This window comes from Kitasatospora sp. NPDC058115 (assembly GCF_042884635.1).
In the GTDB taxonomy this organism is placed as follows: Bacteria; Actinomycetota; Actinomycetes; order Streptomycetales; family Streptomycetaceae; genus Kitasatospora.
This window is the reverse complement of record NZ_JBHVTL010000021.1, coordinates 71575-180757: the sequence shown is the minus strand read 5'-3', so window position 1 is coordinate 180757 and position 109183 is coordinate 71575. Positions and strand designations below refer to the sequence as shown.

Genomic DNA, 109183 nt, shown 5'->3' with positions numbered 1-109183 from the left:
GACACCCCCGTCATCACCCTGGACGCCCGACGCCGCGACAGCGCCAAGAGCGCCCTCATCACCCTCGTCGAACACGCCCTCCTCGCCCGCCTGCGGTGAACCGGGGGCGCTGCCCGACGACGCACCACCCGACGACGCACGGCCGCACGGCGCGGCCCGCGGACCCTCCGGTCCACGGGCCGCGCCGTGCTGTCCCCGCCGGGCGGGACCGGCCCTACGCCGCGTCCGGCTCCAGGCCGACCCGCAGCAGGCCGTGGGTGTAGGCGTCCTCCAGCGCCAGCCAGGAGGCCGCCACCACGTTGTCGGCCACCCCGACCGTGGACCAGGTGGCGGTGCCGTCGGTGGTGTCGATCAGCACCCGGGTCTTGGAGCCGGTGCCGTGCTGGCCCTCCAGGATGCGGACCTTGTAGTCCACCAGCTCCAGCTTCGCCAGCTGCGGGTAGATCCGCTCCAGCGCGGTCCGCAGCGCCCGGTCCAGCGCGTCGACCGGGCCGTTGCCCTCGCCGGTGGCGATCATCCGCTCGCCCTTGGCCCAGAGCTTGACCGTCGCCTCGTTGCCGGCGTTGCCGCCCGGGCCCTGCTCGCTGATGGTCCGCCACGACTCCAGGGTGAAGAACCGCTGGCGCCCGCCGCGCACCTCGTCGCGCAGCAGCAGCTCGAAGGAGGCGTCGGCGGACTCGTAGGTGTAGCCGAGGCTCTCCTGCTCCTTGACCTTGGCGACCACCCGGCCGGCGAGGTCCCGGTCGGCGGAGAGGTCGTAGCCGAGCTCCTTGCCCTTGAGCTCGACGGAGGCGCGGCCGGCCATGTCGGAGACCAGCATCCGCATGGTGTTGCCGACCGTCTCCGGGTCGATGTGCTGGTAGAGGTCCGGGTCGACCTTGATCGCCGAGGCGTGCAGGCCCGCCTTGTGGGCGAAGGCGGAGAAGCCGACGTAGGGCTGGTGGGTGGACGGGGTGAGGTTGACCAGCTCGGCGATCGCGTGCGAGATCCGGGTCATCTCGGCCAGGCTGCCGGGCGGCAGCACCCGGCGGTCGTACTTGAGCTCCAGCGCGCCGACCACCGGGAAGAGGTTGGCGTTGCCGACCCGCTCGCCGTAGCCGTTGGCGGTGCACTGGACGTGGGTGGCGCCGGCGTCGACCGCGGCCAGGGTGTTGGCGACGGCGCAGCCGGTGTCGTCCTGGGCGTGGATGCCGAGCCGGGCGCCGGGCTTGTAGGTGTGGCAGTCGGCCAACACGTCGGCGACGATCTCGCGCACGCCGGAGGGCAGCATCCCGCCGTTGGTGTCGCAGAGCACCACCACCTCGGCGCCGGCCTCGTGGGCGGCGCGGACCACGGAGAGCGCGTACGCCCGGTTGGCCCGGTAGCCGTCGAAGAAGTGCTCGCAGTCGATGAAGACCCGGCGGCCCAGGGAGCGCAGGTGGGCGACGCTATCGCGGACCATCTCCAGGTTCTCGTCGAGGGTGGTGCGCAGCGCCAGCTCGACGTGCCGGTCGTGGGACTTGGCGACCAGGGTGATCACGGGCGCTCCGGAGTTCACCAGCGCGGCCAGCTGCGGGTCGTCCGCGGCGCGGCCGCCGGCCCGGCGGGTGGCGCCGAAGGCGACCAGCTGGGCGTGCGCGAGGTCCAGCTCCTCGGCGGCGCGGGCGAAGAACTCGGTGTCCCGGGGGTTGGCCCCGGGCCAGCCGCCCTCGATGAAACCGACGCCGAACTCGTCCAGGTGCCGGGCGATGGCGAGCTTGTCGGCCACCGTGAGGTTGATGCCCTCGCGCTGGGCGCCGTCGCGCAGGGTGGTGTCGAAGACGTGGAACGCGTCGTCGGGGAGGTTGGTCGCCTGGGTCATGACCCTGGGTTCTCCGTTCCGGGAGGTCGGTTACTGCTCTGCCGGTTCTGAATCCGGCTCCACTGTCCAGCATCCCGCGCGCACCCGGTGTCCCTGGGCCCCTTGTGAGGGCCTCCGGCCGGTCCGGGGAAACAAAAAGACCCCTCGCGGGTGCGAGAGGTCTGCGCGCGGGTCTGGACGCTGGTGGTCGCCCCGCATCGGGTGGTGCGGTGGCGGTCACTGCGGACCGGCGCGCCTGCTGCTAATAATCAGCGACAGCGAGGACACGCTCGCAGTGTAGGCACATCATCCGGATCGCGGCCCGCCCGTCTCGCCATCCGGGACGGGACGGCGGGGGCGGACGGGCCGCGGCGGGGGCGTCAGACGATCTTGTGCAGCCAGCCGTGGGTGTCGGGGGCCTGGCCGCCCTGGATGGCGAGCAGGGCGCGGCGCAGCTCCATGGTGACCGGGCCGGGCTCGCCGGCGCCGACGGTCCAGTCGCCGCCGTTGGACTTCACCGAGCCGACCGGGGTGATGACGGCGGCGGTGCCGCAGGCGAAGACCTCGGTGAGGGTGCCGTCGGCGTTGCCCTGCTTCCACTCGTCGGTGGAGATCCGGCGCTCCTCGACGGCGTGGCCGAGGTCGGCGGCGAGCTGCAGCAGCGAGTCGCGGGTGATGCCGGGCAGCAGGGCGCCGGACAGCTCGGGGGTGACGATCCGGGCGTCCGCGCCCTCGCCGAAGACGAAGTAGAGGTTCATGCCGCCCATCTCCTCGATCCACCGGTGTTCGGCGGCGTCGAGCCAGACGACCTGGTCGCAGCCCTTGGCGGCGGCCTCGGCCTGGGCGACCAGGGAGGCGGCGTAGTTGCCGGCGCACTTGGCGGCGCCGGTGCCGCCGGGCGCGGCGCGCACGTAGTCCTCGGAGAGCCAGACCGAGACCGGCTTGACGCCACCGGGGAAGTAGGCGCCGGCCGGCGAGGCGATGATCATGAAGAGGTAGGAGTTGGCCGGGCGGACACCCAGGCCGACCTCGGTGGCGAACATGAACGGGCGCAGGTAGAGGCTCTGCTCCGGCTCGGTCGGGACCCAGGCCTGCTCCTGCTGGACGAGCAGCTCGACGGCCTCGACGAAGGCCTCGACCGGCAGCTCGGGCATGGCCAGGCGGCGGGCGGAGGCCTGGAAGCGGGCCGCGTTGGCCTCCGGGCGGAAGGTCGCGATGGAGCCGTCGGCCTGGCGGTAGGCCTTGAGGCCCTCGAAGATCGCCTGACCGTAGTGGAGGGTCATGTTGGCCGGGTCCATCTCGATCGGCGCGTAGGGCGCCAGCTGGGCGTCGTGCCAGCCCACGCCCTCGGTCCAGCGGATGGTGACCATGTGGTCGGTGAACACGCGCCCGAAGCCCGGGTTGGCCAGCCGGGCCTCGCGCTCCGCCGGGGAGAGCGGGTGGGCGGAGGGCTTGAGGTCGAACGTGATGGGCGCCTGGGTGGGCGTGCTCATGGCTGTGTGTCCTTCACCGTGGGGTTGGTCCGGGCCGCTCCGCCGGATGAACGTTCCGCCTGTTTCGGACGGAACGGACGCACGACGGCACGGCCCACTGTCGATACTCGCATCCAGAGGGCCGTGCCGAACAGCCGCGGGCTCCTTGGAGATCCGCAAGCTGCCGTTATGGGGTCCGGCCCGCGGGGGCCGGAACACCGTTTGTCGGGTTCCGGCCTCCTAGGCGGATACTCGGGCGGCGAGCGCGTCGCCGACCTGGGCGGTGGTGCGGGCCCCGGTGCGCCCGGTGAGGTCCGCGGCGACCGCGTCCTCGATCCGGGCGGCCTCGGCGGGGTACCCGAGGTGGTCGAGCAGCATGGCGACCGACAGCACGGTGGCGGTCGGGTCGGCCTTGCCCTGGCCGGCGATGTCCGGCGCCGAGCCGTGCACGGGCTCGAACATCGACGGGAAGGCACCGCTCGGGTTGATGTTGCCGCTGGCGGCCAGGCCGATCCCGCCGGTCACGGCGGCGGCCAGGTCGGTCAGGATGTCGCCGAACAGGTTGTCGGTCACGATGACGTCGAACCGCTCGGGCTGGGTGACGAAGAAGATGGTCGCCGCGTCGACGTGCAGGTAGTCGGTGGTGACCTCGGGGAACTCCCGGCCGACCTGCTCGAAGATCCGGGTCCACAGGTGGCCGGCGTGCACCAGCACGTTGTTCTTGTGCACCAGAGTCAGCTTCTTGCGCGGACGCGCCTGGGCCCGCCGGTAGGCGTCGCGCACCACGCGCTCGATGCCGAACGCGGTGTTGAGGCTGACCTCGGTGGCCACCTCGTGCTCGGTGCCGGTGCGCAGCGAGCCGCCGTTGCCGACGTACGGGCCCTCGGTGCCCTCGCGGACGACCACGAAGTCGATCTGCGGGTCACCGGCCAGCGGGGACTTCACCCCGGGGAAGAGCCGCCCCGGACGGAGGTTGATGTGGTGGTCGAAGGCGAACCGCAGCTTGAGCAGCAGCCCGCGCTCCAGCACCCCGGACGGCACGCTCGGGTCGCCGATGGCGCCGAGCAGGATCGCGTCGTGGGCCTTGAGCTCCGCCAGGACGCTGTCCGGGAGCGTCTCACCGGTGCGGTGGTAGCGCCGGGCCCCGAGGTCGAACTCGGTGGTCTCCAGCTTCACATCGGCGGGAAGCACCGCCCCCAGGACCTTGAGACCCTCGGCCACCACTTCCTGGCCGATTCCGTCACCGGGGACGACTGCGAGACGAATCGTGCGAGACATGCTCGGAGGCTACTCCGGTGTCCCAGAGCCTGACATCCCGCGTCCGCCATTCGGACAAACCGCCCCGTCCGAGGGGCGCCCGACGGTCGCCGGGCGCCCCTGGGCCGGGCTACGGCAGGGTCAGGACCTGGCTGCGGCCGGGCTCCGGGTCGAGGTGGTGGAGGAGCAGGACCCGGGCCGGGGCGGGGCCGCTGCGGCGGATGTCGAGGACGGTGCCGGGGTGGACCGGGGCAGCGATCGCGGCGGGGCCGCCGGGGCCGGTGCGGATGTCGACGGCGGGGTGGAGGACGTCGACGGGGAGGGTGGGCCGGGTGCCCTGGAGGCCGATCGCGGAGAAGGACTCGGCCGGATCGGGAGTCCCGGAGCCGGTGAGACCGGTCCACAGCGCGTAGTGGACGGTGCTGCGGCCGGGGCCGATGCCCGGCAGGACGGCCAGGCGGACCGGCAGCACCACCGCGTCGGAGTCCAGCAGCGCGGTGTCGGTGTCCCCCCAGCGGGCGTTGAGCGGCTGGACGTCCAGCTCGGTGCCGGTGCGGGCGTCCAGGGCGCGGGCCACCAGGACGTCGCTGCCGCGCAGCCGGTCGGCCTTGACGATCACGTCGGTGACGCCGTCGCCGTCGGTGTCCAGCGCGGCCCGGACGGCGAACAGCCCGACCGGGGTGGCGGCCGGCGCCCACACCCGGGCGCCCAGGTAGAGCCGGCCCTCGGCGAGCGGGTCGCCGGTGACGGCGGGCGCGTCGGTGGCGGCGCCGACGGCGCGCAGGCCGGCGGCCCGGTCGCCGGGGTGCTCGACGCAGAGGTCCTGGAGGTGCTCGGCCTCCCCGGTGCTGCCCTCCGGGACGATGCCCGCGCCGGGGCCGACGCCCGCGCCGCTGTCCGGCGGGCAGTCGGGCCAGCGGCCGCCCTCCCCGCCCAGCGCGAAGGCGCTGACCAGGCCGGGCCCGCCGCCGGGGGTGCCGCTGCCGGTGAGGACGGCCAGCGCGCCGTCGCGGGCGGTGCGGACCGGGGCGGTGGCGGCCAGCTCGGAGGCCGCCCGCGGGGCGGCGAACAGCGGCACCCGCAGCCCGGGGGCGGCCGGGTCCTCCGGGGTGAGCAGCAGCCTGCCGGAGAGCTCGCCCCGGTAGCTGCGGGCCCGGCCGCCCTGGACGGTCGCGGTCGTCGGATCGGGGGCGCGGCCGAGCGCGCCGGGCACCCGGAGGGTGATCCGCACCCGCGCGGCGCCGCCGGGCGGGACCTCGACCCGCCCGGGCGCGAGCTCGAAGGCGGCGCCGGGCGCGTCGGTGGCCGCCGCGTAGCCGGTGCGGTAGGCGACCGGGGCGGCGGAGAGGTTGCGCACCTCGACCTCGCGGACCAGGGCGAGCGGCCCGGTGACAGCGAGCGGGCCGAAGGAGACGCCGACCGCGCCCTCGACCGCGCCCTCCCCCGCCGCGTAGGCGACGGCCGGGGTGCGCACCGCGCGGTCCACGGCGGCCCGGCCGGCTCCGGTGCGCTCGGGCCCGTAGGCCGGGCCGGTGGCGCCGTCGCCGAGCCAGGTGTCCCCCGCGGTGTTCATCAGCGCGGCCTTCACCTGCTCGACGCTCCAGTCCGGGTGGACGGCGCGCACCAGCGCCGCCAGCCCGGCGACGTGCGGGGTGGCCATCGAGGTGCCGTCCTCGCGCTGGCCGCCGGTGCCGCTGCCGACCAGGGCCGACCAGACGGTCTCGCCGGGGGCGGCGAGGTCCGGCTTGACGACGCCGGGCACGCCGATCCCGCGCGAGGTGAAGTCGGTGAGGGTGTCGAGCCGCTGCGGCTGGTCCTGGGCGGCGGCGCCGTGCAGCGGGTTGCCGGGTGCGGCGAGGCGGACCCGGACCGGCCCGGCGGCGGCGCCCGCGCGCAGCCGTTCGCCGTCGGCGCGGCCGAGCAGGGCGAGCGGCACCCGGTCGTTGCCGGCGATCTCGGCGAGGTGGTCGTCGTCGGCGGCCAGCAGCGCGCCGGCCGCTCCCGCCTCGGCGACGTGGTCGGCGCGCGGGCCCGAACCGCAGGCGCGCTCGGACTCGCGGGTGCTCCAGGCGAGCACCGCGATCCGCCCGGCGAGCCGCTGCCGGTCGGCCTCGGAGAAGGCCGTGCAGCCGTCGGCCTGGTCGGCGGGCAGCGCGAGCTCACCGCCGACGTCGGCGGTGGACCAGTCCCGGTAGCGGGCGCTCCAGTGGGCCGGCAGCACGCCGGCGAGCGACGGCGGGTCGAGCACGGTGATGCCGTCGGCGTCCCCGTGCGGGTCGACCGAGGCGGCGACGGCGACGGCCCGGGCGGCGGTGCCGGGGCTGCCGCCGATGCCGTAGACGTCACCCTCGTTGCCCGCGGCGGCGACCACCACGGTGCCGAGCTCGGCGAGCCGGTCGACGGCGAGGGCGTCGGCGTCGTCGGTGGAGCCGAAGCGGCTGCCGAGCGAGAGGTTGAGGACGTCGAGCCGGTCGCCCGGGTCGCCGTCGCCGTCCGGGTCGGCGGCCAGGTCGAGGGCGTGGCCGAGCTGGTCGGTGGAGCCGTCGCAGCCGAAGACCCGGATCGCGTAGAGCCGGGCGCCGGGCGCGGCGCCCGGGCCGACCTTGAAGCCGGCCGGGTCCAGGCCGGGACGGTAGGGGCCGCGGTAGGGCTGCCCGTCGGCAGTGACGCCGAGGCCGGCGGCGGTGCCGGCCACATGGGTGCCGTGGCCGTTGCGGTCGCAGTCGATCGGGTTGTCGTCGGGGTGCGGGTCGGGCTGGTAGTGCGCGGCGTCCGGGTCGGGCTGGTAGTCGTCGCCGACCAGGTCGCGGCCGCCGATCACCTTGGCGTTGGGGAAGAGTGCGGCGGGCGCGGGCTTCGCGCCGTCGACGGACCGGAACGCCTCCTCGGTGCCGGGGCCGCCGAAGTCGGCGTGGGTGTAGTCGATGCCGCTGTCGGCGACGCCGATCCGGATGCCCTCCCCGGTGGTGCCGGACAGGGCCTGCGCCCAGACCTCGGGCGCGCCGGTGACCGGCACCGAGTACGCGTTGTCGCGCCGCTTGCGGAGGATCGGGTGCACGGCCGTGACCCCGGGCAGGGTGCGCAGCGCGGGCAGCCGGCCGGCCGGCGCGCTCACCGCGAGGCCGGTGACCAGGGTGCGGGTGCGGTAGAGCTCGTGGGCGGCGGGCACCGCACCGTGGACGGCGTCGGCCACCCGGTCCAGCGCGGCGGAGGCGCGGGCCCGCTGGGCGGCGCCGGCCAGGGCGGCCTCCCGGCGGGCGGCCTCCGGGGAGCGCTGCCGGCGGCGGGCCTCGTCACCGGCCCGCCGCCAGACGGGGGCGACGGGCTCGGTGGCGAGTTCCAGCAGGACCGGGACGGGCGGGCCGGTGGCCGGGGCCACCGGGCTCGCGGGCGGGTGGCCGGCGGCCGGGGCGGCGCCGGTCAGCAGGGCCGGTCCGGCGCCGGCCAGCAGGGCCAGCGCGAGGCCGATCCGGGCGAGTGGCCGGCGGACGGTGGGACGACGCATGAGGTCCTCTCCCCCGGCCGGGGGAAGTGATCCGCGTCCCGTGCCGCTGACGCCCGCCCGTGCGGCCGTCGATCACCCTTCCGGGGGCCCCAAATTAGGAATATCGCGCCGGTCGGGGCGAGCAACCTCCCCCGAACGGTGGCAAGTTGCACCCCTTGGAGTGATGCTCCGTCAGCCCGTTCGGCCCATTCGGCGGATGAACGCCACCGGGCGGCCCGGACGCCCGGGGCCCGGGCGGCGGCTCAGTGGTGGCCGGTCACGCCGCCGTTGTCGCGGCGGTCCAGCGCGCGCTGGAGCGCGGCGGCGGCGAAGGGGTTCCGCTCGGCGGCCCGGCGGCGGCGCGGGACGCGGGTCTGCGGGGCGGCGGGGGCGGAAGCGGCGTGGCGGTCGGCGGTGGGGGGCATACCGGGCTCCTTGGTTCGATACGCGCCGTCGGAACGGACGCGGCGGTGGGGAGGAGGGGGGTACACCGGGCGGGGATCACCTGCCCATCGGGCGTACGGGCACGCACGGGCCGCACACCCTGGCTACAGGGGCGGCACACCGTACGGCTTCCACCACGGTACGGCCCCGGCCGTGCGGTGTCTGCCCGGATACTTGGATTTCCTACTATCTGAGACGACCGTCACCCGGAGGAACGCACCAGGGCCCGGACCGCCGTCCGTGCGGTGGTCCGGGCCCTGGTGAGGGGTGGTGCGGGGGGCGTCGCGGGATCAGGCGCCCAGGTCGACCGAGCGCGCGAAGCGGGCGCCGATCTCGGCGGCGATGGCCGACAGCACGTCCTGCGGGATCTCGCTGTCCACCGTGAGGGAGGCCAGCGCGCCGCTGCCGTCGCGGGCGACCTGCATGCCGGCGATGTTGATGCCGGCGTCGCCGAGGTGGCGGCCGAGGACGCCGACGACGCCCGGGCGGTCCTCGTACTTGAAGAAGGCCATGTGGTCGGTCAGCGCCACGTCCACGTCGAAGGCGTCCACGCCGACGATCTTCTGGACCTGCTTGGGGCCGGCCAGCGTGCCGGAGATGGCGATCTCCTCGCCGTTCGCGAGGGTGCCGCGCACGGTGATGACGTTGCGGTGCTCGGGGCTCTCGCTGGAGGTGGTCAGCCGCACCTCGACGCCGCGCTCCTGGGCGAACAGCGGGGCGTTGACGTAGGACACCGTCTCGGCCACGACGTCCTCGAACACACCCTTGAGGGCGGACAGTTCGAGCACCTTGACGTCGTGCTGGGTGATCTCGCCGCGCACCTCGACGTCGAGCCGCACCGCCACCTCGCCGGCCAGCGCGGTGAAGATCCGGCCGAGCTTCTCGGCCAGCGGCAGGCCCGGGCGGACGTCCTCGGCGATCACGCCGCCCTGGACGTTGACCGCGTCCGGCACCAGCTCGCCGGCCAGCGCCAGGCGCACCGAGCGGGCGACGGCGATGCCGGCCTTCTCCTGGGCCTCGTCGGTCGAGGCGCCCAGGTGCGGGGTGGCCACCACGTTGTCGAGGGCGAACAGCGGGGAGTCGGTGCACGGTTCCTTGGCGTACACGTCCAGGCCGGCGCCGGCCACCCGGCCGTCGCGCAGGGCGCTGAGCAGCGCCTCCTCGTCGACGATGCCGCCGCGGGCGGCGTTGACGATCCGGACGGTCGGCTTGACCTTGTGCAGCGCCTCGTCGCCGATCAGGCCGAGGGTCTCCGGGGTCTTCGGGAGGTGGACGGTGATGAAGTCCGAGACCTCCAGCAGCTCCTCCAGCGAGACCAGCTTGACGCCCATCTGCGCGGCGCGGGCGGCCTGGATGTAGGGGTCGTACGCGACGATCTTCATGCCGAACGCCGACATCCGCTGGGCGACCAGCACGCCGATCCGGCCGAGGCCGACGACGCCGAGGACCTTCTCGCTCAGCTCGACGCCGGTGTACTTGTTGCGCTTCCACTCGCCGCCCTTGAGCGCGGCGTTGGCCGGCGCGATGTTGCGGGCGACGGAGATCAGCAGGCCGCAGGCGAGCTCGGCGGCGGTGACGATGTTGGAGGTCGGCGCGTTCACGACCATGACGCCGGCCTTGGTGGCGGCGGAGACGTCCACGTTGTCGAGGCCGACGCCGGCCCGGGCGACGACCTTGAGCTTGCGCGCGGCGGCCAGCGCCTCGGCGTCGACCTTGGTGGCGGAGCGGATCAGGATGGCGTCGACGTCCGCGATCGCGGTCAGCAGCTCGGTGCGGTCCGCGCCGTTGCAGTGGCGGATCTCGAAGTCGGGGCCAAGGGCGTCGACCGTGGCGGGCGAGAGCTCTTCGGCGATCAGAACTACGGATTTGCTCACGACAGTGTGTCCTAACTGTCCGGTTCCCCCGAGCACGAAGGTGGCGTGGAGGGCGGGGGAAGGTGGCATGCCGCGTAGGTAGACGCACGACGCTGTGGGCCTGACGCGCACTCGGAAGTGTATCGACGGGCTGGATACCCGGCTGCTCCCGTCCGGCGAAATCACCCGGACGGGAGCAGCCTAGTTGTACAAGGGCGTTACAAAATCGAGAGGGTCCGACTCAGCGTGCGCCCGGTGCCGCTCAGGCCTCTTCCTTGACCCAGCTCATCAGCTTGCGCAGCTTCTTGCCGGTGGTCTCCAGCAGGTGGTCCTCGTCGGCCTTCTTGTACTCGTTGTACTTCGGCAGACCGGCCTTGTACTCGGCGATCCAGGTGTTGGCGAAGGTGCCGTCCTGGATCTCGGCGAGGACCTTCTTCATCTCGGCCTTGGTGGCGTCGGTGATGATCCGCGGGCCGGTGACGTAGTCGCCCCACTCGGCGGTCTCGGAGACCGACCAGCGCATCTTCTCCAGGCCGCCCTCGTACATCAGGTCGACGATGAGCTTCAGCTCGTGCAGGCACTCGAAGTAGGCGATCTCCGGCTGGTAGCCGGCCTCGACCAGGGTCTCGAAACCGGCCTTCACCAGGGCGGCGGTGCCACCGCAGAGGACGGCCTGCTCACCGAACAGGTCGGTCTCGGTCTCCTCGGTGAAGGTGGTCTTGATGACGCCGGCCTTGGTGGCGCCCAGGCCCTTGGCGTAGGACAGCGCCAGGTCGAAGGCCTTGCCGGAGGCGTCCTGCTCGACGGCGACGATCGCCGGGACGCCGCGGCCCTCCTCGTACTGGCGGCGGACCAGGTGGCCCGGGCCCTTCGGGGCGACCATGCAGACGTCGACGTCGGCCGGCGGCTTGATGAAGCCGAAGCGGATGTTCAGGCCGTGGCCGAAGAACAGGGCGTCGCCGGCCTTCAGGTGCGGGGCGATGTCCGCCTCGTAGACGTCGGCCTGGATCGGGTCCGGGACCAGGATCATGATGACGTCGGCCTCGGCCGCGGCCTCGGCGGGGGTGACCACGCGCAGACCGGCCTCCTCGGCCTTCTGGCGGGACTTGGACTCCGGCTTCAGGCCGACCCGGACGTCCGCGCCCGAGTCGCGCAGGGACAGCGCGTGGGCGTGGCCCTGGCTGCCGTAGCCGATGACCGCGACCTTGCGGCCCTGGATGATGGACAGGTCGGCGTCGTCTTCGTAGAACAGCTCGGCCACGGGGGCACATCTCCTTGCGAGTGGTTTGCCTGGGTCTGCGTCGGTTCCTACCGTATGCGGACCCGGTGAAGGGGTGGGGCGGTAATCAGGGTGTGAGACGCGGCGCGGGTCAGGCGCTGCGGTCGAGGGCGCGCAGCGAGCGGTCCGTGATCGAACGGGCGCCGCGTCCGATGGCGACCAGGCCGGACTGGACCAACTCCTTGATGCCGTAGGGCTCCAGCATCCGGAGCATGGCCTCCAGCTTGTCCGAGCTGCCGGTGGCCTCGATGGTCACCGCGTCCGGGGACACGTCGACCGTCTTGGCGCGGAACAGCTGGACGATCTCGACGATCTGCGACCGGGTCTCGTTGTCGGCGCGGACCTTCACCAGGACCAGTTCCCGCTGGATCGCAGCGGACTGGTCGAGTTCGACGATCTTTATCACGTTGACGAGCTTGTTGAGCTGCTTGGTGACCTGTTCCAGCGGGAGGTCCTCGACGTTGACCACGATGGTCATCCGGGACACGTCCGGATGCTCGGTGGGGCCGACGGCGAGGGAGTCGATGTTGAAGCCCCGACGGGAGAACAGCGCGGCGATCCGGGCGAGCACGCCGGGCTTGTTCTCGACCAGGACGGACAGGGTGTGCTTGGACATGGGTCGTGGGTTCCCTTGGTCGTTCCGGAAGGGGCTCAGTCGAGGTCGTCGCCGAAGTCGGGGCGCACCCCGCGGGCGAACTGGATCTCGTCGTTGCTGGTGCCGGCCGCGACCATCGGCCAGACCATGGCGTCCTGGTGGACGATGAAGTCGATGACCACCGGGCGGTCGTCGATCTCCATCGCCTGCTTGATCACCGCGTCGAGGTCCTCGGGGCGCTCGCAGCGCAGGCCGACGCAGCCCATCGCCTCGGCGAGCAGGACGAAGTCGGGGATCCGGGTGCCCTGGGCGGGCGGCTCGATGCCGTCGTGGCCGGGGCCGGAGTGCAGCACGGTGTTGGAGTAGCGCTGGTTGTAGAACAGCGTCTGCCACTGCCGGACCATGCCCAGCGACCCGTTGTTGATGACCGCGACCTTGATCGGGATGCCGTTCAGGGCGCAGGTGACCAGCTCCTGGTTGGTCATCTGGAAGCAGCCGTCGCCGTCGATCGCCCAGACCGCGGTCTCCGGGCGGCCCGCCTTGGCGCCCATCGCGGCCGGCACGGCGTAGCCCATGGTCCCGGCGCCGCCGGAGTTGAGCCAGGTGGCCGGCTTCTCGAACTGGATGAACTGCGAGCTCCACATCTGGTGCTGGCCGACGCCCGCCGCGTAGATGGCGTCCGGGCCGACCAGCCGGCCGATCCGCTCGATGACCTGCTGCGGGGAGAGCTGGCCGCCCGCCGCGGGCTCGTAGCCCACCGGGTAGGTCCGCTTCCACTCGTCGAGCCGCTCCCACCAGTCGCCGTAGTCGCCCTTGTGGCCGGCGTCGAACTCGGCCTGGACGGCGACGATGAGGTCGGCCAGCACCTCGCGGGCGTCGCCGACGATCGGCACGTCGGCCGGGCGGTTCTTGCCGATCTCGGCCGGGTCGATGTCGGCGTGGACGACCTTGGCGTACGGCGCGAAGCTGTCCAGCTTGCCGGTGACCCGGTCGTCGAAGCGGGCGCCGAGGGTGAACAGCAGGTCCGCCTTCTGCAGCGCGGTGACGGCCGGGACGGAGCCGTGCATGCCGGGCATGCCCAGGTGCTGCGGGTGGCTGTCCGGGAACGCGCCGAGCGCCATCAGGGTGGTGACCACCGGGGCGCCGGTCAGCTCGGCGAGGATCCGCAGCTCGGCCGTGGCACCGGCCTTGATGACGCCGCCGCCGACGTACAGCACCGGGCGCTTGGAGGTGACCAGCATCTTCGCGGCCTCGCGGATCTGCTTGGCGTGCGGCTTGGTCACCGGGCGGTAGCCGGGCAGCGAGGTCTCGGCCGGCCAGCGGAAGGTGGTGGTGGCCTGCAGGGCGTCCTTGGCGATGTCGACCAGGACCGGGCCGGGGCGGCCGGTGGCGGCGATGTGGAACGCCTCGGCGATCACCCGGGGGATCTCGGCCGGGTCGGTGACCAGGTAGTTGTGCTTGGTGATCGGCATGGTGATGCCGCAGATGTCCGCCTCCTGGAAGGCGTCCGTGCCGATCGCCTGGGAGGCGACCTGGCCGGTGATCGCGACGATCGGCACCGAGTCCATGTAGGCGTCGGCGATCGGGGTGACCAGGTTGGTCGCGCCCGGGCCGGAGGTCGCCATGCAGACCCCGACCCGGCCGGTGGCCTGGGCGTACCCGGTGGCGGCGTGACCGGCGCCCTGCTCGTGGCGGACCAGGATGTGACGCACCTTGGTGGAGTCCATCAGCGGGTCGTACGCGGGAAGGATGGCCCCGCCGGGGATGCCGAAGACGGTGTCCGCGCCGACGGCCTCCAGCGAGCGGATGAGCGACTGGGCGCCGGTCATGGTCTCGACGACGTGCTGCGGAGCGGGAGCGTGGGCGGCCGGGGTGTCCCCACGGCGGGGGGCTGCGGCGTGCTCAGTCATCTGCCTGTCTCTTCTCGGTTCTGGCCGGCCCGGTGGTTGCGGGCCCCGGGGTCGAGGGATGGGGTCCCGCTTGCGGGCCGATCGCCGGCTCTGCCCCAATCGTCCCTTTCGCGGGGCCTCGGGGCCAGGGGTCTTGCAGTGGTGGAACGGCGTCGGTGCAACAAAAAACCCCTCGTGCCCAAGGGCATGCGAGGGGTGGCGCGTCGGTCTGTCACGAGCGGGGCATGGCCCGCTCAGCCGACGCGCCCGCCAAGTACGAGAATTCGGGTGCGCATGGCAACGACCTTCCTCCCGTCACGGCCCGACTGTCAAGCAGGTGGGACGACAGTCTCGCCATGCGGACCCGCTCCCGGACCTGCGACGGCCGGGTGTTCGGGCAGGTCGGAGGGGTTGTGGTGAGCTACGACACGTCCCTGGCCGCCCTCCGCGCGCCCACTCGTCCGGGTGTCCGCGGCCAGGTACGCTCGCCGGGCCGGCAGCGGGCCGGGCGGCCGCGGCACCGGATAGACGCGGCGGGCCAGGGCGCGCCGCAGCCTGGTCTCGTCCAGGGGGGCGGAGAAGGCCGAGCCCTGCACCTGGCGGCAGCCCAACTCCTGCAGCACGGCCACCTGGCGGGGCAGGTCGACGCCCTCCGCGGCGGTGACCAGGCCGAGGTCCCGGCCGAGCCGCAGGGCGTGCCCGGCGAGCGTGCGGGCGAGCGCGGAGTCGCCGAGGTCGTGGACCAGCGAGCGGTCCAGCTTGAGGCCGTCGAAGGGCAGCCGGGCGAGCGCGCCGAGCGAGCCGCCGCCGGCCCCGAAGCCGGCCAGCGCGGTGGAGACGCCCAGGCGGCGCAGCGCGGCGAGCCGGCGGCCGAGTTCGTCGGCCAGCTCGTCCGGGCCCATCCGGGCCACCTCGACGATCAGCTGGCCGCCGGGCAGGCCGCTGTCGCGCAGGGCGGCGGCCACCGTCTCGTACAGGCCGGGGGCGCAGAGCCGTTCGGCGGAGAGCCGCACCGAGACCGGGACCGGCGGGGCGGCGGGGCGGCCGCAGACGGGCAGGCCGCGGCGCAGCGCGGCGGCGGCGACCGCCTCGCGGACCAGCCAGCGGGAGAACCGGGCGGCGGCGTCGCCGTGTTCGGTGGAGCGCAGGAACTCGGCCGGGGTGAGCAGCAGGCCCTGCACGGAGCGCCAGCGGGCCTGGGCCTCGACGGCGGTGACCGCGCCGCTCACGAGGTCCACCACGGGCTGGTGGAGCAGCGCGAAGCCGCCCTCCCGGACGGCCGCCCGCAGCCGCTCGTCCAGTTCGGTGCGGCGCTCCAGGTCGGCGCGCATGGCCGGGGAGTAGAGCATGACCCGGCCCTTGCCCTCGGACTTGGCGCGGTACATCGCGAGGTCGGCGTTGCGCATCAGCTCGTCGGCCCCGGCCCGCGGATCGGCGGCCGGGCCGCGTTCGGGGCTGCCGAAGGCGATGCCGATGCTGGCCGCCACGCTGAGTTCGCTGCCGCCGATCCAGTAGGGCTCGGAGAGCGCGGTGCGCAGCCGGTCGGCGAGCTCCTGGACCTGGAGGCGGCCGAGCGGGCCGCAGACCAGGGCGGCGAACTCGTCGCCGCCGAACCGGGCGACGGTGTCCCCGCAGCGCACGGCGCCCTGGAGCCGGCGGGCGGCCTGGACGAGCAGTTCGTCGCCGACCTGGTGGCCCGCGGTGTCGTTGACCGCCTTGAAGCCGTCGAGGTCGAGGAAGAGCACCGCGACCCCGGCGCCGGCCTCGTCCTGCGGGCCGCGGGCGGCCAGCGCGGTGCGCAGCCGCTGGGTGAACAGCGCCCGGTTGGGCAGGTCGGTGAGCGGGTCGTGGAAGGCGTTGTGCTGCAACTGGGCCTGGAGCATGACCCGTTCGGTGACGTCGCGGCTGTTCAGGATGAGGCCGTCGCGGTACCGGTCGACGGTCGACTCGACGTGCAGCCACTCACCGGCGCCGGAGCCGATCCGGCACTCCACCCGGGCCGCGGGCAGCGGCTCGCCGCCCGGGTCGCGGTGGGCGGCCAGCCGGCCGCGGGCGAGGAAGCGGCGGACCTCCAGCAGCACCCGGTCGACGTCCTCGGGGTGGATGAGGTCCAGCAGGTTGCCGCCGACCAGTTCCTCCGGATCGCGCCCGTAGACGCCCAGCGCGGCCGGGGAGACGTAGGAGAGCACCCCGTTGGCCCCGGCGATCATGATGACGTCGCTGGAGCCCTGCACCAGGGAGCGGAAGTGCGCCTCCTTGTGGGCGAGTTCCTGGGCCAGCGAGAGGTTGTCGAGCAGCATGATGCCCTGCCGCAGGATCAGCGCGAGGCCGACGGTGCAGGCGGCCGAGGCGACCACCCGGTCCAGCGAGCGGCCGCCGAGGGCGTTGTAGAGGATCCCGGCGGTGCAGACCGCGGCGGCGGCGTACGGGGTGAGCGCGCTGAAGGTGGTGGCGACCCGGCGGCGCGGCAGGCCGCCGAGCGCGGGGTGCTCGCGCAGCGGGCGGCGCCAGCGCGGGGACCACGGCGCCCAGGCGAGCAGCAGGCTGCCCGCGAACCAGCCGGCGTCCAGCAGTTCGCCGGAGTGGTAGCTGCTGCGCAGTTCGGGCGAGGTGAACAGGGCGTCGCAGAGCACGGTGACGGCGAGGCCGACCATGGCGGTGTGGACGGCGGCCCGGTTGCCGTCCCGGCCGCCGAAGCGCAGGCCGACGACCAGCGAGACCAGCAGGATGTCCAGCACCGGGTAGGCCAGGTTGAGGGCCAGGCGCAGCGGGGAGCCGGCCTCGCCGGCGGCGGTGCGGCCGAGCGCGAGGCTCCAGCTGAGGGTGAACAGCGAGCCGGCCACCAGCCAGCCGTCGAGCAGCAGGCAGAGCCAGCCGGCGGCGGTGCGCGGGCGCTGGGCGAGCACCAGGACGCCGGTGATGGCGAGCGGGGCGAACAGCAGGAAGGCGTACTCGGCGAGCGAGTTGGGCGGCAGCGGGGTGCGTTCGACCAGCTCGTACCAGCCCCAGGTGCCGTTGCCGAAGGCGACCATGAGCGAGGAGAGGCCGAACAGCAGCCAGGCCGGGCGGGCGTGGCCGCCGACCGTGCAGCCGTACGCCAGGCAGGAGAGCGCGGCCGCGAGGGCGGCGGCGGCCAGGCCGAAGTCGCCCATGAAGACGGCGATCTGGCGCGAGCCCCAGCCGAGTGCCGCGCCGAGGGCGTAGGCGAGGCAGAGCACGCCGAGGGCGGCCCCGGGCAGTCTGCGGCTGTGCAGCGCCCGGCGGAGCGGCCCGGGTCTGCGGCACCCGGGTGCCGGCGGGGCGGCCGCACGGAGGGCGGACCGGGGCGCGCCGCCCGGGGGCGGGACCGGCGGGGCCGGGGCTCCGGCGGTCGGACCGGTCACGGGCGGCGGTCCGCCCGCGAGCAGGTCGGTGTCCGGTGCCTCCGGCCGTCCGGCTCCGGGCAGCACCGCGTCGGTGGAGCTCACTCGACCTCTCCCCCTCCGGCCCGGGGCCTCGCGCCCGGGTCACGGACCACCGGCCGCGCGCCTGGTGGCCGTACGCGGTGACCTGGCGCCCCGTCGGGGCGGTGGCCCAGGGGGCGGGGGGCCTGCCGGCCGTCCCGCCACACCGATGTTCCCGTCCGGGACCCTACACCACTTCGGTCACTCAATGACACGCACACTCAACTTAGAGTAATGGCCTCGGGGTGGGGAATTACACCCGATTCCACCGGAACGGGCCGGTTGGCGGGGGCGCACGGGCGGGGGCTCACGCGGCGCGCACGGGAGCACGGGGCGGCGCCCGCGCGACACCGGCCGGACCGGCGGACGGCCGGCCCCGGCCCGGCGGACCGGCCCGCGGCGGGTGGACGGCGGGCGGACGGCGGGCGGTCAGCGGCCGGCCGGGGCCAGATCCTCGGGGAACAGCCGCAAGCGGTGCGCCAGCGCGGCGGCTTCGCCCCGGCCGGCGACCGCCAGCTTGCCCAGGATGTTGGAGACGTGCACGCTCGCCGTCTTCGGCGAGATGTACAGTTCCTCGGCGATCTGCCGGTTGGTGCGCCCCCGCGCGAGCAATCGGAGCACGTCCCGCTCACGGGGGGTGAGACCGAAGGAGTCCCCCGCCGGCGCCGCCGCGGCGGGTGCGGGACGGCCCGCGACGACCGTCAGCCCCGCCCGCTCGGCCAGCGCGTCGACCTCGGCGCGCAGCCCGGCGTCACCCCGGACGGTCGCCAGTTCCCGCGCCTCGCGCAGCAGTTCGGCCCCCGCCTCGCGGCGCCCGGCCAGCACCTCGGCCTCGCCGGCCCGCAGCAGGGCGAACGCCAGCGGGTACGGCAGCCCGGTCGGACGCAGCCGTTCGACCGCGGCGGCCCAGTGCGCCGGGGTGTCCGCCCCCTCGGCCCGGGCCAGTTCGCCCTCCAGCAGCCGGGCCCAGCCGTGGTGCAGCGGCACCGTCGGGGTCAGCCCGGACGCCACCTCGACGATCCTGGCCAGCACCGCGGCCCGGCCCGGTTCGGCCTCCGGCAGGCCCCGGCTGTCCGCCTCGACGCCCGCGCCGTCGACCAGCAGCGGGAAGCAGTCGGCCAGGTAGCCGCAGGGGAACGCCCCCGCCAGGGCGGCGAGCAGCTCGGCGCGGGCCTCCAGCGGGCGGCCCGCCCGGGCGGCGATCCGCACCGCGAGCCGGCCGATCGGCACGGAGTGCTGGATCTGGCCGACCCGGTTGGCGGCCCGGGCCTGGGCGAGCAGCGCGCCGGCGCCGGCCACGTCGCCGTGGAGCAGGGCGAGCTCCCCGCGCAGCCGGTCCAGGAACTCCGCGTGGGTGCCGGTCGGGCTGGTCAGGTCGCCCTCGGCGAGCACCAGTTCGGCCTCGTCGATCCGCCCGAGGTCCATCAGCGCCTCGGCGAGGTTCCCGGTCAGGATGGTGCCGATGTTGCGCTGCAGGCCGTTGCGGCGGGCCGAGTCCAGCCCCTCCCGGGCGAGCTCCGCGGCCTGCTCGGCCCGGCCGAGGCCGCGCAGCAGCGAGGACAGGTTGTTGAGGCCGCGCAGCAGCAGGTCCGGTGCGCCGAGCCGGCGGGAGGCCTCGACCGCCGCCGTCAGCTGGGCCACCGCGGCCTCCGGATCGGCGTCCAGGTCGTTGCGCAGCCCGCCGATGGTCATCAGGGCGTGCTGCTCGACGGTGGGCGCGCCCACCTCGCGGGCGATCCGGGCGGCCCGCTCGGCGAGCGCGACCAGCTCGGGGCGGGGGTTGGAGAGCATCCCGGCGCCCGCCCCGAGCGCGAACACCTCGGCCTGCACGGCGGACGGCGGCAGGTGCTCGACCAGCCGGTGCGCGTAGGCGATCTCCTCCGTGTCACCGGAGCGGCGCAGGTGGCCGAGCATCCGGGCGCGGTTGATCCGGAACCAGGCGGCGCGGGCCGGGTGGTCGTTCTCGTCGACGAGCTGGAGCGCCCGCTTCGCCAGGCTCAGCCCGCGTTCCCGGTCACCGCTGCGGCGGGCGGCGACCACCGCCTCGGCCAGCACGTCGATCCGGCAGAGCCGGTCGCAGTCCTCGTCGTGCAGGTCCGTGTCGCAGGAGCACGGCGGATAGGTCTCGGCCCAGTCGTACGGGCGCAGGGTACCGGCCAGCTGCTCGCCGGGGACCTCGTCCCACAGCTCCAGGGCCCGTTCCAGCATCCGCAGTTGCTCGGCGAAGGCGTTGCGGCGGCGGGCCGCCCGGGCGGCGTCCAGCGCGGTCGGCAGGGCCCGGGCCGGGTCGTGGGCGTGGTACCAGTAGTTGGCCAGCCGGGCCGGCCGGGCGTCGGCGCCGACCAGCTGCGGCTCGGCCTCCAGGGCCTCGGCGAACCGGCGGTTGATCCGGTGCCGCTCGCCGGGCAGCAGGTCGTCCGAGACGGCCTCGCGGACCAGCGCGTGCCGGAACCGGTAGCCGTCGCCGTCCGGGTCCGGGCGCAGGATGTTGGCGCCGACCGCGGCGCGCAGCGAGCCGATCAGCCGCTCCTCGTCCTCCAGGACGGCGGCGAGCAGGGCGTGTTCGACCAGGGAGCCGCCCTCGGCGGCGATCCGCAGCACCCGCTGGGTCTCCTCGTCCAGTGCCTCGACCCGGACCAGCAGGATGTCGCGCAGGGAGTCGGTGAGCCCGGCCGAGCAGCCCTCCCGCAGGGCGGTGGCGAGCTCCTCGACGAAGAACGGGTTGCCCTCGGAGCGGCGGTGGATGCGCTCGACCAGCTGCCGGTCGGGCGCCGCGGTGCCGAGGATGCCGGCCAGCTGGGCGGCCACCTCGCCGGGGCCGAACCGTTCCAGCTCCAGCCGGCGCACCGTGCGCAGCCGCTCCAGCTCGGCCAGGAAGGGCCGCAGCGGGTGGCGGCGGTGCAGGTCGTCGCTGCGGTAGGTGGCGACCAGCAGGACGCGGGCCCGGTGCAGGGTGCGGACCAGGTAGGCGAACAGCTCCCGGGTGGAGCGGTCGGACCAGTGCAGGTCCTCGACGGCGAGCACGAGGGTACGGTCCGCGCCGAGCCGTTCGAACAACCTCGCGGTGTGCTCGAACAGCCGGGCCCGGCCGTACTCGTCGTTGGGCTCGCCGTCGGCCTCGCCGAAGTCCGGCAGCAGCCGGGCGAGATGGCCCTCCATCCCGGCGGCGGCGCTCTCCAGCTCGGTGCCCAGACAGCGGTGCAGCCGGCGCAGCGCGGTGGCCAGCGGAGCGTAGGGCAGTCCCTCGGCGCCGACCTCCGGACAGCCGCCGACGGTGGTGAGCACGCCCCGGTCGTCGGCCCGGCGCAGGAACTCCTCCAGCAGCCGGGTCTTGCCGACACCCGCCTCGCCGCCGATCAGCACGGTCTGCGGCTCGCCGCGGCCGGCCCGGCGCAGCGCGTCCGCCAGGTCGGTGAGCTCCGGGTCGCGGCCGACGAAGACGGGACTCACCGAGATCTGCTGCATGGAGGCGAGCATGCCATACGGGTCCGCTGCCCTCCGAGGGGTTATCCCGCCCCTCGAACGCCCGGAGGGGGAGGCGCTCCCCCGTCGCGCCTCCCCCTCCGTTCCCCGCTCGGCACCCCGGTGCCGGTCCGTCAGCATTCGCCGACGCGCGCGGTGCGCCGCTGGACGCGCAGGCCGATGTTCGGCCGCCACCCGGTGCGCTTGGCGGGCTTCGCCGCGCGGACCAGGCGCTGGTGCTCGGCCAGGGCCTGGAGTTCCAGTTCCTGCTGCTTGATGAGCTCGTACTCGATCACGGTGGTTCCCCTCGTGGGTTCTTCGTCGGTTCCGTTCGCTGAGTAGAGACTCCTCCCCCAGGGGGGTGGCGGGCATCGGCAGGCTTCCGGATCTTCCGGGGCCGGAGGGCCTTAGGCCGGCGCCCCGGGACACGACGAAGGCCCGGCCTCACCCCCGGGAGGGGGTAAGGCCGGGCCTCGGACGGCTAAGTAGGCCTTAGACCGCCTTAGACGCCTTGGAAACTCAGGCGGAGACGCCCAGCTTCTCCAGGATCAGGTCCTTCACGCGGGCCGCGTCGGCCTGGCCGCGGGTGGCCTTCATGACCGCGCCGACCAGCGCGCCGACCGCGGCGACCTTGCCGTCGCGGATCTTGGCGGCGACGGCCTCGTTCTCGGCGATCGCCTGGTCGACGGCGGCGCCCAGCGCGGAGTCGTCCGAGACGACGGCCAGGCCGCGCTTCTCGACGATCTCGTCCGGCTCGCCCTCGCCGGCCAGCACGCCCTCGATGACCTGGCGGGCCAGCTTGTCGTTCAGCTTGCCCTCGGCGACCAGCGCGGTGACCCGGGCGACCTGCGCCGGGGTGATCGGCTGCTCGGCCAGCTCGGTGCCGGTCTCGTTGGCGCGGCGGGCCAGCTCGCCCATCCACCACTTGCGGGCCTGGTCGGCCGGGGCGCCGGCGGCGATGGTCTCCTGGATCGGCTCGACGGCGCCCGCGTTCAGCACCGACTGCATGTCCTTGTCCGACAGGCCCCACTCGGCCTGCAGCCGGGCCCGGCGCACCCGGGGCAGCTCGGGCAGCGCGGCGCGCAGCTCCTCCACCCACGCGCGGGACGGCGCGATCGGCACCAGGTCCGGCTCCGGGAAGTACCGGTAGTCCTCGGCGTTGTCCTTGATCCGGCCGGAGGTGGTGGAGCCGTCGTCCTCGTGGAAGTGCCGGGTCTCCTGGATGATCGTGCCGCCGTCGGTGAGCACCGTGGCGTGCCGCTGGATCTCGAACCGGGCGGCCCGCTCGACGCTGCGCAGCGAGTTGACGTTCTTGGTCTCCGAGCGGGTGCCGAAGGTCTCGGTGCCGTTCGGGCGCAGCGACAGGTTGACGTCGCAGCGCATCTGGCCCTTGTCCATCCGGGCCTCGGAGACGCCCAGCGAGCGGATCACCTCGCGCAGCTCGGCGACGTAGGCGCGGGCGACCTCGGGGGCCCGCTCGCCGGCGCCGGTGATCGGCTTGGTGACGATCTCGATCAGCGGGATGCCGGCCCGGTTGTAGTCCAGCAGCGAGTGCGTGGCGCCGTGGATGCGGCCGGTCGCGCCGCCGACGTGGCTGGACTTGCCGGTGTCCTCCTCCATGTGGGCGCGCTCGATCTCCACCCGGAAGGTCGAGCCGTCCTCCAGCTGCACGTCGAGGTAGCCGTTGAAGGCGATCGGCTCGTCGTACTGCGAGGTCTGGAAGTTCTTCGGCATGTCCGGGTAGAAGTAGTTCTTCCGCGCGAACCGGCACCACTCGGCGATCTCGCAGTTCAGCGCCAGGCCGATCTTGACGGCCGACTCCACGCCCACCGCGTTGACCACCGGCAGCGAGCCCGGCAGCCCCAGACAGGTCGGGCAGACCTGGCTGTTCGGCTCGGCACCCAGTTCGGTCGAACAACCGCAGAACATCTTGGTCTTGGTACCGAGCTCGACGTGGACCTCAAGGCCCATCACCGGGTCGTACGACGCGAGAGCGTCCTCGTAGGAGACCAGGTTCTTGACGCTCACAGCGTCCCCTTCACTCAAAAGTCTTCGGTGGTGCGGGCCCGGCCGGTACCGCGGTACCGGCCGGGCCCCACGGGCTAGCCCAGCAGGACGTCGTCGTCGCCGAGGCGGCGCAGCTCGCGCACCAGCAGGGCGGTGCCGGTGACCAGGGCGGCGGCGCCGACGAGGGCGTTGACCAGCTTGAGGGTGTCGCTCTCGTCGCGGGCCTTGCGGACGTCCTTGGCGATGGAGATCGCGCCGAACGCGCTGGTCCCGATCGACAGCCACAGCCCGGGCTTCGAGTGCTTCCACCCCTTCAAAGACGCAGACTGGGCCTTCGCCTTCTCGATCTTGCTCACAGTGCCGGTGCCTCCTCCAGCAGGGTGTGCCCCCACTTGTCGTTGAGTGCGGCCTCGACGGCGCCGCCCACGCGGTACAGGCGGTCGTCCGCCATCGCGGGTGCGATGATCTGCAGGCCGACCGGGAGATTGTCCTCCGGCGCCAGGCCGCAGGGCAGCGACATCGCCGCGTTGCCCGCAAGGTTGGACGGAATCGTGCAGAGGTCGGCCAGGTACATCGCCATCGGGTCGTCGGCGCGCTCGCCGATCGGGAAGGCGGTGGTCGGGGTGGTCGGCGAGACCAGGACGTCCACGCCGGCGAAGGCGGCGTCGAAGTCGCGGGAGATCAGCGTGCGCACCTTCTGGGCCGAGCCGTAGTAGGCGTCGTAGTAGCCCGAGGAGAGCGCGTAGGTGCCGAGGATGATGCGGCGCTTGACCTCGGGGCCGAAGCCGGCCTCGCGGGTCAGCGCGGTGACGTCCTCGGCGGAGCGGGTGCCGTCGTCGCCGACCCGCAGGCCGTAGCGCATCGCGTCGAAGCGGGCCAGGTTGGACGAGGCCTCGCTGGGCGCGATCAGGTAGTACGCGGGGAGCGCCAGGGTGAACGACGGGCAGGAGACCTCGACGACCTCGGCGCCCAGCTCGCGCAGCAGCTCCACCGACTCGTCGAAGCGCTGCATGACGCCGGCCTGGTAGCCCTCGCCGGCGAACTCCTTGACCACGCCGATCCGCATGCCGCGGACGTCACGCATCCGGGCGGCCTCGACGACGGCCGGCACCGGCGCGTCGATCGAGGTGGAGTCCAGCGGGTCGTGGCCGGCGATCGCCTCATGCAGCAGCGCCGCGTCCAGCACGGTACGGGCGCACGGGCCGCCCTGGTCCAGGCTGCTGGAGAAGGCCACCAGGCCGTAGCGGGAGACCGAGCCGTAGGTCGGCTTCACGCCGACGGTGCCGGTGACGGCGCCGGGCTGGCGGATCGAGCCGCCGGTGTCGGTGCCGATCGCCAGCGGGGCCTCGAAGGCGGCCAGCGCGGCCGCCGAGCCGCCGCCGGAGCCGCCGGGGATCCGGGAGAGGTCCCACGGGTTGCCGGTGGTGCCGTAGGCCGAGTTCTCGGTGGAGGAGCCCATCGCGAACTCGTCCATGTTGGTCTTGCCGAGGATGACGACGCCGGCGTCCTTGAGCCGCGAGGTCAGGGTGGCGTCGTACGGCGGGATCCAGCCTTCGAGGATCTTCGAGCCGCAGGTGGTCGGCACGCCCTTGGTGGTGAAGACGTCCTTCAGCGCCAGCGGGACACCGGCCAGCGGGCCCAGCTCCTCGCCCTTGGCGCGCTTCTCGTCGACGGCCCGCGCGGCGCTCAGCGCGCCCTCGGTGTCGACGTGCAGGAAGGCGTTGACCTTCTGGTCGACGGCCTCGATGCGGTCCAGGTGCGCCTGCGCGACCTCGACGGCGGAGACCTCGCCCTTGGCGATGGCGGCGGCCGTGTCGGCGGCGGTGTAACGGATCAGGTCGGTCATCTCGGTCAGTCCTCCCCGAGGATCTGCGGCACACGGAAACGCTGCTCCTCGGCGGCCGGGGCGCCGGCCAGCGCCTGCTCCGGGGTGAGCGACGGCCGGACCTCGTCCGCGCGCATGACGTTGGTCAGCGGCAGCGGGTGGGAGGTGGGCGGGACGTCCTGTCCGGCGACCTCGGAAACGCGGGCGACCGCGCCGATGATCACGTCGAGCTGCTCGGCGAAGTGGTCCAGCTCTTCGGCCTGCAACTCAAGACGCGACAGCCGAGCGAGGTGGGCGACCTCCTCGCGCGTGATGCCAGGCATGCAGCGATCCTCAGGGTGAGTTCTGGTGAGGCCCGGATCCGCCTTCCGACGGCGCCGGGCCCGGGCCGGGAGCGGCCGGTCAGGCACTCCCGTCCTCGTGGTCTGTGGTGACCATCCTATGGGGCGCGGCCCGGCCACCGGCCAACGACCAGCGGTGGGCCGGGGTCACTGCCGCCGCGCACCACCGTTCACCGCCGTTCACCGCCGCTCACTGCGGGCGGGTCGGCGCCCAACTGTGCCGGGGCGGCGCCTGGATCTCCACCGCGGCGGCCTGCACCGCCTGGATCACCGGCGGCAGGGCGGGCTTGATCACCGGCGGCAGCCGCTCGGCGACGGGAGCGGCGGCGAGCCGCTCCACCGGCGGGGCGCCGGTGCGGTGCACCCGCAGCCAGGCGGTGGCCTGCTCGGCCGGCAGCGCCGCCGAGACCAGCCAGCCCTGCACCGCGTCCACGCCCATGCAGTTCAGCCGCTCCCAGGTCTCGTCGTCCTCGACGCCCTCGGCGACCACGGTCAGGCCGAGCGAGTGGGCCAGCTCGACCGAGCAGCGGACCACCGCCGCGTCGTGGTCGTCGGTGGCCATCCGGGAGACGAAGGAGCGGTCGATCTTCAGCTCGCCGACCGGCAGGCTGCGCAGCCGCACCAGCGAGGAGTGGCCGGTCCCGAAGTCGTCCAGGGACATCCCGACCCCGTAGCCGCGCAGTTCGGCGAGGGTGTCGGCGGCCCGCCGGGAGTCGTCCAGCAGCAGCCGCTCGGTGATCTCCAGCTGGAGCGCGTGGGCCGGCACCTGGTGGCGCACGAGGTGGCCGGCGACCCGCTGGGCGAAGCCGGGGTTGAGCACGTCGCGCGGCGAGACGTTCACCGCGACCTGCACCTGGAGGCCCTGCTCGCGCCAGTGGGCGAGCTGGCCGACGGCGGCCTCCAGCACGTAGTCGGTCAGCCGGGGCATCAGCCCGCTGGACTCGGCGAGGCCGACGAACTCGTCCGGCGAGACCCGGCCCTGGCCGGGGCGCTCCCAGCGCAGCAGCGCCTCCAGCCCGACCACCCGGCCGTCGAAGGCCACCTTGGGCTGGTAGTGCAGCTGCACCTCGCCGGTCTCCAGGGCCCGCCGCAGGTCGCCCAGCAGGCCGATCCGGTACGGGGTGTCGGCGTCCTGCGTCTCGTCGTACTGCTCGACCGAGGTGCGGCCGCGCTGGGCGTGGCCCATCGCGACGTCGGCGCGGCGCAGCAGCGACTCGGCGTCCTGGGCGTGCTGCGGGAAGACGCAGACGCCGGCGCTCGCCTCCAGGACGAGCAGCAGGCCGTCCAGCCGGATCGGCGCGGCCAGTTCGGCGATCAGGGCCTTGGCGACCTTCTCCAGCGAGTCCGGGCAGCCGATGCCGGGCAGCAGCACGGCGAACTCGTCGCCGCCCATCCGGGCCACCATCGGGCGGCCGCGGTAGTGCCGGGGCAGTCCGGCGAAGACGTCGTCGATGGACTCGCGGGTGGCGCTGCCGGCCGCCCCGCCGGAGCGCAGGGCGCGGTGCAGCCGGCGGGCGATGTGCACGAGCAGCCGGTCGCCGGCGGTGTGGCCGAGGGTGTCGTTGAGCGACCGGAAGCGGTCGAGGTCGAGCAGGATCAGACCGACGCTGTAGCCCTCGGAATGCTCGGCGATCGCCTCCTGGGCGGCGAGCAGCAGGGCCTGGCGGTTGGGCAGGTCGGTCAGCGGATCGGTGAGCTGGTCGCGCGCGCGGTCCCGGGCGATCCGCCAGGCGGCGACCAGCACGGCCAGCGGCACCGCGAACAGCGGCAGCAGTTCGGCCTCGTAGCGGTAGACCAGCACGGCCAGCGGGATGAGCGGCGCCGCGCCTGCCAGCAGCACGCCGAGCAGCAGGACGGCCCCCGCCACCCCCTGCGGCGGGCGTGTGGGCGCGCCGCCGGTCGTACGATCCATAAGCCCTGTCCTCCGTCGGGCCCGCCCCGTCAGGCCGCCTAGCGGTGAGGCACCGTACCGGTACCGGCAGCCTGCCGGGCAGGGAGCGGCCCCGCGGAGTCCGGCTCAGCCGGTACCCCCACCCCTGCTGACACTCTGTTGCGCTCCAGGGTATGCGTGGCTTCACCCGACGGGCAGACTTTCAGACAACCGGACATACGCCGCCACGCCCCCCGGGTGCCGCACAGTGACACGATGCCCGCTAACACTGTGCGGCACCCGGTGACGTTGCATCAGGACGATAACAAGCCGGATTCGGGGCTTCCGCGCGTGGGGTCAGTCCTCGACGGGCTCCGCGGCGGGCTGCTCGGCGGGCTCCTCCGCGGACTCCGCGGCGGGCTGCTGCTCCGCCCCCTCGGCGGCGTTCCCGGCGGCCGCCTTCTTCTTCGCCGGCGCCTTCTTCGCCGGGGCCTTCTTCACCGGCTCCTCCTCCGGCTCCGGCGGCAGCCCCAGGTGGACCCGGGCGGCGGCCGACCCCTGCTCCAGCAGGATCGCGAAGCCCGCGTCGTCGAGGACCGGCAGCCCCAGCTGGACCGCCTTGTCGTACTTGGAGCCGGGGTTGTCGCCGGCCACCACGAAGTGGGTCTTCTTCGACACCGAGCCGGTCACCTTCGCACCCCGCGAGGTCAGCGCCTCCTTGGCGCCGTCCCTGGTGTGCCCGGCCAGCGTGCCGGTGACGACGACCGTCAGCCCCTCCAGCGGACGCTCGCCCTCCTCCTCGGCCGCCTCCTCGGTGAAGCGGACACCGGCGGCGCGCCACTTCTCGACGATCTCCCGATGCCAGTCCACCTGGTACCACTCGATGATCGAGCGCGCGGTGCCGGCGCCGACGCCCTCGGTGGCGGCCAGCCGCTCCTCACCGGCCGCGAAGATCGCGTCCAGGTCGCGGAACTCCCGGGCGAGGTCCTGGGCGGCCACCGGGCCGACGTGCCGGATCGACAGGCCGTTGAGGAACCGCCAGAGCGGGCGGTCCTTGGCCTTCTCGATGTTCTCCAGCATCAGCCCGGTGTTCTTCTTCGGCGCACCGGTCGTGGTGGCGAAGAAGAACACCTCCTTCTCCTCGCCGGTCTCGTCGTCGAGCTTCGGCATGCCGGTCTTCTGGTCGCGCACCAGCACCTTGATCGGGAGCAGCTGCTCGACCGACAGTCCGAAGATGTCGCCCTCGTTGCCCACCGGCGCCTCGGCCGGCTGCAGCGGCTGGGTCAGCGCGGTCGCCGCGACGTAGCCGAGACCCTCGATGTCCAGTGCCGAGCGCCCGCCGAGGAAGGCGATCCGCTCACGGATCTGGGCCGGGCAGAACTGCGCGTTGGGACAGCGCAGGTCGATGTCCCCCTCGGCCATCGCCCGCAGCTCGCTGCCGCACTCGGGGCAGTGCGAGGGCATCACGAACGCCTGCTCGGTGCCGTCCCGCAGGTCGTACACCGGGCCGAGGATCTCCGGGATCACGTCGCCGGCCTTGCGCAGCACCACCGTGTCGCCGAGCAGGACGTCCTTGGCCTTGACGATCTCCTGGTTGTGCAGGGTCGCGTACTGCACCATCGAGCCGGCCACCTTCACCGGCTCGGCCAGCACCGCGTACGGGGTGGCCCGGCCGGTGCGGCCGATGCCGACCTTGATCGCGGCCAGCTTGCCGGTGACCTCCTCCGGCGGGTACTTCCAGGCGATCGCCCAGCGCGGGGACTTGGAGGTGGAGCCGAGCCGGCCCTGCAGCGCGATCTCGTCCACCTTGACGACCACGCCGTCGATCTCGTGCTCGACCGAGTGCCGCTGCTCGCCGAAGTGCTCGATGAACGCCCGCACCTCCTCCAGCGTGCCGACCACCTTGTTGTGCCGGGCGGTCGGCAGGCCCCACTCGCGCAGCAGGTCGTAGGCGTGCGACTGGTTGTCGATGTCGAAGCCGGAGCGCGCGCCGATGCCGTGCACCACCATGTGCAGCGGGCGGGAGGCGGTGACCAGCGGGTCCTTCTGCCGCAGCGAGCCGGCCGCGGCGTTGCGCGGGTTCATGAACAGCCGGATCATCGCCCGGGGGCGCTTGCCCTCCTTGGCGCGCTCCTCGTTCTCCACCCGGCGGCGCTCGTTCTCCTCCGAGAAGGAGGCGTTCAGCGCCTCGAAGGCCTCGGTCGGGAAGTAGACCTCGCCGCGGATCTCCACCAGCTCCGGGACGTCGTCGCCCCGGAGCCGGTGCGGGATCTCCTTGATGGTGCGGACGTTGGCGGTGATGTCCTCGCCGACCCGGCCGTCGCCGCGGGTCGCCGCCTGCACCAGCTGGCCGTTCTCGTAGGTGAGGTTGACGGCCAGGCCGTCCACCTTGAGCTCGCACAGGTAGTGGTACTCGATGCCGGACAGCTCGGTGGCGACCCGCTCGGCCCAGGCGGCGAGCTCCTCGTCGTCCATCGCGTTGTCCAGGCTGAGCAGCCGCTCCCGGTGCTCGACCGGGGCGAACAGCAGGGTGGGCGCGCCGCCGACCTTCTGCGAGGGCGACTCCGGGGTGACCAGCGCCGGGTGCTCCGCCTCCAGTCCCTCCAGCTCGCGCATCAGCGCGTCGAACTCGGCGTCGCTGACGACCGGCGCGTCCTGCTCGTAGTAACGGGCCCGGTGGTCGGTGATCTCGGCCGCCAGCTCGGCGTGCCGCTTGCGCACCTCCGCCGGAACGTCCTCCCAGCCCTCGACAGCCACCACCGCAAGCCCTCCGTCAATCTCTCATTCCGGGTTGTCCACCAGGCTCCGGGCCGCCTTCACGCTCAGTGACAACGCCGCGCGGGCATGGGCCGGGGAGGCCCCGGCCAGCCCGCAGGTGGGCGTCACCAGCACACGGCGGCCCAGCAGCTCCGGGGAGAACCCGAGCCTGCGCCACAACGTCCTGACACCCTGGACACTACCGGCCGGGTCCGACAGTGCCTGGTCAGTGGAGGGGACGACACCGGCGAGGATCACGGTGCCCGCCTCGACCGCCTCACCGAGGTCGTCGTCCTCACGCTCGGTCAGCAGCGAGAAGTCCAGCGAGACGCCGGCCACCCCGGCCCGGCGCAGCAGCGGCAGCGGCACCCGGGGCGCGCAGCAGTGCACCACCACCGGCGCGTCCAGGGCGCCGACGACGTCCCGCAGCGCCTCCTCGGCGAGCTGCCGGTCGACGGCGCGCAGCCGCTGGAAGCCGCTGGCGGTCCTCACCTCGCCGGCCAGCACGGCGGGCAGCGAGGGCTCGTCCAGCTGGAGCACCACCTGCGCGCCGGGCACCCGCCTGCGGACGTCGGCGAGGTGGCGGCGCAGGCCCTCGGTGAGCGAACCGGCGATGTCCCGGCAGGCGCCGGGGTCGGCGAGCGCCTTCTCGCCGTACTTGAGCTCGACGGACGCGGCCAGCGTCCACGGGCCGACCGCCTGCACCTTCAGCGCGCCCCGGTAGCCCTGGGTGAACTCCTCCAGGGCGTCGAGGTCCTCGCCCAGCCAGGAGTGCGCGCGCCGGGTGTCCCGGCCGGGGCGGTCGGTGAACCGCCAGCCGCTCGGCTCGGTCTGCGCGAACAGCTCGACCAGCAGGCCGGCGGAGCGGCCGATCATGTCGGCGCCCGGCCCGCGGGCGGGCAGCTCCGGGAGGAACGGCAGGTGCTCCAGCGCGCCGGTGGACGTCTTGGCGGCCTCCCGGGCGTCGGTGCCGGGCAGCGAGCCGACGCCGGTGGCGGCGCCGACCAGGTCGGGGAAGGGGTGTCCGTTGCTCACCCGCCCGAGCCTAGTGCGCGCGCCGCCCCGGCTCGCTCAGCGCCCGGGGCGGACCGTGATGTCGGTGATCTCCGCGTCCCGGGAGGCGTCCAGCGCCGCCAGGACCGCCCTGGCCACCGACTCGGGCTCGATCCACTGCCCGGCGTCGTACGCCTTGCCCTCCTGCTGGTGCACCTTGACCTGCATCGCGGTGGCGGTGCGGCCCGGGTAGACGGAGGTGACCCGCACGCCGTTGCCGTGCTCCTCCAGCCGCAGCGCGTCCGCGAGCGCCTTCAGGCCGTGCTTGCCCGCCGCGTACGCCGACCAGTCGGCGCTCGCGCGCAGACCCGCGCCGGAGTTCACGAACACCACGTGGCCCTTCACCAGCCGCACCGAGGGCAGCAGCAGCCGGGTCAGCTCGGCGGGGGCGACCAGGTTGACGTTCAGGGTGTCCTGCCAGGCCTTGACCGGCAGCTCGCCGACCGGGCCGAGCTCGACCACGCCGGCCACGTGCAGCAGCGAGTCCAGCTCGACCGGCAGCGCCTGGTGGCCGAAGGCCCAGGAGAGCTTCGCCGGATCGCCGAGGTCGCCGACCAGGGTCTTCGCGCCGGGGAAGCGCTCGCGCAGCTCGGCGGCCCGGCGGGCGTCCCGGGCCAGCAGCCAGAGCTCGTCGCCGCGCTCGGCGAGACGTTCGGCGAGGACGGCGCCGATGCCGGAGCCGGCGCCGGTGATCAGATGAGTGGCCATGGGTCCGATCCTCTCAGGCCTTCAGCTGCTCGAAGACCTGGGCCGGGGTGTCGGCGAAGGTGATCAGCTCCGCGAGCGGGCGGGGGAGGAAGCCCTCCGCGTCCATCCGCTCCATCTGGGTGCGCAGGCCCGCGTAGAAGCCCTCGGTGTCCAGCACGACCACCGGCTTGTCGTGCAGCGCGTGCTTCTTGAGCTCCAGCACCTCGGTCACCTCGTCCAGCGTGCCCAGCCCGCCGACGAGGACGACGACCGCGTCCGCCCGCGACAGCAGCAGCGCCTTGCGTTCCGCGAGGTCGGCCGTGGTGACCAGCTCGTCGGCCCCCTCGTACGCCTTGTGCTTCAGGAACTCGACGGAGATCCCGACCAGCTGCCCGCCGGCCGCCTTCACCCCGTCCGCCAGCTCCCCCATCAGCCCGGCGTGCGAGCCGCCCCAGACGAGGGTGTGACCGCCCTCCCCGAGGAGCCGGGCGAACTCGGCGGCGGGGGCGGAGTAACGGTCGTCGAGCGAGGCGGCGGAACAGAAGACACAGATATTCATAGTCCCCCCGGTCTATCACGCCCGCCGACCCGCCCACGACCGAATTGGCCCCGCCCGGGGCCGGTCCCGGGCGGGTGCCCCCGACGCCCCCGGAGGTCTCGTTCAGCGGTGGACGGCCCCCGTTCGGACGGCGGGCGCGGCGGGGCGTTCGCGCAGGAGGAGGGCGGCGTTCAGGGCGACCGTCGCGGCCGCGGCGCCGTGGACGCCGAACGCGATGGCGGTCGACCCGTGGTTGCCGAGGACCGTCAGCATGTCGGTGAGGGGCGCGAAGGTGAGCCCCAGCAGCACCCAGCCGAGGGCCTTGCGGTGGCCGGTCAGCAGGAGCGCGAAGACGCCCAGGCAGATCCCGATGTCGCGCCCGCCCTTCACGGTGAGAAAGCCGGTGCCCTCGTGCTCGGGCCAGCTCGGCAGGCCGAACCCGGCCGCGGACCCCTGCGGGTCCAGCAGGAAGAGGAGGCCGATGTAGAGGAGGAACAGGCCGCTCAGGACGGAGAGGACGGTGGTGAAGCGCTTCATGGCCTTCCTGCCTTTCGTGAGGAGGTTCGAGGAGGAGGTCCGGACGGGTCGGCGCCGGCGCCTTCCCGGTGTCCGTGCGAGAAGCCTCGCCGGGGGCGCATGGAGGCCGTTTGGAAGCGACTTGGAGGAGATCGGGCCGTCTACGCTGTGCCGGGTGACGGTCTCCATACGCGTGCTGGGTTCCTTCGCCGCCGAGCTGGACGGCGGGCCCCTCCCGCTCGGCGGCCGGCGGCAACGCGCGGTCCTGGCCCGGCTGGTGGTGGCGCGCGGCGAGGTCGTCTCGGTCGACCGGCTGGTCGAGGAGGTCTGGCAGGGGGCCCCGCCGGCCCGGGCGGTGACGTCGCTGCAGGCGTACGTGTCGAACCTGCGCCGGCTGCTGGAGCCCGGCCGGGCACCGCGCACCCCGGCCGCGCTGCTGGTCAGCGCACCCCCCGGATACGCGCTGCGGCTGCCCGGCGAGGCCGTCGACGCCGGGCGCTTCGAGCGGCTGCTGCGCGAGGCGCGCGACGCCGCACCGCGGCAGCCGGACACCGCGCGGCGCCTGTTCGGCGAGGCGCTGTCGCCGTCGCTGTGGCGGGGCGGGGCGTACGCCGAGTTCGCCGACGACTCCTGGGCCCGCGCCGAGATCGCCCGCCTGGACGAGCTGCGGCTGGTGGCGCGCGAGCTGAACGTCGCCGCCGGACTGCGCTCGGCGCAGGCCGCCGTGACCGTCCCCGAGGCCGAACTGCTCACCCGCGAGCAGCCGTTGCGCGAGGAGGGCTGGCGCCTGCACGCGCTCGCGCTGTGGGCGGCGGGCCGCCAGGCCGACGCGCTGGCGACGCTGCGCCGGGCCCGCGCCGTCCTGGCGGCAGAGGTGGGCCTCGATCCGGGGCCGGCGCTGACCGCGCTCGAAGCGGCCGTCCTGGGCGGACGCACCGCCGTGCTGCGCGCCGCGACGGAGCCACCGGGGCGCCGGGCGCCGGCCCCGGCCGAAGGGCGCGAGGCCCCGGCACCGCCCCGCCGGCCCGGCACCGACGCACCGCTGTTCGTCGGCCGCGAGACCGAACTCGCCCGGTTGCTGGAGGCCGCCGGCCGGGCGGCCGGCGCGGGGCCCGGCGTCGCGCTGGTCACCGGCGAGGCGGGGCTGGGGAAGTCGGCGCTGCTGGAGCGGCTCGGCGAGCGGCTGCAGGCTGACGGCTGGCTGGTCGCGGCCGGCCGGGCACCCGACGACGAGGGCGCGCCGCCCGGGTGGCCCTGGGTGACGGCGCTGCGCACGATCGCCGCCGCCGCGCCGCCCCCGGCCGGGTCGGCCGAGGTCCTCGCCCCGCTGCTGTCCGACCGCCCGTCCGGCCGGGAGCCCGACGAGGACGCGGCCGCCGGCCGGTTCCGCCTCCACCGCGCGGTGTCACGGTGGCTCGCGGCGGTGGCCCGCGAGCGGCCGCTGGCCCTGCTGCTGGACGACCTGCACGGGGCCGACGCCGAGACGCTCGCCCTGCTGACGGCCCTGACCGAGCTGCCCCCGGCGACACCGGTCCTGATCGTCGCCGCCTACCGGCCGAACGAGACCGGGGGCCCGCTCACCGACCGGCTCGCCGCGCTCGCCCGGCGCTCGCCGCTGCGGCTGCCGTTGCCGGGGCTGCCCGCGTCGGCCGTCGCCGCGGTGATCGAGGCCGCGGGCGGCGGGCCGGTGGACGCCGGGACGGTCGCCGCGCTCGCCGAACGCACCGGCGGAAACCCCTTCTACCTGCGGGAGAGCGCCCGGCTGCTCAGCGGCGAAGGCGCGCTGGTGGCCCTGTCCGAGGTCCCCGAAGGCGTCCGGGACGTGCTGCGCCGCAGGCTCGGACGTCTCCCCGAGGCGGTGGTGCCGGTCCTGCGGCTGGCCGCGGTCGTCGGACGCGAAGCGGACGTCGAGCTGCTGGTCGACGCCGCGGACACCGACGAGAACGGGGTCCTGGGCGCGCTGGACTGCGGCCTGGTCGCCGGACTGCTGACCGAACCCGCCCCGGGCCGGGTCCGGTTCGCCCACGCGCTGGTGCGCGACACGCTGCTCGCCGATCTGAGCGGCCTGCGGGCCCGGCGCATGCACGGGCGGATAGCGGCCGGGCTGGAGCGGCTCGGTTCGGGTGACGTCTCGGCGCTGGCCCACCACTTCGCGCGGTCGGCGGCGTCGGCCACGGCCGCCAAGGCCGTGCACCACTGCCTGCGCGCGGCCGGGCTGGCGGCCGGCCGCTACGCCCACGACACGGCGGCCGAGCTGCTCGCCACCGCGCTGGACTGCTTCGAACGGACCCCGGCCGACCCGTCGGCAGACCGCGAGGCGGAACGCGTCGACCTGCTGGGCAGGCTGCTGCGCGCCCAGGTCCGGGCCGGGGCGGTGATGGCCGCCCGCGCGACCCGGCAGCGGGCGATCGACCACGCGGTCGGCACCGGACGGAGCGAACTGCTGATCCGCGCGCTCACCGCGTGGTCCGAGCCGACACCGTGGCAGACCCGGCCGTACGGCGCGGTCGACGAGCCCGTCGTCGCCCTGCTCCGCCGGTCGCTGGACCGGCCCCTCCCCACCCCGTCCGCCCGGTGCGGGCTGCTGCTCGCCTACTGCGCCGAACTGTCCGACGTGCGGGACCCGCGGGCGCGGGCCGCCGCCGAGGAGGCCGTCGACCTCGCGACGGCCGCGGGCGACCCCGGCCTGCGCGCGCGGGCGCTCGCGGCCCTGGTCCGCGAGCTCGACGCCGACCGCGAGGGACGCGAACTGGCGGTCCGGAGCGCGGAGCTCGTCCGGCTCGCCACGGCACACGACCTGCCCGCCCTCCGCTGGTTCGGCCTGTCCAGCCTGGCGACCGCCGCGGCCGCCGAAGGCGACGTCGCCGGCGCGTACGGCCACATCGACACCTGCGTGGAACTGGCCCGGACGTACCGCATGCCGGGGCCCGTCGTGGTCGGCCGGACCGCGCTGGCGACGCGAGCGCTGATCGAGGGGCGCGGCGAGGACGCCGAGCGGCTGTACGCCGAAGCCACCGCCGGGATGGCCCGGCAGGGCTCCCCGCACGCCGACGGCTTCCTCCAGGTCGCGACGGCGACGATCCGGGCCGCCCAGGGCAGGCTCGGCGAGTTCGTCCCGCAGGCCCGGCGGCTGACCGAGGAGTACGGCCCGCCGATGGCGGACCTCCTCGCGGCGGCCCTGTGCGCCGCCGGGGAGCGGGAGGAGGCCCGCGCCGTCCTCGCCCGGGTCGGTCCGCTGCGCACCGACTACCTCCTCACGGTCTGCGCGACCTTCCGCGCCATGGCGGCGGTGGCCCTCGCCGACCGGGCGCGGGCCGAGGAGCTGTACCGCACCCTCCTCCCCCACCGCGACGCACCCCCGCCCACCGCGGGCTTCACCCTGGCCGTCCGCCCCGTCGCCCGGACCCTCGGAGAACTCGCCCGCCTCCTCGGCCGCGACACCGAGGCGGCCGCCCACTTCGCCCACGCGACCGCCATCGCCGACCGCTGGGGCACCACCCTGGGGCGGGTCAGTCCTTGTACGGCAGCAGCGCCGCCAGGCTCAGCGTGAACCCGAAGGGCTCCGGGATGTGGATCTCGTCGCCGAACTTCCGGTCACTGCGGGTGTGGTACCGGTCGTGGCCGGACTCGGAGAACAACGTCACGGTGTGCCGGCGCGGATCCACGATCAGGTAGAGCGGGACACGCATCACGGCGTAGTCGTGCAGCTTGTCCATCCAGTCGTTGCCCGGGTTCGACGGCGAGACGATCTCGACGGCGATCAGCGCCTCGGCCGCCGGCGCCCGGTTGCCCGGCTCGGAGAGCACCTCCACCGGCAGGTAGGTGAGGTCCGGCTCACGCCCCTTGGAGACGTCCGGGCTGACGATCCTCGTACGTTCACCGGGGAGGTGCCCATCGGGGGCATGCCGCTCGAACTGCCCGCGCAGCAAGGCAAGGTCGAGCTGGTGCACGTTCGGCGGCGACGCCTGGACGAGCAGAACGTCCCCGGACCACTCGATCCGGACGCCCTCCGGGGCGATCCGCTCCGCCTCCTCGACGAAGTCGTGGTACCGCTCGTAGAAGCTCGTACCGCACCCTCCACGCGGCTCACGACCGTCAGCCAAGCACCTGCCGCCCGTCATGGGCCCGCACGACCGGTACCGCGCCGTCCCGGAGCGCGTCCAGCACGCGCACGGCGTAGACCTCGGCCATGCGGTCGGAGACCTCGCCCGGCGTGAGCCAGTCGACGGCGGTCGACTCGTCCGAGAGCCGCTCGCTGCCGCTCTCCGGGCGGCAGCGGAACACCAGGGCGACGATTCCGCGGCTCACGTTCTTGTAGACGCCGGTCAGCCGCTGCACGCCGACCTTGATCCCGGTCTCCTCGAACACCTCCCGCCGCACGCCGTCCTCGACGGTCTCCGCCACCTCCAGCACCCCGCCCGGCGGCTCCCACGTCCCGTTGTCGGCCCGCCGGATCGCCAGCACCCTGCCGTCCTCCCGCACCACCACCCCCGCGACGGACACCGAGTGGAGCGGCGTTGACTCGGACTTCCCGGCGCTGTTACTCATGTGCAGGAGAATAGGAGCCTTGAAGGACTATGGCGAATGGTGACGTGGCCTCGGCGGCCACAGCGAAGTACTTGCAGATCGCGGCCGATCTCGCCGCGCAGATCACGTCGGGAGTGCTTGCGCCCGGCGCGACCGTGCCCAGCGAAGCCGAACTCATGCAACGGTACGGAGTGGCGTCCGGAACAGTGCGCAAGGCCATCGCAGAGCTTCGAACAGCCCAGCTGATCGAAACGCACCACGGCCGCGGCTCCTTCGTCCGCTCCCGCCCACCGGTTCAGCGCAAGTCCGCGGACCGCTTCCGCCGCACCCACCGCAAGGCCGGCAAGGCCGCCTACCTCGCCGAGGCGGAGGCGTCGGGCGGTGTCCCGTCCGTGGCAGTGCTGTTCGTGGGACCCACACCCGCACCGCCGGAGATCGCCGAGCGCCTCGACCTTCCCGTCGGCACCCAGGTACTGGCCCGCAAACGCCGGTACTTCCGGGACGGCGTCCCGACAGAGGAAGCCACCTCCTACCTCCCGTGGGACGTGGCCAAGGACATTCCGGAGGTTTTCGCCGAGAACCCCGGTGGCGGCGGCATCTACGCCCGGCTCGAAGAACACGGGTACTCCCTCGCCGAGTTCACCGAGTCCGTACGGGCCCGTCTCGCGACCAAGCCCGAGACCAAGGCCCTCGCCCTGAGCCCGGGCGCGCCGGTGATCCACCTCGTGCGCGACGCCATCTCCACGGATGGCCGAGTGGTGGAGGTGTGCGACACCGTCATGGCCGCCGACCAGTTCGTCCTCGACTACCGCTTCCCCGCGCGGGACTGAGGAGCAATCGGCTCCGGCAACCTGTCGCGGGATTCTCCCGCGACAGGTTGACTCATGTACAGGAGTCGGGCACCCTTCTGCCATGCACTCATGTACATGAGTGCATGGCAGAGCCTCATCTAGAGGAGATGGCCTGCGAGGGCCTGCACCTTGGAGTTCTCATGCAGCACGTCCTGTTGGAGACTCAGGCGTCTTCCGATGCCTCCCCGACCTCACTCCCGGCACCGGCCGAAGTGCTGTTGCCCTATCTCCCGGAAGCGGCCGGTCAGGCGCGCCGGTTCCTCCGAACGACGCTCACGGGGTGGGGGTTGGACGGGTTGGTCGACGCGGCCGTGCTGGTCGGCAGCGAGTTGGTCACCAATGCCGCGAAGACCGGATGCCGGCAGCAGATGACGGTCGCGGTCCGGCAGCTCTCGCGGACGACCCTGCGGATCACGGTGCGCGACGGCTCGTGTGTTCTTCCGGTCCTGATTCGCGCCTCCCCGGAGGAGGAGTGCCACCGCGGCCTGGCCCTGGTGGATCGCCTGACCGACGGTCGCTGGGGCGCGACCCTCGAACCGGCCGGGAAGGTCGTCCACGCCGACCTGACGACCACCCGGTGAAGCCGTCGGATGACGACCCCGACACCGAATCCGTCCGGGTCTGGGCCGCGTACGGAGTTTCGGTGGCGGCCGCTCTCCACGTCCTCGCTGCGGCTCTGGTGCTGATCAACCGCGCTCGCTGAACGCCGCCCGCGCCGCCGGGCCGGCGGCGCGGGCGGTGCCGATCCGAGTGCGGGGTCAGGCGGTGACGGTGGGGCGGTGGGTGGTGGCGATGGTGGCGGAGCCGATGACGCGGGGGCCGTCGTAGAGGACGACGGCCTGGCCGGGGGCGATGCCGCGGGCGGGGGTGTCGAGGGTGACGTGGAGGGTGTCGTCGACGACGGAGGCGGTGACGGGGACCTCCTCGCCGTGGGCGCGGAGCTGGGCGGTGTAGCGGCCGTCGGCGAGCGGCTCGGTGCCGCACCAGCGGGGGCGGATGGCGGTGAGGGCGGTGACGTCCAGGCCCTCGACCGGGCCCACGGTGACGGTGTTGTTCACCGGGGAGATGTCGAGGACGTAGCGCGGCTTGCCGTCGGCGGCCGGGCGGCCGATCCGCAGGCCCTTGCGCTGGCCGATGGTGAAGCCGTACGCGCCGTCGTGCTCGCCGAGCTTGGTGCCGTCGACGTCCAGGATGTCGCCGGTGGCGGTGCCGAGGTGCTTGGCCAGGAAGCCCTGGGTGTCGCCGTCCGCGATGAAGCAGATGTCGTGCGAGTCCGGCTTCTTGGCGACGGCCAGGCCGCGCCGCTCGGCCTCCTCGCGGATGACGTCCTTGGTGGTGTCGCCGAGCGGGAACAGCGAGTGGGCGAGCTGGTCGGCGTCGAGCACGCCGAGCACGTAGGACTGGTCCTTGGCGGCGTCCACGGCCCGGTGCAGCTCGCGCGAGCCGTCCGGGAGGTCGACGATGCGGGCGTAGTGGCCGGTGCAGACGGCGTCGAAGCCGAGCGCGATCGCCTTGTCCAGCAGGGCGGCGAACTTGATCTTCTCGTTGCAGCGCAGGCACGGGTTGGGGGTGCGGCCGGCGGCGTACTCCGCGACGAAGTCGTCGATGACGTCCTCCCGGAAGCGCTCGGCGAGGTCCCAGACGTAGAACGGGATGCCGATCACGTCGGCGGCCCGGCGCGCGTCCCGGGAGTCCTCGATGGTGCAGCAGCCGCGCGCACCGGTCCGGAAGGACTGCGGGTTGCTGGAGAGCGCCAGGTGCACGCCGGTCACCTCGTGACCGGCTTCGACGGCGCGGGCGGCGGCGACGGCGGAGTCCACCCCGCCGGACATCGCCGCGAGCACGCGCAGGCGGCCAGTGGCGGACGGAGCGGTCGGGGCACCCGGGAAGTCAGTCATGATGCCACCAAGCGTACCTACCGCCGGACGGCCGCCAGGCCCGCGTTGCGGGCGCGCTGGACGGCCGGGGCGATGGCCCCGGCGAGCGCGGTGACGTCCTCCCGGCCCGACGTGTGGCCGAGCGAGAACCGCAGCGAGGCGCGGGCCAGCAGCGGGTCGACGCCCATCGCCAGCAGCACGTGGCTGGGCTGCGGGACGCCGGCCGAGCAGGCCGAGCCGGTGGAGCACTCGATGCCCTGGGCGTCGAGCAGCATCAGCAGCGCGTCGCCCTCGCAACCGGGGAAGGAGAAGTGCGCGTTGGCGGGCAGCCGCCCCTCGGCCGCCGGGTCGCCGTTGAGCACCGCGTCCGGGACGGCCGCCAGCACCGAGGCGACCAGCTCGTCACGGAGCGCGCCCAGCGTCACGGCGTGCTCCGCGCGCCGCTCCACGGCGACCGTCGCCGCGGCGGCGAACCCGGCCGCGCCGGGCGCGTCCAGGGTGCCGGAGCGGACGTCGCGCTCCTGGCCGCCGCCGTGCAGCAGCGGAACGGGCGCCGCACCGCGCGACAGCAGCAGCGCGCCGATGCCGAACGGGCCGCCGATCTTGTGGCCGGTGACGGTGAGCGCGGTCAGCCCGGAGTCGGCGAAGGACACCGGGACCTGGCCGAGCGCCTGCACCGCGTCGGCGTGCACCGGGATGCCGTACTCGGCGGCCACGGCGGCGAGTTCGGCGACCGGCTGGACGGTGCCGACCTCGTTGTTCGCCCACATCACGGTGACCAGCGCGACCGAGCCCGGATCGCGCTCGATCGCCTCGCGCAGCGCCGCCGGGTGGACCCGGCCGAGCGCGTCCACCGGCAGGTAGTCGACGGTGGCGCCCTCGTGCTCGGCGAGCCAGTGCACCGCGTCCAGCACCGCGTGGTGCTCGACCGGGCTGCAGAGCACCCGGGTGCGGGCCGGGTCGGCGCCGCGGCGGGCCCAGTACAGGCCCTTGACGGCCAGGTTGTCGGACTCGGTGCCGCCGCCGGTGAGGACGATCTCGCTGGGCCGGGCGCCGAGCGAGTCGGCCAGCGACTCGCGGGCCTCCTCGACCACCCGGCGGGCCCGGCGGCCGGACGCGTGCAGGGAGGAGGCGTTGCCGACGACCCCCAGGTGCGCCGTCATCGCGGCGATCGCCTCGGGCAGCATCGGCGTGGTCGCCGCATGGTCCAGGTATGGCATAACCATCCGATTGTAGAGGCCCCCCGGCCGGAGCCGGACCGGCACGGACGCACGGGTCGGCCGCGTCACGCCACAGCGCACCGATCCGGCCACCGGACGCCGCGCACCGCGACGCTGCCCCTCCGGGCAGCCCCGGTACGGCGCGGGGCCCGCGAGCGGTTAGCCTGACGGCCACCACCACGCGGCGTGAGCGGAACCGGGAGTCGGGGGGACGGGATGTCGCAGTCGGTCGATCGCGCGCTGACCCTGCTCGGGTCGCTCGGCGACGGCCCGGTCACCCTGGAGCAGGCCGCCACCTCGATCGGCGTGCACAAGTCCACCGCGCTGCGCCTGCTGCGCACGCTGGAGGAGCACGGGTTCGTCCACCGGCTGTCCGACCGGCGCTACCGGCTGGGCGGACGGGTGCTGTCGCTGGCGCAGCGGGCCCTCCAGGAGATCGACGTCCGGCAGGTCGCCGCACCGTTCCTGGCGTCGCTGCACGAGCGCTGCGGCTGCACGGTGCAGCTGGCGGTGCTGCAGGACGACGAGGTGCTGTACCTGGACGAGCTGGCGGGGCGGTGGAGCAGCGCGGCGGGCCGGCCGACCCGGATCGGGCGGCGCGCGCCGGCCAACGGGACGGCGATCGGCCGGGTGCTGCTGGCGGGGCTGCCGCAGGACGGCCTGGCCGAGGAGGAGCTTTCGGCCGATCTGGCGGCGGTGCGCCGGCGGGGCTGGGCGGCGGAGTCGGCCGAGCACCTGGAGGCGGTGACCTGCGTCGCCGCGCCGGTGGCGGGCAGCGACCGGCGGGCGGTCGCGGCGTGCGCGATCTCGGCGCCGACGGACCGGGTGTCGCCGGCGGAGCTGGTGCGGCTGGTGCCCGAGCTGCTCTGCACGGCGGAGGCGATCTCGCTGGCCTACGGCGGCTCGCCTACTCCTCGCTGGTGCGAGAACCGTTGCGGTGCCAGGCCCGCGGTGCGCGCCAGCCGTACTTGAGGGCGAGCATCCGCAGGACGAACGCGGTGAGCGCGGCGGCGGTGCCGGTGACGGCGGTGAGGCTGTCGAGCGCGATCAGGACGGCGACCAGCGCGGCGCCGACCAGCGCGGGCACGGCGTAGATCTCGCGGTCCCAGCGCAGCAGCGAGGGGATCTCGCCGGCCAGGACGTCACGCATCACGCCGCCCCCGGCGGCGGTCACCATGCCGAGGGCGACGGCGGAGACGGCGCCGAGGCCGTAGTCGTGGGCCTTGGCGGTGCCGGTGACGCAGAACAGGCCGAGACCGAGCGCGTCGAGGGTCTGCACGGCGCGGTTGATCCGTTCGACCTCGGGGTGCAGGAAGAAGACGACCAGGGCGGCGATCAGCGGGTCGACGAAGTAGCCCAGGTTGGTGAAGGCGGCGACCGGGGTGGCCCCGATGACCAGGTCGCGCATCACGCCGCCGCCGAGCGCGGTGACCTCGGCGAGCACACAGATGCCGAAGATGTCCATGTTCTTGCGGACGGCGAGCAGCCCCCCGGAGAGGGCGAAGACGAAGATGCCGACGAGGTCCAGCGACTGCTGCACGTCGGAGGGGAAGATCTGCGAGGTCACCGCACCAGTGTGACCCGGCCGAGCCTCCCCTCCGGTCCGACGGTCAGGCGGAGGCGAGCAGCTTCTCCCCCGGGACGGCGTTCTCCGGGAAGTGGCACGCCACCTGGTGCCCCTCCCTGCCGGCGGCGAGCGGCGGCTCCTGGCTCGCGCAGATCTCCTGCGCCTTCCAGCAGCGGGTGCGGAAGCGGCAGCCGCTGGGCGGGTTGATCGGCGAGGGCACGTCGCCCTTGAGCAGGATGCGCTCGCGCCCGGCGCGCTGACGGCGGCGCGGGTCGGGCACCGGCACCGCGGACATCAGCGCGGTGGTGTACGGGTGCATCGGGGTGCGGTAGAGCGAGTCCCGGTCGGCGATCTCGACGATCTTGCCGAGGTACATCACCGCGACCCGGTCGGAGACGTGCCGGACCACCGAGAGGTCGTGCGCGATGATCAGGTAGGTCAGGCCGAGCTCCCGCTGGAGGTCGTCGAGCAGGTTGACCACCTGGGCCTGGATCGAGACGTCGAGCGCGGAGACCGGCTCGTCCGCCACGATCATCTTGGGCCGCAGGGCGAGCGCCCGGGCGATGCCGATGCGCTGGCGCTGGCCGCCGGAGAACTCGTGCGGGTAGCGGTTGTAGTGCTCGGGGCTGAGCCCGCACAGCTCCAGCAGCTCCTGGACGGCCTTCTTGATCCCGCCCTCGGGCTCGGCCTTCTGCAGCTTGAACGGCGCGCCGACGATGGTGCCGACGGTGTGCCGGGGGTTCAGCGAGGAGTACGGGTCCTGGAAGATCATCTGGATGTCGCGGCGCAGCGGCCGCATCGCCCCGACGCCCAGGTGGGTGATGTCGGTGCCCTCGAACTCGACCTTCCCGCCGGTCGGTTCGTCCAGCCGGGTGACCAGCCGGCCCATCGTCGACTTGCCGCAGCCGGACTCCCCGACGACGCCCAGGGTCTCGCCGGCGTTGACCGTGAAGTCGATGCCGTCGACCGCCCGGACGGCGCCCGTCTGGCGCCGCAGCAGGCCGCTGTGAATGGGGAAGTGCCGGACCAGGCCGGTCACCTTGAGCAGCGGCTGCCGGTCCGGGGCGGGCGCCTGCGCGGGCACCTTCTTCATGGGGTCGGGGCCCGCCGCCTGAGTGTCCGTCATCGGTTCTCTCCAGAATGGTGGTACGAGGCCGGGCTCACAGCCGGGGCGCGATCTCTTCGGCGAAGATGCGGTGCCGCTCGGCGAGTGCGAGGTGGCAGGCGGCGTGGTGTCCGGGCGCGACCTCGGTGAGGCCCGGGGTCTCCTCCGAGGAGCGCCCGCCGGTCAGCCCGGCGTAGGGGCAGCGCGGGTGGAAGGCGCAGCCGGACGGCACGTTGATCAGGCTGGGCGGGGTGCCCCTGACCGGGACGAGCCGGTCCTGCAGCTCCCGGTCGAGGCGCGGCATCGAGCCCAGCAGGCCCCAGGTGTAGGGGTGTTCGGGCGCGTCGAAGAGCGTCTCGGCCGGGCCCCGCTCGACGCACTTGCCGCCGTACATGACGAGGATGTCGTCGGCGAGCTCGGCGACCACCCCGAGGTCGTGGGTGATGATGATGACCGCCGAGCCGAACTCCTCCTGGAGGTCCCGGATGAGGTCCAGGATCTGCGCCTGGACGGTGACGTCCAGGGCAGTGGTGGGCTCGTCGGCGATCAGCAGCGAGGGGTCGTTGACCAGCGCCATGGCGATCATCGCGCGCTGGCGCATGCCGCCGGAGAACTGGTGCGGGTAGTCGTCGACCCGGCGGTCGGGCTGCGGGATGCCGACCCGGTCGAGCATCTCGACGGCGCGGGCCCGGGCCTGCTTCTTGCTCGCCTGCGGGTGGTGCACCCGGTAGGCCTCGACGATCTGCTGCCCCACCGTGTAGTAGGGGTGCATCGCGGTGAGCGGGTCCTGGAAGATCATCGCCATCTGCCGGCCGCGCAGTTCGCGGACCCGCTCGGGTCCGGCCGCGATGAGGTCCTCGCCGTCGAGCCGGATCTCGCCGGTGATCCGGGCCCGCTTGGAGCGGTGCAGGCCCATGATGCCGAGCGAGGTGACGGACTTGCCGGAGCCGGACTCGCCGACGATGCCGAGGGTGCGGCCCTTGGCGAGGTCGAAGCTGACCCCGTCGACGGAACGGACCAGGCCGTCGTCGGTGTCGAAGTGGATCCGCAGGTCCCGCACCGAGAGGAAGGGCTCCTGGCCGCCCGGGGCGGCCGCGCGGGCCGGGGTCTTCTGGAGCTCGGTCACGACAGCCTCACCCGGGGGTCGACAGCGGCGTACAGGAGGTCAACCACGAGGTTGCAGAGGACGATGAAGAAGGCGGCGAGCAGCGTGACGCCGAGGATCTTCGGCAGGTCGTTGTCGGTGATCGCCTGGACGGCGAACTGGCCGACGCCCTGGAGCGAGAAGACCTGCTCGGTGATCAGCGCGCCGCCGAGCAGCAGCCCGAGGTCCATGCCGAAGATGGTGACGATCGGGGTGAGCGCGGCGCGCAGCCCGTGCCGGGTGACGACCTTGGACTCGGCCAGGCCCTTGGCCCGGGCGGTGCGGATGTAGTCCTCGCTCATCGTCTCCAGCATCCCGGCGCGGGTGAGCCGGGCGTAGAGCGCGGAGTAGAGGAAGGCCAGCGAGATCCACGGCAGGATCAGGTTGCGGGCCCACATCACCGGGTTGTCGGTGAAGTTGGTGTACTCCAGGTTGTCCAGGATCGGCCACTCGTAGCTGAACACCGTGAGCAGCAGCGCGCCGGTGAAGAAGACCGGCAGCGAGACGCCGGCGAGCGCGATGCCCATCGAGAGCCGGTCGAAGATCGAGCGCGGCTTGAGCGCGGAGACGACACCGGTGGCGACGCCGGAGACCAGCCAGATCACCGCGGCGCCGATGGCCAGCGAGAGGGTCACCGGGATCCGCTTGGACAGCTCGGGCCAGACCTCCAGGTGGTTCTTGAAGGAGTAGCCGAAGCAGGGCACGTGGCAGGTGGCCGGTTCCGGGCCGAACTTGTACTCGGCACCGGTGACCAGCGCCTTGAGGAAGTTCCAGTACTGCGTGTACAGCGGCTGGTCGAGGCCGAGGTTCTGTTTGACCGCCTGGACCGCCTCGGGGGAAGGATTCTTCCCGATGTACTGGGTGGCCAGCTGGTCGACCGTCTCGCCGGCGAGGCGCGGGAGCAGGAAGAAGATCGCGAAGGTGACCGCGCTGACGACCAGCAGCAGCACCACGGCCGCGAGGATCCTGCGGATGATGTAGGCAAACACAGTTGGTCGGCTCCGGCCGCCCGCCGCCGTCCGGGGTCCTCCGGACGGCGGCGGGCGCCGCTGCCTTCACCTGCCTTCAGGGATGCGGAGCCAGGCTCTTACTTGGTGCCGATGTTCAGGTAGTCGTACTCACCCGAGAAGGCCGGCGTGGACGCGAGGTTGGTGGCGTTGTCCGGGCGGTACAGGAAGACCTTGAAGTAGGTCAGCGGGACGTAGACCGCCTGGTCCATGACCTTCTTGTCGATGTCGCCGTAGATCTTCTCGCGGGCCGCCCGGTCCGGGTTGGTCGCGGCGTCGTCGAGCAGCTTGTTGACCGCGGGGTCGTTCAGCGAGGCCAGGTTGCTGTTGCCCGAGGCCTTGATCGCGCGGCCGTCGACGATCTGCTGCAGGAAGCCGTAGCCGGTCGGCCAGTCGGCGCCCCACTGCATCATCATCAGGCCGATGTTGTGCTCCTTGGCGAACGCCGGGGCGCCCGCGCTGTCGGCCAGGTACTTGCCCTGCGGGTACTGCTGGATCTCGGCGTTGATGCCGACCTTCTTCAGCGCGGCCTGGATCGAGGTCGCGGCGGCGACCTCGGTGGCGCGCTCGGTGCGGGCGGAGAGCACGGTGCTGAAGCCGCCGTCCTTGCCGCAGGCCTTCAGGGCCTCCTTGGCCTTGGCCTCGTCGCCCTTGTTGTCCTTGGTCTCCCAGGCGTTGAAGTCCTGGTGGCCCGGGATGTCCGGCGGGAGCACGGTGTTGGCGACCTGGCCGCGGATCGGGCCGCCGAGCGAGGTCTGCACCGAGACCTTGTCGACCGCGTACTGCACGGCCTTGCGGCACTCGATGTTGTCGAACGGCGCGACGTCGGTGTTGATCGCCATGTAGACCAGGCGGCCGCCGTAGGCGTTGTCGGTGTTCGCCTTGAGCTTCGGGTTCTGCAGGATCTGCGCCTGGGTCTGCGGGTCGACACCGCCGCCCACCAGGTCGACCTGGGCGTTGCCGGCCAGCAGGTCCTTGTCGATGGTGGACTGGTCGATGTTCATCTTGAGCACGATCTTGTCCGGCAGCTGCTTGCGGATCGGGTCGGTGCTCGGGTCCCAGTTGGTGTTCGGGACCAGGACGGCCTGCTTGCCGTCCTCGTAGGACTCGAACTTGAAGGAGCCGGACGAGACGATCTTCTTCACGTAGTCGGCGCCGGTGTCCTTGGCCTGCGGCACCGGGGCCGTCTGCGGGGCGCTGACCAGGTAGTCGAAGTCCGCGAAGGCGTGCTTCAGGTGGAAGACGATCGTGGTGTCGTCCGGCGTCTCGATCGACTTCAGGTCGCCGGTCTTGTCCTTGTACGGGCCCGCGTACGGCGTGCCCTCGTTGTCGACCAGCAGCTCCTTGAAGTACGTCGGGCCGTTGGAGTTCACGTCCGGCGCGAAGTTGGAGCGCTCGACGGCGTACTTGACGTCCTTCGAGGTGATCGGGGTGCCGTCGTCGTACTTCAGGCCCTTGCGCAGCTTGTACGTCCAGGTGAGGCCGTCCGCGCTGACCTGGCCGAGCGACTCGGCGAGGTCCGGGACGAGCTTATTGCCCGCCTCGCCGGCGCCCGGCTGGAAGGTGGTGAGCGGACGCCCGTACAGGCGCGAGAAGTTGTAGATGTAGGCGTAGTACGTGTTGCCCGGGTCGAGCGAGTCCGGGGTGCCCTTCATCTCGAAGGTGACCGTCCCGCCCTTCTTGTCCGAGGCGTTGACGATGTTCTTGGTGGCCGCGTTGGCCCCGGAGCCGCCCGCGGCCTCGGTGCCGGTGGCGGTGGACTTGGCGTCGCCGCTCTTCGAGCTCGACGAGCAGCCGGTGACGACCAGGACCGCGGCAGCGGCCATGGCGGTCAGCGCGACGGTACGGGACCTACGCATGGGTGAGATCAACCCCTTGGGGAAGTGGTGGCTGTACGAGGGATCCTGACGCTCGGTCAGTTGTTCTTGGGATCGAGGGCGTCACGCAGCCCGTCGCCGAGCAGGTTGAAGGCGAGCACGGTGATGAAGATCGCCAGACCGGGGACCACCATGTACTGGGGATCCACCTGGTAGTACCGGATCGCGTCCTGGAGCATCCCGCCCCAGGAGGCCTGCGGGGGCTGGATGCCGACGCCGAGGAAGCTCAGACCGGCCTCGAAGAGGATGTTGGTCGGGATCAGCAGGGTCGCGTAGACCAGGATCGGGCCGACCAGGTTGGGCAGCAGCTCCCTGAACAGGATGAACGGGCCCCGGGCACCCAGGCTGCGGGCCGCGTGCACGAACTCGCGCTCGCGCAGCGAGAGGGTCTGGGCGCGCACGATGCGGCCGATGTAGGGCCAGTTGAAGAAGCCGATCACGAAGATCAGCACCAGGATGTGCAGCGGCAGGCCGTGCAGGCCGAACGCGCCGCCCTGCAGCGACGTGGAGATCGCGATGGCGAAGAGCAGCAGCGGGAAGGCGAGGAAGACGTCCATCACCCGGCTGATCACGGCGTCCACCCAGCCGCCGTAGTAGCCGGCCATGATGCCGAGCACGGTGCCGATGGTGTTGGACAGCACGGTCGCGCCGAAGGCGACCAGCAGAGAGACCCAGGAGCCCTCGATCACACGGGTCAGCAGGTCACGGCCCTGCAGCGGGTCGACGCCGAGCGGGTGGTCCCAGCTCATGCCGCCCCAGTCGCCCAGCGGGAGACCGCCGAGGTCGGCGTCCAGGAGGTCCTGGTGGAGGGCGTCGGGATCCAGGCCGAAGATCGACTCGATCGGCTTGGCGAGCACGGCGAGCAGGATCAGCAGGATCACCACGATGCCGCCGGCGACGGCGGCCTTGTCCCGCTTGAAGCGGGTCCAGGCGATCTGGCCGAGCGAGCGGCCCTCGATCTTCTTGGCCGGGCTCGCGGCGGCGTCTGCCTCCGGTGCGTTGCCGGCGGTCTTGATGGGTGCGGTCATGGTCAGTTCGGTCCCCTCGCCGACGGTGGCCGGCCCACGGGTGCCGGACGCCGGGATCGGCGGCTCGGCTGGTGCGGACGTGCTTTGGGTGCGGACGTGCGGAAGTGCAGGTACGGGGGTGTTCCCAGCGGTACGGCGTGCTCAGTACTGCTGCCACGCGGGATGGGCGTCACGTGGATCATGCGGTCCGCCAGCGCGTTCGCCTTTGTGAGGCGCCAACCACGCGCGGTGGGCTGTTGCAGAACTCTCTGCCATCCGAACTGGCTTGCGCCAGCCCTGCCAACCGACAGATGCCCAACTGTGATCTGTCCGCATGCACCTCCACGATCTTCGGCATATCCCTCTTCACACAGCTGTAACAGCCATGTCAAGATGTCTGCCACCCCCTTCGGCGAGATCGTCCGGAAAAACGCAAAAACCGGCCTGACGTGACGTCAAGCCGGTTCCTGTGGGCGGTTCCGGGCGCGTTCCGCCGGTCAGCGACCGGGGTAGCCGGGCCACGGCTGCTGCGGCGGCGGCTGCTGCCCGGGCCAGCCCTGCGCCGGCGGATGGGTGCCGTAGCCGAAGCCCTGACCCTGCGCCGGGCCCTGCTGCGCGGTGTACGGCGGCGGGGGCACCGGCGGGTACGGGCCCGTCTGCGCCCGGCCGTGCCCGCCCGCCTCGCGGTCGTAGAACGGGCGCGCGTTGGCCCGCATCCACAGCGCCACCGGGTCGTACTCGTCCGCCATCGCCACCGTCGAGACCGCGAGGCCCTCCGGAGCGACCGCGATCGCCCGCTGCATCAGCGCCCGCACGGCCTCCACCGTGGGCGGTGAACTCTCGTACAGGTCCAGGCCGATGGCCAGGTACGGTTCGCCCACCGACGGCCGCACCCAGGCCCGGCGCAGCGCCTTCACCGCGCGCACCTCGACCGCCTGGCGCTCCAGCAGCGCGAAGAACTGCTGGGCCGGCACCTGCGGCTCGCTCAGCTTCAGCGGCCCGGCCGGCAGCCGGTCCAGGCCCGCCGCGACCCGCCGCAGGTCCGCCCACGGCACGCCGACCCCGCCGCCCGGGGCGTGCGGGTTCAGCCACAGGCCCCAGCGGGTGCGGTAGAGCGAGGCCGCGACCTCCTTGCCGGAGATCACCTCGTGGGCCCGCGCCCAGCCGGAGGCCGCCAGCTGCTCGGGCGAGGTGACGGCCGGCGCGTAGCCGTGGCCGCTGATCTCCATGTTCCCGTACTGGGCGTCCGCGCTGCCCGGCGTGCCGTGCCAGAGCAGCATCCAGACCCGGCCCTCGGCGAGCGCGTGCAGCATCGTCTCGTAGGCCTCGTAGCGCTCCGGCGCCACCTCGCGCAGCGCGCGCTCCAGCGCGCCCGGATCCGGGCGTCCGGTGGGCGCCTGGCCCCAGGGCCCCGGTGCACCGCCAGCTACCGATCCCGCACTCATGCGCCCACCTCGCTGCGCTTCTTCGTTCCTCGTCCGTCACCGGCGGCCCGGCGGCCGTCAGCACGCACCCTATGGGGCGGCCGCCGACCGCCGCCACGCCGACGTGCCAGGGTTCGTACCGCCGCCCCGCCCGCACCCCGTCCGGCGGGTGCCGGACGGACGGACGGGGGCCGGATCAGCCCCGCACGTAGAACGGCGCGACCCGGTTCACCAACCAGTCGACCACCGGATCGTCCGCGAGGTCGAGCAGTACGAGGTGGACGCCTCCGGGCAGCGGCGCGGTTCCCAGCGCTCGCCCCAATGCCTCGTTCACCGCGCCCGGGTCGGCCGGGGCCAGCGGGTCCAGCTGGACGCCCACGAACATCACGGTCGGCTCGCCCTCGACGCTCGCCAGCGCCCGCCGCGCGGTCAGCACTCCCGGCAGCGCCGCGAGTTCCCCGCGGCAGGCGGTCAGGAACGCCTCCGGGTCCTCGCCCGGCACCGGCTCGCGCAGCGCCACCCGGCCGCCGCCGGGAGCCTCCGGCGCATCCGGGCCGGCGTCCCAGCGGTCCTCGCGCGGTCCGCGGCGCAGCTCGGCCACGCCCTCCGGCGGCACCGGGATGCCCACCGCCGCCCCGGGGTTGACCGCGATGCCCACGCCCAGCGGCAGGCCGCGGGCGAACTCCCACACCGGCGCGACCGCGAACGGCATCCCGGGCGCCTGCTGGAGGAACACCTCCTGCGAGGAGAACACCGGGACATAGGGGTCGCCGGCCAGTTCGATCGTCGGCAGGTCCAGCGACCGCCCCTGCGGGTCGCCGCCCGACGGCAGCGGGATCCACACCTGGCCGCGCGCCAGCACCTCGATCACCCGGGGGGTCGCGCCCGGGTCGCCGAGCGCGGCGGTGAGCACCTGCTCCAGCTCGTTGGCCGGCCACGTGCCGCCCGGCGGCGCCGCCTCCGCCCCGCCCCACCCCTGCTGCTCCACCGGGTACTCCATCCGCCGCCGTACCGTCCTCTGCTCACCGATGCCCGCAGCCTAGCGTTCCGGCGCCCCGCACCGGGCGGTCAGGCCCGCGGTGACGGAGGCCCCCCTCCCCTCATTCCCGCGGACGTGCCATGATGTGCGCGTCTGCGGTGGCATCCACCCAGGCCCCGCCAACTCCATACCGGCCGCTCGAACCCGCGCGGGAGAGTCCGGAGTGCCCCGTCCAGGCGGCACAGCCGGCGCCGAAGGAGCAAGTCCTCCCCGGAATCTCTCAGGCACCCCTACCGCACGGGTTAGGCACATCTGGAAAGCGGCGCACGGCCCTGCCGTACGCCCACCCACGGTGCAAGCCGCCATGCTGGTCCCCTACAGGGCAGTGGACGGTGAAGCTCTCAGGTTCGACGACAGATGGGGAGACCCAGCCGCCGCATGCCCGCGCGCAGGGTCCGCCGCCCCCGAGACAGGGCCGGTCCCGGCGTGCGCACCCCTGAGTGCCCCGACCGAGGAGTTCCTGGCCATGTCGTCCCTCCGCCTCACCGCGCTCGACGCGCTCCACCGCGCCCTCGGCGCCACCATGACCGACTTCGCCGGCTGGGACATGCCGCTGCGCTACGGCAGCGAGCGCGAGGAGCACCTCGCCGTCCGCACCAGGGCGGGCCTGTTCGACCTCTCCCACATGGGCGAGATCACCGTCACCGGCCCGCAGGCCGGCGAGATGCTGGACCACGCGCTGGTCGGCTTCGTCTCCGCGCTCGGCGAGCTGCGCGCCCGCTACACCATGATCTGCGCCGAGGACGGCGGCATCCTGGACGACCTCATCGTCTACCGCCTGCGCGAGGACGCCTTCCTGGTCGTCGCCAACGCCTCCAACGCCCAGCTGGTGCTGGACGAGCTGATCGCCCGCGCCAAGGGCTACAACGCCGTCGTCTCCGACGACCGCGACGCCTACGCGCTGATCGCCGTCCAGGGCCCGGAGTCCACCGCGATCCTGGCCGGCACCACCGAGGCCGACCTGCCGGGCCTGAAGTACTACGCGATCCTCCCGGCCCAGGTGGCCGGCCGCGACGTGCTGCTCGCCCGCACCGGCTACACCGGCGAGGACGGCTTCGAGATCTTCTGCAACCCGGGCGACGCCGAGCAGATCTGGCAGGCGCTGACCGAGGCCGGCGCTGGCCGCGGCCTCGTCCCCTGCGGCCTGTCCTGCCGCGACACGCTGCGCCTGGAGGCCGGCATGCCGCTGTACGGCCACGAGCTGTCCACCGACCTGACCCCGTTCGACGCGGGCCTGGGCCGGGTCGTGCGCTTCGACAAGACCACCAACGAGGGCGCCTTCGTCGGCCGCAAGGCCCTGGAGCGGGCCGCCGCCGAGGCCGAGGCCAACCCGCCGCGGGTGCTGGTCGGCCTGGTCTCCGAGGGCAAGCGCGTGCCGCGCGCCGAGTACACCGTGGTCTCCGCCGACGGCGAGCCGATCGGCCGGATCACCTCCGGCGCGCCCTCCCCCACGCTGGAGAAGCCGATCGCGATGGCCTACGTGGACGCGGCCCACGCCGCCCCCGGCTCCACCGTCGCGGTGGACGTGCGCGGCAAGCACGAGCCGGTCCAGGTCGTGGCGCTGCCGTTCTACAAGCGCGCCCGCTGACCCTTCCCCACCTGTTTCCCCCGCGAGGAACGTCCGCGCGCCGGGCCGCTTCGTCGTACCCGCTTCCCATCCTGGAGAATGACGCCATGAGCACCAACCCCCAGCACCTGCAGTACACCGAGGAGCACGAGTGGCTGACCGCCGCCGACGCCGACGGTGTGTCCACGATCGGCATCACCCAGCACGCCGCCGACGCCCTCGGTGACATCGTCTACGTGGAGCTCCCCGAGGTGGGCGCCACCGTGACCGCCGGGGAGACCTGTGGCGAGCTGGAGTCGACCAAGTCGGTCAGCGACCTGTTCTCCCCGGTGACCGGCGAGGTCACCGAGGTCAACGAGGACGTCAAGAACGACAACAGCCTGGTCAACGGCGAGCCGTTCGAGGGTGGCTGGCTGTTCAAGGTCCGCGTCGAGTCGACCGGCCCGCTGCTGAGCGCCGACGAGTACACCGCGCTCACCAACCCCTCGGCCTGAGCCACCGCCGGGACGGCCGCCGCACCGCGGCCGTCCCGCGCCTCCTCCCCCCTCCTCCCGGGAAGACCCCACCATGACGGTTCTGAACCAGTCCCTGCACGCCCTCGACCCGGAGATCGCCGCCGCGGTCGACGCCGAGCTGCACCGCCAGCAGACCACCCTGGAGATGATCGCCTCCGAGAACTTCGCCCCGGTGGCGGTCATGGAGGCCCAGGGCTCGGTGCTGACCAACAAGTACGCCGAGGGCTACCCCGGCCGCCGCTACTACGGCGGCTGCGAGCACGTCGACGTGGTCGAGCAGATCGCGATCGACCGGATCAAGGCCCTGTTCGGCGCCGAGCACGCCAACGTCCAGCCGCACTCCGGCGCGCAGGCCAACGCCGCCGCGATGTTCGCGCTGATCAAGCCGGGCGACACCATCCTGGGCCTGAACCTGGCCCACGGCGGTCACCTGACCCACGGCATGAAGATCAACTTCTCCGGCAAGCTCTACAACGTGGTGCCGTACCACGTGGACGACAAGAGCGGCCAGGTCGACATGGCCGAGGTCGAGCGCCTCGCCAAGGAGCACCGGCCGCAGCTGATCATCGCCGGCTGGTCCGCCTACCCGCGCCAGCTCGACTTCGCCGAGTTCCGCCGGATCGCCGACGAGGTCGGCGCGCTGCTGATGGTCGACATGGCGCACTTCGCCGGCCTGGTCGCGGCGGGCCTGCACCCCAACCCGGTGCCGTTCGCGGACGTGGTCACCACCACCACCCACAAGACCCTGGGCGGCCCGCGCGGCGGCGTCATCCTCTCCAAGGCCGAGCACGCCAAGAAGATCAACTCCGCGGTCTTCCCCGGCCAGCAGGGCGGCCCGCTGGAGCACGTCATCGCCGGCAAGGCGGTCGCCTTCAAGGTCGCCGCCTCGGAGGAGTTCAAGGAGCGCCAGCAGCGCACCCTGGAGGGGGCCCGGATCCTCGCCGAGCGCCTGCTGCAGGCCGACGTCACCGAGGCCGGCGTCTCCGTGCTGTCCGGCGGCACCGACGTCCACCTCGTCCTGGTCGACCTGCGCAACAGCCGGCTCGACGGCCAGCAGGCCGAGGACCGTCTGCACGAGGTCGGCATCACGGTCAACCGCAACGCCATCCCGAACGACCCGCGCCCGCCGATGGTCACCTCCGGCCTGCGGATCGGCACCCCGGCGCTCGCCACCCGCGGCTTCCTGGCCGAGGACTTCCGCGAGGTCGCCGACATCATCGCCGAGGCCCTGAAGCCCGCCTTCGACGAGGGCACCGCCGAGGCGCTCAAGGCCCGGGTCACCGCCCTGGCCGAGAAGTACCCGCTCTACCCGAACCTGTAGGTCCTGTCGTTCGGCGGCCGGTGACCGGGCTCACGCCGTCCGGACACCGGGGATTCCGGGGCACCGCGCACACTGGAGAGTGCGCGCGGTGCCCCGTCCCGTGTCAGCCCGCCGACCGCGCCCGACCCTCCCCCTCCCGCCACCGCCGTCCTCCCTCCCTGCCGGCACCACCCACGAGACCAGACAAGGACGTCCCTCCGTGGCCATCAGCGTCTTCGACCTCTTCTCCATCGGCATCGGTCCGTCGAGTTCCCACACCGTCGGCCCGATGCGGGCCGCCCGGATGTTCGCCCGCCGCCTGAAGTCGGAGGGCCTGCTGACCGAGGTGACGGCCGTCCGCGCCGAGCTGTACGGCTCGCTGGGCGCCACCGGCCACGGCCACGGCACCCCCAAGGCGGTGCTGCTGGGCCTGGAGAACGCCTCCCCCCGCACCGTCGACGTCGACCAGGCCGACCGCGACGTCGAGCGGATCACCGCCGAGAAGCGGATCAACCTGCTCGGCGTCCACGCCATCGACTTCGACCCGGACAGCCAGCTGGTGCTGCACCGGCGCCGCTCGCTGCCCTACCACGCCAACGGCATGACCCTCTGGGCCTACCGCGCCGACGGCTCCACCGTGCTGGAGAAGACCTACTACTCGGTCGGCGGCGGCTTCGTCGTCGACGAGGACGCGATCGGCGCCGACCGGGTCAAGCCCGACGACACCGTGCTGAAGTACCCCTTCCGCACCGGCGAGGAGCTGCTGCGGCTCACCCGGGAGACCGGCCTGTCGATCTCCGGCCTGATGCTGGAGAACGAGAAGGCCTGGCGCACCGAGGAGGAGATCCGGGCCGGCCTGCTGGAGATCTGGCGGGTCATGCAGGAGTGCGTGCGGGCCGGCATGTCCCGCGAGGGCATACTCCCCGGCGGCCTCAAGGTGCGCCGGCGCGCCGCCGCGGCCGCCCGCGCGCTGCGCGCCGAGGGCATCGGCCCGGCCAACGCGATGGAGTGGGTCACCCTCTACGCGATGGCGGTCAACGAGGAGAACGCCTCCGGCCGCCGGGTGGTCACCGCCCCGACCAACGGCGCGGCCGGCATCATCCCCGCCGTCCTGCACTACTACCTGAACTTCATCCCGGGCGCCGACGAGGACGGCATCGTCCGCTTCCTGCTCGCCGCCGGTGCCATCGGCATGCTCTTCAAGGAGAACGCCTCCATCTCCGGCGCCGAGGTCGGCTGCCAGGGCGAGGTCGGCTCCGCCTGCTCGATGGCCGCCGGCGGCCTCGCCGAGGTCCTCGGCGGGAGCCCCGAGCAGGTCGAGAACGCCGCCGAGATCGGCATCGAGCACAACCTCGGCCTCACCTGCGACCCGGTCGGCGGCCTGGTCCAGATCCCCTGCATCGAGCGCAACGGCATGGCCTCCGTCAAGGCCGTCACCGCCGCCCGGATGGCCCTGCGCGGCGACGGCCGCCACCACGTCTCCCTCGACAAGGCGATCAAGACCATGAAGGAGACCGGCGCCGACATGAAGATCAAGTACAAGGAGACCTCGCGCGGCGGCCTCGCCGTCAACGTCATCGAGTGCTGACCCCTCCCCGCCGACGGCCGCGCCCCCGCCCCTCCGGCGGGGGCGCGGCCGTTGCGGTGCGAACCCTCGGGCCGGCTCCACCGTAGCCGTGCGGCGGGGCGCGCCGGCCGGGCCCCTCACCCGCTCGGGTGAACCCCGCCGGATCGGGCCGTCCGGGCCCCCGGCGGCTGCCATCGTGGCCGGCAGAGCGTCCCCACGAGCCCCCGGAGCGCGGATGAAGAACACCGGAACCGGTGTCCGTACCCTCACCACCCTGCTGTTCGCCGCCGCGCTGGCCGCGGCGGCCACCACCCCCGCCGCGGCCCGGACCGCGCTGCCCGACGCCACCGACGCGGCCTTCGCCGACGACTGCCTGCGCGCCCACAACGAGTACCGCGCCCGCCACGGCGTCCCGGCGCTGTCCCCCGACCCGGCCCTCCAGGACTACGCCAGGGCCCGGGCGGCCCGGCTCTCGACGTACGAGCGCCTCTCCGGCGGCCACGCCGGTCTCGACCCCGCGTACGGCGAGAACCAGTCCTGGTTCGCCTCCACCGCCCCCGACCGGGCCGGCTGCCGCCGGGCCGTCGACGCCTGGTACGCGCAGGCCGGGGACTACGACTACGACGCCCCCGGCTTCTCCGCCGCGACCGGCCTGTTCACCCAGGTGGTCTGGAAGTCCTCCACCCGCCTCGGCTGCGCCCGCGCCCACGGCCGCGGCGGCACCTGGTACGAGACGTACATCGTGTGCACCTACAGCCCGCCGGGCAACATCTCCTCCGAGTACGCGGAGAACGTCCCGCCCCCGCGCACCTGACCCGGGCGCGCCCCGGCGCCGGCCGTCGCCGGTCGGCCTCCGGAGCCCGGAGAATCGTGCCGATCATGAATAATCTCAGGCCGAAGCGTGAACCTATGCAAATTCCCAAGGTGAACTAAGTTACAAACCTTGAAATCGAAGTCATCCGGTTTGCCCACATGCTGAGATCCGTGCGATAGTCGACCTGTCCGACGGCGGACGTCACCAGCTGACGCGCCCCGTCGCGGCACGAGGAACTTCGGCCCGCCCGACCTGGCACGGCCGACGTCCATCGCGCGGCACGCACCCCCTTGGCCGGCGCGATGACTTGCAGGGGCCCCCAGCCACCGGACCACGGTGACACCGGGGGCCCCGCGTGTTTTCCCGGACCGGGCCACCGGCCCCGCCCCGACCCGACCCGACCGGACCCGCCGACCCGGGACCGGCCGCCGGCTCAGACCCGCTCGCGGACCTTCAGCTCGAACCAGACGCCCTTGCCGCGCGGCAGCAGGTCGGCGCCCCAGCGGTCCGCCAGGTCGTCGACCACCTGCAGCCCGCGCCCGCGCTCGTTGGCCGGCAGCGGCTCCGCCAGGATCATGCACGGCAGCGCCCGCGAGGAGTCCCGCACCTCCACCCGGACCCAGCCCGGCTTGCGCACCACGTGCAGTCCGATCGTCCGGCCGGCGGCGTGCCGCACGGCGTTGGCGACGAGCTCGCTGGTGAGTAACTCGCCGACCTCCAGGTGCTGGTGCAGGTCCCAGGTCTCCAGGGCCGCGAGCACCAGCCGGCGCGCCAGCGGCCCGGTCGACGGCCGGGAGGGCAGCCGCACCTCCCGCGGTGAGTCCCGGTCGCACAATCTCCCGACGTACAACTGCTCCAGCTCGTCGGAGCTGAGCCGCTCCAGGGCCGCGAGGACGTCCTGGAACGGTGCCCACGACGCGTCAGCGACCAAGCTGGATCCCGGAAGTGATGACTGATCTGTTTCGCCCCAACCCGCCATGCGCCCCATCATTGCGGAACGCAAGCGGCCGCGTACGGACAATGAGCAAACGATCACGGGGTGTTTCGGCATATGCCGCATGCCGCCCGAACCCGCGTTCGGCCAGGTCCGGGCCCTCACGCGTGGTGGCGGGTCACCAGGCGCTCCAGTCGAGGTTCCAGCCGCTGAGGCCGTTGTCCGGCGCGACCCGGCCGCGCGTGGAGTTCTGCACGCCGACGACGTCCCCGATCAGCGAGCCGTCGTAGAACGTGCCCGCCGAAGTGCCCGGGGCGCCGCCCTCGACGTCCTTCAGGCCCACGCAGCCGTGGCTGACGTTGGTCTTGCCGAAGGGCAGGGGGTCGGCCCAGTAGTTGCCGTGCACATAGGTGCCGGAGTCGGTGAGCCGCATGGAGTGCGGGGCCTGGAGGTCGTAGGGCTCGCCGGTCATCCCGGGCAGGGTGCTGGACCGCATCCGCACCACGCCCTCCTTCGACATGACGACCATGGTGCCGTTCCAGGTCGGGTGCTCGGGCGAGCCGGAGGTGATCTCGACGACCGAGCTCCGGCCGTCCTCGACCACCGTCATCAGGTGCGTCCTGGCGTCAACCGTCGAAATCCGGGATCGCCCGATAGTGAAGGGCTCGTCCCGGTCGACTCCCCCGTAGACCCCCGGGGCGATCTCCACGCTCTTCAGCCGGTACCGGACGGTGACCGTCGTCCCCGGCGTCCAGTACTTCTCGGGGCGGAAGTCCAGCCGGCGGTCGCCGAACCAGTGGCCCCTGACCACGGTGCCGTCGCTGGTCTCGAAGGTGATGCCCTTCGCCACCGCCTCCTTGTTCTTCACGTCCTTGTCGAAGGAGACCGAGACGATCATGCCGACGCCGTAGGTGGCGCCGTCCTGGACGTTGTCGCCCGCCTTGGCCTCGCGCTCGGGCGTGAGCGTGGTGAAGCTGCTGTCCGCCGAGGCGACCACGCCGCCGGCGTCCGCCGCCAGCGCGCTCACCTGGTAGGCGGTGCCGACCTGCAACGGGGCGGACGGCGTCCAGCTCGCGCCGTCGGCGGCGATGGTGCCCGCCACCTCCCGGCCGGCCCGGTCGCTCACCTTGACGGTGGTGAGCCTGCCGCCGGAGACCGCGACCTTGAGCGCGCCGTCCGGCGCGACGTCCACCGCGCCCGCCTTCGGCCGGATGTCCACCACCGCCTGCGACACCGCGGGCGCGGCGCTCGTGGCGGGCGCCGCCGGGGCCGTCGCGGACGGCGCCGACGGGGCCCCCGCGGCCCCGCCCGCGCCGAGCTCCGCCTTGGCCGCGGCCCCGCCCGCGCCGAGCTCCGCCTTGGCCGCGGCCCCGCCCGCGCCGCCGTTCCCTCCGCCACCGCCACCGCCGCCGCAGGCGCTGGTCAGCACCAGCGCTCCCCCGACCAGACCGGCGGCCACCACCGTGCGTATCGACTTCACGTCGAGTCCCTCCCTCGTGTCGCGGTGTCCGACAGATACACGCGCCACCCGGCGAAAAGGTTGCGCCGTCCGGGGGACGCCCCGCCCGGAGAACGCGGACCGGCCCGGTCCCCGTGAGCGGGGACCGGGCCGGTGGGCCCGACGGACGCGCCGACCCGCTACCAGTTCGCCCAGCCGATGTTCCAGCCGCTCAGGCCGTTGTCGGGGGAGACGGTCTTCTCCTTGGAGTTCTTGATGACGACGACGTCGCCGACCATCGAGTCGTTGAAGAACTTGCCCGCCACCGAGCTGTCGCTGCCGCCCTTCTCGTCCTGCATCGAGATGCAGCCGTGGCTGGCGTTGGTCTTGCCGAACGGGTTGGCCCAGTAGTTGCCGTGCACGAAGGTGCCGGAGGTGGTCAGCCGCATCGCGTGCGGCACGTCCGGGATGTCGTACTCGCCGCCGAGGCCGACGGTCTGCGAGTTCATCCGGGTGACCTTCTCCTTGGACATGACCACCATGGTCCCGTTCCAGGAGGGGTTCTTCTCGTCACCGAGGGTCACCGGCACGGTGTGGCTCGCGCCGTCCCTGGTCACCGTCATCTGGTGGGTGGCGGAGTCGGCCACCGAGACCTGGGAGCGGCCGATGGTGAACGGCTCGTCCTTGTCGATGTCGCCGTAGATGCCCGGGGCGACCTCGACGTTCTTCAGCCGGTACTTGATGGTGACCTTGGTGCCGGGCGCCCAGTACTTCTCGGGGCGGAAGTCCAGGCGCCTGGATCCGAACCAGTGGCCCTTGACCGTCGTCCCGTTGTTGGTCTCGAAGGTGATGCCCTGGACGACGGCGTCCTTGTTCTTGATGTCCTTGTTGAAGACCACCGAGACGATCATGCCGACGCCGTAGGTGGCGTTGTCGGCGATGTTGTCGTTGGTGGAGACCTTCTTCGCGGGCGTCAGCGTGGTGAACGAGGTGGTGGACGCGGCCACCAGGCCCTCGGCGTCGGCGGCCTGGGCGTTCACCTTGTAGGCCATGCCGACGGCCAGGGCGGCGCTGGGCTTCCAGCCGCTGCCGTCCGCGGCGATGGCGCCCTCGACCGGCTTGCCCTCCTTGTCGGTCACCTCGACCGCGGTGAGCTTGCCGTTGGCCACCGAGACCTTGAGGGCGCCGTCCGGAGCGACGTCCTGGGCGCCGTCCTTGGGCTCGACGGTGACCACGGCGGCCGAGGTCTTCGGCGTGGCCGCGGACTGGCCCGGTGCCGGGGTCCCGCTGCCGGTGTCTCCCCCGGCGGCGGCCCCCGCGGTCGCCGCCGCGTCGCCGCCCGCGGTGTCCTTGTCGTCGCCGCCGTTGCAGGCCGCGGTGAGCAGCAGCACCCCGCCCATCGCCAACGCCACCGCGCTCTGACGCATGCGACGGCGGGTGACGGTGGTGCGTATCGCGGCGTCGGCCGCCCTAACCGGCTTCACGGTCTCTCCCCTCCCGGTGTTCATCCTGATGGACGCGCTGATCGCCCGGACGGGTTGCACCGGAGCGGCGGTCTTTCGCGCCGGGGTTCGGCGCGGCAAGCAGGATAGCGGGGCCGAACGGGTGAATCCTGGGGAGGCCGGTGGTGAACGGCGGTGGAGAACGTCCGCGGCCGGCCGTCGGGCACCGGCTCTCGCGGAACGGCCGTCGGGGAACGGCCGTCAGGGGGCCGTCGTCGCGGACGGGCTCGGGGCGGGGGTCGGGCTCGGGGTCGGGCTCGGGGTCAGGCTCGGGCTCGGGGTCGGGGTCGCGCCGGACCGGAGGGCGCTGCCGGCCACCCACTGCGCCCAGGGCAGGTTCCATCCGTTCAGCCCGTTGTCCGGCGGCACCACGTCCCCCGTCGAGGCCTTCACCTCGAACACGTCCCCCGGGACGGTGTGCTCGAACAGCCAGCCCGCCGGGGTCTCGCCGCTCGTCGCGCCCTTGGCGTCGGGCAGGCCGATGCAGCCGTGGCTGGTGTTGGCGGTGCCGAACACCGACGGGTCGGCCCAGTAGTTGCCGTGCAGGAAGGTGCCCGAGCCGGTCAGCCGCATCGCGTGCGGCACGTCCTTGATGTCGTACTCGTCGCCCATCCCGACGGTCTGCGAGTTCATCCGGGTGACCTTGTACTTCTCGGACACCACGAGCACGCCCCGGTACGTCGGGTGCCTGGCGTCGCCGCCGGACACCTTGAGGGTGCTCACCGTCGCCCCGCCCCGCCCGGCCCGGACGGTGAGGGTGTGGGCGTCGAGGTCGACGGTGGAGACCTGGGCCCGGCCGACGGTGAACCGGACGTCCTTGCTCTGGGTGCCGAACGCGCCCGGCGCGCCCTGCACGTCCTTGAGCCGCAGCGCGACCGACACCCTGGTACCCGGTTCCCAGTAGTCCCGGGGCCGGAAGTCCAGACGCCGGCCGCCGAACCAGTGCGCGGCCACCTCCACCGGGGGGTCGGCGGTCACCGCGATCGCGCGCTCCACCGCGGCCCGGTCGGTGATCGGGCGGCTGAACCGCAGCGAGACCGGCATGCCGACGCCGACCGTGGAACCGTCCTCGGGGGTGAAGAAGGCGACGAAGGTGTGCAGGGGGGCCATCGTCGAGAAGTCGGTGTGCTGGGCGGCCCGCAGGCCCTGGTCGTCCTCGGCGACGGCGTCCAGGGTGAACGCGGTGGCCGGCGGCAGCGGGCCGTCCGGGGTCCAGCCGGTGCCGTCGGCGAGGAGCGTGCCGGGGACCTCGGTGCCCCGGGTGTCGGCCAGCCGGACGGAGACCAGCCGGCCCTGGGCGACCGTCACCCGGACCGGGCCCTCGGGCGGCAGGTTCTGGGCGTCGTCGGCGGGCACCACGGTGATCGTCGCCCGGGAGGCCGGCGGCGGACCGGCCGGCCCGCTCGCCGCGGCGTCCCCGCTCGCGCCCTCCGGCACGCCGCCACCGACGGCGCACCCGGCCAGCACCGCCAGGCAGCAGCCCAGCGCCGCCAGCCGCCGTACCCACATCCGGGGCCTCCCGCCCTCTCCGTCCGACACCCCCCACAACGAGGCCGCTCCGCCCAGGACACGCCGCCCCCGCCCGCGGGGCGGCAGGCCGGCGGGGCCCGCTCCGCGGGTGGGGTTCCGGGGCGCCATCTGCCGGTAAGACGGTGTTCAGCCGCTTCCGTCCGGCGCGAACAGGGAATGAGAGACCGCACGGGGTCCGGGACACCCCGTCAGGGAGGGCACCGCCATGGCGTCAGGGCAGGAGTCGGCGACCGCCGTACGTGCGCAGCCCGGCGGCGCGGTGCCGTGGCCGGGAAGCCGGCGGCCGCTCGGCGCCCGCTTCCACCCCGGGCCGGACGGCCGCCCCGGCACCAACTTCGCGCTCTGGGCCGCCGGCGCCGAGGCCGTCGACCTCTGCCTGTTCGACGACGACGGCCACGAGACCCGTCTGCGCCTCACCGAGCAGGACGCCCAGACCTGGCACGGCTTCGTCCCCGGCGTGCTCCCCGGCACCCGCTACGGCTACCGCGTGCACGGCCGCTGGGACCCGTGGACCGGCGCCCGGTGGAACCCGGCCAAGCTGCTGCTCGACCCCTACGCCCGCGCCGTCGACGGCGCCTACACCTCCCACGACGCCACCTGCGCCGCCGTCCGCGGCTGGCCCGAGGCGGACGTCGCCGACACCGTCCGGGACAACCGCGACTCGGCCCCGTACGTGCCCCGGTCCGTCGTCGTCCGGGACGACGACGACTGGTCCGACGACCACCGCCCCAAGACCCCCTGGGCCGAGACCGTCCTCTACGAGCTGCACGTGCGCGGTTTCACCCTCCGCCACCCCGGCGTGCCGCCCGCCCTGCGCGGCACCTACGCCGGTCTGGCCCACCCCGCCGCGGTCGCCCACCTCACCGGGCTCGGCGTCACCGCGGTCGAGCTGCTCCCCGTCCACCACCACGTCAGCGAGGACCACCTCCAGGCCCGCGGCCTGGTCAACTACTGGGGCTACAACACCGTCGGCTACTTCGCCCCGCACGCCGGCTACTCCTCCTCCGGCTCGCGCGGCGGCCAGGTCGGCGAGTTCAAGCGGATGGTCCGCGCGCTGCACGCCGCCGGCATCGAGGTGATCCTCGACGTCGTGTACAACCACACCGCCGAGGGCTCCGAGCTGGGCCCCTCGCTGTTCCTGCGCGGGATCGACAACGCCGGCCACTACCGCCTGCCGCCCAACCGCCCGCGCGGCTACGCCGACTACACCGGCTGCGGCAACACCCTGGACACCCGCCGCCCGCAGGTGATCCGGCTGATCACCGACTCGCTGCGCTACTGGGTGCACGAGATGGGCGTGGACGGCTTCCGCTTCGACCTCGCCACCGCCCTGGCCCGCGGCGACGGCGGCGACGTCACCATGGACCACCCGCTGCTCGCCGCCATCGCCCAGGACCCGCTGCTCAACCGGGTGAAGCTGATCGCCGAGCCCTGGGACGTCGGGCCGGGCGGCTACCGGGTGGGCGGATTCCCGCCGCCGTGGGCGGAGTGGAACGACCGCTACCGCGACACCGTGCGCGACTTCTGGCGCGGCGCCCGCCCCGACGTCCGGGAGCTCGGCTACCGCCTCTCCGGCTCCTCCGACCTCTTCCAGCACGCCGGACGCCGCCCGTACGCCTCCGTCAACCACGTCACCGCGCACGACGGCTTCACCCTGCGCGACCTCGTCTCCTACGACCGCAAGCACAACGAGGCCAACGGCGAGGCCAACCGGGACGGCACCGACGACAACCGCTCCTGGAACCACGGCGCCGAGGGCGAGAGCGCCGGCCCCGCCGTCGCCGCCCTGCGCCGCCGCCAGCTGCGCAACCTCCTCGCCACCCTGCTGCTCTCCGCCGGCGTGCCGATGCTCACCGCCGGGGACGAGTTCGGCCGCACCCAGGGCGGCAACAACAACGCCTACTGCCAGGACAACGAGGTGAGCTGGCTGGACTGGTCGCTGCTGGACGACCCGGCCTGGCGCGACCTGCGCGCGTTCACCGCCGCCCTGGTCCGGCTCCGCCGCCGCCACCCGGTGCTCCGGCAGCGGGCGTTCTTCTCCGGCCGGGCCCCCGCGCCGGGGGGCCGGCCCGATCTGGTCTGGTTCACCCCGCTTGGCCGGGACATGACCGAGACCGACTGGTTTACGCCGTCCGCATCGCTGGGCATGCTCCTGTCGGGAACCGCGATGTCCGAACGCGACGCGTACGGTCGTCCGGTGGTCGACGACAGCTTCCTGCTGCTCCTCAACGCGGGTGCGCGCCCCCTTCCGTTCGTCCTGCCGGGTGCCCCCTGGACGGCCGACGGAACCCGTTTCGAGGCGGTCGTGGACACCTCCGCCGAGGACGGCGCCGGCCCCACCGGTCTACACCTCCCGAGCGACACCGTGCTGCTCACCGGCCGCTCGCTGCGACTTTTCCGGGCGACACCCTGATCCGGCCGCGCACTTGGCCGGTAATCGACGGTGCGTTCGATATGCGGCTGAGCGATAGGGAGTATCCGGCCTATTCTCGCCACGATGGCCAAGAACCCAGTCCTTGACACAGCCACCGATTCCGTCGCAGTGCCCGGCACCGCGCCTCCCGCGCCCCGCCGTTCGACTGTGCGATCCCTCCTCCGGCTGTGGCCCTACGTCCGTCCGGTCCGCACGCGCCTGGCCGTCTCGGTGGCCGCCGCGCTGCTCGCCTCCCTCAGCACTCTGCTCGTCCCGATCGTCCTCGGCAGGATCGTCGACGGCCCGATCGCCGAGCACGACCTCGAAGCCCTCTGGCCCCTCGCGGCCCTCCTGCTCCTGCTCGGCCTCTCCGAAGCCGCCTTCTTCCACGCCCGCCGCGTCGTGCTGGCCCGGCCGCTGGCCGACGTCGAGACCGCGATGCGCGGAGAGTTCTTCGGCAAGCTGCAACGCCTGCCGGTCTCCTTCCACGACCGTTGGGGCTCCGGCCAGTTACTCTCGCGGGCGATGTCCGATCTGCATGTCATGCGGACGTTCCTGTCGTTCCCGCTGATCTTCCTCGTCGTCAACACGCTGACCTTCCTGGCCGGCATCGCGCTGATGTTCACCCAGGACTGGCGGCTCGCCCTCATCACCCTCGGCCCCGCCCTCCCGCTCTTCCTGCTCACCCGCCGCTTCGAGTCCCGCTACTCCCTGGCCACCCGCCTGACGCAGGACCGCAACGGCGACCTCACCACCCTCGTCGAGGAGTCCGTCCTCGGCATCCGGATCCTCAAGGCCTTCGGCCGCCACCGCTCGATGGCCGAGCGGTTCCACGAGCAGTCCGCCGTGCTCCGCCGCACCGAGCTGGACAAGGCCGGCATGCTCGCCAACCTCTGGTCGATCGTCATCGGCCTGCCCGAACTCGCGCTCGGCTGCGCCCTCGCGGTCGGCGCCTACCTGGTCGCGCACGACGAGCTGAGCGCCGGCGCCCTCGTCGCCTTCCTCTCGACCGCGCTGACCGTGCGCTGGCCGATCGAGTCGCTCGGCTGGCTGATGGCCTACTCCAACGAGGCCGCCACGGCCACCGACCGCTTCTTCGAGGTGCTGGACGAGCCCGACGCCGAACCGGCCGAGCCCGTCCGCCCGACCCTGACCACGGTCCCGACCCCCCGGACCGCCCCGAAGACCGTCACCACCCCCGACGGCATCCGGTTCACCGGCGTCCGCTTCCGCTACCCCGACGCCCCCGCGGGCACCCCCGACCTGCTCCGCGGAGTGGACCTGCACATCCGCAGCGGCGAGACGATGGCCCTGGTCGGCGCCACCGGCAGCGGCAAGACCACGCTGACCGCCCTGCTCCCCCGCCTCTACGAGGCCACCGCCGGCACCATCACCCTGGACGGCCGGGACATCCGCGAGCTGGACCGCTCACGACTGCGCGAACTGGTCGCGGTCGCCTTCGAGGACCCCATCCTGTTCTCCGCCACCATCCGCGAGAACGTGCTGATGGGCACCCCGGACGCGGGCGACGACCGGATGCGCGCCGCCCTCGACACCGCCCAGGCCGGATTCGTCGACCAGCTGCCCGAGGGTGTGGACACCCCGGTCGGCGAGCAGGGCCAGGGGCTCTCCGGCGGCCAGCGCCAGCGCCTCGCACTGGCCCGCGCCGTGGTCGGCGACCCCGCCTTCCTGGTGCTCGACGACCCGCTCTCCGCGCTGGACGTGCACACCGAGGCGCTGGTCGAGCGCGCCCTGCGCCGGGTCCTCGCCTCCACCACCGCCCTGGTGATCGCCCACCGCCCGAGCACCGTGCTGCTCGCCGACCGGGTCGCCGTCCTCGCCGACGGCCGGATCGAGACGGTCGGCACCCACCAGGAACTGCTGCAGAGCTCTGCGCGCTACCGCGCACTCATGTCGGGCGAGGCCACCCTCGCCCCCGAGGGGAGCACCGCCCGATGACCACCGCCTGCGAGCCCGTCGACACCCGGACGAAGGACGTCCGCACGCAACCGGCCGGTCTGTCCGAGGACGAGCTGCCGCCCCCGCCGGCCGACGAGGAGGACATCCCCGTCCCGTCCGGCGCACCCGGCGCCCTGCTGCGCTCGCTGCTCGGCCCGCGCCGCGGCCGGATCGCCGCCGCGATGACGGTGATCCTGCTCCAGCAGGCCGCCCTGCAGTCCGGACCGCTGCTGGTCGCCCTCGCGATGGACCGCGGCATCCCGGCGCTGCGCGACCACGACGCCGGCCCGCTGATCGCGGTGGTCGTCGCCTACCTGGGCTGCGCGCTGCTCGGCACGCTGTTCCAGTGGACGTTCATCAGGATCAGCGCCCGGGTCAACCAGGACGTCCTGATGGACCTGCGCGGCCGGATCTTCCGGCACACCCAGCGACTCAGCCTGGACTTCCACGAGCGCTACACCTCGGGCCGGATCATCTCGCGCGCCACCAGCGACGTGGAGGCGCTGCGCGAACTGCTCTCCGAGGGGCTCCAGGAGCTGCTGACGGTCTCCCTGTCGGTCTGCTCCATCTCGGTGATCCTGCTGGTGCTGGACTGGCAGCTCGGCCTGGCCGCGCTGCTCGCCTTCCTGCCGCTGTGGGTGATCACCCAGTCGTTCCGGCGCCGGTCCCGCCTGGTCTACCGGCGCTCGCGCACCGCGGCGGCCTCGCTGATCGTCCGCTTCACCGAGACCATGAACGGCATCCGCCCGGTGAAGGCGTTCCGCCGCGAGCGGGCCAACGACGCCGCGTTCGACGTGGTGAACCGGCAGTCGGCCGACGCGACCGCGGACAGCCTGCTGGAGGTCGCCCGGTACGGGGGCCTGTCCCGGATGACCGCCAACATCTGGACCACCGGCGTGGTGCTGCTCGGGGCCTACCTGGTCACCGACGGCTCGACCGAGCTGGGCGTGCTGACCGCCTTCGTGCTCTACCTGCACCGGCTGTTCGAGCCGATCGACCAGCTGGCGATGTTCCTGAACAGCTACCAGTCGGCCGCCGCCGCGCTGGAGAAGATCGCCGGCCTGCTCGCCCACGAACCCACCGTGGCCGAGCCGGCGGAGCCCCGCGAGCTGCCGGCCTCGGCCGTCAAGGGCCGCGAGGTGCACTTCGAGAAGACCAGCTTCGCCTACCGCACCGGCAAGGAGGTGCTGCCGACGTTCGACCTGCTGCTGCCGGCCGGGCAGACCGTCGCCGTGGTCGGTGCGACCGGCGCCGGCAAGTCCACGGTGGCCAAGCTGCTCGCCCGGTTCTACGACCCGACCGAGGGCCGGATCACCCTGGACGGGGTGGACCTGCGCGACCTGGCCGGACCGGAGCTGCGGCGCGGGGTGGCGATGGTGACCCAGGAGTCCTTCCTGTTCTCCGGCACGGTCGCCGAGAACATCGGCATCGGGCGGCCGGACGCCACCCGCGCCGAGGTCGAGGAGGCCGCCCGGGCGATCGGCGCACACGCCTTCATCGCCGAGCTGCCGGACGGCTACGACACCGACGTGCGCAAGCGCGGCGGGCGGATCTCGGCGGGCCAGCGGCAGCTGGTCGCCTTCGCCCGCGCGCTGCTCGCCGACCCGGCGGTGCTGATCCTGGACGAGGCCACCAGCTCGCTGGACGTGCCCGGTGAGCGGGCCGTGCAGCAGGCGATGCGGACGGTGCTGGCCGGACGGACGGCCGTGATCATCGCCCACCGGCTGTCCACCGTGGAGATCGCGGACCGGGTGCTGGTGATGGACCAGGGCCGGATCGTCGAGGACGGCACCCCGCGCGAGCTGATCGACGGGGCCGGACGCTTCGCGCAGCTGCACCAGGCCTGGCGGGACAGCCTGGTCTGACCCCGACACACCCCACGTAAGAGACACTAGGCCCTTTCGTCCATTACCGAAAGGGCCTAGGGTCGTTCCCGGGGCGGACCGCCCCCCGGCCCACGAGAGGAGCGACCATGGTCGACCGTCACCACTGGGAGCAGTGGCAGCGCAGCTGGGACCGCCAGCAGGAGTGGTACCTGCCCGACCGCGAGGAACGGTTCCGGGTGATGCTCGACGTCGTCGAGGCGGTGACCGGGCCCGCGCCGCGCGTCCTCGACCTCGCCTGCGGCACCGCCAGCATCACCGAGCGCCTGCTCGCCCGGCTGCCCGGCGCCACCGCCGTCGGCGTGGACCAGGACCCGGCGCTGATGACCATCGCCCGCGGCGTCCTCGGCGACGACGAGCGGTTCACCCTGGTCACCGCCGACCTGAAGGACCCGCGGTGGGCCGACGCCCTGCCGCCCGGCCCGTTCGACGCGGTGGTGACCGCCACCGCGCTGCACTGGCTGCCCGGCACGGCCCTGGTCCGGCTCTTCGGCGACCTGGCCGGCCTGGTCCGCCCCGGCGGGGTGTTCCTCAACGCCGACCACATGCCCGACCCGGCCGTCCCGCTGCTCAACGCCGCCGAACGCGCCCTGCGGCACGGCCGGCAGGAGCGCGAGAAGGCCGAGGGCGTCCTGGACTGGGAGAGCTGGTGGCTCGCCGCCGCGGCCGACCCGCTGCTCGCCGAGCAGGTGGCCGTCCGCAACCGGATGTACGGCTCGCACGGCGACGGCGAGTCGCACCCGGCCGGCTGGCACGTCGAGCGGCTGCGGGAGGCCGGCTTCGCCGAGGCCGGGGTGGCCTGGCGCTCGGTCACCGACGCCCTGGTGGCCGCCGTCCGCTGAACACGTGCGGGAGGGGCGCCGGCCCGCGCCGGCCCCCCCTCCCGCACTCCGCTCAGCGCAGCAGCCCGGCGTCCATCCCCGCCACCTCGGCCGGCAGCGCCACCAGGCCCAGCTCGGCGGGCGAGGCCAGCCGGGGGTGGGCCGGCAGCACCCGGACGGTGTAGCCGAACGGTCCGGTGCGGCCGAGCTCCAGGGAGCCCTCGTACCTGGTCCGCCCGTCGAGGTCGGGCCCGCCGACCGGCTTGAGCGCGAGCACGCCGGCGTCGGAGATCCGGTCCGACTCGTCGACCCGGCCGGAGACCACCTGCACCTCGACGTCGGCCGGCTCCAGGGGGCCGAGCGCCACCTGCACCCGCAGCGCCAGCGCGCTGCCCAGCTCCTGCGCCTCGTCCGGGCAGTCCGCCTCGACGTGCTCCACCCGGACGACCGGCCAGGCCTCGCGCACCCGGGCCTTCCACGCGGCCAGCTCGTGGGCGGCCCGGAAGGCGCCCGTCCCCGCCAGCTCGCGCTGGGCCAGCGCGGCCGGGGCGTAGAGCCGTTCGACGTACTCGCGGACCATCCGCCCGGCCAGCACCTTGGGCCCGAGGGTGACCAGGGTGTGCCGGACCATCGCGATCCACCGGTGGGGCAGGCCGTCCGAGCCCCGGTCGTAGAACCGGGTGGCCACCTGGTCCTCGATCAGGTCGTAGAGCGCGGCCGCCTCGATGTCGTCGCGCCGCTCGGCCTCCCGGCTGTCCGGGTCGAGCACGCCCTCGCCGGTGTCGGCGGTGGGGATCGCCCAGCCGTTCTGGCCGTCGAACCACTCGTCCCACCAGCCGTCCAGCACCGACAGGTTCAGGCAGCCGTTCAGGGCGGCCTTCATGCCGGAGGTGCCGCAGGCCTCCAGCGGGCGCAGCGGGTTGTTCAGCCAGACGTCGCAGCCCGGGTAGAGGTGCTGGGCCATCGCCATGTCGTAGTCCGGCAGGAAGACGATCCGGTGCCGGACGGCCGGGTCGTCGGCGAAGGCGACCATCTGCTGGATCAGCCGCTTGCCGCCGTCGTCGGCCGGGTGGGCCTTGCCGGCGACCACGATCTGCACCGGCCGGGTCGGGTGCAGCAGCAGGGCGCGCAGCCGCTGCTGGTCGCGGAGCATCAGGGTGAGCCGCTTGTAGGACGGCACCCGGCGGGCGAAGCCGATGGTGAGCACGTCCGGGTCGAGCACCGAGGAGACCCAGCCGAGTTCGGCCTCGCCGGCGCCGCGCTGGCGCCAGGAGGCGCGCAGCCGGTCGCGGACCTCGTCGACCAGCTGGGCGCGCAGGGTGCGGCGCAGGTCCCAGACCTCGCTGTTGCCGATCCTCTCCAGCCCCGTCCAGCGCTGGGTCCCGCCGGTGGTCATCGCCTCCTCGGCGCGGTCGGCGCCGAGCTCGGCGGCGCCGAGCCGCACCACGGCCGGGTCGATCCAGGTGGCGGCGTGCACGCCGTTGGTGACCGAGGTGATCGGGACGTCGGCGGCGTCGAAGCCCGGCCAGAGGCCGTTGAACATCGAGCGGCTGACCTCGCCGTGCAGGGTGGAGACGCCGTTGGCGCGCTGGGCGAGCCGCAGGCCCATCGCGGCCATGTTGAACAGCTTGGGGTCGCCGCCGCGCCAGGTCTCGGCGCCGAGCGCGAGCACCTGGTCGACCGGGACGCCGGGCAGCGCGGTGTCGCCGCCGAAGTGCCGGGCGACCAGCTCCCGGTCGAACCGGTCGATGCCGGCCGGGACCGGCGTGTGGGTGGTGAACAGGGTGCCGGCCCGGACCGCCTCCAGGGCGGCGGGGAAGTCGAGGCCGGCGTCCGCGACCAGTTCGCGGATCCGCTCGACGCCGAGGAAGCCGGCGTGGCCCTCGTTGGTGTGGAAGACCTCGGGGGCGGGGTGGCCGGTGAGCCGCTGGTAGGCGCGCACCGCCCGGACGCCGCCGATGCCGAGCAGCATCTCCTGGAGCAGCCGGTGCTCGCTGCCGCCGCCGTAGAGGCGGTCGGTGACGTCGCGCTCGGCCGGCGAGTTGGCCTCGATGCCGGAGTCGAGCAGCAGCAGCGGGACGCGCCCGACCTGGGCCTTCCAGATGTGCGCGGCGAGGGTGCGTCCGCCGGGCAGGGCGAGGTCGACCCGGCTGGGGGTGCCGTCACCCTCGCGGAGCAGGGTGACGGCGAGCTCGTCCGGGTCCAGCAGGGGGTAGCGCTCCTGCTGCCAGCCGTCCCGGTCGAGGGACTGCCGGAAGTAGCCGTGCCGGTAGAAGAGGCCGACGCCGATGACCGGGACGCCGAGGTCGCTGGCGGCCTTGAGGTGGTCGCCGGCCAGGATGCCGAGGCCCCCGGAGTACTGGGGCAGCGCGGCGGCGATGCCGTACTCGGGCGAGAAGTAGGCGATGGCGGCGGGCAGCGGGGCGGCGGCCTGCTGCCCGGCGCCCTGGTACCAGCGCGGGCCGGCCAGGTACTCCCGCAGGTCGTCGGCGAGGTCGCCGAGCCGGCGCAGGAAGCGGCGGTCGGCGGCGAGCGCGGCGAGCCGGGCGGCGGGGACCTCCCCGAGCAGCCGCACCGGGTCCTCGCCCGTCGCGGCCCAGACGTCCGGGTCCACGGACCGGAAGAGGTCCCGGGTCTCGGGGTGCCAGGACCAGCGCAGGTTGAGGGCCAGCTCGTGCAACGGCTGGAGTTGTTCGGGCAGGACGGTGCGGACGGTGAATCTGCGGATTGCCTTCACGGCGTGAAGCGTAGCCTCGGCGGATGGCATGATGGTGCGTCAGTTGGGCTATTCGGCATCCGTTCGGCCTATTGATGAGATCGCATTCGGCGCATTGGTCTGCACGGGGGGCGCGCGAGGCGCACTTTCCGCAGGGCCGCGCCACCAATACGTGAACACCGCGGAACCGCTCCATTTCCGCCGGCGGACCCGCGCCCGATCGTCTCTGGAACTCCTGCCGTACCGCTGCGGAATCGGGGTCACCAGTGCGAGGATGAAGCACGGTCGTCGATGCTGCGGGGTGTGCGGAGACGGGTGGCGTTCCCCCGCGAAGCAGCACGTCCGAAACCTTTTCGCATTGACCGTTCCTCATCCTGATTGGTCCATTCGGCGCCCATCGAGGGCCGCCGCGTGTCCTCGTCCCGGCCCTGCTCGTTCACGGGTGGGCTGGGTCGTCCGGAGGCGCGCCCGCGGAGGCGTGCGCCGGAACGCGCGCGGGCTCTCGGGCTCTCCGTCACGGGCCGAGCGGGAGCGGGGCAGGTTGCCCGGAACGGCGGCGCGGGCAGGCTTCCGGTCGCACGTCCTCCCCACCCAGCAGTCCTCCCGGTACTCCCCTGGCCGTGCCGGCCCGCGGGAGCTGCCGCCGATCTCGGGCAGGAGTTTGGCATGCACGGCGACACGCGGGACCAGTCCACACCGGTGGCCGACACCCTCGACGCAGCGGTCGCGGAATCCGCCGGACGGATGGATTCTGACACTCGGACAGACGCGGCGATGCCGGGGCCCCGGGGTGCCGGGGCTATCCGTACGGAGCGACCGGACGAACCGGCCCGGCAACCCGGGGCCGGGGAGGGCCGGACCGCACCGGGACCGGACCGGGCCGAGGCCCCGCGCAAGCGCACCACCACCCGCCGCAGCGCGAACGCCGCCGACCCCGCCGCGGCACGGCCCGCGGCCGGGCGCGCCCGCGCCAAGCCCGCCGCCCCCCGCAAGACCGCCCGCCCGACGACAGAGAGCGACACCGTGATCGGCCGCATCCCCGTCCTGGACGTCAGCCCCCTCGTAGACGCCGGCCGCCGCCCGGCCAAGGCCGTGGTGGGCGAGACCTTCCTGGTCAGCGCGACCGTGTTCCGCGAGGGCCACGACGCGGTGAACGCCAATGTCGTGCTGCGCGACCCGCGCGGGCGCAGCGGCCCCTGGACGCCGATGCGCGAGCTGGCCGAGGGCACCGACCGGTGGGGCGCGTACGTCACCCCGACCGCCCCGGGCCGCTGGTCGTACCTGGTGGAGGCGTGGTCCGACCCGCTGGCCACCTGGCGCCGGGCCGCCGCGGTCAAGCTGCCGGCCGGGATCGACACGGCGCTCGTCCTGGAGGAGGGCGCCCAGCTGCTGGAGCGCGCCGCCGCCGGGGTGCCCAAGAAGGACGGCCGGGCGGTGGTGCTGGCCGCCGCCGAGGCGCTGCGCGACCCGGGCCTGCCGCCGCTGTCCCGGCTGGCCGCCGCGCTCGCCCCGGAGGTGCTGGAGCTGCTCGGCCGCTTCCCGCTGCGCGAGCTGGTGAGCGCCTCCCGGCCGGCGCCGCTCCAGGTGGACCGGGAGCGGGCGCTGTTCGGCTCCTGGTACGAGTTCTTCCCCCGTTCGGAGGGCGCGGTGGTCGACCCGGCCGGGGTGGAGCCGCCCCGCTCGGGCACCCTGCGGACCGCCGCCGAGCGGCTGCCGGCGATCGCCGCGATGGGCTTCGACGTGGTCTACCTGCCCCCGGTCCACCCGATCGGGCGAGCCTTCCGCAAGGGTCCGGACAACACCCTGACGGCCGGTCCGCACGACGTCGGCTCGCCCTGGGCGATCGGCTCGCCGGAGGGGGGTCACGACGCCGTCCACCCGGACCTCGGCACCATCGAGGACTTCGACCACTTCGTGACCGAGGCCGGCGCGCTGCACCTGGAGGTGGCGCTGGACTTCGCGCTCCAGTGCTCGCCGGACCACCCGTGGGTGAACAAGCACCCGGAATGGTTCAGCCACCGCGCGGACGGCACCATCGCCTACGCCGAAAATCCGCCGAAAAAATATCAGGATATTTATCCGATCAACTTCGACCAGGACATGGACGGAATCGTCAAGGAGACGATCCGGGTCCTCCGGTTCTGGATGGCGCACGGCGTACGGATCTTCCGGGTCGACAACCCGCACACCAAACCGGTGGTCTTCTGGGAGCGGGTGCTCGCCGACATCGCCCGCACCGACCCGGACGTCCTCTTCCTCGCCGAGGCCTTCACCCGCCCCGCGATGATGCACACCCTGGGGAAGATCGGGTTCCACCAGTCGTACACGTACTTCACCTGGCGCACCGGCAAGGCGGAACTCACCGAGTACCTCACCGAGCTGACCGGCGAGGCGGCCGCCCACATGCGGCCCAACCTCTTCGCCAACACCCCGGACATCCTGCACGCCTTCCTCCAGCACGGCGGCCCGGCCGCCTTCGCGATCCGCGCCGTGCTGGCCGCCACCCTCTCCCCCAGCTACGGCGTGTACGCCGGCTACGAGCTCTACGAGAACGAGCCGGCCCACCCCGGATCCGAGGAGTACCTCCACTCGGAGAAGTACGAACTGCGCCCCCGGGACTGGAGCCGCACCGACACCCTCGCCCCGCTGCTCACCGTCCTGAACCGGCTGCGCCGCCGTCACCCGGCCCTCCAGCAGCTGCGTTCGCTGCGCTTCCACCCCACCGACAACGACCAGGTGCTCGCCTACTCCAAGACCGCCCTGACTCCCGACGGCCTCACCGACCACCTCATCACCGTGGTCAACCTGGATCCCCATCACGCCCAGGAGGCCACCGTCACCCTGGACGGGGACGGGCCCTTCGCGGTCCACGACGAGCTCACCGGTGCCGCCTACACGTGGGGCCGGCACAACTACGTCCGGCTCGACCCCTCAGCCGAGCCGGCCCACCTCCTCACGGTTCGGAGGAACCCAGCGTGACAGTGAACGAGCCCGTCCCCGACACCTTCCCCGAGACCTCCGAGAAGAACTTGGACCCGGAGTGGTTCAAGCGTGCGGTCTTCTACGAGGTGCTGGTGCGGTCCTTCCAGGACAGCAACGGCGACGGGGTCGGGGACCTCAAGGGGCTCACGTCCAAACTCGACTACCTGCAGTGGCTCGGCGTCGACTGCCTCTGGCTGCCGCCGTTCTTCGCCTCCCCCCTGCGCGACGGCGGGTACGACGTCTCCGACTACAAGGCCGTGCTGCCGGAGTTCGGCGACCTCGCCGACTTCATGGAGTTCGTGGACGCCGCGCACGCCCGCGGCATGCGGGTGATCATCGACTTCGTCATGAACCACACCAGCGACCAGCACCCGTGGTTCCAGGCCTCCCGGGAGGATCCGGACGGCCCGTACGGCGACTTCTACATGTGGGCCGACGACGACAAGCAGTACCCCGACGCCCGGATCATCTTCGTCGACACCGAGACCTCCAACTGGACGTACGACCCGGTGCGCAAGCAGTACTTCTGGCACCGGTTCTTCTCCCACCAGCCGGACCTCAACTACGACAACCCGCGGGTCCAGGACGAGATGATCGCGGGCCTGCGGTTCTGGCTGGACCTCGGCATCGACGGGTTCCGGCTGGACGCGGTGCCGTACCTGTTCGCCCGGGAGGGCACCAACTGCGAGAACCTCCCGGAGACCCACGAGTTCCTCCAGCGGGTCCGCAAGGAGATCGACGCCAACTACCCGGACACCGTGCTGCTCGCCGAGGCCAACCAGTGGCCGGAGGACGTCGTCGACTACTTCGGCGACTTCGCCTCCGGCGGCGACGAGTGCCACATGGCGTTCCACTTCCCGGTGATGCCGCGGATCTTCATGGCGGTCCGCCGGGAGTCCCGCTACCCCGTCTCGGAGATCCTCGCCAAGACGCCCAACATCCCGCACGGCTGCCAGTGGGGCATCTTCCTGCGCAACCACGACGAGCTGACCCTGGAGATGGTCACCGACGAGGAGCGCGACTACATGTACGCCGAGTACGCCAAGGACCCGCGGATGCGCGCCAACGTGGGCATCCGCCGGCGGCTCGCCCCGCTGCTGGAGAACGACCGCAACCAGATCGAGCTCTTCACCGCCCTGCTGCTCTCCCTGCCCGGCTCGCCGGTGCTCTACTACGGGGACGAGATCGGCATGGGGGACAACATCTGGCTGGGCGACCGCGACGGCGTCCGGACCCCGATGCAGTGGACCCCGGACCGCAACGCGGGTTTCTCCTCCGCCGACCCGGGCAGGCTCAGTCTGCCGCCCATCATGGATCCGGTGTACGGCTATCAGGTGACCAACGTCGAGGCGCAGCAGAGCAGTTCGAGTTCGCTGCTGCACTGGACGCGTCGCATGATCGAGATCCGCAAGCTCAACCCGGCGTTCGGCCTCGGCAGCTACACCGAACTGCCCTCCAGCAACCCCGCGGTGCTGGCCTTCGTGCGCGAGCACGAAGGGGACCTGGTCATGTGCGTGAACAACTTCTCCCGCTTCGCGCAGCCGACCGAACTGGACCTGAGGCAGTACGGCGGGCGGTATCCGGTCGAGCTGATCGGCGGGGTGCGCTTCCCCTCGATCGGCGAGTGGCCGTACCTGCTCACCCTCGCCGGCCACGGCTTCTACTGGTTCCAGCTCCGCAGGCCCTCCAGGCTGAGCGGAACCAGGCGGTCGAAGTAACGATCCGGCACCCGTCGCAGGCCCCACCGAAGCCTCCGGGGGCGCGAGTTCGCACCCCGCGCCCCCGGTCGTCTCTGCACCACCGCGTACGGAGAACAGCCCAACGGCCACCCACACGAAGGCGTGACACCCGGGCCCACCGCTCGCGTGCCGCCGCCGCCGCGCCGCCGCAATCCGGAAGACTGACGGACCCGGCCAGACCCGTCGGGCGGTCCGCCCAGCTCTTCCGGGGAAAGGGAGTCATGTCCGAAACCTCCCGTTCGCAAGCCCCCCTGCACCGTGACGCCCCCGCCGGCCCCGCCGCGGCGGCCGTCACACGGGGCACCGGGGTCCGGAGGACCGCCCTGGGGGTCAGCGAACTCGTCCAGGCGGCGCTGCCGCTGATCGCCGAGTGGCTCCCCACCCAGCGCTGGTACGCCGGGAAGGGCCGGCCGATCACCGGCCTCACCCCGCTGGTCGGCACCCCCCTACAGGTCGGCGACCCCGCCCTGCTGCACCTGCTGCTCCGGGTCGAGCACGCCGCCACCGCCGGCGCGCCGCACGGCGACCTGTACCAACTGCTGCTCGGCATCCGCTCGCAGGGCCCGGCCGGCATCGAGCCGGCCGCCGTCCTCGGCCGGCTCACCCAGGGCCCGTACGACGGGGCGGCGCTCTACGACGCGGTGCACGACCCGGAGCTCACCGGGCGGCTGCTGGAGCACCTGGCCACCGGCGACCGGTTCGGCTCGCTGTCCTTCCGCCGCACCCCCGGCTCCGGGCTCCCCACCAACCTGCCCGGCCGCGCCTCCACCGCCGAGCAGTCCAACAGCTCGGTCATCTACGGCACCTCGTACATCCTCAAGCTGTTCCGCCGCGTCCACCCCGGCACCAACCCCGACCTCGAACTGTCGCTCGCGCTCTCCCGGGCCGGCTCGACCCGCATCCCCCGGGTCGCCGCCTGGTTCGAGAGCCGCCTGGAGCGCGCCGAGCCGGCCACCCTCGGGCTGCTCCAGCGCTACCTCCCCGAGGCCGAGGACGGCTGGGAGCTCGCCCTCGACCAGGTCGGCCGGCTGAAGGGCGACCCGTCGCCGGGCAACTTCGCGATCGAGGCGCACCGGCTCGGCCGGGCCACCGCCGAGGTGCACCGGGTGCTCGCCCGCTCGATGCCGGTCGCCCGGCTGGACCGCACCCAGACCCGGGAGCTGGCCACCGCGATGGCCGACCGGCTGGACAGCGCGGTCGCCGCCGTCCCGGGGCTGACGCGCTACCGGGGCGCGCTGCGCTCGGCCTTCCGGCAGATGGCCGACGCCCACCCGGACGGCCTGCCGGTCCAGCGGATCCACGGCGACCTGCACCTCGGCCAGGCGATGCGCACCCCGCACGGCTGGGTGCTGCTGGACTTCGAGGGCGAGCCCGCCAAGTCGGTCGCCGAACGGCGCGAACCGCAGACCGCGCTGCGGGACGTCGCCGCGATGCTCCGCTCCTTCGACTACGCCGCCGCCCACCTGCTGGCCGGCGGGCCGCCCGACCCGGAGCTGGCGCACCTGGCCGCCGCCTGGGCGCAGCGCAACCGCACCGCCTTCTGCGCCGGCTACACGGCGGGCGGCGGCACCGACCCGGCCGCCTCGCCGGAGCTGATGCGCGCGCTGGAGATCGACAAGGCGGTGTACGAGGTGGTGTACGAGGCCCGGCACCGGCCGAGCTGGCTGCCGATCCCGCTGGCCGCGATCAACCGGCTGGCGCTCACCGTCTGACGTCCCCCGTTCCGCCGCCCCGCTCCAGAGAGGTCCCCGACGTGACGCCGCTCGACCCGCCAGGCCGCACCACCCGCTCCGTGCCGGCCACCTTCCTGGCCGGCCCGGACTCCCCGAAGAGTGAGCCCGCGACCGTCCGGCGGGCCGAGCCGGCGCCCGCCGCGTCCGACCCGGCCGGGCCCGCCGACCCGGACCCGCTTCCCGCCGCCGCCCCCGGCCCGGTCCCCGCCGGGGCGCTGCGGCTGCCCGAGGCACCGCTGCCGCCCGGCGAGGTGGACCGGCTGGTGCGCGGCCAGCACCACGACCCGCACTCCCTGCTCGGCGCCCACCCGGTGCACGGCGGCACCGCGATCCGGGTGCTGCGCCCGTTCGCCGAGCGGGTGGTGGTGGAGACCGGGCAGGGCCCCGTCGAGCTCACCCACCAGCAGGGCGGCCTGTTCACCGGCCTGCTGGCCGCCCCGCAGGCCCCCGACTACCGGCTGCTGGTCGGCTACCCGGGTGGCGAACCGATCCGCCAGCACGACGGCTACCGCACCCCGCCCACCCTCGGCGAACTCGACCTGCACCTCATCTCCGAGGGCCGGCACGAGCAGCTCTGGCGCGCCCTCGGCTCGCACCTGCGCACCGTGGACGGCGTGCCCGGCACGGCCTTCGCCGTCTGGGCGCCGAACGCCGTCGGCGTCCGGCTGATCGGCGACTTCAACCACTGGGACGGCACCGGCCACCCGATGCGCTCGCTCGGCTCCTCCGGCGTCTGGGAGCTGTTCGTCCCGGACCTCGGCGAGGGCGCGCAGTACAAGTACGAGATCCACACCCGGCAGGGCTGGGTGCTGGACAAGGCCGACCCGCTCGCCCGCGCCGCACAGGTCCCCCCCGGCACCGCCTCGGTCGTCACCGCCTCCACCCACCGCTGGCAGGACGGCGAGTGGATGGCCCGCCGGGCGCGCACCGCGCACCACCGCGCCCCGATGTCGGTGTACGAGCTGCACCTGCCGTCCTGGCGCCCCGACCTCACCAGCTACCGCGCCATCGCCGCCGAGCTCCCGCGGTACCTCAAGGAGCTGGACTTCACCCACGTGGAGTTCATGCCGGTCATGGAGCACCCGTTCGGCGGCTCCTGGGGCTACCAGGTGTCCGGCTACTACGCCCCCACCGCCCGGCTCGGCGGCCCGGACGACTTCCGCTTCCTGGTCGACACCCTGCACCAGCACGGCATCGGCGTCATCGTCGACTGGGTGCCCGCGCACTTCCCCAAGGACGACTTCGCGCTCGCCCGCTTCGACGGCGAGCCGCTGTACGAGCCGGCCGACCCGCAGCGCGCCGAGCACCCGGACTGGGGCACCCTGGAGTTCGACTACGGCCGGGTCGAGGTGCGCAACTTCCTGGTCGCCAACGCGGTCTACTGGTGCGAGGAGTTCCACGTCGACGGCCTGCGGGTGGACGCCGTGGCCTCGATGCTCTACCTCGACTACTCGCGCGACAGCGGCGACTGGACCCCCAACCGGTACGGCGGGCGGGAGAACCTCGACGCGGCCGCCTTCCTTCAGGAGATGAACGCCACCGTCTACCGGCGCTGCCCCGGCGTGATCACCGTCGCCGAGGAATCCACCGCCTGGGACGGCGTCACCCGGCCCACCGACCAGGGCGGCCTCGGCTTCGGCCTCAAGTGGAACATGGGCTGGATGCACGACTCCCTGGTCTACATGAGCAAGGACCCGGTGCACCGCAAGTACCACCACAACGAGATCACCTTCTCGATGGTGTACGCCTACTCGGAGAACTACATCCTGCCGATCTCGCACGACGAGGTGGTGCACGGCAAGCAGGCGCTGGTCGCCAAGATGCCCGGCGACTGGTGGCAGCAGCGTGCCAACCACCGCGCCTACCTGGGCTTCATGTGGGCCCACCCGGGCAAGCAACTGCTCTTCATGGGGCAGGAGTTCGCGCAGGGTGCGGAGTGGCACCACGAGCAGGGCCCGCAGTGGTGGGTGCTCGACGAGCAGTGGCCGGCCCACCAGGAGCACCGGGGCGTGCGCCGGCTGGTCGGCGACCTCAACCGGTGCTACCTCGCCACCCCCGCGCTCTGGGAGCAGGACACCACCCCGGACGGCTTCCGCTGGCTGGACGGCGGCGCCGCCGAGGACAACCTGCTCTCCTTCGTCCGGTACGCCGCCGACGGCACCCCGCTGGTCGCCGTCTGCAACTTCTCCCCCGTCGTCCGCCACGCCCACCGGGTGGGCCTGCCCGAACTGGACGGCCGCGACCAGCTCTGGGAGGAGGCCCTCAACACCGACGCCGTCGAGTACGGTGGCGGCGGAACCGCCAACTCCCGTCCGGTGAAAGCCGAATCGACACCCTGGAACGGCCAGCCCCGCAGTGCCGAACTGGTTCTCCCGCCGCTCGCGACCCTCTGGCTCCGTCCGGCGTGACGTTCTAGGCTCCCCGCCTGAGACGTCGACAGCGGGCGGGGGGCCTTCTGTGGGTTTGGTGCTGGGCTGGGGCTACGTTCTGCTGCCACTGGCCTGTTGGGCCGCGCTGGCCCGCACCCGGACGGCCGGGGTGGTGGTCGCCGTCGTCCTGGTCGCCCTGGCGGTGATCCCGGTCGGACTGGAACGCGAGTGGTTCCACAGCCGGGCCGTCGCGGAGTCGCAGTCCGGCTACCCGCTCGTCGCCGGGCTGGTGGTCCTGCTCGGCACCCTGGCCGAGCGGCGGCGGTGCGGCCCGCGGCCCGCCCGGGGGTCCGGCCAGCCGGCCGCCGGGGCCACCATCGTGATCGCCGCCCACTCCCTGGTCGGCCTGGTCATCGGACTGCTCTACCAGCTCGCCGTCCACGAACCCTTCTCCCCCGAGCGCTCCGAGCTGTCACTGCCGCCCGGCCTCGCCGTCGAGCACGACACCGGTCCGGACCGCAGCTGCGGCCTGCACGCCTGCCGCCGCGACCTCGTGGTGGTGAGCACCGAGGGCCTGCCGGGTGCCGAGGCGGCCCGCCGGCTGCGCGCCCGGATGACCGCCGACGGCTGGTCGCCGGGCCCGGGCGGCAGCCTGGTCCACCGGCACGGCTGGCTGCTGGACAAGCGGATCACCCAGGTCTTCCTCACCGAGCAGCCGGCCGCGGTGACCGTCCGGCTCACCGGCCCCGACCGCTCCCCGTGAGCCGCGCCCCGGGGACCTTCGGCCCCTTGCCCCCCGCCGGGCCGTTCTGCTCGCGGACGGGGGTTCACGGTGCGAAGGTATGGTCGATATGACCACTTCCTGAGACGACGGGACGGAGAGAGCCACGTGGCGCGCAGCGTGTACGTGACCGGGATCGACCGCGGGGACGGCCGGCAGGCGGTGGAGCTCGGGGTCATGGAACTGCTCACCCGCCGGGTGGACCGGGTCGGGGTGTTCCGCCCCCTGGTGCACGCCCCGTCCCCGGGGGAGGCGGGCTCCGACCACGTGGTCGAGCTGCTGCGCGCCCGGTACCGGCTGGACCTGCCGGTCACCGAGCTCTACGGCCTCACCTACGAGGAGGCCGCCGCGCTGCAGGCCGCGCAGGGGCAGGACGAGCTGGTCTCGGTGCTGGTGGACCGGTTCCACGCGCTGGAGCGGCGCTGCCAGGCGGTCCTGGTGCTGGGCACCGACTTCGCCGGCACCAACATCCCCGACGAGCTGGCCTTCAACGCCCGGCTGGCCAACGAGTTCGGCGCCGCCGTGCTGCCGGTGGTCGGCGGCCACGGCGAGGACGCCGACACGGTCGTCGCCGAGGTGCGCAACGCCCACCGCGCCTACACCGACCTCGGCTGCGAGACCCTGGCGATGATCGCCAACCGGGTCGCCCCGGCCGCCGAGCAGCCGGTCCGGCGCAAGCTCGCCGAGAAACTGCCGATCCCCGCCTACGTGATCCCCGAGGAGCCGGCGCTGGCCGCGCCGACCGTCGCCCAGCTGGTCGACGCGACCGGCGCCGAGGTGCTGATCGGCGACGCGGCCGGCCTGGCCCGCGACGTCCGGGGCTTCGTCTTCGGCGGCGCGATGCTGCCGACCTTCCTGGACGCGCTGACCGAGGGGGCCCTGGTGGTCACCCCCGGCGACCGCGCCGACCTGGTGATCGGCGCGCTGGCCGCGCACGCCGCCGGCGCACCGCCGATCGCCGGGGTGCTGCTCACCCTCGGCCAGCACCCCGGCCCGAACGTGATGGCACTGGCCGCCCGGCTCGCCCCCGGCACCCCGGTCGCGGTCGTCCCGGAGGGCAGCTGGCTCACCGCCGCCGCGCTGACCCACCTGGAGGGCAAGCTCTCGGCGGCCAGCCCCCGGAAGGCCGAGATCGCCCTCGGCCTGTTCGAACTGCACGTGGACACCGACGAGTTGACCAAGCTGATCGACACCGGCCGGTCCGAGCGGGTGACCCCGATGATGTTCGAGCACGAGCTGCTGGAGCAGGCCAGGGCGGACCGCCGGCACGTCGTGCTGCCGGAGGGCACCGAGGAGCGGGTGCTGCGCGCCGCCGAGATCCTGCTGCGCCGCAACATCTGCGACCTCACCCTGCTCGGCGAGGCCGACGCCGTCCGCCGCAAGGCCGCGGCCCTCGGCATCGACCTGCCGGCCGAGGCCCCGGCCGGCGACCGCGCCCGGGTGCGGATCGTCGACCCGGCGACCAGTCCGCTGCGCCGCCAGTTCGCCGAGCTGTACGCGAAGCTGCGGGCACACAAGGGCATGACCGTCGAGCTGGCCCTGGACGTGGTCACCGACGTCTCCTACTTCGGCACCCTGATGGTCCAGGAGGGCATCGCCGACGGCATGGTCTCCGGCGCGGTGCACTCCACCGCCGCCACCATCCGGCCCGCCTTCGAGGTGATCAAGACCTCGCCGGGCGCGGCCATCGTCTCCAGCGTCTTCTTCATGTGCCTCGCGGACAAGGTGCTGGTCTACGGCGACTGCGCGGTCAACCCGGACCCGGACGCCCAGCAGCTCGCCGACATCGCCATCCAGTCGGCCGCCACCGCCGCCCAGTTCGGCGTCGAGCCGCGGGTCGCGATGCTCTCCTACTCGACCGGCACCTCCGGCTCCGGCGCGGACGTCGACAAGGTCCGCAAGGCCACCGAGCTGGTGCGCGAGCTGCGCCCGGACATCCTGGTCGAGGGGCCGATCCAGTACGACGCCGCGGTGGACGCGCGCGTCGCGGCGACCAAGCTGCCGGGCTCGCCGGTGGCCGGCCGGGCGAGCGTGCTGATCTTCCCGGACCTCAACACCGGCAACAACACCTACAAGGCGGTCCAGCGTTCGGCCGGGGCGGTCGCCGTCGGCCCGGTGCTGCAGGGGCTGCGCAAGCCGGTCAACGACCTGTCGCGCGGCGCGCTGGTGCAGGACATCGTCAACACGGTGGCGATCACCGCCATCCAGTCGCAGGAGCGCGGGTCCCAGCCGCGCGCTGAAGGGGGCACGGCATGAGCGCGGGCACGCGGGTCCTGGTGCTGAACGCCGGCTCTTCGTCGGTGAAGTACCAGCTGATCGACATGCTGGACGGCGACCGGCTCGCCTCCGGGCTGGTCGAGCGGATCGGCGAGGCGGGCGGCCGGCTGCTGCACGCCCCTCGCGGCGGCGCGGAGCGGGAGACCGTCCAGGCCTTCCCCGACCACGGCGCGGCGCTCAAGGCGGTGGCCGAGGAGCTGGCCGCCGACGGGCTGGGGCTGGACTCTCCCCAGCTGGCCGCGATCGGCCACCGGGTGGTGCACGGCGGGCTGCGCTTCACCGAGCCGACCGTGATCACCGACGACGTGCTCAAGGAGATCCGCCGGCTGATCCCGGTGGCGCCGCTGCACAATCCGGCCAACATCACCGGCATCGAGGTGGCCCGGGCGCTGCGGCCGGACCTGCCGCAGGTGGCCGTCTTCGACACCGCCTTCCACGCCTCGATGCCCGAGCACGCGGCCCGGTACGCGATCGACAAGGCGGTGGCGGACGAGCACCGGGTGCGCCGCTACGGCTTCCACGGCACCTCGCACCAGTACGTCTCGCGGGCCACCGCCCGGCTGCTCGGCAAGGACCCGGCCGAGGTCAACGTGATCGTGCTGCACCTGGGCAACGGCGCCTCCGCGTCGGCGGTGAGCGGCGGCCGCTGCGTGGACACCTCGATGGGCCTGACCCCCCTGGAGGGCCTGGTGATGGGCACTCGTTCGGGTGACATCGACGCGGGCGTGGTGTTCCACCTCCACCGGGTCGGCGGGCTGTCGATCGACGGCATCGACGACCTGCTGAACCGCCGCAGCGGCCTGCTGGGCCTGTGCGGCGACAACGACATGCGCGAGATCATGCGCCGCGCCGACGACGGCGACGCGGACGCGAAGCTGGCCTTCGACACGTACGTCCACCGGGTGCGCAAGTACATCGGCGGGTACTACGCGGTGCTCGGCCGGGTGGACGCGATCGCCTTCACGGCGGGCGTCGGGGAGAACGCGGCGCCGGTGCGGGCGGCCGCCACGGCCGGGCTGGAGGAGCTCGGCATCGCCGTCGACCCGGAGCTCAACTCGGTACGCTCGCGCGAGCCGAGGATCATCTCCCCCGCCCTGCTCCCCTCGGGGGGCCGTGCGCGGGTCACGGTCGCCGTCGTCCCCACCGACGAGGAGCTGGAGATCGCCCGGCAGGCCTTCGCCCTGGTGCACCAGCTGTCCGGAAACTGACCCCTCGTCGTCTCGGTCCGCGGACTCCCGGCCGGCGATTCCTCTCCATTCGCGCCGAATGCACCAATAACACGAACGGATAGACTGATCGATATGCGCCGAGCGAAAATTGTCTGCACCCTGGGTCCCGCGACGGACTCCTACGAACAGCTCAAGGCCATCGTCGAAGCGGGCATGAACGTCGCCCGACTGAACATGAGCCACGGCACCCACGCGGACCACGAGGAGCGGTACCGCAAGGTCCGCCAGGTCTCGGAGGACACCGGCAAGACCATCGGCGTTCTGGCCGACCTCCAGGGCCCCAAGATCCGTCTGGCGACCTTCGCCAACGGTCCGGTGACCGTCGACAACGGCGACGAGTTCACCATCACCACCGAGGACGTCCCCGGTGACCAGCACATCTGCGGAACCACGTACAAGGGCCTGCCGGGCGACGTCAAGCCCGGTGACCCCGTCCTGATCAACGACGGCGTCATCGCCCTGGAGGTCGTCAGCGTCGACGGCCCGCGGGTGAGGACCGTGGTCGTCGAGGGCGGCGTGCTCTCGAACAACAAGGGCATCAACCTGCCCGGCGCGGCCGTGAACGTGCCCGCCCTGTCCGAGAAGGACAAGGACGACCTGCGCTTCGCCCTGCGCCTGGGCGTCGACATGGTGGCCCTGTCCTTCGTCCGCAACGCCGCGGACATCAAGGACGTGCACGAGGTCATGGACGAGGTCGGCATCCGGGTGCCGGTCATCGCCAAGATCGAGAAGCCGCAGGCCGTCGAGGCGATGGAGGAGATCGTCCTCGCCTTCGACGCGATCATGGTGGCCCGCGGCGACCTGGCCGTCGAGTACCCGCTGGAGCGGGTGCCGCTGGTCCAGAAGCAGCTGATCACCCTGGCCCGCCGGAACGCCAAGCCGGTCATCGTCGCCACCCAGATGATGGAGTCGATGATCCACGCCTCGCGCCCGACCCGCGCCGAGGTCTCCGACGTCGCCAACGCCATCCTGGACGGCACCGACGCGGTCATGCTGTCCGCCGAGTCCAGCGTCGGCAAGTACCCGGTCGAGACCGTCCGCACCATGAGCCGGATCTGCGAGAAGGCCGAGGAGGAGCTGCTCTCCCAGGGCCTCCAGCCGCTCAACCCGGGCCGCAAGCCGCGCACCCAGGGCGGCTCCATCGCCCGCGCCGCGTGCGAGCTGGGCGACTTCCTGAACGGCAAGGCGCTGGTCGCGTTCACCAAGTCCGGTGACACCGCGCGCCGGCTCTCCCGCTACCGCTCGCCGATCCCGGTGATCGCCTTCACCCCGGACCACGCCACCCGCAACCAGCTCTCGCTGAGCTGGGGCGTCGAGGCCCATGTCACCGAGCAGGTGGAGACGACCGACGAGATGGTCGCGCAGGTCGACCGCGAGCTGCTGCGCATCAGCGAGCTGGGCGAGGGCGACACCGTGATCGTCACGGCCGGCTCGCCGCCCGGCATCCCCGGCAACACCAACATGGTCCAGGTGCACCACCTGGGCACCCGCAAGGCCTGAGGCCGCGCGGAACACGCCCGTGGGGCGGTCCCTCCGGACGGGAGGGGCCGCCCCACGGGCGTCCGGGGCCCCGGCTCAGGCGTTCCCGGGGTAGGGCAGGTCGTCGTTGTAGAGCCGCATGCCGGGGATCTTCAGGGTGCCGCCGAACTGGCCCGACTGGATCGCGGTCACCCCGGTCAGCTCGATCCACAGCGGCACCTGGAGCTGGCCGATCAGGTCGTACAGCCACTGCGGCAGCGGGCCGTCCGGGGTGAGGGTGAGCTCGCCGAGGTCGATCGGGACCGGCAGGCCCAGCACCTTGGCCAGGTGGCCGGAGAGCCGCTCCACGTACATGGTGACCGGGCCCTTGCGCATGGTCGAGACCGAGCCGGGCGCGCCCTTCACGTGGAAGGTCTTGCCGTTGCCCTGCAGCGTCGACATGTGCAGGTTCTCGATGTCGACGCTCTCCACCTCGAACTTCAGCACCCGCTTGGTGCCGGTGGGCGACCGGACGTCGACCACGCCGAGCAGGACGGCGTGGTTCAGGGCGAGCCGGGTGGTCTGCAGGGTCCAGTTCTGGTCCGGGACCAGGATCGGGTTGTCGGCCGGCTTGCCGGTCGGGGCGAGCGCCTTGGTGTCGACCAGGCAGTTCGGGTCCTTCGACGCGGTGGCCGAGGGGCTGCCGGACGCGGTCGGTTTCGCGGCGGCGGACGGCTTCGCCGACGCGGACGGCGTGCCGGAGGCCTTCGGGCCCGCCGGGGCCGTCGAGGCGGGCGGCGTGGCCGGGGCGGTCGGCGCGGTCGGCGCGGTCGTCCCCGGGGTGGTCGGGGGCGTGGGCGCGGTGGTGCCGGCCGGTGTGCCCGTGGGCTCGGCGCCCGGGGCGCTCGGGGCGGCCGTCGGGGTGCCCTGGGTGCTCGGGGTGAGCGCCGGAGCCGGGGGCTCGGCGGTCGGGGCCGGGGCCGCAGCGCGCGCCCCGGTGGACGGGCCCGCGGTGGCGGTGGGGCTCGCTGTGCCGCCCGGGGTGACCAGGTGGGTGATGCCGCCGACGAGGTCGTCGATGAGACCGGCCCGGACGACCCCGCCGCCGTCGGTCGTGCGCGCGGCCGCCGTCGTCGCCGGTGCGGTCGCGCCCGGTTCGGGCGCGGTCGGTTCCGGTGCGGTCGTCGGGGTGGCCGTCGGGGTGGCAGCCGGGGTGGCGGCCGGATCTCCGGCCGGCGCGGGCGCCGCGGTGGCCGGGGCCCCGGGCAGCGGGACCGACGGCCCGGGGACCGGCGGCGGCAGCTCGCTCTTCGGCACCGGCGTCTCGGCCGGCGCGGGGGCCTGCGGCACGGTGTCCGGGGCGGTGGCGCACGGCTTGCCGGCGGTGGACTCGGCGATCGCCGGGTTCGGCGTGTAGGCGGCGGCCATCAGCAGCGCGGTCGGCACCGCGGCCATCGCCAGCGCCCGTCCGCGCAGCCGGACCCGCACCGGTGTGCGGGGCGCCGCGTGCCGGGGCGAGCGCTGCGCCGGGGCCTGCGGAAGCTCCTCGCGCGGCTCGCTCACCGGATCTCCTTCGGCTCGCCGGCCTGCTGCGCCGGGACGGTCTCCCCGGCGGCGGCCGGGGGCTGCTGGGCGGCGGGCTCCTCGACGGAGGGGTGGTCCGCGACGGCCGCGACGGCCGGCTCCCCGGCGGCGGTCGCGGCGAGGACGGTCGTGTCGGCGGCGGTCGCGCCGGAGGCGGTCGCGTCGGCCTCGGCCGGGTCGGCCTCCGGCAGCGGCGCCCAGGCGATCATCAGGCCGCCGCCGATCAGGCCCGGCAGGATCGACAGCCCGAAACCGCCGAGGTTGGAGACCGGGATGGAGACCAGGGTGAGCAGTGTGGTGGCGATCCCCGCGAAGACCCGGACGACCGGCTGGAACCACCCGGTCAGCCCGAGCACGACCAGCAGCACCCCGATGATCAGCGACCCCGCGCCGGCCGTGGTGGCCATCGCGATCGTCATGCCGTTCAACGACAGGTTGGCGTACGGGAAGTACATGATCGGGACGCCGGCGAGGACGGCCAGCAGCCCGCCCCAGAACGGCCGGGAGCGGCGGAAGTCACGGAACACCCGGCGCGCCCACCTCAGGGGGTTCTCGCGTTCGACGGGCCGCGGCTCGGCAAGGGTGCTGGACACGGAGCAGCTCCTCGATGGTGTGACGAGGTGAAACAGAAAGGGGGAGCCCGGGGGCGGCGGCCCCGTGGCCACCGCCCCCGGCCCCCGACCCGCCGTCAGGCGGTCAGCCGGTCAACCGAGGAGCCGGCTCAGAAGCACTCGTGGCTGTCGTCGGTGTAGAGGTTGAGCTTCAGGCCGCGGAGCTTGAAGGTGCCCGCCGAGGTGGCCCACGCGGTCTGCTTCACACCGGTCAGGTCGGCGGTGTCGGCGGCCTGCGCGAAACCGGTCTTGCCGCTGGGCAGGCCGGAGCCGAGCGCGGACGTCCAGTGCTTGGTCGCCTCGCCCTTGAGGGTGGAGGCGTCCTGGCCGATGTTGATGTTGCCGAACTCGGCGTCGGCCTCCAGGGAGTCGAGGTCGATCAGCAGGTTGGCGGCGTCGACCTGACGCTCCTTCTGGTCGCTGTCGCCGGCCTCCAGGCGCAGGGTGACCTTCGGGAGCTTGAAGGGCAGCGGGATCACGTTGGGGTCGGTGACCAGCGACTGGCACAGGCCCTTGATCCGGGCGGTGTCGAAGGCCGAGACCGCGACCGGGTGGGTCGTCTTGTCGGTCTGCACGTCGATCGAGCCGAACTGCGCGAAGTTGGTGCCGTGCAGCTCCTTGGCGGAGACCTTGAACTGCTGGCCCGAGATGCTGAACGAGGCGGCCAGCGCGCTGTTCGCCAGGCCGACGCCGACGGCGGCGGTGGCCGCGAGGCTCGGCACCATCACCAGGGCGAAGCGCTTCCAGCGGGTCTTGCCGTAGGTCTTGGACATGCGTGTCCTCCTTCTGGGACGTACATCTCCGGCCCCCCGGTGGCGGGATCCGCACCGACGGGGGCCTGGGATGGGAGAGAGCTACGTCCTCGGTAGCGGAGAGCGCCGTGACGACACGGACGGTCCCCCCGAGCGACAACCAGCGACCGCGCGGGCAGCGCGGCCGTGCGAAGGACAGGAACCGCCGTGGGAGCGGACACCCCCCTGCCCTCTCGCCGGCGGCAGGACCGCCGGCCGCCCGGTGGGGATCCCCTCCTCCGGGTCCGCCGACCGGCTGCCGGCGGGGGTCGAAGTGTGGGGACCGGGCGTGCCGATGCTGCTCGAATCCCGGACGAAGCACAAGAGGTCGCATTACTGACGGGTAATCCCACACGGGCGCGAATGATCATGAAATCGGCGCCACGGGCACGCAGAGTGACGAAATGGAGGATTCGTGGGGGCGAAATCCCTCGGAAACATCAGTGAAACACCCGTGGACGGTCACATGTCGTGACCGTCCACGGGTGTTGTCAAGATTTGGTAAACCTCAGAGCCGATGACCGGATTGTCGCCAAATCACCAGCGGCACCGCAGGTCATCAGCCGTGTCACCGGCGGGACTTCAGAACAGCACCCGGGCCAGCGCCTGGCGCGCCGCGGTGACCCTCGGGTCCTCCGGGCCGATCACCTCGAACAGCTCCAGCAGCCGCAGCCGGGCGGCGTCCCGGTCCTCGCCGAAGGTCTTGCCGACCGTCGCCACCAGCCGGCCGAAGGCGTCCTCGACGTGGCCGCCGACCAGGTCCAGGTCGGCCGCCCGCAGCTGGGCCCCGACGTCCTTCGGGTCGGCCGCGGCGGCCGCCCGGACGGCCTGGAGGTCCAGGCCCTCGACCCGCTGGAGCAGCTGGGCCTGGGCGAGGCCGACCTTGGCCTCGGTGTTGCCCGGCTGGTCGGCCAGCACGTTCTGGTAGGCACGGATCGCCCCGCCCAGGTCCCCCTGGTCGAGCGCGTCGTGGGCCGCGGCCAGCGCCGGGTCCTCCGGCCGGCGCGGGGCGGCGGCCTCCGCGCCGCCCTCGACGGGCGCGCCGCCGGTGCCGACGATGCCGAAGCGCTGCTCGGCGACGAGGATCAGCTGGTCCAGCACCTTGCGGACGTTGGCCTCGTTCTCGGCGCCCTGGAACAGCGGGACCAGCTGGCCGGCCACCACGGCCATCACGGCCGGGATGCCCTGGATGCCGAACTGCTGGGCGATCAGCTGGTTGGCGTCGACGTCGATCTTGGCGAGCACGATCCGGCCGGCGTACTCCTCGGCCAGGCGCTCCAGGATCGGGCTGAGCTGCTTGCAGGGCCCGCACCACTCGGCCCAGAAGTCGACGACCACCGGCACCTCGGCGGACCGCTGGACCACCTCGGCCTCGAAGGTGTCCTCGGTGACGTCGATGACGAGCGGGTATCCGGCCGCTCCGGCCGGGGCGTCCCCGGCCTCGCCGGCGGCCGCCTGGCGGGCCCGCTCGGCCCTGGCCTGCTCGGCCTTCTGGGCAGCCTCGCCGGCTGCCTTCACCGCGGCGAGGTCGACCGCACCACGCAGGGCGGCACTGTTGAGACGAGAATTCCGTGGCTGCATGGCACCATCCTCCCCCGCCCGCGCCGCTGGTGGGCACCAACCTCCCGGAAAACGCCCCGCGCGGGCTGCGCGGTACCGATTCCCGGAGTGGCGGAGCCGCTCCCCGATAGCCTGAACCGTTCGGCGCGGATCCCCATCCGCGCCCGCGCCGCTCCCGTCCCACGGGGACGCGGCGCCTGGTCGTCGCTTTCGCTACGAGTCGTAGCGTAACTGGACCCCGGGCACCCACCGCAACCCCTGCCCGCCCCCGCCGGACGTGAGGTGGGCCACTTTCCCGCACGGCCCGGCTGACCTGGACACGCAACAGTCGCTACCGTTACCAGCCCCACCCAAGTTACTTACCGGTAAATCGCAAGGAGGCCCGGTGCCGGCCCCCCAGCCACCCGTCCCGGAGAGCCCGGAAGCCGCCCCCCGGACCAAGGGCCGCCCGCGCAGCGCCGCCGCCGACCGCGCCATCCTGGACGCCACCCGCGCGGCCCTCGCCGAACTCGGCTGGGGCGGGCTCACCATGGGCGACGTGGCGACCCGCGCCGGCGTCGCCAAGACCACCCTGTACCGCCGCTGGCCGTCCAAGAACGAACTGGTGGTGGACGCGGTCGCCAGCCTCTTCGACGAGCTGGTGATGCCCGACCTGGGCAGCCTCCAGGCCGACATCGAGGCGGTGGTGGCCCAGTTCGCCGAGCTGCTGGCCCGCCCGGAGAGCCAGGCGGCGCTGCTCGCCCTGTTCGCCGAGGGCACCCGCGACCGGCAGCTGCGCCGGCGGATCCGGGAGGCGATCGTCGATCCGCAGAAGCGGCTCGTCCGGCAGGGCCGCGCGGCCGCCCAGGCACGCGGCGAGCTGGCCCCGGACGGCGACGAGGCGGCCGCCCGCGAAGAGGTCGACATCATCTTCGACACCATCGCCGGGACGGTCGAGCACCGGGTGCTGGTCAGCGGCGAGCCGATCACCCCCGAGTGGACCCGGCGCTTCACAAGCCTGCTGCTCGGCACCTTCCCGGTCCCGCCGACCGGCTGAGGGCGGCCGGTACGACCGGGGGCGGCCCGGAAACGCACCGAGGCCGCCCGGCGCCCCTCGGAGGGGTGCCGGGCGGCCTCCGCACGCGGGGACGGGCTCAGAACCGGGCGGCCTCCCGGTAGATCCCCCACTCCTCGCGCAGCGCGTTGCAGATCTCGCCCAGGGTGGCCTCGGCCCGCACCGCGTCCAGCATCGGCGGGATCATCGACGCGCCGGACCGCGCGGCGGCCAGCATCGCGTCCAGCCCGGCCCGGACCGCGGCCTCGTCCCGGGCCGCCTTGCGCGCACCCAGCCCCCGGACCTGCTCACGCTCCACCTCGTGGCTGACCCGCAGGATCTCCAGCTCGGGGGTGACGCTGCGCGGGTGGCAGTTGACGCCGACGACCCGCTTCTCGCCCTTCTCCACCGCCTGCTGGTACTGGAAGGCGGCCTCGGCGATCTCGCCGGTGAACCAGCCGTCCTCGATCCCGCGCAGGATGCCGGAGGTGATCGGGCCGATCGGGTGGTCCTCGCGGCCCTTGTCCAGGATCCGCCGGAAGATCTCCTCGGCCTGCTGCTCGATCCGGTCGGTCAGCGCCTCGACGTACCAGGAACCGCCCAGCGGGTCGGCCACGTTGGTGACGCCGGTCTCCTCCATCAGCACCTGCTGGGTGCGCAGGGCGATCTCGGCGGCCTGCTCGGAGGGCAGCGCCAGGGTCTCGTCCAGGGCGTTGGTGTGCAGCGAGTTGGTGCCGCCGAGCACCGCCGAGAGCGCCTCGACCGCGGTGCGGACCACGTTGTTGTACGGCTGCTGGGCGGTGAGCGAGACCCCGGCGGTCTGGGTGTGGAACCGCAGCCACTGGGCCTTGTCGCTCTTCGCGCCGAACCGGTCGCGCATCCAGCGGGCCCAGATCCGGCGGGCGGCGCGGAACTTGGCGATCTCCTCGAAGAAGTCGAGGTGCGCGTCGAAGAAGAAGGACAGGCCCGGCGCGAAGACGTCCACGTCCAGACCGCGGGACAGGCCCAGTTCGACGTAGGCGAAGCCGTCGGCCAGGGTGTACGCCAGCTCCTGCGCGGCCGTCGCCCCGGCCTCGCGGATGTGGTAGCCGGAGACCGAGAGCGGCTTGTACGCCGGGATCCCCTCGGCGCAGTACTCCATCAGGTCGCCGATCAGGCGCAGGTGCGGCTCGGGCGCGAAGAGCCACTCCTTCTGGGCGATGTACTCCTTGAAGATGTCGGTCTGCAGGGTGCCGTTGAGCACCGCCGGGTCGACGCCCTGCCGCTCGGCGGCCACCAGGTACATGCAGAAGATCGGCACCGCCGGGCCGCTGATCGTCATCGAGGTGGTGACCTCGCCGAGCGGGATGCCGCGGAACAGCACCTCCATGTCGGCGGCGGAGTCGATGGCCACGCCGCAGTGGCCCACCTCGCCGAGCGAGCGCGGGTCGTCGGAGTCGTAGCCCATCAGGGTGGGCATGTCGAAGGCGACCGAGAGGCCGCCGCCGCCCGCCTCCAGGATCATCCGGTACCGCTCGTTGGTCTGCTCGGCGTTGCCGAAGCCGGCGAACTGGCGGATGGTCCAGGTCCGGCCGCGGTAGCCGGTCGGGTGCAGGCCGCGGGTGTAGGGGTACTCGCCGGGCCAGCCGATCCGCTCGAAGCCCTCGTGGGCCTGCCCGGGGGCCGGGCCGTAGACCGGCTCGACCTCGTCCCCGGAGAGGGTGGTGAAGTCCGCGTCCCGCTTGCGGGCGCTGTCGTACCGCTGCTGCCAGCGCTGCCGTCCGCGCTCGATCTCCTCGGCGTCCATGACCCCGAACTCCGCTCCGTACGGCCGCCACGCCAGCGGGCGGCACAGCTGTTAGGACGTCCTACTAATTTACTCGGACGTCCTAGTACTTGTCGACGGACACCGCGCCCGGAGTGCCGGGACGAACGGAAAGGGCGCCCTCCCCCGTGCGGGGAAGGGCGCCCCGAGGGCTCCGCGGCTCAGACGCCGGCCGGCTGGCGGGCGGCGTCGCCGGAGGGCAGCTTGGCGGCGGCCTCGGCGACCACCTTGCGCTCGGCGACGAAGGAGGCGAACGGGATGCAGCCGGCGGCCAGGAAGAAGACCATCCGGCCCAGCGGCCACTTCAGCTTCTGGCCGAGCATGAAGGTCACCACGAAGTACCCGATGTAGAGGTAGCCGTGCAGCATCGCGACGTAGGTGGTCAGGTCCTCGGCCGCGTCGAAGCCGTACTTCGCGACCATGAAGCCGCAGAACACCAGCAGCGCCACACCGGTCGCAATGGCCAGGGCGCGGTACCAGCCCAGCAGGGGGGTCGCCTTCATCGTCTACATCGCCTCGCTCGGCAGCATCGGGGGGGTACGTCCTGATCCGCGCACCGCTCACACGAGGGTAGCCGCCCTCACGCCTCCGGCAGCGCAGGCCCCTCGCCCGGCGGCTCGGCGAAGTCGCCCGCCGCCACCCGCAGCGGGCGCAGCAGGTCGAAGACCTCGCGGCACTGGTCGGCGTCGTACTCCTCCAGGCCGAACTCCATCGTCATGAGCTCCCGGGTGGCGCCCTCGACGACCTCGCGGCCCCGGTCGGTGATCGCGGCGAGCACGCCGCGGCCGTCCAGCGGGTTGGGGCGGCGGGCCACCAGGCCGGCCCGCTCCAGGCGGTCGACGGTGTTGGTGACGCTGGTCGGGTGGACCATGAGGCGCTCGCCGATCTTGGAGAGCGACAGTTCGCCGGTCCGGCTGAAGGTGAGCAGGACGAGCGCCTCGTAGCGGGCGAAGGTCAGCCCGTACGGCTTGAGGACCGCGTCCACGCGGGAGAGCAGGATCTGGTGCGCCCGCATGATCGAGGTGATCGCCGCCATCGCGGGGACGGTCCCCCAGCGGCGGGTCCACAGCTCGTCGGCACGGGCGATCGGGTCGAAGTCGAGTGCGAGGGGCTTGGCCACCTCCTTACCGTACCGGCGGGCGGGGCGGGGGCTACCAGGCGTCCTGATGGTGGACAAGCGCGACACGTGGCGGGAACCCGCCAAGCGGTCCGTCAGGTCCGGACCAGCACGTTGCGGGGGTGTGAACGGGCGCCGACCTCCCCTGCGGGGGCCGCGATCGACCCCCCTCGACGCCGCCCGCCCCGCTGCCGGGCGGCGGTTCGGGTGGTAACCCGCCGAAGGACGGGGTGATTCACCCCTTTTGTCACTCCGTTCACCTTCCGTCGCACTGGCGGAACCTGGCCAATCCATGAACGAGACCTGTCATTTCACGTGATGGATTGTCATGCTTTCCGCCAGCCCCGTCCGGTGGCCACCGCCCCACTCGCCGGTGACCGCCGTGGACCGCACGGAGCAGCACGTCAGCGCCCGTTCCGCCCCTCAGGTGCCAACCCCGGCACCCCGGAGCGCGGCGCGACCGCGCACACGCGGTTTCCCGGAAGGACCTGTACGTGAAGCGAAAGCTCGCAGCCGTCGCCGTACTCTCCGCCACCGCCCTCCTCACCGGCGTCATCCAGGTGAGCACCGCCGCCCAGGCCACTCCCACCCCCTCCGTCCAGGCGCAGGCCGCGGAGCACCGCGCCGGCCTGATCGCGCTGGCGAACGGCCAGGCCGGCCCGCTGACCGGTGCCCTCGGCCTGGGCGGCCAGGAGAAGCTGGTCGCCAAGGACGCCGTGGTGGACGCCGACGGCACGCGCCACCTCCGCTTCGAGCGCACCTACGCCGGTCTGCCGGTGCTCGGCGGCGACCTGGTCGTGCACCAGGGTGCCGACGGCGCCGTCAAGGCGGTCGACAAGGCCGTCGCCGCGCGGATATCGGTGCCGAGCCTGACCCCGGCGATCCCCGCCGACCGGGCCGCCGACCAGGCCTCCGGCGCGGTGGCGTCCACCGCGGGCATCGCCGCCGACAAGGACGAGTCCCCGATCACCCGGGTCCACCGGGCCGGCGCCGCCCAGCTGGTCGTCTGGGCCGCCGACGGCAACCCGCGGCTGGCCTACCGCACCACCGTGGAGGGCGTGCGCGCCGACGGCACCCCCAGCAGCCTGCTGCTGGTCACCGACGCCGCCACCGGCCAGGTGCTGTCCAGCCACGAGCAGGTGCAGACCGCCTCCGGCACCGGCACCGGCGTCTTCGTCGGCACCGTCCCGCTGACCACCACCCAGGGCAGCTCGTCCTACTCGCTCAAGGACGCCTCGCGCGGCGGCCAGTCCACCAGCGACCTCAAGGGCAAGACCTCCGGCTCCGGCACCCTGTTCACCGACACCGACAACGCGTGGGGCGACGGCACCGCCGCCAACCGCCAGTCGGCCGCGGTGGACGCCCAGTTCGGCGCGGCGGCCACCTGGGACTACTACAAGAACACCTTCGGCCGCAACGGCATCAAGAACAACGGCGTCGGCGCCACCAGCCGGGTCCACTACGGCAGGAACTACGTCAACGCCTTCTGGAACGACTCCTGCTTCTGCATGACCTACGGCGACGGCGCCAACAACACCAACCCGCTGACCGCGCTGGACGTCGCGGGCCACGAGATGACCCACGGCGTCACCTCGGCCACCGCCGGCCTGAACTACTCGGGTGAGTCCGGCGGCCTCAACGAGGCCACCTCGGACATCTTCGGCACCATGGTCGAGTGGTCCGCCAACCTCCCCGCCGACCCGCCGGACTACCTCATCGGCGAGGAGATCGACATCAACGGCGACGGCACCCCGCTGCGCTACATGGACAAGCCCTCCAAGGACGGCGGCTCGGCCGACTCCTGGTCCTCCTCGGTGGGCGGCCTCGACGTCCACTACTCCTCGGGCGTGGGCAACCACTTCTTCTACCTGCTGGCCGAGGGCAGCGGCGCCAGGACCATCAACGGCGTCAGCTACAACAGCCCGACCTCCAACGGCTCGACCGTCACCGGCATCGGCCGCGACAAGGCCGCCGCCATCTGGTACCGGGCGCTGACCGTCTACTTCACCTCGACCACCAACTACAAGGCGGCCCGCACCGGCACCCTGAGCGCGGCGGCCGACCTCTACGGCGCGGGCAGCGCCGAGTACAACGCGGTGGCGGCCGCGTGGAGCGGCGTCAACGTCAACTGACGGCCGCGCGGCAGGCGTCCGGGGTCCCCGACGGGAGGCGGGCCCCGGACGCCTCGTCATTCGCCCGCGTAGCAACGCGGGCCCGGGTCGACAAGTCCAACGGCTGGCGGGATCCCGCCAGCGGCCCCATCCGGACATACCGGTCACCTGTCCCACCCCCCATCACCCGTAAGGGACTTGGCGAGACCTGGCCAATCCCCGGCGGCACCCTGTCCTTTCACGACCTGCATTGTCATGCTTCTGTCCAAAGCCCCGTCCGGACGCCCGTCGCCCCCACCCATCGACGACGCGTCAGGCCGCACGGGAGCAGCACGTCAGCGCCCTACCGCCCCCTGGCGCCAACCCCGGCGCCCCGGTACGAGGCGTGACCGCGCACCCGCGGTTTCGTGGAAGGAACCCGCTCGTGAAGCGAAAGCTGACAGCCGGCGCCGTACTCTCCGCCTCCGCCCTGCTGGCCGGCGCCATCCAGGTCGCCGCCGCCCCGGCCCAGGCCGCGCCCGTCCCGCAGCAGGCGTCGCTCATCGCGCTGGCCGGGCAGCAGGCCGCGCCGGTCGCCAGGGCGCTCGCCCTCGGCGGCCAGGAGCAGCTGGTCGTGAAGGACGTGGTGGTCGACGCCAACGGCACCCGCCACCTGCGCTACGACCGCACCTACGCCGGCCTGCCGGTCCTCGGCGGCGACCTCGTCGTCCACCAGAAGGCCAACGGCACGATCACCGCGGTGGACCGGGCCTTCGACGGCCGGCTCGCGCTGCCGAGCCTCACCCCGGCGCTCTCCTCCGCCGCCGCCTCCGACCAGGCCGTCGCCTCGGTCCGGGCCACCGTCGGCATCGCCCCGACCGACAAGGACGCCTCCCCGGTCACCAGGGTCGACGGCGCGAGCACCCCCTCCCTGGTGGTCTGGGCGGGCGACGGCAGCCCGCGGCTGGCCTACCAGACCGTGGTCCACGGCGAGCGGGCCGACGGCACCCCGAGCAGCCAGCGGCTGCTCACCGACGCCGCCACCGGCCAGGTGCTCTCCACCCACGAGGAGGTGCAGACCGTCAACGGCACCGGCAAGGGCGTGCACGTCGGCACCGTCACCCTCAACACCACCCAGAGCGGCTCCACCTACCAGCTCAAGGACCCGTCCCGCGGCAACCAGTGGACCGGCAACGCCAAGAGCAGCAACGCGCTGTACACCGACGCGGACAACAACTGGGGCAACGGCACCGCCTCCGACACCCAGTCCGCCGCGGTCGACGCGCAGTTCGGCACAGGCGTCACCTGGGACTTCTACAAGAACACCTACAACCGCACCGGCATCAAGAACAACGGCGTCGGCGCCAGCAACCGGGTGCACTACGGCAACGCCTACGTCAACGCCTTCTGGCAGGACTCCTGCTTCTGCATGACCTACGGCGACGGCAGCGGCAACGTCAACCCGCTGACCGCCCTCGACGTGGCCGGCCACGAGATGAGCCACGGCGTCACCTCGGCGACCGCCAACCTGACCTACTCCGGTGAGTCCGGCGGCCTCAACGAGGCCACCTCGGACATCTTCGGCACCATGGTCGAGTGGTACGCCAACCTGCCGGTCGACGTGCCGGACTACCTCATCGGCGAGAAGATCAACATCTTCGGCAACGGCCAGCCGCTGCGCTACCTGGACAAGCCCTCCAAGGACGGCTCGTCCAAGGACACCTGGTACTCCGGCATCGGCAGCATCGACGTCCACTACTCCTCGGGCGTGGCCAACCACTGGTTCTACCTGGCCAGCGAGGGCAGCGGGACCAAGACCATCAACGGCGTCACCTACAACAGCCCGACCTCCAACGGCTCGACCGTCACCGGCATCGGCCGCGACAAGGCCGCCGCCATCTGGTACCGGGCGCTGACCGTGTACTTCACCTCCAGCACCAACTACAAGGGCGCCCGCACCGGCACGCTGTCCGCCGCGGCGGACCTCTTCGGCGGCGTCAACACCCCCGAGTACAAGACGGTGGCCGCGGCCTGGAGCGCGGTGGGCGTCAACTGACCGTCGACTGACCACCACCGGAAAGACGGCAGGCTGCCGGGGCCCATTGGGAGAGGAGGCCCCGGCAGCCTGCCGGCACGTTCGGGGGAGGGGTCAGGCCGCGGCCGGCGCCAGGGCCTCGCCGCGCTCCTCCTTGGCGAGCATCCGCTCGGCCACGAAGCCCCCGCCGGGCAGCACCGAGAGGACGAACAGCAGGGCGCCGCGCTTGACGTCCCACTTCTGCGTCTGCCACGCCATGATCCAGAAGACCACGTACAGGATGAACAGGATCCCGTGGATCATGCCCATCACCGGCACGGCATTGAAGTCGGTGGTGCGCTTGAGCACCGAGCAGAGCAGCAGGAGCAGGAAGGAGACCCCTTCGGGGCCGGAGACCAGGCGCAGGCGGTGGACGGCGCTGCTGTTCACGATGGGTACCTCGATACGCGGGGGGCTCGGAGATCGCTTGTGAACGGACTCACAAGGATTCGCTCCATTATCACCGAGCACACGTCCGAACCCGCCGCCGGGGTGGCGGCCCGCACCGGCCGCCCGCTTTGTCGCAGACGCGTACCAGAACACCCTCGCCCTCTCCCCCACCGCGGCCGCCGACCGCTAGATTGCGGCCGTGGCACAGTTTCGACTCCAGGGGTCAAAGACGCTCGCCGTCGACATGACCGGCGACTCCGTGAAGGCCAAGAACGGCTCCATGGTCGCCTACACGGGCCAGATGAACTTCAAGAAGCTCAGCGGCGGCGGTGACGGCCTGCGCGGCATGGTCACCCGCCGGCTCACCGGCGAGCAGATGACCGTCATGGAGGTGAAGGGACAGGGCACCTGCTACTTCGCCGACCAGGCCACCGAGATCAACCTCGTGCGGCTGAACGGCGAGACGCTCTACGTCGAGTCCGACAATCTGCTCTGCACCGAGGGCACGCTGAGGACCGGCACCACCTTCACCGGCCTGAACGGCGTGTCCTCCGGCAACGGCCTGTTCACCACCAAGGTCGAGGGCCACGGGTGGGCCGCCGTCACCTCCCAGGGACCGGCGATCATCCTGCGGGTCTCGCAGGGCATGCCGCTGCGGGTCGACCCCGGCGCGTACGTCGCCCACACCGGCAACCTCAACCGCTCCATCAAGTCCGGCGCCGGCTGGAGCACCTTCATCGGCGAGGGCGGCGGCGAGGCCGTCCAGGTGGAGTTCACCGGCGAGGGCCTGGTCTACGTGCAGCCCTCCGAGAAGCTGACCGTCGGGGGGGACGTCTGATGGCCTTCACGAAGATCAACAACAAGATGATCGAGGCCCGGGTCGTGCCGGGCCAGCGGCTGTTCAGCCAGCGCGGCGCGATGCTCGCGTACACCGGCGAGGTGAAGTTCACGCCGAACATCACCGGCGGCCAGGGCGGCGTGATGTCGATGATCGGGCGCCGGGTGGCCAACGAGGACACCCCGCTGATGACCGTCGAGGGCCAGGGCAGCGTGATGTTCGGCCACGGCGGCCACCACGTGCACGTGATCGACCTGACCGGCGACACCCTGTACGTCGAGGCGGACCGGCTGCTGGCCTTCGAGGGCTCGCTGCAGCAGTCCACCATGTTCATGGGCTCGCAGGGCGGCGTGATGGGCATGGTCCGCGGCCAGGTGACCGGCCAGGGCCTGTTCACCACCAAGCTGGACGGCCACGGCTCGATCGCGGTGATGGCGCACGGCGGCGTCTTCGAGCTGCCGATCACCCCGCACCAGCCGGTGCACGTCGACCCGCAGGCCTATGTCGCGCACCGCGGCCAGGTCCAGAACAAGCTGTCCACCGCGCTCGGGTGGCGCGACATGATCGGCCGCGGTTCCGGCGAGGCGTTCCAGCTGGAGCTGTCCGGGAACGGCACGGTGTACGTGCAGGCGAGCGAGGAGAAGCTCTGATGTCCTACCCGCCGCAGCCCCCGTACGGGCAGCCCCAGGACCCGTACGGCCAGCCGACCCAGCCCGGCTACCCCGCCGCCCCGCCGCCCGGCTACCCGCCGCCGGGCCAGCCGTACCCCCCGCAGGGACAGCCGTACCCGCCCCAGGGTCAGCCCTATCCCCCGCAGGGGCAGCCGTACCCGCCGCAGGGCTACCCCCAGCAGGGCGGCTACCCGCCGCCCCCGCCGCAGGGCTACCCCGCCCAGCCGCCGCAGCAGTACGCCCAGGAGCAGTACGGCGGCGCGCAGGCCCCGCTGCCCAAGGCGCAGGACGGCTCCGGCCCGGTGGTGCACGACGCGCACAGCCTGCCGCCCAACGACAACGTCAACCCGTACGCCTTCTCGGTGGACCTCAACGGCTCGTACTTCCTGCAGAAGGGCAAGATGATCGCCTACTACGGCGACATCTCCTTCAAGGGCGTCGGCGCCGGCGTGGCCGACCGGCTGATGGGCAACTTCAACTCCCCGATGCACGCGGCGGACTGGGTGGTCGCCGAGGGGCGCGGCAAGCTGCTGCTGGCCGACCGGGCCTTCGACCTCAACTCCTACGACCTGGAGGAGGGGAACCTGACGGTCCGCTCGGGGAACCTGCTGGCCTTCGAGCCCAGCCTGAAGCTCAAGCAGTCGATCATCCCGGGCTTCCTGACCCTGATCGGCACCGGCAAGTTCGTCGCCGCCTCGAACGGGCCGGTGCACTTCGTCGAGCCGCCGATCCGGGTCGACCCGCAGGCGCTGGTCGGCTGGGCGGACTGCCCGGCGCCGTGCCACCACTACGACCACGACTACATGCACGGCCTTATCGGCGGGCTGCGCCGGTTCACCGGGCTGGGCGGGGCCTCCGGCGAGGAGCACCAGTTCGAGTTCATCGGCGCCGGCCAGGTGCTGCTGCAGTCGACCGAGGTGCTGATGGCGGAGCGGGCGGTCGGCCAGGTGCACGCCGAGGCCGGGGTGCCGATGGGCGGGGTGCCGACCCAGCACCCCTCGGGACACGGCACCCAGCTGCCGAACGTGAACGTGCCCGGTCTCGGTAACCTGGGCAACCTCGGACGGCGTTTCGGGCTCTGACCGCACGGCCGCGGCGCGACGGACGGACCCGTCGCGCCGTGGCCGGATCCCGGCGGTCGCCGGATGTGGCTCCGGTAAAGTCGTACAACATTGAACTAAATGCGGTATCCTGGGGCCCATGGAGACGCACACGATCGACCCTGCCGACACCTCAGCCGCACCGCCGGAGGCGCCCGAGGAGGAGACCCCCTGGCTGACCGCCAGGGAGCAGCGGTTGTGGCGCGCACACCTGGAGGTCGCCAAGCTGCTGGACTACCAGCTCAGCCGCGAACTCCAGCCGCACAACCTGGCGATCAACGACTACGAGATCCTCGTGGTGCTCTCCGAGGCCCCCGAGCGACGGATGCGGATGACCGACCTGGCCACCGCCACCCTCCAGTCGAAGAGCCGGCTCTCGCACCAGATCACCCGCATGGAGAACGCCGGGCTGGTGCTGCGCCAGGACTGTCCCGGTGACCGCCGCGGCCTCTACGCCCACCTCACCGAGCAGGGCTGGGAGACCATGCAGCGGGTCGCGCCCTGCCATGTGCGCAGCGTCCGGGCGCACTTCATCGACCGCTTCACCCCCGAGCAGCTCGACGCGATGTACGAGGCGCTGGCGCCCGTCGCCGAGCACCTGCGGGGCCTGCGCGGCCGCGGCTGAGCGGACCGGCCGGAGGCCGGCACCCCTTCCTGCGGGGTGCCGGCCTCCGGCCGTCGTGCGCGGGCCGGGTCAGTGCGCGGTCAGGCCGGCCACCAGCCGGTCGGCCGCGCCGTACGGGTCCAGCTCACCGGCCACCACCCGCTCGGCCAGCGCCGCCAGCTGCCGGTCCCCGTGCAGGTCGCCGATCCGGGCGCGCAGCGCGGCCAGCGCGATCGCCTCGATCTCGTCGGCGGCCCGGCGGCGGCGGCGCACGGCCAGCTCGCCGTGCTCCTCCAGCCAGGCGCGGTGCTTCTCCAGCGCCTCGACCACCTCGTCCACGCCCTCGCCCCGGGCCGCGACGGTCTTCACGATCGGCGGGCGCCAGTCCCCCGCCTCCCGGGCCTCGCCCAGGCCGAGCATGTGGTTCAGCTCCCGGGCGGTGGCGTCGGCGCCGTCCCGGTCGGCCTTGTTGACCACGAACACGTCGCCGATCTCCAGGATCCCCGCCTTGGCGGCCTGGATGCCGTCCCCCATCCCGGGGGCGAGCAGCACCACGGTGGTGTCGGCCTGCGCGGCGATCTCCACCTCGGACTGGCCGACACCGACCGTCTCCACCAGGATGACGTCGCAGCCGGCCGCGTCCAGCACCCGCAGCGCCTGCGGGGCGGCCCAGGACAGTCCGCCGAGGTGGCCGCGGGTGGCCATCGAGCGGATGAACACCTCGGGGTCGGTGGCGTGGTCCTGCATCCGGACCCGGTCACCGAGCAGGGCGCCGCCGGAGAACGGCGAGGACGGGTCGACCGCCAGCACGCCGACCCGCTTGCCCAGCCGGCGGTAGGCCGAGACCAGCGCCGAGGTGGAGGTGGACTTGCCCACGCCCGGCGAGCCGGTCAGGCCGACGGTGCAGGCCCGACCGGTGTACGGCGCCAGCGCGGCCATCACCTCGCGCAGCTCGGGCGCGGCGTTCTCGACCAGGGAGATCAGGCGGGCGACGGCCCGCGGACGGCCCTGCCGGGCCTGCTCGACCAGGGTCGGCACATCGATCATGGGTGGCTGCTCCTTGCGCCGAGGGGCCGCGGACCGCTCGTGGCGGTCCGCAGCCCCGGAAGAACGGTCGTTGCGTCGGTCGTCAGGCCTTGGGCACCCGGACGATCAGCGCGTCGCCCTGGCCGCCGCCGCCGCACAGCGCGGCCGCGCCGACGCCGCCGCCGCGGCGCTGCAGCTCCAGCGCCAGGTGCAGCACGACCCGGGCGCCGGACATGCCGATCGGGTGGCCGAGCGCGATGGCGCCGCCGTTGACGTTGACGATCTCGGAGGAGACGCCGAGGTCCTTCGTCGACTGGTGGGCGACGGCGGCGAAGGCCTCGTTGATCTCGATCAGGTCGAGGTCCCCGACCGTGATGCCCTCCTTGGCGACCGCGTGCTTGATCGCGTTGGACGGCTGCGACTGCAGCGAGTTGTCCGGGCCGGCGACGTTGCCGTGCGCACCGATCTCGGCGATCCAGGTCAGGCCCAGCTCCTCGGCCTTGGCCCTGCTCATCACGACCACGGCGGCGGCGCCGTCCGAGATCTGCGAGGAGGTGCCGGCGGTGATGGTGCCGTCCTTGGTGAACGCCGGGCGCAGCCTGGCCAGGCCCTCGACGGTGGTGTCGGCGCGGATGCCCTCGTCCTGGCTGAACAGGACCGGCTCGCCCTTGCGCTGCGGGATCTCCACCGGGACGATCTCGGCGTCGAAGACGCCGTCGGCCTGCGCCTTGGCGGCCCGCTGGTGCGAGGCGGCGGCGATCTCGTCCTGGACCTCGCGCGGGATGCCGAGGCGGGCGTTGTGCTTCTCGGTGGACTCGCCCATCGGGATGTTCTCGTAGGCGTCGGTCAGGCCGTCGTGCGCCATCGCGTCGAGCAGCTCGATCGCGCCGTACTTGTAGCCCTCGCGGGACTTCGGCAGCAGGTGCGGGGCGTTGGTCATGGACTCCTGGCCGCCGGCCACCACGATGTCGAACTCGCCGGCCCGGATCAGCTGGTCGGCCAGCGCGATGGCGTCCAGGCCGGAGAGGCACACCTTGTTGATGGTGAGCGCCGGGACGCTCATCGGGATCCCGGCCTTGACGGCCGCCTGGCGGGCCGGGATCTGGCCGGCGCCGGCCTGCAGGACCTGGCCCATGATCACGTACTGGACCTGGTCGCCGGTGACGCCGGCCCGCTCCAGCGCCGCCTTGATCGCGAAGCCGCCGAGCTCGGCACCGGAGAAGCCCTTGAGGGAGCCGAGCAGCCGGCCCATCGGGGTGCGTGCCCCGGCGACGATCACTGAGGTGGTGTTGGTCATGGGACGAGCCCCTTCGCACGTCGTGGCCAGGTGGAGGATTCCGCTCAATGTACTGACCTGTTACCCGCCCGTCACCGGACCCAAGATGTGATCGAGCGCACTGGCACCATCCAGTCAACACCGTGCCGCTCCGATCCGGGTGAACCCTGCCGCGCCCCCCGTGTGACCGGACTCGCACCCTCACCCCTGGCGCCGCCGTCCGCCATGCGCTGCACTGTTGCCGTCCTGTCGCACCAGCCCCAGACCGGAGGCCCCCGTGCTCACCCGCATCGACCACATCGGCATCGCCTGCCACGACCTCGACAAGACGGTCGAGTTCTACCGCGCCACCTACGGCTTCGAGGTGTTCCACAGCGAGGTCAACGAGGAGCAGGGCGTCCGCGAGGCCATGCTCAAGATCAACGACACCGGCGACGGCGGTGCCTCCTACCTCCAGCTGCTGGAGCCGATCCGCGAGGACTCCCCGGTCGGCAAGTGGCTGGCGAAGAACGGCGAGGGCGTCCACCACATCGCCTTCGGCACCGCCGACGTCGACACCGACTCCGAGGAGATCCGGGCCAAGGGCGTGCGGGTCCTCTACGAGCAGCCGCGCACCGGCTCGATGGGCTCGCGGATCACCTTCCTGCACCCCAAGGACTGCGGCGGGGTGCTGACCGAGCTGGTCACCGCCGCGGAGTCCGACGCGCACTGAGGTTTCCGCCGCCGGCGCGGGGCGGCATCCGGCCGTCCGCCGCCCCGCCACCCTCATGACCCGTCAGTAACCTCGGCGGGCAACCCCGAAAACCCCCACGCGACCATTCCCCCGCAAGACGCTCCCACTACAATGCCCAGGTGCGCGAAGACTCCGGGGGACGGGGCCGACGGGCACGGCCGAAGACAGGCCCGTCCGCCCCGGCGGGAGGCCCGTCGCAGGGGAGTCCATTACGCGGGCACGGCTGAACAGTCGCTAGACGGATCTGTCACCATTCTCCACAAGGCAAGAGTTCGCCCAGGAGTCCACCCGGACGGGGGAATGCGGATCGACCGCGCTCCCACGCCCAGGACTCCGACGACCGCGGCGGGCGTCCCCGGCTAGGCCAGGGCGTCCGGACGGCCGCGGATGCAAGGACCAGTCGGACCGTGCCTCGACGAGGGGACCGCGGACCGGCCGGGTCGAGGACGCGACCAGGAGATGGATGGGACCGCGGAGTGCGGGGCTACGACCGCTACGAGGTTGACGATCACCTCTCCCAGTTCGAGGCCGAGATGGATCGGACTCGGAAGGAGCGGGACAAGTCAGTCGAGCATGCCGAGGACCTCGCCTACCAGGTGGAGGTGCTCCGGGCCAAGCTGCACGAGTCCCGTCGCATGCTCGCCCAGCCGCGCGCCTTCGACGCCGTGTCCGGCCAGGCCGAGCAGATGCTCCGCACCGCCGAGATGCAGGCCCAGCAGCTGCGTGCCGACGCCGAGCGCCAGCTGCGCGACTCCCAGGCCGCCACCCAGCGGATCATGGCGGAGGCCGCCGAGCGCACCGCCCGGCTGGAGGCCGAGCTGGCCGCCCGCCGCCGCCAGCTGGAGGAGGAGCTCGCCGAGCTGCGGCGCAGCGCCGAACAGCACGTCAACGAGAACGTCAGCTGGGCCGAGCAGACCCGGGCCGGCACCGAGCAGGAGGCCCAGCGCCTGCTGCAGGAGGCCCGCGCCGAGGCCGACCGGATGATGGCCGCCGCCCGCGCCGAGGCCGCCGCGCTGTCCGACCAGGCCCGCGCGCAGACCGCCGCCGACGTCGACGCCGCCCGCGGCGAGGCCCAGGCCGCCGCCGAGGCCGCCCTCCAGCGCGCCCAGAGCGACGCCGAGCGGCTGCTGCGGGCCGCCTCCGAGCAGGCCCAGCAGGCCGGCGCCCAGGCCGCCGCCGACGTGGACGCCGCCCGCGGCGAGGCCCAGCAGCAGCTCGCCGCCGCGCACGCCGCCGCCCAGCAGGAGCTGGGTCACGCCCGGGCCGAGATCGGTCGGCTCAAGGAGGCCGCCGCCGCCGAGCAGGCCCGTGCCCAGCAGGAGCTCGACCACGCCCAGGCGGAGATAGCACGGCTGCGCGAGGAGGCCGTCGCCGAGGCCGAGCGGGCCCGCCAGGAGGCCGCCGAGCTGCGGGCCCGGGCCGAGGCCGCCGCCGTGCAGCTCCAGGCCGACGCCGAGGCCGCCGCCGAGCGGAAGGTCGCCGACGGCGAGGCCGCCAACGAGCAGCGCTCGCAGACCGCCCGGGCCGAGGTGGCCCGGATGGTCGCCCACGCCACCAAGGAGGCCGAGGCGATCCGCGCCGAGGCCGCCACCAAGCAGGCCCAGGCGGAGGCCGCCAAGGCCGCCGCCACCGAGGAGAGCGAGCGGCTGCGGGCCACCGCCGAGTCGGTGGCCGGTCAGCTGCGCGCCGAGGCCGAGGCCGCGATCGCCGAGCTGCGCGCCCAGGCCGACCGGGACGTCGCCGAGCTGCGGGCGCAGGCCGAGGCCGCCGCCGAGCAGCTGCGCGGCGAGGCCGAGGAGGCCGGCCGGGCGGCCGGTGCCAAGGACGCCGCCGCCCAGCTGGCCAAGGCCGCCAAGGCCGCCGAGGAGATGCTGGAGCGGGCCGGCCGGGACGCCGAGGCCGCCCGCACCGGCGCGGGGGCCGAGGCCGAGCGGATCCGGGCCGAGGCCGCCGCCGAGGCCGAGCGGCTGCGCGAGCAGGCTCAGGCCGCCGTCGAGGCCGCCCAGAACGCCGCCCTGGACGACGCCGCCGCGATCCGCGAGCGGATCCAGGAGATGCAGGACGAGGCCGCCCGGCTGCGGGCCGAGGCGGAGGAGCTGCGTTCCCAGGCCGCCGCCGAGGCCGACCGGGTGCGCGGCGAGGCCCGCCGGCAGGCGGTGCTGCAGATCGAGGAGTCGGCGAAGAGCGCCGAGGAGCTGCTCACCAAGGCCAAGTCGGACGCGGACGAGCTGCGCGCGGGTGCCGCCGCCGAGATCGAGCGGCTGCGCGAGCAGGCCAAGGAGCAGGCCACCGAGACCCAGCGCCGGGCCGAGCAGACCCTGGAGCGGGCCCGCGCCGAGGCCGCCAAGACCACCGCCGCGGCCGAGCAGCAGGGCCGGGACGCGCTCACCGCCGCCAAGGCCGCGGCCGCCGAGAACCGGTCCGCCGCCGAGCGCGAGACCGCCGAACTGCGCCGCGGGGCCACCGAGTTCGACCAGCGGGTGCGCGCGGAGGCGAACGCCGCCGCGGAGGCGCTGCGGTCCGACGCCCAGGCCGAGGCGAACGCGGTGCGCGACGCCGCGGTGTCCGACGCCGAACGGGTGCGCACCGAGGCCGACACCGAGGCGGCCCGGGCCAGGGCCGAGGCCGAGGCGGCCGCCGGGAAGCTGCGCGAGGACAGCCGGCGCGAGCGCGAGGAGGCGGCCGCCGGGCTGCTCCGGGAGCGCGAGGAGACCGCCGAGCAGCTGGCCGCCGCGGCGGCCGCACGCGAGCAGGCCGAGACGGCCGCCGCGGAACTGACCGAGCGCACCGCCGCCGAGGCCGCCGCCGTCCGCGAAGCCGCCGACGCCCACGCCGAACGCGTCCGCACCGACGCCGAAACCGCCGCCGCCGAACTCACCGAACGCACCGCCACCGAGACCGCACGCCTCCAGGCCGAGGCCGAACGCGCCCTCGAAGCCGCCGAAACGACCGCCGAACAGCGCCGCACCGAAGCCGAGACGGCCGCCGCGGAGCTCACCGAGCGCACCGCCGCCGAAGCTGCCGCCGTCCGCGAAGCCGCCGACGCCCACGCCGAACGCGTCCGCACCGACGCCGAAACCGCCGCCGCCGAACTCACCGAACGCACCGCCACCGAGAC

78 protein-coding genes, 2 pseudogenes and 1 riboswitch are annotated in these 109183 nt (G+C 73.3%); of the genes and pseudogenes, 31 read left to right on the top strand and 49 right to left on the bottom strand.

All coding sequences use genetic code 11. The features are described 5' to 3' along the window. Window positions 1-99: pseudogene (locus tag ACFVVL_RS23100) on the top strand (ATP-binding protein); the annotation flags it as partial. Window positions 100-214: 115 nt separating this feature from the next. On the opposite strand, the gene cimA reads toward ACFVVL_RS23100, so the two are convergent. From cimA to ACFVVL_RS22990, 22 genes and pseudogenes are all read right to left on the bottom strand, one after another. Further along, window positions 215-1840 (bottom strand): citramalate synthase, encoded by a 1626-nt coding sequence (cimA, locus tag ACFVVL_RS23095; protein WP_380286639.1) that lies wholly within the window; start codon window positions 1838-1840, stop codon window positions 215-217. Window positions 1841-2199: 359 nt separating this feature from the next. Continuing rightward, the gene (locus tag ACFVVL_RS23090; RefSeq protein WP_380286640.1) at window positions 2200-3312 is read right to left on the bottom strand and encodes a branched-chain amino acid aminotransferase; all 1113 of its coding nucleotides are present in this window, start codon (window positions 3310-3312) and stop codon (window positions 2200-2202) included. Between the two features lie 219 nt (window positions 3313-3531). Continuing rightward, entirely contained in the window at window positions 3532-4569 is a 1038-nt protein-coding gene (locus tag ACFVVL_RS23085; protein ID WP_380286641.1) for a 3-isopropylmalate dehydrogenase, read from the bottom strand. A 109-nt stretch (window positions 4570-4678) separates the two neighbouring features. Continuing rightward, complete coding sequence (locus ACFVVL_RS23080) at window positions 4679-8053, bottom strand: S8 family serine peptidase (protein ID WP_387678054.1); 3375 nt, start codon at window positions 8051-8053, stop codon at window positions 4679-4681. A 242-nt stretch (window positions 8054-8295) separates the two neighbouring features. Beyond that, window positions 8296-8457 carry a hypothetical protein gene (locus tag ACFVVL_RS23075; protein ID WP_350550157.1) on the bottom strand — a complete coding sequence of 54 codons (162 nt, stop codon included), beginning with the start codon at window positions 8455-8457 and terminating at the stop codon, window positions 8296-8298. Between the two features lie 309 nt (window positions 8458-8766). Further along, window positions 8767-10350: a phosphoglycerate dehydrogenase gene (gene serA / locus ACFVVL_RS23070; protein WP_380286643.1), complete on the bottom strand. Its 1584-nt coding sequence runs from the start codon at window positions 10348-10350 to the stop codon at window positions 8767-8769. A 241-nt stretch (window positions 10351-10591) separates the two neighbouring features. Beyond that, entirely contained in the window at window positions 10592-11590 is a 999-nt protein-coding gene (ilvC, locus tag ACFVVL_RS23065; protein ID WP_350550163.1) for a ketol-acid reductoisomerase, read from the bottom strand. 109 nt (window positions 11591-11699) lie between these two features. After that, the gene (gene ilvN / locus ACFVVL_RS23060; protein WP_030302941.1) at window positions 11700-12224 is read right to left on the bottom strand and encodes an acetolactate synthase small subunit; all 525 of its coding nucleotides are present in this window, start codon (window positions 12222-12224) and stop codon (window positions 11700-11702) included. A 35-nt stretch (window positions 12225-12259) separates the two neighbouring features. Next, window positions 12260-14113, bottom strand: a complete 1854-nt coding sequence (locus ACFVVL_RS23055; RefSeq protein ID WP_380286644.1) for an acetolactate synthase large subunit — start codon at window positions 14111-14113, stop codon at window positions 12260-12262. A gap of 308 nt (window positions 14114-14421) precedes the next feature. Beyond that, window positions 14422-17346, bottom strand: a complete 2925-nt coding sequence (locus tag ACFVVL_RS23050) for a putative bifunctional diguanylate cyclase/phosphodiesterase (RefSeq protein ID WP_380286765.1) — start codon at window positions 17344-17346, stop codon at window positions 14422-14424. Between the two features lie 618 nt (window positions 17347-17964). Beyond that, window positions 17965-21000: an AAA family ATPase gene (locus ACFVVL_RS23045; RefSeq protein WP_380286645.1), complete on the bottom strand. Its 3036-nt coding sequence runs from the start codon at window positions 20998-21000 to the stop codon at window positions 17965-17967. Window positions 21001-21131: 131 nt separating this feature from the next. Next, window positions 21132-21293 (bottom strand): hypothetical protein, encoded by a 162-nt coding sequence (locus tag ACFVVL_RS23040; RefSeq protein ID WP_380286646.1) that lies wholly within the window; start codon window positions 21291-21293, stop codon window positions 21132-21134. 223 nt (window positions 21294-21516) lie between these two features. Continuing rightward, window positions 21517-23025 (bottom strand): Asp-tRNA(Asn)/Glu-tRNA(Gln) amidotransferase subunit GatB, encoded by a 1509-nt coding sequence (gene gatB / locus ACFVVL_RS23035; protein WP_380286647.1) that lies wholly within the window; start codon window positions 23023-23025, stop codon window positions 21517-21519. A 74-nt stretch (window positions 23026-23099) separates the two neighbouring features. Beyond that, window positions 23100-23360: a hypothetical protein gene (locus tag ACFVVL_RS23030; RefSeq protein WP_380286648.1), complete on the bottom strand. Its 261-nt coding sequence runs from the start codon at window positions 23358-23360 to the stop codon at window positions 23100-23102. Beyond that, entirely contained in the window at window positions 23357-24850 is a 1494-nt protein-coding gene (gene gatA / locus ACFVVL_RS23025) for an Asp-tRNA(Asn)/Glu-tRNA(Gln) amidotransferase subunit GatA (RefSeq protein ID WP_380286650.1), read from the bottom strand. The genes ACFVVL_RS23030 and gatA overlap by 4 nt, the downstream gene beginning before the upstream one ends. A gap of 5 nt (window positions 24851-24855) precedes the next feature. Then, window positions 24856-25152, bottom strand: coding sequence for an Asp-tRNA(Asn)/Glu-tRNA(Gln) amidotransferase subunit GatC (gatC, locus tag ACFVVL_RS23020; protein WP_035845952.1), 297 nt, complete (start codon window positions 25150-25152; stop codon window positions 24856-24858). A 208-nt stretch (window positions 25153-25360) separates the two neighbouring features. Beyond that, window positions 25361-27019, bottom strand: a pseudogene (locus ACFVVL_RS23015) (putative bifunctional diguanylate cyclase/phosphodiesterase); the annotation flags it as partial. A 378-nt stretch (window positions 27020-27397) separates the two neighbouring features. Next, window positions 27398-29797 (bottom strand): NAD-dependent DNA ligase LigA, encoded by a 2400-nt coding sequence (gene ligA / locus ACFVVL_RS23010; protein WP_380286766.1) that lies wholly within the window; start codon window positions 29795-29797, stop codon window positions 27398-27400. A 24-nt stretch (window positions 29798-29821) separates the two neighbouring features. Further along, the gene (locus tag ACFVVL_RS23005) at window positions 29822-30832 is read right to left on the bottom strand and encodes a methionine synthase (RefSeq protein WP_387678048.1); all 1011 of its coding nucleotides are present in this window, start codon (window positions 30830-30832) and stop codon (window positions 29822-29824) included. 36 nt (window positions 30833-30868) lie between these two features. Then, entirely contained in the window at window positions 30869-31558 is a 690-nt protein-coding gene (locus tag ACFVVL_RS23000; protein WP_380286652.1) for an SDR family oxidoreductase, read from the bottom strand. 13 nt (window positions 31559-31571) lie between these two features. After that, on the bottom strand, window positions 31572-32096 hold the full coding sequence (locus tag ACFVVL_RS22995) for a TIGR00730 family Rossman fold protein (RefSeq protein ID WP_380286653.1): 525 nt from the start codon (window positions 32094-32096) through the stop codon (window positions 31572-31574). Between the two features lie 102 nt (window positions 32097-32198). Beyond that, window positions 32199-32612 carry a DUF4267 domain-containing protein gene (locus ACFVVL_RS22990; protein ID WP_387678045.1) on the bottom strand — a complete coding sequence of 138 codons (414 nt, stop codon included), beginning with the start codon at window positions 32610-32612 and terminating at the stop codon, window positions 32199-32201. Window positions 32613-32766: 154 nt separating this feature from the next. Between ACFVVL_RS22990 and ACFVVL_RS22985 the strand changes: the two genes are divergently transcribed. Next, the gene (locus tag ACFVVL_RS22985; protein ID WP_387678042.1) at window positions 32767-36141 is read left to right on the top strand and encodes a BTAD domain-containing putative transcriptional regulator; all 3375 of its coding nucleotides are present in this window, start codon (window positions 32767-32769) and stop codon (window positions 36139-36141) included. Here the strand turns inward: ACFVVL_RS22985 and ACFVVL_RS22980 are convergent. Beyond that, complete coding sequence (locus ACFVVL_RS22980) at window positions 36101-36694, bottom strand: Uma2 family endonuclease (protein ID WP_387678040.1); 594 nt, start codon at window positions 36692-36694, stop codon at window positions 36101-36103. The genes ACFVVL_RS22985 and ACFVVL_RS22980 overlap by 41 nt on opposite strands. Further along, the gene (locus tag ACFVVL_RS22975; protein WP_387678063.1) at window positions 36687-37151 is read right to left on the bottom strand and encodes an NUDIX hydrolase; all 465 of its coding nucleotides are present in this window, start codon (window positions 37149-37151) and stop codon (window positions 36687-36689) included. The genes ACFVVL_RS22980 and ACFVVL_RS22975 overlap by 8 nt, the downstream gene beginning before the upstream one ends. Before the next feature lie 17 nt (window positions 37152-37168). On the opposite strand from ACFVVL_RS22975, the gene ACFVVL_RS22970 reads away from it, so the two are divergent. Together ACFVVL_RS22970 and ACFVVL_RS22965 are read left to right on the top strand one after the other, a co-directional pair. Next, on the top strand, window positions 37169-37948 hold the full coding sequence (locus ACFVVL_RS22970; protein ID WP_387678037.1) for a GntR family transcriptional regulator: 780 nt from the start codon (window positions 37169-37171) through the stop codon (window positions 37946-37948). 161 nt (window positions 37949-38109) lie between these two features. Then, complete coding sequence (locus ACFVVL_RS22965; protein ID WP_387678034.1) at window positions 38110-38550, top strand: ATP-binding protein; 441 nt, start codon at window positions 38110-38112, stop codon at window positions 38548-38550. Between the two features lie 177 nt (window positions 38551-38727). Here ACFVVL_RS22965 and mnmA read toward each other — a convergent pair whose 3' ends face one another. Both mnmA and ACFVVL_RS22955 read right to left on the bottom strand, forming a co-directional pair. Continuing rightward, window positions 38728-39867 carry a tRNA 2-thiouridine(34) synthase MnmA gene (mnmA, locus tag ACFVVL_RS22960; protein ID WP_387678031.1) on the bottom strand — a complete coding sequence of 380 codons (1140 nt, stop codon included), beginning with the start codon at window positions 39865-39867 and terminating at the stop codon, window positions 38728-38730. A gap of 17 nt (window positions 39868-39884) precedes the next feature. Beyond that, complete coding sequence (locus tag ACFVVL_RS22955) at window positions 39885-41066, bottom strand: cysteine desulfurase family protein (RefSeq protein WP_380286659.1); 1182 nt, start codon at window positions 41064-41066, stop codon at window positions 39885-39887. Window positions 41067-41282: 216 nt separating this feature from the next. On the opposite strand from ACFVVL_RS22955, the gene ACFVVL_RS22950 reads away from it, so the two are divergent. Then, entirely contained in the window at window positions 41283-42038 is a 756-nt protein-coding gene (locus ACFVVL_RS22950; protein ID WP_380286660.1) for an IclR family transcriptional regulator, read from the top strand. On the opposite strand, the gene ACFVVL_RS22945 is transcribed toward ACFVVL_RS22950, so the two are convergent. The 8 genes from ACFVVL_RS22945 to ACFVVL_RS22910 all read right to left on the bottom strand — a co-directional run bounded on the left by ACFVVL_RS22945 (window position 41974) and on the right by ACFVVL_RS22910 (window position 51197). Further along, window positions 41974-42633, bottom strand: a complete 660-nt coding sequence (locus tag ACFVVL_RS22945) for a trimeric intracellular cation channel family protein (RefSeq protein WP_380286661.1) — start codon at window positions 42631-42633, stop codon at window positions 41974-41976. The genes ACFVVL_RS22950 and ACFVVL_RS22945 overlap by 65 nt on opposite strands. A 43-nt stretch (window positions 42634-42676) precedes the next feature. Further along, complete coding sequence (locus ACFVVL_RS22940) at window positions 42677-43759, bottom strand: ABC transporter ATP-binding protein (protein ID WP_387678027.1); 1083 nt, start codon at window positions 43757-43759, stop codon at window positions 42677-42679. Window positions 43760-43793: 34 nt separating this feature from the next. Further along, window positions 43794-44864: an ABC transporter ATP-binding protein gene (locus ACFVVL_RS22935; RefSeq protein ID WP_380286663.1), complete on the bottom strand. Its 1071-nt coding sequence runs from the start codon at window positions 44862-44864 to the stop codon at window positions 43794-43796. Continuing rightward, window positions 44861-45871: an ABC transporter permease gene (locus ACFVVL_RS22930; RefSeq protein WP_380286664.1), complete on the bottom strand. Its 1011-nt coding sequence runs from the start codon at window positions 45869-45871 to the stop codon at window positions 44861-44863. The genes ACFVVL_RS22935 and ACFVVL_RS22930 overlap by 4 nt, the downstream gene beginning before the upstream one ends. 98 nt (window positions 45872-45969) lie before the next feature. After that, window positions 45970-47748, bottom strand: coding sequence for an ABC transporter substrate-binding protein (locus ACFVVL_RS22925; RefSeq protein ID WP_380286665.1), 1779 nt, complete (start codon window positions 47746-47748; stop codon window positions 45970-45972). Window positions 47749-47804: 56 nt separating this feature from the next. Then, a complete protein-coding gene (locus tag ACFVVL_RS22920; protein WP_380286666.1) occupies window positions 47805-48794 on the bottom strand; it encodes an ABC transporter permease in 990 nt (329 codons plus the stop codon). Window positions 48795-49270: 476 nt separating this feature from the next. Next, a complete protein-coding gene (locus ACFVVL_RS22915; RefSeq protein ID WP_380286667.1) occupies window positions 49271-50218 on the bottom strand; it encodes an enhanced serine sensitivity protein SseB C-terminal domain-containing protein in 948 nt (315 codons plus the stop codon). 175 nt (window positions 50219-50393) lie between these two features. Further along, the gene (locus ACFVVL_RS22910; RefSeq protein ID WP_380286668.1) at window positions 50394-51197 is read right to left on the bottom strand and encodes an enhanced serine sensitivity protein SseB; all 804 of its coding nucleotides are present in this window, start codon (window positions 51195-51197) and stop codon (window positions 50394-50396) included. A 178-nt stretch (window positions 51198-51375) separates the two neighbouring features. Then, a riboswitch (glycine riboswitch) is annotated at window positions 51376-51482 on the top strand. Between the two features lie 220 nt (window positions 51483-51702). Here ACFVVL_RS22910 and gcvT point away from each other — a divergent pair. The 5 genes from gcvT (at window position 51703) to ACFVVL_RS22885 (ending at window position 56999) form a co-directional block, all read left to right on the top strand. Then, window positions 51703-52824, top strand: coding sequence for a glycine cleavage system aminomethyltransferase GcvT (gene gcvT, locus ACFVVL_RS22905; RefSeq protein WP_387678022.1), 1122 nt, complete (start codon window positions 51703-51705; stop codon window positions 52822-52824). Window positions 52825-52910: 86 nt separating this feature from the next. Continuing rightward, a complete protein-coding gene (gene gcvH, locus ACFVVL_RS22900) occupies window positions 52911-53297 on the top strand; it encodes a glycine cleavage system protein GcvH (RefSeq protein WP_380422808.1) in 387 nt (128 codons plus the stop codon). A gap of 73 nt (window positions 53298-53370) precedes the next feature. Beyond that, on the top strand, window positions 53371-54639 hold the full coding sequence (gene glyA, locus ACFVVL_RS22895) for a serine hydroxymethyltransferase (RefSeq protein ID WP_380286670.1): 1269 nt from the start codon (window positions 53371-53373) through the stop codon (window positions 54637-54639). Window positions 54640-54838: 199 nt separating this feature from the next. Then, complete coding sequence (locus ACFVVL_RS22890; protein ID WP_380286671.1) at window positions 54839-56206, top strand: L-serine ammonia-lyase; 1368 nt, start codon at window positions 54839-54841, stop codon at window positions 56204-56206. 214 nt (window positions 56207-56420) lie between these two features. Then, window positions 56421-56999 carry a CAP family protein gene (locus tag ACFVVL_RS22885; protein WP_387678018.1) on the top strand — a complete coding sequence of 193 codons (579 nt, stop codon included), beginning with the start codon at window positions 56421-56423 and terminating at the stop codon, window positions 56997-56999. A 433-nt stretch (window positions 57000-57432) separates the two neighbouring features. On the opposite strand, the gene ACFVVL_RS22880 is transcribed toward ACFVVL_RS22885, so the two are convergent. The 4 genes from ACFVVL_RS22880 to ACFVVL_RS22865 all read right to left on the bottom strand — a co-directional run bounded on the left by ACFVVL_RS22880 (window position 57433) and on the right by ACFVVL_RS22865 (window position 62382). Continuing rightward, a complete protein-coding gene (locus ACFVVL_RS22880) occupies window positions 57433-57930 on the bottom strand; it encodes an ATP-binding protein (RefSeq protein WP_380286674.1) in 498 nt (165 codons plus the stop codon). A gap of 181 nt (window positions 57931-58111) precedes the next feature. Further along, window positions 58112-59413 (bottom strand): Ig-like domain-containing protein, encoded by a 1302-nt coding sequence (locus tag ACFVVL_RS22875; RefSeq protein WP_387678015.1) that lies wholly within the window; start codon window positions 59411-59413, stop codon window positions 58112-58114. A 158-nt stretch (window positions 59414-59571) separates the two neighbouring features. Beyond that, window positions 59572-60798, bottom strand: coding sequence for an Ig-like domain-containing protein (locus tag ACFVVL_RS22870; RefSeq protein WP_387678060.1), 1227 nt, complete (start codon window positions 60796-60798; stop codon window positions 59572-59574). Window positions 60799-61074: 276 nt separating this feature from the next. Then, the gene (locus ACFVVL_RS22865; RefSeq protein WP_387678012.1) at window positions 61075-62382 is read right to left on the bottom strand and encodes an Ig-like domain-containing protein; all 1308 of its coding nucleotides are present in this window, start codon (window positions 62380-62382) and stop codon (window positions 61075-61077) included. 226 nt (window positions 62383-62608) lie between these two features. Here ACFVVL_RS22865 and glgX point away from each other — a divergent pair, with 226 nt between their 5' ends. The 4 genes from glgX to ACFVVL_RS22845 all read left to right on the top strand — a co-directional run bounded on the left by glgX (window position 62609) and on the right by ACFVVL_RS22845 (window position 69500). Beyond that, entirely contained in the window at window positions 62609-64816 is a 2208-nt protein-coding gene (glgX, locus tag ACFVVL_RS22860; RefSeq protein WP_387678009.1) for a glycogen debranching protein GlgX, read from the top strand. Window positions 64817-64900: 84 nt separating this feature from the next. Further along, window positions 64901-66775 (top strand): ABC transporter ATP-binding protein, encoded by a 1875-nt coding sequence (locus tag ACFVVL_RS22855; protein WP_387678006.1) that lies wholly within the window; start codon window positions 64901-64903, stop codon window positions 66773-66775. Further along, entirely contained in the window at window positions 66772-68640 is a 1869-nt protein-coding gene (locus tag ACFVVL_RS22850; protein ID WP_380286679.1) for an ABC transporter ATP-binding protein, read from the top strand. The genes ACFVVL_RS22855 and ACFVVL_RS22850 overlap by 4 nt, the downstream gene beginning before the upstream one ends. A 107-nt stretch (window positions 68641-68747) precedes the next feature. Next, on the top strand, window positions 68748-69500 hold the full coding sequence (locus ACFVVL_RS22845; protein WP_380286680.1) for a class I SAM-dependent methyltransferase: 753 nt from the start codon (window positions 68748-68750) through the stop codon (window positions 69498-69500). 52 nt (window positions 69501-69552) lie between these two features. Here ACFVVL_RS22845 and glgP read toward each other — a convergent pair whose 3' ends face one another. Then, a complete protein-coding gene (glgP, locus tag ACFVVL_RS22840) occupies window positions 69553-72216 on the bottom strand; it encodes an alpha-glucan family phosphorylase (protein ID WP_380286681.1) in 2664 nt (887 codons plus the stop codon). Window positions 72217-73218: 1002 nt separating this feature from the next. On the opposite strand from glgP, the gene ACFVVL_RS22835 reads away from it, so the two are divergent. From ACFVVL_RS22835 to pyk, 8 genes are all read left to right on the top strand, one after another. After that, on the top strand, window positions 73219-75174 hold the full coding sequence (locus ACFVVL_RS22835) for an alpha-1,4-glucan--maltose-1-phosphate maltosyltransferase (protein ID WP_380286682.1): 1956 nt from the start codon (window positions 73219-73221) through the stop codon (window positions 75172-75174). After that, window positions 75171-76895 carry a maltose alpha-D-glucosyltransferase gene (gene treS, locus ACFVVL_RS22830; protein WP_380286683.1) on the top strand — a complete coding sequence of 575 codons (1725 nt, stop codon included), beginning with the start codon at window positions 75171-75173 and terminating at the stop codon, window positions 76893-76895. Before ACFVVL_RS22835 ends, treS begins: the two co-directional genes overlap by 4 nt. A 242-nt stretch (window positions 76896-77137) precedes the next feature. Then, entirely contained in the window at window positions 77138-78628 is a 1491-nt protein-coding gene (locus ACFVVL_RS22825) for a phosphotransferase (protein ID WP_387678001.1), read from the top strand. 41 nt (window positions 78629-78669) lie between these two features. Further along, on the top strand, window positions 78670-81057 hold the full coding sequence (gene glgB, locus ACFVVL_RS22820; protein WP_387677998.1) for a 1,4-alpha-glucan branching protein GlgB: 2388 nt from the start codon (window positions 78670-78672) through the stop codon (window positions 81055-81057). Window positions 81058-81106: 49 nt separating this feature from the next. Then, window positions 81107-81781 (top strand): hypothetical protein, encoded by a 675-nt coding sequence (locus tag ACFVVL_RS22815; RefSeq protein WP_380286686.1) that lies wholly within the window; start codon window positions 81107-81109, stop codon window positions 81779-81781. 126 nt (window positions 81782-81907) lie between these two features. After that, window positions 81908-84055 (top strand): phosphate acetyltransferase, encoded by a 2148-nt coding sequence (gene pta, locus ACFVVL_RS22810; RefSeq protein ID WP_387677995.1) that lies wholly within the window; start codon window positions 81908-81910, stop codon window positions 84053-84055. Next, window positions 84052-85284 carry an acetate kinase gene (locus ACFVVL_RS22805; protein WP_387677993.1) on the top strand — a complete coding sequence of 411 codons (1233 nt, stop codon included), beginning with the start codon at window positions 84052-84054 and terminating at the stop codon, window positions 85282-85284. Before pta ends, ACFVVL_RS22805 begins: the two co-directional genes overlap by 4 nt. A gap of 93 nt (window positions 85285-85377) precedes the next feature. Beyond that, the gene (pyk, locus tag ACFVVL_RS22800) at window positions 85378-86805 is read left to right on the top strand and encodes a pyruvate kinase (RefSeq protein ID WP_380286689.1); all 1428 of its coding nucleotides are present in this window, start codon (window positions 85378-85380) and stop codon (window positions 86803-86805) included. A gap of 75 nt (window positions 86806-86880) precedes the next feature. On the opposite strand, the gene ACFVVL_RS22795 is transcribed toward pyk, so the two are convergent. The 4 genes from ACFVVL_RS22795 to trxA all read right to left on the bottom strand — a co-directional run bounded on the left by ACFVVL_RS22795 (window position 86881) and on the right by trxA (window position 91330). Further along, the gene (locus tag ACFVVL_RS22795; RefSeq protein WP_387677990.1) at window positions 86881-88326 is read right to left on the bottom strand and encodes a hypothetical protein; all 1446 of its coding nucleotides are present in this window, start codon (window positions 88324-88326) and stop codon (window positions 86881-86883) included. Further along, on the bottom strand, window positions 88323-88940 hold the full coding sequence (locus ACFVVL_RS22790; protein ID WP_387677987.1) for a DUF6114 domain-containing protein: 618 nt from the start codon (window positions 88938-88940) through the stop codon (window positions 88323-88325). Before ACFVVL_RS22790 ends, ACFVVL_RS22795 begins: the two co-directional genes overlap by 4 nt. Window positions 88941-89068: 128 nt before the next feature. Next, window positions 89069-89731 (bottom strand): DUF6230 family protein, encoded by a 663-nt coding sequence (locus ACFVVL_RS22785; RefSeq protein ID WP_380286692.1) that lies wholly within the window; start codon window positions 89729-89731, stop codon window positions 89069-89071. Window positions 89732-90331: 600 nt separating this feature from the next. After that, window positions 90332-91330, bottom strand: coding sequence for a thioredoxin (gene trxA / locus ACFVVL_RS22780; protein WP_387677984.1), 999 nt, complete (start codon window positions 91328-91330; stop codon window positions 90332-90334). 364 nt (window positions 91331-91694) lie between these two features. On the opposite strand from trxA, the gene ACFVVL_RS22775 reads away from it, so the two are divergent. Continuing rightward, window positions 91695-92345, top strand: coding sequence for a TetR/AcrR family transcriptional regulator (locus ACFVVL_RS22775; RefSeq protein WP_387677981.1), 651 nt, complete (start codon window positions 91695-91697; stop codon window positions 92343-92345). 97 nt (window positions 92346-92442) lie between these two features. On the opposite strand, the gene ACFVVL_RS22770 is transcribed toward ACFVVL_RS22775, so the two are convergent. The 3 genes from ACFVVL_RS22770 to ACFVVL_RS22760 all read right to left on the bottom strand — a co-directional run bounded on the left by ACFVVL_RS22770 (window position 92443) and on the right by ACFVVL_RS22760 (window position 95266). Next, on the bottom strand, window positions 92443-94128 hold the full coding sequence (locus tag ACFVVL_RS22770) for a methylmalonyl-CoA mutase (RefSeq protein WP_387677979.1): 1686 nt from the start codon (window positions 94126-94128) through the stop codon (window positions 92443-92445). A 179-nt stretch (window positions 94129-94307) separates the two neighbouring features. Next, the gene (locus ACFVVL_RS22765; protein WP_380286696.1) at window positions 94308-94649 is read right to left on the bottom strand and encodes a DUF3817 domain-containing protein; all 342 of its coding nucleotides are present in this window, start codon (window positions 94647-94649) and stop codon (window positions 94308-94310) included. Between the two features lie 77 nt (window positions 94650-94726). Continuing rightward, window positions 94727-95266 carry a MarR family winged helix-turn-helix transcriptional regulator gene (locus ACFVVL_RS22760; protein ID WP_380286697.1) on the bottom strand — a complete coding sequence of 180 codons (540 nt, stop codon included), beginning with the start codon at window positions 95264-95266 and terminating at the stop codon, window positions 94727-94729. A gap of 491 nt (window positions 95267-95757) precedes the next feature. Between ACFVVL_RS22760 and ACFVVL_RS22755 the strand changes: the two genes are divergently transcribed. Continuing rightward, entirely contained in the window at window positions 95758-97395 is a 1638-nt protein-coding gene (locus tag ACFVVL_RS22755; protein ID WP_380286698.1) for a M4 family metallopeptidase, read from the top strand. A gap of 403 nt (window positions 97396-97798) precedes the next feature. Next, complete coding sequence (locus tag ACFVVL_RS22750; protein WP_387677975.1) at window positions 97799-99409, top strand: M4 family metallopeptidase; 1611 nt, start codon at window positions 97799-97801, stop codon at window positions 99407-99409. 93 nt (window positions 99410-99502) lie between these two features. Here the strand turns inward: ACFVVL_RS22750 and ACFVVL_RS22745 are convergent, their stop codons facing one another. Further along, window positions 99503-99820: a DUF3817 domain-containing protein gene (locus ACFVVL_RS22745; protein WP_380286769.1), complete on the bottom strand. Its 318-nt coding sequence runs from the start codon at window positions 99818-99820 to the stop codon at window positions 99503-99505. A gap of 196 nt (window positions 99821-100016) precedes the next feature. Here ACFVVL_RS22745 and ACFVVL_RS22740 point away from each other — a divergent pair, with 196 nt between their 5' ends. From ACFVVL_RS22740 to ACFVVL_RS22725, 4 genes are all read left to right on the top strand, one after another. Then, window positions 100017-100655 carry an AIM24 family protein gene (locus tag ACFVVL_RS22740; protein ID WP_380286700.1) on the top strand — a complete coding sequence of 213 codons (639 nt, stop codon included), beginning with the start codon at window positions 100017-100019 and terminating at the stop codon, window positions 100653-100655. Beyond that, the gene (locus ACFVVL_RS22735; protein ID WP_380286701.1) at window positions 100655-101305 is read left to right on the top strand and encodes an AIM24 family protein; all 651 of its coding nucleotides are present in this window, start codon (window positions 100655-100657) and stop codon (window positions 101303-101305) included. Before ACFVVL_RS22740 ends, ACFVVL_RS22735 begins: the two co-directional genes overlap by 1 nt. A gap of 293 nt (window positions 101306-101598) precedes the next feature. Then, the gene (locus ACFVVL_RS22730; protein WP_380286771.1) at window positions 101599-102408 is read left to right on the top strand and encodes an AIM24 family protein; all 810 of its coding nucleotides are present in this window, start codon (window positions 101599-101601) and stop codon (window positions 102406-102408) included. 118 nt (window positions 102409-102526) lie between these two features. Continuing rightward, the gene (locus tag ACFVVL_RS22725; RefSeq protein WP_387677972.1) at window positions 102527-103051 is read left to right on the top strand and encodes a MarR family winged helix-turn-helix transcriptional regulator; all 525 of its coding nucleotides are present in this window, start codon (window positions 102527-102529) and stop codon (window positions 103049-103051) included. 69 nt (window positions 103052-103120) lie between these two features. Here ACFVVL_RS22725 and meaB read toward each other — a convergent pair whose 3' ends face one another. Both meaB and ACFVVL_RS22715 read right to left on the bottom strand, forming a co-directional pair. Next, a complete protein-coding gene (gene meaB, locus ACFVVL_RS22720) occupies window positions 103121-104077 on the bottom strand; it encodes a methylmalonyl Co-A mutase-associated GTPase MeaB (protein ID WP_380286703.1) in 957 nt (318 codons plus the stop codon). Window positions 104078-104159: 82 nt separating this feature from the next. Further along, the gene (locus tag ACFVVL_RS22715) at window positions 104160-105353 is read right to left on the bottom strand and encodes an acetyl-CoA C-acetyltransferase (protein ID WP_380286704.1); all 1194 of its coding nucleotides are present in this window, start codon (window positions 105351-105353) and stop codon (window positions 104160-104162) included. 256 nt (window positions 105354-105609) lie between these two features. Here ACFVVL_RS22715 and mce point away from each other — a divergent pair, with 256 nt between their 5' ends. Both mce and ACFVVL_RS22705 read left to right on the top strand, forming a co-directional pair. Continuing rightward, window positions 105610-106044, top strand: coding sequence for a methylmalonyl-CoA epimerase (mce, locus tag ACFVVL_RS22710; protein ID WP_380286705.1), 435 nt, complete (start codon window positions 105610-105612; stop codon window positions 106042-106044). A 554-nt stretch (window positions 106045-106598) separates the two neighbouring features. Further along, the coding region (locus tag ACFVVL_RS22705) for a hypothetical protein (protein ID WP_387677967.1) at window positions 106599-109183 on the top strand (2585 nt) is incomplete at its 3' end.

What these genes read in the sequence shown, in the direction of transcription:
- cimA (WP_380286639.1), bottom strand. Translation starts at nt 1,840, where the DNA reads ATGACCCAGGCGACCAACCTCCCCGACGACGCGTTCCACGTCTTCGAC.
- ACFVVL_RS23090 (WP_380286640.1), bottom strand. Translation starts at nt 3,312, where the DNA reads ATGAGCACGCCCACCCAGGCGCCCATCACGTTCGACCTCAAGCCCTCC.
- ACFVVL_RS23085 (WP_380286641.1), bottom strand. Translation starts at nt 4,569, where the DNA reads ATGTCTCGCACGATTCGTCTCGCAGTCGTCCCCGGTGACGGAATCGGC.
- ACFVVL_RS23080 (WP_387678054.1), bottom strand. Translation starts at nt 8,053, where the DNA reads ATGCGTCGTCCCACCGTCCGCCGGCCACTCGCCCGGATCGGCCTCGCG.
- ACFVVL_RS23075 (WP_350550157.1), bottom strand. Translation starts at nt 8,457, where the DNA reads ATGCCCCCCACCGCCGACCGCCACGCCGCTTCCGCCCCCGCCGCCCCG.
- ilvN (WP_030302941.1), bottom strand. Translation starts at nt 12,224, where the DNA reads ATGTCCAAGCACACCCTGTCCGTCCTGGTCGAGAACAAGCCCGGCGTG.
- ACFVVL_RS23055 (WP_380286644.1), bottom strand. Translation starts at nt 14,113, where the DNA reads ATGACTGAGCACGCCGCAGCCCCCCGCCGTGGGGACACCCCGGCCGCC.
- ACFVVL_RS23045 (WP_380286645.1), bottom strand. Translation starts at nt 21,000, where the DNA reads ATGCAGCAGATCTCGGTGAGTCCCGTCTTCGTCGGCCGCGACCCGGAG.
- gatA (WP_380286650.1), bottom strand. Translation starts at nt 24,850, where the DNA reads ATGACCGACCTGATCCGTTACACCGCCGCCGACACGGCCGCCGCCATC.
- gatC (WP_035845952.1), bottom strand. Translation starts at nt 25,152, where the DNA reads ATGCCTGGCATCACGCGCGAGGAGGTCGCCCACCTCGCTCGGCTGTCG.
- ACFVVL_RS23000 (WP_380286652.1), bottom strand. Translation starts at nt 31,558, where the DNA reads ATGGCCACTCATCTGATCACCGGCGCCGGCTCCGGCATCGGCGCCGTC.
- ACFVVL_RS22995 (WP_380286653.1), bottom strand. Translation starts at nt 32,096, where the DNA reads ATGAATATCTGTGTCTTCTGTTCCGCCGCCTCGCTCGACGACCGTTAC.
- ACFVVL_RS22990 (WP_387678045.1), bottom strand. Translation starts at nt 32,612, where the DNA reads ATGAAGCGCTTCACCACCGTCCTCTCCGTCCTGAGCGGCCTGTTCCTC.
- ACFVVL_RS22970 (WP_387678037.1), top strand. Translation starts at nt 37,169, where the DNA reads ATGGCGAATGGTGACGTGGCCTCGGCGGCCACAGCGAAGTACTTGCAG.
- ACFVVL_RS22965 (WP_387678034.1), top strand. Translation starts at nt 38,110, where the DNA reads ATGCAGCACGTCCTGTTGGAGACTCAGGCGTCTTCCGATGCCTCCCCG.
- mnmA (WP_387678031.1), bottom strand. Translation starts at nt 39,867, where the DNA reads ATGACTGACTTCCCGGGTGCCCCGACCGCTCCGTCCGCCACTGGCCGC.
- ACFVVL_RS22955 (WP_380286659.1), bottom strand. Translation starts at nt 41,066, where the DNA reads ATGCCATACCTGGACCATGCGGCGACCACGCCGATGCTGCCCGAGGCG.
- ACFVVL_RS22950 (WP_380286660.1), top strand. Translation starts at nt 41,283, where the DNA reads ATGTCGCAGTCGGTCGATCGCGCGCTGACCCTGCTCGGGTCGCTCGGC.
- ACFVVL_RS22940 (WP_387678027.1), bottom strand. Translation starts at nt 43,759, where the DNA reads ATGACGGACACTCAGGCGGCGGGCCCCGACCCCATGAAGAAGGTGCCC.
- ACFVVL_RS22925 (WP_380286665.1), bottom strand. Translation starts at nt 47,748, where the DNA reads ATGCGTAGGTCCCGTACCGTCGCGCTGACCGCCATGGCCGCTGCCGCG.
- ACFVVL_RS22920 (WP_380286666.1), bottom strand. Translation starts at nt 48,794, where the DNA reads ATGACCGCACCCATCAAGACCGCCGGCAACGCACCGGAGGCAGACGCC.
- ACFVVL_RS22915 (WP_380286667.1), bottom strand. Translation starts at nt 50,218, where the DNA reads ATGAGTGCGGGATCGGTAGCTGGCGGTGCACCGGGGCCCTGGGGCCAG.
- ACFVVL_RS22910 (WP_380286668.1), bottom strand. Translation starts at nt 51,197, where the DNA reads ATGGAGTACCCGGTGGAGCAGCAGGGGTGGGGCGGGGCGGAGGCGGCG.
- gcvT (WP_387678022.1), top strand. Translation starts at nt 51,703, where the DNA reads ATGTCGTCCCTCCGCCTCACCGCGCTCGACGCGCTCCACCGCGCCCTC.
- gcvH (WP_380422808.1), top strand. Translation starts at nt 52,911, where the DNA reads ATGAGCACCAACCCCCAGCACCTGCAGTACACCGAGGAGCACGAGTGG.
- glyA (WP_380286670.1), top strand. Translation starts at nt 53,371, where the DNA reads ATGACGGTTCTGAACCAGTCCCTGCACGCCCTCGACCCGGAGATCGCC.
- ACFVVL_RS22885 (WP_387678018.1), top strand. Translation starts at nt 56,421, where the DNA reads ATGAAGAACACCGGAACCGGTGTCCGTACCCTCACCACCCTGCTGTTC.
- ACFVVL_RS22870 (WP_387678060.1), bottom strand. Translation starts at nt 60,798, where the DNA reads ATGCGTCAGAGCGCGGTGGCGTTGGCGATGGGCGGGGTGCTGCTGCTC.
- ACFVVL_RS22865 (WP_387678012.1), bottom strand. Translation starts at nt 62,382, where the DNA reads ATGTGGGTACGGCGGCTGGCGGCGCTGGGCTGCTGCCTGGCGGTGCTG.
- glgX (WP_387678009.1), top strand. Translation starts at nt 62,609, where the DNA reads ATGGCGTCAGGGCAGGAGTCGGCGACCGCCGTACGTGCGCAGCCCGGC.
- ACFVVL_RS22855 (WP_387678006.1), top strand. Translation starts at nt 64,901, where the DNA reads ATGGCCAAGAACCCAGTCCTTGACACAGCCACCGATTCCGTCGCAGTG.
- ACFVVL_RS22850 (WP_380286679.1), top strand. Translation starts at nt 66,772, where the DNA reads ATGACCACCGCCTGCGAGCCCGTCGACACCCGGACGAAGGACGTCCGC.
- ACFVVL_RS22845 (WP_380286680.1), top strand. Translation starts at nt 68,748, where the DNA reads ATGGTCGACCGTCACCACTGGGAGCAGTGGCAGCGCAGCTGGGACCGC.
- ACFVVL_RS22825 (WP_387678001.1), top strand. Translation starts at nt 77,138, where the DNA reads ATGTCCGAAACCTCCCGTTCGCAAGCCCCCCTGCACCGTGACGCCCCC.
- ACFVVL_RS22805 (WP_387677993.1), top strand. Translation starts at nt 84,052, where the DNA reads ATGAGCGCGGGCACGCGGGTCCTGGTGCTGAACGCCGGCTCTTCGTCG.
- pyk (WP_380286689.1), top strand. Translation starts at nt 85,378, where the DNA reads ATGCGCCGAGCGAAAATTGTCTGCACCCTGGGTCCCGCGACGGACTCC.
- ACFVVL_RS22785 (WP_380286692.1), bottom strand. Translation starts at nt 89,731, where the DNA reads ATGTCCAAGACCTACGGCAAGACCCGCTGGAAGCGCTTCGCCCTGGTG.
- trxA (WP_387677984.1), bottom strand. Translation starts at nt 91,330, where the DNA reads ATGCAGCCACGGAATTCTCGTCTCAACAGTGCCGCCCTGCGTGGTGCG.
- ACFVVL_RS22770 (WP_387677979.1), bottom strand. Translation starts at nt 94,128, where the DNA reads ATGGACGCCGAGGAGATCGAGCGCGGACGGCAGCGCTGGCAGCAGCGG.
- ACFVVL_RS22765 (WP_380286696.1), bottom strand. Translation starts at nt 94,649, where the DNA reads ATGAAGGCGACCCCCCTGCTGGGCTGGTACCGCGCCCTGGCCATTGCG.
- ACFVVL_RS22735 (WP_380286701.1), top strand. Translation starts at nt 100,655, where the DNA reads ATGGCCTTCACGAAGATCAACAACAAGATGATCGAGGCCCGGGTCGTG.
- ACFVVL_RS22725 (WP_387677972.1), top strand. Translation starts at nt 102,527, where the DNA reads ATGGAGACGCACACGATCGACCCTGCCGACACCTCAGCCGCACCGCCG.
- meaB (WP_380286703.1), bottom strand. Translation starts at nt 104,077, where the DNA reads ATGATCGATGTGCCGACCCTGGTCGAGCAGGCCCGGCAGGGCCGTCCG.
- ACFVVL_RS22715 (WP_380286704.1), bottom strand. Translation starts at nt 105,353, where the DNA reads ATGACCAACACCACCTCAGTGATCGTCGCCGGGGCACGCACCCCGATG.